97 protein-coding genes and 1 pseudogene (1 of these 98 cut by a window edge) are annotated in these 115,343 nt (G+C 41.5%); 46 read left to right on the forward strand and 52 right to left on the reverse strand.

What is annotated here, in order from left to right; genetic code table 11:
* Positions 1-9, forward strand: the 3' end of a protein-coding gene (locus tag AB0756_RS21985) for a glycoside hydrolase family 24 protein (protein ID WP_050046834.1). Its footprint begins 666 nt before the window's first position; 9 of the gene's 675 nt are visible here — the last part of the coding sequence; the start codon falls outside the window, past its left edge; it ends in the stop codon at positions 7-9.
* 27 nt (positions 10-36) lie between these two features.
* Here the strand turns inward: AB0756_RS21985 and menH are convergent, their stop codons facing one another.
* The 3 genes from menH to AB0756_RS22000 all read right to left on the reverse strand — a co-directional run bounded on the left by menH (position 37) and on the right by AB0756_RS22000 (position 3,405).
* Entirely contained in the window at positions 37-894 is an 858-nt protein-coding gene (gene menH / locus AB0756_RS21990) for a 2-succinyl-6-hydroxy-2,4-cyclohexadiene-1-carboxylate synthase (RefSeq protein ID WP_038081239.1), read from the reverse strand.
* 787 nt (positions 895-1,681) lie between these two features.
* The gene (tnpA, locus tag AB0756_RS21995) at positions 1,682-2,104 is read right to left on the reverse strand and encodes an IS200/IS605 family transposase (protein ID WP_038077365.1); all 423 of its coding nucleotides are present in this window, start codon (positions 2,102-2,104) and stop codon (positions 1,682-1,684) included.
* An 899-nt stretch (positions 2,105-3,003) separates the two neighbouring features.
* Positions 3,004-3,405, reverse strand: a complete 402-nt coding sequence (locus tag AB0756_RS22000) for a metal-sensing transcriptional repressor (protein ID WP_038077364.1) — start codon at positions 3,403-3,405, stop codon at positions 3,004-3,006.
* Positions 3,406-3,601: 196 nt separating this feature from the next.
* On the opposite strand from AB0756_RS22000, the gene AB0756_RS22005 reads away from it, so the two are divergent.
* Positions 3,602-4,819 carry an HhoA/HhoB/HtrA family serine endopeptidase gene (locus tag AB0756_RS22005; RefSeq protein WP_038077363.1) on the forward strand — a complete coding sequence of 406 codons (1,218 nt, stop codon included), beginning with the start codon at positions 3,602-3,604 and terminating at the stop codon, positions 4,817-4,819.
* 74 nt (positions 4,820-4,893) lie between these two features.
* On the opposite strand, the gene AB0756_RS22010 is transcribed toward AB0756_RS22005, so the two are convergent.
* Positions 4,894-5,277: a hypothetical protein gene (locus tag AB0756_RS22010; protein ID WP_038077360.1), complete on the reverse strand. Its 384-nt coding sequence runs from the start codon at positions 5,275-5,277 to the stop codon at positions 4,894-4,896.
* 193 nt (positions 5,278-5,470) lie between these two features.
* On the opposite strand from AB0756_RS22010, the gene hslO reads away from it, so the two are divergent.
* Both hslO and AB0756_RS22020 read left to right on the forward strand, forming a co-directional pair.
* Positions 5,471-6,382 carry an Hsp33 family molecular chaperone HslO gene (gene hslO / locus AB0756_RS22015; RefSeq protein ID WP_038077354.1) on the forward strand — a complete coding sequence of 304 codons (912 nt, stop codon included), beginning with the start codon at positions 5,471-5,473 and terminating at the stop codon, positions 6,380-6,382.
* 152 nt (positions 6,383-6,534) lie between these two features.
* Positions 6,535-8,628: a type 2 periplasmic-binding domain-containing protein gene (locus AB0756_RS22020; protein ID WP_050046835.1), complete on the forward strand. Its 2,094-nt coding sequence runs from the start codon at positions 6,535-6,537 to the stop codon at positions 8,626-8,628.
* A gap of 162 nt (positions 8,629-8,790) precedes the next feature.
* Here AB0756_RS22020 and AB0756_RS22025 read toward each other — a convergent pair whose 3' ends face one another.
* Entirely contained in the window at positions 8,791-9,384 is a 594-nt protein-coding gene (locus tag AB0756_RS22025) for a Uma2 family endonuclease (protein WP_038077350.1), read from the reverse strand.
* 116 nt (positions 9,385-9,500) lie between these two features.
* Positions 9,501-11,018, reverse strand: coding sequence for a C-3',4' desaturase CrtD (gene crtD / locus AB0756_RS22030; protein ID WP_038077341.1), 1,518 nt, complete (start codon positions 11,016-11,018; stop codon positions 9,501-9,503).
* A gap of 119 nt (positions 11,019-11,137) precedes the next feature.
* Between crtD and AB0756_RS22035 the strand changes: the two genes are divergently transcribed.
* The 3 genes from AB0756_RS22035 (at position 11,138) to AB0756_RS22045 (ending at position 13,949) form a co-directional block, all read left to right on the forward strand.
* Complete coding sequence (locus tag AB0756_RS22035; RefSeq protein ID WP_038077337.1) at positions 11,138-12,439, forward strand: M16 family metallopeptidase; 1,302 nt, start codon at positions 11,138-11,140, stop codon at positions 12,437-12,439.
* 73 nt (positions 12,440-12,512) lie between these two features.
* Positions 12,513-13,388, forward strand: a complete 876-nt coding sequence (locus tag AB0756_RS22040) for a fructosamine kinase family protein (RefSeq protein WP_038077335.1) — start codon at positions 12,513-12,515, stop codon at positions 13,386-13,388.
* Positions 13,389-13,601: 213 nt separating this feature from the next.
* Entirely contained in the window at positions 13,602-13,949 is a 348-nt protein-coding gene (locus AB0756_RS22045; protein ID WP_038077332.1) for a hypothetical protein, read from the forward strand.
* 51 nt (positions 13,950-14,000) lie between these two features.
* On the opposite strand, the gene AB0756_RS22050 is transcribed toward AB0756_RS22045, so the two are convergent.
* From AB0756_RS22050 to AB0756_RS22075, 6 genes and pseudogenes are all read right to left on the reverse strand, one after another.
* The gene (locus tag AB0756_RS22050; RefSeq protein WP_038087852.1) at positions 14,001-14,612 is read right to left on the reverse strand and encodes a hypothetical protein; all 612 of its coding nucleotides are present in this window, start codon (positions 14,610-14,612) and stop codon (positions 14,001-14,003) included.
* 57 nt (positions 14,613-14,669) lie between these two features.
* Positions 14,670-15,206, reverse strand: a pseudogene (locus tag AB0756_RS22055) (RNA-guided endonuclease InsQ/TnpB family protein); the annotation flags it as partial.
* Between the two features lie 650 nt (positions 15,207-15,856).
* The gene (locus AB0756_RS22060; protein WP_050046836.1) at positions 15,857-16,255 is read right to left on the reverse strand and encodes a mannose-binding lectin; all 399 of its coding nucleotides are present in this window, start codon (positions 16,253-16,255) and stop codon (positions 15,857-15,859) included.
* 159 nt (positions 16,256-16,414) lie between these two features.
* Positions 16,415-17,449, reverse strand: coding sequence for a zinc-dependent alcohol dehydrogenase (locus AB0756_RS22065; protein ID WP_038087850.1), 1,035 nt, complete (start codon positions 17,447-17,449; stop codon positions 16,415-16,417).
* 214 nt (positions 17,450-17,663) lie between these two features.
* The gene (locus tag AB0756_RS22070; RefSeq protein WP_072040838.1) at positions 17,664-17,849 is read right to left on the reverse strand and encodes a hypothetical protein; all 186 of its coding nucleotides are present in this window, start codon (positions 17,847-17,849) and stop codon (positions 17,664-17,666) included.
* Between the two features lie 55 nt (positions 17,850-17,904).
* Positions 17,905-18,972 (reverse strand): glycosyltransferase family 4 protein, encoded by a 1,068-nt coding sequence (locus AB0756_RS22075; protein WP_038087848.1) that lies wholly within the window; start codon positions 18,970-18,972, stop codon positions 17,905-17,907.
* Positions 18,973-19,369: 397 nt separating this feature from the next.
* Between AB0756_RS22075 and xth the strand changes: the two genes are divergently transcribed.
* The 3 genes from xth (at position 19,370) to AB0756_RS22090 (ending at position 22,838) form a co-directional block, all read left to right on the forward strand.
* Entirely contained in the window at positions 19,370-20,152 is a 783-nt protein-coding gene (gene xth, locus AB0756_RS22080) for an exodeoxyribonuclease III (RefSeq protein ID WP_038087845.1), read from the forward strand.
* Between the two features lie 231 nt (positions 20,153-20,383).
* On the forward strand, positions 20,384-21,259 hold the full coding sequence (locus AB0756_RS22085) for an SDR family oxidoreductase (RefSeq protein ID WP_038109420.1): 876 nt from the start codon (positions 20,384-20,386) through the stop codon (positions 21,257-21,259).
* Positions 21,260-21,341: 82 nt separating this feature from the next.
* A complete protein-coding gene (locus tag AB0756_RS22090) occupies positions 21,342-22,838 on the forward strand; it encodes an HlyD family efflux transporter periplasmic adaptor subunit (RefSeq protein ID WP_050046837.1) in 1,497 nt (498 codons plus the stop codon).
* 49 nt (positions 22,839-22,887) lie between these two features.
* Here the strand turns inward: AB0756_RS22090 and AB0756_RS22095 are convergent, their stop codons facing one another.
* From AB0756_RS22095 to AB0756_RS22110, 4 genes are all read right to left on the reverse strand, one after another.
* Complete coding sequence (locus AB0756_RS22095) at positions 22,888-24,426, reverse strand: S8 family peptidase (RefSeq protein ID WP_038100946.1); 1,539 nt, start codon at positions 24,424-24,426, stop codon at positions 22,888-22,890.
* A gap of 497 nt (positions 24,427-24,923) precedes the next feature.
* Positions 24,924-25,526: a hypothetical protein gene (locus AB0756_RS22100; RefSeq protein ID WP_038100943.1), complete on the reverse strand. Its 603-nt coding sequence runs from the start codon at positions 25,524-25,526 to the stop codon at positions 24,924-24,926.
* A gap of 115 nt (positions 25,527-25,641) precedes the next feature.
* Positions 25,642-27,378: a C2 family cysteine protease gene (locus AB0756_RS22105; RefSeq protein ID WP_038100949.1), complete on the reverse strand. Its 1,737-nt coding sequence runs from the start codon at positions 27,376-27,378 to the stop codon at positions 25,642-25,644.
* 292 nt (positions 27,379-27,670) lie between these two features.
* Entirely contained in the window at positions 27,671-29,737 is a 2,067-nt protein-coding gene (locus tag AB0756_RS22110) for a S8 family serine peptidase (RefSeq protein WP_038100940.1), read from the reverse strand.
* A gap of 396 nt (positions 29,738-30,133) precedes the next feature.
* Between AB0756_RS22110 and AB0756_RS22115 the strand changes: the two genes are divergently transcribed.
* The 3 genes from AB0756_RS22115 (at position 30,134) to AB0756_RS22125 (ending at position 34,503) form a co-directional block, all read left to right on the forward strand.
* The gene (locus AB0756_RS22115; RefSeq protein ID WP_050046838.1) at positions 30,134-30,922 is read left to right on the forward strand and encodes a TIGR00297 family protein; all 789 of its coding nucleotides are present in this window, start codon (positions 30,134-30,136) and stop codon (positions 30,920-30,922) included.
* A gap of 180 nt (positions 30,923-31,102) precedes the next feature.
* Positions 31,103-31,861 (forward strand): peptidylprolyl isomerase, encoded by a 759-nt coding sequence (locus AB0756_RS22120; RefSeq protein WP_038111331.1) that lies wholly within the window; start codon positions 31,103-31,105, stop codon positions 31,859-31,861.
* Positions 31,810-34,503 carry a peptidase domain-containing ABC transporter gene (locus AB0756_RS22125; protein WP_050046839.1) on the forward strand — a complete coding sequence of 898 codons (2,694 nt, stop codon included), beginning with the start codon at positions 31,810-31,812 and terminating at the stop codon, positions 34,501-34,503. The genes AB0756_RS22120 and AB0756_RS22125 overlap by 52 nt, the downstream gene beginning before the upstream one ends.
* A gap of 159 nt (positions 34,504-34,662) precedes the next feature.
* Here the strand turns inward: AB0756_RS22125 and AB0756_RS22130 are convergent, their stop codons facing one another.
* Positions 34,663-37,104, reverse strand: coding sequence for a PPC domain-containing protein (locus AB0756_RS22130; RefSeq protein WP_167844757.1), 2,442 nt, complete (start codon positions 37,102-37,104; stop codon positions 34,663-34,665).
* 218 nt (positions 37,105-37,322) lie between these two features.
* Here AB0756_RS22130 and AB0756_RS22135 point away from each other — a divergent pair, with 218 nt between their 5' ends.
* Positions 37,323-37,754: a VOC family protein gene (locus AB0756_RS22135; protein WP_050046840.1), complete on the forward strand. Its 432-nt coding sequence runs from the start codon at positions 37,323-37,325 to the stop codon at positions 37,752-37,754.
* Here the strand turns inward: AB0756_RS22135 and AB0756_RS22140 are convergent.
* Positions 37,691-38,353, reverse strand: coding sequence for an esterase/lipase family protein (locus tag AB0756_RS22140; RefSeq protein ID WP_050046841.1), 663 nt, complete (start codon positions 38,351-38,353; stop codon positions 37,691-37,693). The genes AB0756_RS22135 and AB0756_RS22140 overlap by 64 nt on opposite strands.
* Positions 38,354-38,801: 448 nt before the next feature.
* On the opposite strand from AB0756_RS22140, the gene AB0756_RS22145 reads away from it, so the two are divergent.
* Positions 38,802-39,422, forward strand: coding sequence for a hypothetical protein (locus tag AB0756_RS22145; protein WP_038083665.1), 621 nt, complete (start codon positions 38,802-38,804; stop codon positions 39,420-39,422).
* Between the two features lie 289 nt (positions 39,423-39,711).
* On the opposite strand, the gene AB0756_RS22150 is transcribed toward AB0756_RS22145, so the two are convergent.
* The 3 genes from AB0756_RS22150 to AB0756_RS22160 form a co-directional block, all read right to left on the reverse strand.
* Positions 39,712-45,090: a hypothetical protein gene (locus tag AB0756_RS22150; RefSeq protein ID WP_137986600.1), complete on the reverse strand. Its 5,379-nt coding sequence runs from the start codon at positions 45,088-45,090 to the stop codon at positions 39,712-39,714.
* Between the two features lie 1,048 nt (positions 45,091-46,138).
* Positions 46,139-47,227 (reverse strand): tetratricopeptide repeat protein, encoded by a 1,089-nt coding sequence (locus AB0756_RS22155; RefSeq protein ID WP_038083661.1) that lies wholly within the window; start codon positions 47,225-47,227, stop codon positions 46,139-46,141.
* A gap of 96 nt (positions 47,228-47,323) precedes the next feature.
* Positions 47,324-48,064, reverse strand: a complete 741-nt coding sequence (locus AB0756_RS22160) for a 16S rRNA (uracil(1498)-N(3))-methyltransferase (protein WP_038083659.1) — start codon at positions 48,062-48,064, stop codon at positions 47,324-47,326.
* An 80-nt stretch (positions 48,065-48,144) separates the two neighbouring features.
* Here AB0756_RS22160 and AB0756_RS22165 point away from each other — a divergent pair, with 80 nt between their 5' ends.
* The 5 genes from AB0756_RS22165 (at position 48,145) to AB0756_RS22185 (ending at position 52,406) form a co-directional block, all read left to right on the forward strand.
* Positions 48,145-49,302 (forward strand): succinylglutamate desuccinylase/aspartoacylase family protein, encoded by a 1,158-nt coding sequence (locus AB0756_RS22165; protein ID WP_038083658.1) that lies wholly within the window; start codon positions 48,145-48,147, stop codon positions 49,300-49,302.
* A gap of 212 nt (positions 49,303-49,514) precedes the next feature.
* The gene (gene era, locus AB0756_RS22170) at positions 49,515-50,426 is read left to right on the forward strand and encodes a GTPase Era (RefSeq protein WP_038083656.1); all 912 of its coding nucleotides are present in this window, start codon (positions 49,515-49,517) and stop codon (positions 50,424-50,426) included.
* Positions 50,427-50,525: 99 nt separating this feature from the next.
* Positions 50,526-51,203, forward strand: a complete 678-nt coding sequence (locus AB0756_RS22175) for a response regulator (RefSeq protein ID WP_038083654.1) — start codon at positions 50,526-50,528, stop codon at positions 51,201-51,203.
* A gap of 116 nt (positions 51,204-51,319) precedes the next feature.
* Positions 51,320-51,793 carry a TspO/MBR family protein gene (locus AB0756_RS22180; protein ID WP_038083653.1) on the forward strand — a complete coding sequence of 158 codons (474 nt, stop codon included), beginning with the start codon at positions 51,320-51,322 and terminating at the stop codon, positions 51,791-51,793.
* A 139-nt stretch (positions 51,794-51,932) separates the two neighbouring features.
* On the forward strand, positions 51,933-52,406 hold the full coding sequence (locus tag AB0756_RS22185; RefSeq protein ID WP_038083651.1) for a TspO/MBR family protein: 474 nt from the start codon (positions 51,933-51,935) through the stop codon (positions 52,404-52,406).
* Between the two features lie 98 nt (positions 52,407-52,504).
* Here AB0756_RS22185 and AB0756_RS22190 read toward each other — a convergent pair whose 3' ends face one another.
* Positions 52,505-53,212, reverse strand: coding sequence for a M15 family metallopeptidase (locus AB0756_RS22190; protein WP_038083649.1), 708 nt, complete (start codon positions 53,210-53,212; stop codon positions 52,505-52,507).
* Between the two features lie 16 nt (positions 53,213-53,228).
* Complete coding sequence (gene yidD / locus AB0756_RS22195) at positions 53,229-53,486, reverse strand: membrane protein insertion efficiency factor YidD (RefSeq protein WP_038083647.1); 258 nt, start codon at positions 53,484-53,486, stop codon at positions 53,229-53,231.
* Positions 53,487-53,547: 61 nt separating this feature from the next.
* Between yidD and AB0756_RS22200 the strand changes: the two genes are divergently transcribed.
* Complete coding sequence (locus AB0756_RS22200; RefSeq protein ID WP_050046844.1) at positions 53,548-54,264, forward strand: diacylglycerol/polyprenol kinase family protein; 717 nt, start codon at positions 53,548-53,550, stop codon at positions 54,262-54,264.
* An 18-nt stretch (positions 54,265-54,282) separates the two neighbouring features.
* On the opposite strand, the gene AB0756_RS22205 is transcribed toward AB0756_RS22200, so the two are convergent.
* Positions 54,283-54,726 carry a hypothetical protein gene (locus tag AB0756_RS22205; RefSeq protein WP_137986601.1) on the reverse strand — a complete coding sequence of 148 codons (444 nt, stop codon included), beginning with the start codon at positions 54,724-54,726 and terminating at the stop codon, positions 54,283-54,285.
* A gap of 129 nt (positions 54,727-54,855) precedes the next feature.
* Here AB0756_RS22205 and AB0756_RS22210 point away from each other — a divergent pair, with 129 nt between their 5' ends.
* On the forward strand, positions 54,856-54,987 hold the full coding sequence (locus AB0756_RS22210; protein ID WP_272899795.1) for a hypothetical protein: 132 nt from the start codon (positions 54,856-54,858) through the stop codon (positions 54,985-54,987).
* 435 nt (positions 54,988-55,422) lie between these two features.
* On the forward strand, positions 55,423-56,034 hold the full coding sequence (locus AB0756_RS22215; protein WP_038083643.1) for a hypothetical protein: 612 nt from the start codon (positions 55,423-55,425) through the stop codon (positions 56,032-56,034).
* Between the two features lie 70 nt (positions 56,035-56,104).
* Here the strand turns inward: AB0756_RS22215 and AB0756_RS22220 are convergent, their stop codons facing one another.
* On the reverse strand, positions 56,105-56,257 hold the full coding sequence (locus AB0756_RS22220; RefSeq protein WP_167844756.1) for a hypothetical protein: 153 nt from the start codon (positions 56,255-56,257) through the stop codon (positions 56,105-56,107).
* Positions 56,258-56,635: 378 nt separating this feature from the next.
* Here AB0756_RS22220 and AB0756_RS22225 point away from each other — a divergent pair, with 378 nt between their 5' ends.
* The 4 genes from AB0756_RS22225 (at position 56,636) to AB0756_RS22240 (ending at position 61,268) form a co-directional block, all read left to right on the forward strand.
* The gene (locus tag AB0756_RS22225) at positions 56,636-58,054 is read left to right on the forward strand and encodes a nicotinate phosphoribosyltransferase (RefSeq protein ID WP_202048656.1); all 1,419 of its coding nucleotides are present in this window, start codon (positions 56,636-56,638) and stop codon (positions 58,052-58,054) included.
* 2 nt (positions 58,055-58,056) lie between these two features.
* The gene (locus AB0756_RS22230) at positions 58,057-58,644 is read left to right on the forward strand and encodes a nicotinate-nucleotide adenylyltransferase (RefSeq protein WP_038083637.1); all 588 of its coding nucleotides are present in this window, start codon (positions 58,057-58,059) and stop codon (positions 58,642-58,644) included.
* Positions 58,645-58,735: 91 nt separating this feature from the next.
* Positions 58,736-59,482, forward strand: a complete 747-nt coding sequence (locus AB0756_RS22235; RefSeq protein WP_038083633.1) for an NUDIX hydrolase — start codon at positions 58,736-58,738, stop codon at positions 59,480-59,482.
* Positions 59,483-59,540: 58 nt separating this feature from the next.
* On the forward strand, positions 59,541-61,268 hold the full coding sequence (locus AB0756_RS22240; RefSeq protein WP_038083629.1) for an NAD+ synthase: 1,728 nt from the start codon (positions 59,541-59,543) through the stop codon (positions 61,266-61,268).
* A gap of 29 nt (positions 61,269-61,297) precedes the next feature.
* Here the strand turns inward: AB0756_RS22240 and AB0756_RS22245 are convergent, their stop codons facing one another.
* A complete protein-coding gene (locus AB0756_RS22245) occupies positions 61,298-61,621 on the reverse strand; it encodes a hypothetical protein (RefSeq protein WP_038083626.1) in 324 nt (107 codons plus the stop codon).
* Between the two features lie 185 nt (positions 61,622-61,806).
* Between AB0756_RS22245 and AB0756_RS22250 the strand changes: the two genes are divergently transcribed.
* Positions 61,807-62,400: a PDDEXK family nuclease gene (locus AB0756_RS22250; protein ID WP_038083624.1), complete on the forward strand. Its 594-nt coding sequence runs from the start codon at positions 61,807-61,809 to the stop codon at positions 62,398-62,400.
* A gap of 29 nt (positions 62,401-62,429) precedes the next feature.
* Here AB0756_RS22250 and AB0756_RS22255 read toward each other — a convergent pair whose 3' ends face one another.
* The 14 genes from AB0756_RS22255 to AB0756_RS22320 form a co-directional block, all read right to left on the reverse strand.
* Positions 62,430-63,410: a DNA-methyltransferase gene (locus AB0756_RS22255; RefSeq protein WP_038083616.1), complete on the reverse strand. Its 981-nt coding sequence runs from the start codon at positions 63,408-63,410 to the stop codon at positions 62,430-62,432.
* 47 nt (positions 63,411-63,457) lie between these two features.
* On the reverse strand, positions 63,458-64,129 hold the full coding sequence (locus tag AB0756_RS22260; RefSeq protein ID WP_038083614.1) for a hypothetical protein: 672 nt from the start codon (positions 64,127-64,129) through the stop codon (positions 63,458-63,460).
* A 498-nt stretch (positions 64,130-64,627) separates the two neighbouring features.
* Positions 64,628-65,299, reverse strand: a complete 672-nt coding sequence (locus AB0756_RS22265) for a hypothetical protein (RefSeq protein WP_408019861.1) — start codon at positions 65,297-65,299, stop codon at positions 64,628-64,630.
* A gap of 398 nt (positions 65,300-65,697) precedes the next feature.
* A complete protein-coding gene (locus tag AB0756_RS22270; RefSeq protein ID WP_038083610.1) occupies positions 65,698-66,369 on the reverse strand; it encodes a hypothetical protein in 672 nt (223 codons plus the stop codon).
* A 398-nt stretch (positions 66,370-66,767) separates the two neighbouring features.
* The gene (locus AB0756_RS22275) at positions 66,768-67,052 is read right to left on the reverse strand and encodes a hypothetical protein (protein ID WP_050046847.1); all 285 of its coding nucleotides are present in this window, start codon (positions 67,050-67,052) and stop codon (positions 66,768-66,770) included.
* 21 nt (positions 67,053-67,073) lie between these two features.
* Positions 67,074-70,355 (reverse strand): helicase-related protein, encoded by a 3,282-nt coding sequence (locus AB0756_RS22280; protein WP_038083608.1) that lies wholly within the window; start codon positions 70,353-70,355, stop codon positions 67,074-67,076.
* Positions 70,356-70,517: 162 nt separating this feature from the next.
* Positions 70,518-77,711, reverse strand: a complete 7,194-nt coding sequence (locus AB0756_RS22285; protein WP_237265947.1) for a sigma-70 family RNA polymerase sigma factor — start codon at positions 77,709-77,711, stop codon at positions 70,518-70,520.
* Between the two features lie 759 nt (positions 77,712-78,470).
* Entirely contained in the window at positions 78,471-79,193 is a 723-nt protein-coding gene (locus tag AB0756_RS22290; protein ID WP_038083673.1) for an ABC transporter ATP-binding protein, read from the reverse strand.
* Between the two features lie 26 nt (positions 79,194-79,219).
* Positions 79,220-80,014 carry an ABC transporter ATP-binding protein gene (locus tag AB0756_RS22295; protein WP_038083604.1) on the reverse strand — a complete coding sequence of 265 codons (795 nt, stop codon included), beginning with the start codon at positions 80,012-80,014 and terminating at the stop codon, positions 79,220-79,222.
* Positions 80,015-80,034: 20 nt separating this feature from the next.
* The gene (locus AB0756_RS22300) at positions 80,035-80,958 is read right to left on the reverse strand and encodes a branched-chain amino acid ABC transporter permease (RefSeq protein ID WP_038083601.1); all 924 of its coding nucleotides are present in this window, start codon (positions 80,956-80,958) and stop codon (positions 80,035-80,037) included.
* Positions 80,959-80,981: 23 nt separating this feature from the next.
* The gene (locus tag AB0756_RS22305; RefSeq protein WP_050046851.1) at positions 80,982-81,245 is read right to left on the reverse strand and encodes a ParE family toxin-like protein; all 264 of its coding nucleotides are present in this window, start codon (positions 81,243-81,245) and stop codon (positions 80,982-80,984) included.
* Positions 81,242-81,472 (reverse strand): hypothetical protein, encoded by a 231-nt coding sequence (locus tag AB0756_RS22310; protein WP_038083671.1) that lies wholly within the window; start codon positions 81,470-81,472, stop codon positions 81,242-81,244. The genes AB0756_RS22305 and AB0756_RS22310 overlap by 4 nt, the downstream gene beginning before the upstream one ends.
* A gap of 18 nt (positions 81,473-81,490) precedes the next feature.
* Positions 81,491-82,441 carry a branched-chain amino acid ABC transporter permease gene (locus AB0756_RS22315; RefSeq protein WP_038083599.1) on the reverse strand — a complete coding sequence of 317 codons (951 nt, stop codon included), beginning with the start codon at positions 82,439-82,441 and terminating at the stop codon, positions 81,491-81,493.
* Between the two features lie 274 nt (positions 82,442-82,715).
* Positions 82,716-83,969: an ABC transporter substrate-binding protein gene (locus AB0756_RS22320; protein WP_038083597.1), complete on the reverse strand. Its 1,254-nt coding sequence runs from the start codon at positions 83,967-83,969 to the stop codon at positions 82,716-82,718.
* Between the two features lie 429 nt (positions 83,970-84,398).
* Here AB0756_RS22320 and rsmG point away from each other — a divergent pair, with 429 nt between their 5' ends.
* The 3 genes from rsmG to AB0756_RS22335 all read left to right on the forward strand — a co-directional run bounded on the left by rsmG (position 84,399) and on the right by AB0756_RS22335 (position 87,339).
* Entirely contained in the window at positions 84,399-85,136 is a 738-nt protein-coding gene (gene rsmG / locus AB0756_RS22325; RefSeq protein ID WP_408019866.1) for a 16S rRNA (guanine(527)-N(7))-methyltransferase RsmG, read from the forward strand.
* Positions 85,137-85,324: 188 nt separating this feature from the next.
* The gene (locus tag AB0756_RS22330) at positions 85,325-86,632 is read left to right on the forward strand and encodes an AAA family ATPase (protein ID WP_038083588.1); all 1,308 of its coding nucleotides are present in this window, start codon (positions 85,325-85,327) and stop codon (positions 86,630-86,632) included.
* Complete coding sequence (locus AB0756_RS22335; RefSeq protein ID WP_202048655.1) at positions 86,626-87,339, forward strand: hypothetical protein; 714 nt, start codon at positions 86,626-86,628, stop codon at positions 87,337-87,339. Before AB0756_RS22330 ends, AB0756_RS22335 begins: the two co-directional genes overlap by 7 nt.
* A gap of 123 nt (positions 87,340-87,462) precedes the next feature.
* On the opposite strand, the gene AB0756_RS22340 is transcribed toward AB0756_RS22335, so the two are convergent.
* Positions 87,463-88,203: a superoxide dismutase gene (locus AB0756_RS22340; protein ID WP_038083579.1), complete on the reverse strand. Its 741-nt coding sequence runs from the start codon at positions 88,201-88,203 to the stop codon at positions 87,463-87,465.
* Between the two features lie 33 nt (positions 88,204-88,236).
* Positions 88,237-89,418, reverse strand: a complete 1,182-nt coding sequence (locus AB0756_RS22345) for an aldo/keto reductase (RefSeq protein ID WP_038083577.1) — start codon at positions 89,416-89,418, stop codon at positions 88,237-88,239.
* A 359-nt stretch (positions 89,419-89,777) separates the two neighbouring features.
* Between AB0756_RS22345 and AB0756_RS22350 the strand changes: the two genes are divergently transcribed.
* Positions 89,778-90,020 carry a hypothetical protein gene (locus tag AB0756_RS22350; RefSeq protein WP_050046852.1) on the forward strand — a complete coding sequence of 81 codons (243 nt, stop codon included), beginning with the start codon at positions 89,778-89,780 and terminating at the stop codon, positions 90,018-90,020.
* Between the two features lie 206 nt (positions 90,021-90,226).
* Here AB0756_RS22350 and rpiA read toward each other — a convergent pair whose 3' ends face one another.
* Positions 90,227-90,934 (reverse strand): ribose-5-phosphate isomerase RpiA, encoded by a 708-nt coding sequence (gene rpiA / locus AB0756_RS22355; protein ID WP_038083575.1) that lies wholly within the window; start codon positions 90,932-90,934, stop codon positions 90,227-90,229.
* A 166-nt stretch (positions 90,935-91,100) separates the two neighbouring features.
* On the opposite strand from rpiA, the gene AB0756_RS22360 reads away from it, so the two are divergent.
* Positions 91,101-91,772, forward strand: coding sequence for an S-layer homology domain-containing protein (locus AB0756_RS22360; protein ID WP_038083574.1), 672 nt, complete (start codon positions 91,101-91,103; stop codon positions 91,770-91,772).
* A 172-nt stretch (positions 91,773-91,944) separates the two neighbouring features.
* On the forward strand, positions 91,945-93,852 hold the full coding sequence (dxs, locus tag AB0756_RS22365; RefSeq protein ID WP_050046853.1) for a 1-deoxy-D-xylulose-5-phosphate synthase: 1,908 nt from the start codon (positions 91,945-91,947) through the stop codon (positions 93,850-93,852).
* Between the two features lie 394 nt (positions 93,853-94,246).
* On the opposite strand, the gene AB0756_RS22370 is transcribed toward dxs, so the two are convergent.
* The 3 genes from AB0756_RS22370 to AB0756_RS22380 all read right to left on the reverse strand — a co-directional run bounded on the left by AB0756_RS22370 (position 94,247) and on the right by AB0756_RS22380 (position 96,402).
* The gene (locus tag AB0756_RS22370) at positions 94,247-95,473 is read right to left on the reverse strand and encodes a glycosyltransferase (RefSeq protein ID WP_038098513.1); all 1,227 of its coding nucleotides are present in this window, start codon (positions 95,471-95,473) and stop codon (positions 94,247-94,249) included.
* Positions 95,474-95,534: 61 nt separating this feature from the next.
* Positions 95,535-95,876, reverse strand: coding sequence for an MATE family efflux transporter (locus tag AB0756_RS22375; protein ID WP_072040840.1), 342 nt, complete (start codon positions 95,874-95,876; stop codon positions 95,535-95,537).
* Between the two features lie 217 nt (positions 95,877-96,093).
* Entirely contained in the window at positions 96,094-96,402 is a 309-nt protein-coding gene (locus tag AB0756_RS22380; protein WP_038098517.1) for an ArsR/SmtB family transcription factor, read from the reverse strand.
* 450 nt (positions 96,403-96,852) lie between these two features.
* On the opposite strand from AB0756_RS22380, the gene AB0756_RS22385 reads away from it, so the two are divergent.
* Entirely contained in the window at positions 96,853-96,969 is a 117-nt protein-coding gene (locus tag AB0756_RS22385) for a photosystem II reaction center protein I (RefSeq protein WP_072040841.1), read from the forward strand.
* A gap of 210 nt (positions 96,970-97,179) precedes the next feature.
* Positions 97,180-99,690: a DUF3769 domain-containing protein gene (locus AB0756_RS22390; RefSeq protein ID WP_050046854.1), complete on the forward strand. Its 2,511-nt coding sequence runs from the start codon at positions 97,180-97,182 to the stop codon at positions 99,688-99,690.
* Between the two features lie 2 nt (positions 99,691-99,692).
* On the opposite strand, the gene AB0756_RS22395 is transcribed toward AB0756_RS22390, so the two are convergent.
* From AB0756_RS22395 to AB0756_RS22405, 3 genes are all read right to left on the reverse strand, one after another.
* A complete protein-coding gene (locus AB0756_RS22395; RefSeq protein ID WP_050046855.1) occupies positions 99,693-100,205 on the reverse strand; it encodes an SH3 domain-containing protein in 513 nt (170 codons plus the stop codon).
* 31 nt (positions 100,206-100,236) lie between these two features.
* Positions 100,237-100,500: a hypothetical protein gene (locus AB0756_RS22400; RefSeq protein ID WP_050046856.1), complete on the reverse strand. Its 264-nt coding sequence runs from the start codon at positions 100,498-100,500 to the stop codon at positions 100,237-100,239.
* A 409-nt stretch (positions 100,501-100,909) separates the two neighbouring features.
* Positions 100,910-102,658, reverse strand: a complete 1,749-nt coding sequence (locus AB0756_RS22405) for a hypothetical protein (protein WP_038081887.1) — start codon at positions 102,656-102,658, stop codon at positions 100,910-100,912.
* 102 nt (positions 102,659-102,760) lie between these two features.
* Between AB0756_RS22405 and AB0756_RS22410 the strand changes: the two genes are divergently transcribed.
* Positions 102,761-106,030 carry an alpha-mannosidase gene (locus AB0756_RS22410; protein WP_167844755.1) on the forward strand — a complete coding sequence of 1,090 codons (3,270 nt, stop codon included), beginning with the start codon at positions 102,761-102,763 and terminating at the stop codon, positions 106,028-106,030.
* Between the two features lie 281 nt (positions 106,031-106,311).
* On the opposite strand, the gene AB0756_RS22415 is transcribed toward AB0756_RS22410, so the two are convergent.
* Positions 106,312-106,857 carry a hypothetical protein gene (locus AB0756_RS22415; RefSeq protein ID WP_237265946.1) on the reverse strand — a complete coding sequence of 182 codons (546 nt, stop codon included), beginning with the start codon at positions 106,855-106,857 and terminating at the stop codon, positions 106,312-106,314.
* 381 nt (positions 106,858-107,238) lie between these two features.
* On the opposite strand from AB0756_RS22415, the gene AB0756_RS22420 reads away from it, so the two are divergent.
* Together AB0756_RS22420 and AB0756_RS22425 are read left to right on the forward strand one after the other, a co-directional pair.
* Positions 107,239-107,745 (forward strand): hypothetical protein, encoded by a 507-nt coding sequence (locus tag AB0756_RS22420; RefSeq protein WP_038081889.1) that lies wholly within the window; start codon positions 107,239-107,241, stop codon positions 107,743-107,745.
* Position 107,746: 1 nt separating this feature from the next.
* A complete protein-coding gene (locus AB0756_RS22425; protein WP_137986603.1) occupies positions 107,747-108,157 on the forward strand; it encodes a hypothetical protein in 411 nt (136 codons plus the stop codon).
* Between the two features lie 984 nt (positions 108,158-109,141).
* Here AB0756_RS22425 and psbN read toward each other — a convergent pair.
* The gene (gene psbN, locus AB0756_RS22430) at positions 109,142-109,273 is read right to left on the reverse strand and encodes a photosystem II reaction center protein PsbN (protein WP_050046860.1); all 132 of its coding nucleotides are present in this window, start codon (positions 109,271-109,273) and stop codon (positions 109,142-109,144) included.
* A gap of 83 nt (positions 109,274-109,356) precedes the next feature.
* Here psbN and psbH point away from each other — a divergent pair, with 83 nt between their 5' ends.
* The 3 genes from psbH to pth all read left to right on the forward strand — a co-directional run bounded on the left by psbH (position 109,357) and on the right by pth (position 110,684).
* Positions 109,357-109,560 (forward strand): photosystem II reaction center phosphoprotein PsbH, encoded by a 204-nt coding sequence (psbH, locus tag AB0756_RS22435; RefSeq protein ID WP_038081891.1) that lies wholly within the window; start codon positions 109,357-109,359, stop codon positions 109,558-109,560.
* Positions 109,561-109,753: 193 nt separating this feature from the next.
* Positions 109,754-110,002 carry a TatA/E family twin arginine-targeting protein translocase gene (locus AB0756_RS22440; RefSeq protein ID WP_038081893.1) on the forward strand — a complete coding sequence of 83 codons (249 nt, stop codon included), beginning with the start codon at positions 109,754-109,756 and terminating at the stop codon, positions 110,000-110,002.
* A 43-nt stretch (positions 110,003-110,045) separates the two neighbouring features.
* Positions 110,046-110,684 carry an aminoacyl-tRNA hydrolase gene (pth, locus tag AB0756_RS22445; protein WP_038081894.1) on the forward strand — a complete coding sequence of 213 codons (639 nt, stop codon included), beginning with the start codon at positions 110,046-110,048 and terminating at the stop codon, positions 110,682-110,684.
* Between the two features lie 91 nt (positions 110,685-110,775).
* Here the strand turns inward: pth and rsmI are convergent, their stop codons facing one another.
* Positions 110,776-111,633: a 16S rRNA (cytidine(1402)-2'-O)-methyltransferase gene (gene rsmI, locus AB0756_RS22450; RefSeq protein ID WP_038081896.1), complete on the reverse strand. Its 858-nt coding sequence runs from the start codon at positions 111,631-111,633 to the stop codon at positions 110,776-110,778.
* 72 nt (positions 111,634-111,705) lie between these two features.
* On the opposite strand from rsmI, the gene AB0756_RS22455 reads away from it, so the two are divergent.
* From AB0756_RS22455 to AB0756_RS22470, 4 genes are all read left to right on the forward strand, one after another.
* Entirely contained in the window at positions 111,706-112,560 is an 855-nt protein-coding gene (locus tag AB0756_RS22455; RefSeq protein ID WP_038081897.1) for a sugar kinase, read from the forward strand.
* A gap of 7 nt (positions 112,561-112,567) precedes the next feature.
* The gene (locus tag AB0756_RS22460) at positions 112,568-113,416 is read left to right on the forward strand and encodes a 3'(2'),5'-bisphosphate nucleotidase CysQ family protein (RefSeq protein ID WP_038081898.1); all 849 of its coding nucleotides are present in this window, start codon (positions 112,568-112,570) and stop codon (positions 113,414-113,416) included.
* Positions 113,417-113,613: 197 nt separating this feature from the next.
* The gene (locus tag AB0756_RS22465; protein ID WP_038081900.1) at positions 113,614-114,474 is read left to right on the forward strand and encodes a substrate-binding domain-containing protein; all 861 of its coding nucleotides are present in this window, start codon (positions 113,614-113,616) and stop codon (positions 114,472-114,474) included.
* Positions 114,475-114,716: 242 nt separating this feature from the next.
* Positions 114,717-114,857: a hypothetical protein gene (locus tag AB0756_RS22470; protein ID WP_162002218.1), complete on the forward strand. Its 141-nt coding sequence runs from the start codon at positions 114,717-114,719 to the stop codon at positions 114,855-114,857.
* Positions 114,858-115,343: the final 486 nt, after the last annotated feature.

Consider the following 115,343-nt stretch of genomic DNA (forward strand, 5'->3'; position numbering starts at 1 on the left):
AACCAGTAACTGGCGATCGATTCATTTGTTCCTGAGTTACTCGTTCCCAGGCTCAGCCTGGGAATGTATTTTACGAGGCTCCGCCTCCAGAAAAAATCTCCTAACACTTTCAACGAAAGCAAGAGTATTTTCAAAATGGATGTTATGCCCTACTTTATCAATCATTTCTAATTGACAAAATGTACAAAAATTAGAAATTTTTCCATTAATATCTACAAATTTTTCATCATACTTACCAACTAGCAAAAGCATAGGAACTGTATTTTCTTTCAACTTTTCCCATAACGGAGGTTGTTGTCCGGTACCCATAAAACGTAATGACTTAGCCAGTTCAATTGGGTTATTTTGCAACCGAGTTTCTAGGAGAACCTGATAATGAGGATGGGTTTTAATCAAGCCAAAAATTGCTTGATTGTACCAGTTGGACAGGTAAGCGATAAAATCATTTCTTTCAACACTTCTTTCTAGCTTTCTGGCAATTTGTTCATCACGTCTTATTCTCTCTTCTCGTTCGGTAATTGTGGCTAAGCCAGGAGAAGCAGACTCTAAAACAACTTTTGAAAATCGATGTGGAAAATGGAGAGTGAGATATAAAGCTAGCCTTCCACCCATTGAATAACCCACTAAAAAGCATTGAGAAATTTTTAGTTCGTCTAGTAAATGAATTAGAGCTACAGCAGTGTTTGCCATTGTATAGCGATCGCTATCACCAAAAATTTTTGTTTTCCCGTGTCCGGGAAGGTCAACTGTGAGACAGTAAAATTCTTTAGATAGTAATGTTATGGCTTCGTCAAATTCATGACTGTTACCCATGAAACCGTGTAGAAAAAGAATCAGTGGTTTATCTGAAGAACCAGTGAAGGTGTAGTGAAATTGATAGTTTTGTGGATTCATGAGTAGAGCAGTATTGAAACAGATCCTATTTTAGGATGGCGGGCGATTGAAATCGCATCGTATACAGGCGAAACCCGCCTGCGTGGGTTTTTGAGATGATTTACGAGCCAGCAAAATTTCCCCGATTTCTTGAGGCGATTGAAATCGCATCGTATACAGGCGAAACCCGCCTGCGTGGGTTTTTGAGATGATTTACGAGCCAGCAAAATTTCCCCGATTTATTGAGGCGATTGAAATCACATCGTATACAGGCGAAACCCACCTGCGTGGGTTTTTGAGATGATTTATGAGCCAGCAAAATTTCCCCGATTTATTGAGGCGATTGAAATCGCGTCTATACAGGCGAAACCCGCCTGCGCGGGTTTTTGAGATGATTTAAAATTCCACAATATTTCCCCGATTTATTGAGGCGATTGAAATCGCGTCTATACAGGCGAAACCCGCCTGCGCGGGTTTTTGAGATGATTTAAAATTCCACAAAATTTCACCAATCTCTTGAGGCGATTGAAATCGCATCTATACAGACAAAACCCGCCTGCGCGGGTTTTTAAGATGATTTAGAATTCCACAATATTTCACCAATCTCTTGAGGCGATTGAAATCGCATCTATACAGACAAAACCCGCCTGCGCGGGTTTTTAAGATGATTTAGAATTCCACAATATTTCACCAATCTCTTGAGGCGATTGAAATCGCATCTATACAGACAAAACCCGCCTGCGCGGGTTTTTGAGATGATTCAGAACTCCACAAAATTTCACTCGAAGAAATTAGGTTTTTATGATTTCTATACCGATGCTGTAGGAGTTAACTCCCAATCAGAAACTATTGATTTTTTCTTATGATGAAGGGGCTGATTTCTAATATAGTCGGCTATGTTATCTATACCATTATGACTGACTGTAAATGCTCCATACCCACCTTGCCATTTAAAAAATTTCCCTGGGTTAATTTCATGAGTTACAAAATGGGAAGAGCTACCTTTAATTTGTTTTATTAATTGAGCTATATTTAGAGTAGTAGGAAACCTTACTAGTAAATGAATATGATCTTCAATACCTCCAATGGCAATTACCGTACATTCTAGTTGAGTGCATTCCTTAATAATTACTGCATAAATTTGTTGCTGAATATCCAGTGTAATTAGAGGCAATCTATCCCAAGTTGCCCAGACACAATGTAAATATAACTGGGTAAAATTTGAACGCATTTCTTTGTAAGATTTTTTCCAAATTTATTTGATAGATGCCTGAAAATTAAAAATCTTGGCTATACAACCGGAGGCTCTGATACTCTCCTTTACCAAGGAAAATGTATAGATTTTATAAATTATCAAATCAATTAGCAATGCTGCTATTTTATTATGGTTAATTTTAAATGATGTAAAATCCGTATATACGCGGAAGTAAAAAGCTATTTATTACCTAAAAAATCTTCTATGCTAATAAAATTATATTCAGCAAAATTTTACAATATTAAAATCGAATTGATAAACAGAAGAAGAGTGTGGTGAAAAAACCCGCGCAGGCGGGTTTCGCCTGTATAGCCGTGATTTCCAATCACTCGGTATCAAACCCGAAAACCATTTAGTATCAAAGCCCACACCCGAACAAGAGTGCGATGAAAAAACCCGCGCAGGCGGGTTTCGCCTGTATAGCCGTGATTTCCAATCACTCGGTATCAAACCCGAAAACCATTTAGTATCAAAGCCCACACCCGAACAAGAGTGCGATGAAAAAACCCGCGCAGGCGGGTTTCGCCTGTATAGCCGTGATTTCCAATCACTCGGTATCAAACCCGAAAACCATTTAGTATCAAAGCCCACACCCGAACAAGAGTGCGATGAAAAAACCCGCGCAGGCGGGTTTCGCCTGTATAGCCGTGATTTCCAATCACTCGGTATCAAACCCGAAAACCATTTAGTATCAAAGCCCACACCCGAACAAGAGTGCGATGAAAAAACCCGCGCAGGCGGGTTTCGCCTGTATAGCCGTGATTTCCAATCACTCGGTATCAAACCCGAAAACCACTCGGTATCAAATCCGAAAACCACTCGGTATCAAACCCGAAAACCACTCGGTATCAAACCCAACTCCATAAAATATGTTTTCAAGGCAAAAATCGATCTAACGCCGCCTTAAGGTGTTCGAGTTCATCTTCAATATTGCCCTCTTTTGCCGCTCTACCAATACAATCTGTTAAATGCTCATCTAAAACAATTCTTGCTACCCGATCTAAAGCTCCTCTAACAGCAGCAATTTGCAACAACACATCAGGACAAGGGCTGCTTTGCTGTACCATTGTCTTAATGCCTCGAATGTGTCCTTCTATACGTGATAGACGATTGACAATTCGCCGCAAAGACTCTTCACTATGAACGTGTGAATGAACCGAATGTTCGTGCTTGTGATGGTGCTGTGTGTTCTCGTGATTGCTATTGTCACAAAATAAATCCTCTTCCTGTTGGGAGATAGGTAAGGATTGTTTGGGTAATCGAGTCGATCCGTTCATAGTTTTGCTTGAGAAAGTGCAGCCAGTCAATTAAATCCTAACTTAGACGCAAGAAATGAGTGTGATGGTGAGTGGGGGAAACTTAGACCGGAAAACAACCGTCTATGGACAGTAATTGTTATCAACCTGTAAAAATAGCTATAGAGACTATTTTCTCATCTAGCAACAATTTAGGCTAAAACTTTAGGTTGTGGTTATGCGATTTTCCCAATTACCCCGGTCAATACGTCAACTCACTACTCATGTATTAGCAATTGTTTTGGGAGTTGTGTTAACTGTTAGCACGTTGCGCGTGTCACCCTCCCAAGCAGAACCAGCACCCTTTTCTCCAACGGCTGATTCACCACAACTCCTCGCTCAACGCTCTTCACCCGCAACGACTGCTATGGGTAGTAGTAGCTTTGTGACAGCGGCGGTAAATCGTGTCGGCAATGCAGTTGTGAGAATTGATACTGAACGTACTGTTTCTCGTCGCGCTTCCGATCCCTTTTTTGACGATCCCTTTTTCCGTCGATTTTTTGGTGAGTCTTTTCCACGACAAATGCCACAAGAACAAATGCGCGGTTTGGGCTCGGGTTTTATTATTGATAAAAGTGGTTTAGTCGTTACTAATGCCCATGTGGTAGATAAGGCTGATAAGGTAACAGTTCGCCTTAAAGACGATCGCACTTTTGAAGGAAAAGTACTCGGTGCTGATGAAGTCACCGATCTTGCAGTTGTTAAAATCAATGCAGGTGCGGATTTACCAGTTGCTCCTTTGGGCTCTTCGGCAAACGTGCAAGTAGGAGACTGGGCGATCGCGTTGGGAAATCCCCTGGGATTAGATAATACTGTAACTTTAGGAATTATTAGTACCCTCAGACGTTCTAGCGCTCAAGTAGGAATTGGTAACAAGCGCTTGGATTTTATTCAAACAGATGCAGCCATTAACCCCGGTAACTCTGGGGGTCCTCTGCTCAACGGTCAGGGTGAAGTGATTGGTATCAATACAGCCATCCGTGGTGATGCTATGGGTATCGGCTTTGCTATTCCTATTGATAAAGCCAAAGTTATCGCTGCCAAACTGCAACGAGGGGAAAAGGTCGATCACCCATTCATCGGTATACAAATGCAAGATTTAACCCCTGAAGTGGCAAGGCGAATCAACTCCGACCCCAATTCTCCGGTGCAAATTCCAGAAATTAATGGTATTTTTGTAGTCCGTGTTGTACCAAACTCTCCTGCTGCTGCTGCTGGCATTCGTCCGGGCGACGTAATTGTTGAAGTTGAGAGACAGCGAGTGAGTAAGGGAGAACAGTTGCTGGATCTCGTAGAAAATAGTCGAGTTGGTCAAACATTGCAGTTGAAGGTGCAAAGAGGTAACCAAACACAACAAGTTTCGGTACGCACGGCTCAATTGCAAGATGCTTCGTAAAAAATAGGGACAAGGGGAGTAGGAGATAAGGAAGACAAGAAAGACAAACTCTGCCAATCCCTACTCTCTAACCCCTACACCTTACGCTGTAAAAACTGACGCAAACTCAACAAACTCAAAGTTTGCCCTAAAGATAGGGGTAAGATTGTGACTCCTTCTACACGAGATTGCACCCAGCCTTCTCCCCAGTACCATTCGTGAAATCCGTCTATTCCTTGACTCAGAAGCAGGCGCAGGCAATCGGAACCTACGACATCTACGTGATGGTGAATTGCGATCGGTCCGGTACGCGTAACAAACTCAAATCCAGATTTAAGCTCTTCTGGCATTCCAGAGAAAAAACGACCGTGAGGCAGCCATTTTTCTAGCTCTGTTGGACGCAATATACTGTTACGAATTGCGATCGCAGATGCTTCTATTTCTATCCGTAGTTGACTTTTCTGAAAATTTCCTAACATTATTTTATAAATTCGTATATAAGTTCGTAATTGTGAATTACGAATTACGTTGGCATAGAGGCAGTTTCTAATTTTAGCTTACTTCCATCGCCGATGTTTAAATTAAGTTTTGTTATACTAAAGTAACGATCGTACCCGTGCTTAATAACGAACGGGTATGTCAGTCAAACATTATTGGTAAGGTTTTCATTTCATGGCCGATCAATTAATTCGCGCTACAGCAGCAGATGGTGGCATTCGTGCAGTAGGCGCTATTACCACACGTTTGACAGAAGAAGCAAGAGCGAAACACAAACTTTCCTATGTAGCAACAGCAGCCCTGGGCCGGACTATGGCAGCCGGTCTTTTGATGGCTTCTAGTATGAAGCGTTCTGGCTCAAGAGTCAATGTCCGAGTGAAAGGTGATGGACCTTTGGGTGGCATATTGATAGATGCAGGGCTAGATGGAACAGTACGCGGTTATGTAGACAACCCCGATGTGGAACTACCGCCAAATAGCAAAGGGAAGTTGGATGTTGGCGGTGCAGTCGGTAAGGGCTTTCTTTATGTTGTGCGGGATGTTGGGTATGGATATCCTTACTCAAGCACTGTGGAACTTGTTTCTGGTGAAATTGGTGACGATGTGGCTCATTATTTGATGACTTCCGAACAAACACCTTCAGCAGTTGTGTTAGGTGTTTTTGTGGAACCTAGCGGAGTCACTGCAGCTGGTGGGTTACTGGTACAAGTTTTGCCTAAAGCAGCTAGAGATGAAGCCCTTGTAGAAAAATTGGAGTCACGAGTTGCTGCTTTACAAGGGTTTACGCCTTTGCTGCAAGCAGGAAAGTCTTTGACAGAAATTTTTCAAGACTTATTGGGAGATATGGGATTGGTTATATTTCCTGAAAGACAAATGCTGCGCTTCCATTGTGGGTGCTCTTTCAATAGAGTGTTGGGAGCCCTTAAAATGTTGGGACAGGCAGAATTGGAAGACATGATGGTCAAAGATAACGGTGCTGAAGCAACTTGTCATTTTTGCGGAACTGTATACAATGCAAGTCGGGATGATTTGGCTCAACTTATTGTAGACTTGCAAGCAGAGGCAGAAGCTTCTACAGGAAGATAAAGTATAAAAAAGTACTGTCTAATTAATAAAGTTCATGGTATATGTGGATAATGTGGATATAGTATAGCTTTCTAACAGTGAGAAAGTTACTATGGCAGCAGCAGAGGTTTGGAGCTATAACAGTCGCTATTCGTTTATTTGTGGTGTGAGCAATGACAGCAGAGCGGGATACGCCAGAAAGTTGGTTGCCGGGTAGAGCAAGAGAGCCATATGATATGACAGGATTATCCCCGAAGAAACAATATAACAGCAATGACGCGTCTGGTGTACCAGCTACTGGTTCTAACTCCAAGTCTGTGAAACGCCAAAAAGACAGTAATTCGTCGGAAAAATCGCCTTCAGATAGTCAGTCAAACAAACCCGTTCCACCTGGTGGTTATGGAAAATTGCCAAGATGGACAAAAAGTTGGGTGCTGTGGACGTTATTATTAGCAATGGTTCCCGGTGCCATCGCTTTTATGGCAACAGCAATGCTGTTAAAGTTGCCCTCAGCGCCCAACTGTCCGTCGATTTTCTGGCCACTAGCAAGTGCTTCAGTGCGTCTGCATTGCGCTCAACTTGCAGCTTCCAAACAAACAGTAAAAGACCTTTTGCAAGCGATTGACCTCGTAAAGCAATTGCCGCCAAGTCATCCACTGCGAGCTGAAATCGATCGCTACATGGAAGAATGGTCAAAGGATATCTTGGATCTAGCTGACCAGAATTTCCAGTTAGGAAGGCTAGAAGAAGCAATTTCAACGGCTCGAAAAGTACCAAAGGATGTCTCAGCTTATAAAGTCGTCGAGGAACAAGTCGCCAAATGGCAGACAATTTGGTCAAAGGCAGAAGAAATTTATAAGGAATCGGAAGCGCAATTGCGCGAGCAAAATTGGCATCAAGCATTTATGCTGGCTTCAAAATTGTTGCGAGTAGATAATAAGTATTGGTCAACAACTAAGTACGATGAACTCAACCGTTTGATCGTGAGTGCGCGAGAAGATGGTGATAAGTTGGCAAAAGCACAGGGTCTAGCAGAAACTGGTTCGGTTGAAAACATACTCAAAGCGATCAAGCTGACAGAATCTATTGAGAAAGACAGTTACGTTTATCAGAAAGCTCAAGCAACCCTGACAGACTTTGGACGCAAAATACTGGCGATCGCACAAACAAAATTAGATCGGCGCGATGCAGATGGAGCCATTGCACTCGTACAGAAAGTACCTGCGGTGACAGGGTTAAAGTTAGAAGTAGAGGACTTTATCGCGATCGCAGAAGCACAAAACAGTGCTTGGACGGGTACCGTGTCAGGTTTGGAAACAGCAATTTCCCAAGCTCAGCAAATAGACATTTCCCGACCCGTATATGAAAAAGCACAAAAATTGATTGCTCTGTGGCAGTTAGAAATTGAAGATGTTGCGCGTTTGGAAAAAGCAAGAACGCTAGCAACTCAAGGAACAGTGAGCGATTTATCAGCAGCTATAGCTGAAGCACAACTGATTCCAGCGAGCAATCCCCGCGCCCAGGAAGCAAGACAAGACATTGGTCGTTGGGTTGCCCAAGTACAAATTATAGAAGATCGTCCTTACTTAGATCGTGCCGATCAAATAGCCCTGTTTGATGATGTGAATTCATTGCAAGCTGCGATCGCTGAAGCAAATCAAGTTCGTAGAGGACGTGCGCTGTATCGAGAAGCAAGAAAAAAAATTGCTACTTGGACCGAGAAAATTCAACGCACCGAAGATCAACCATACTTAGACAGAGCCAGAGCACTTGCTAGTAGCGGGGATTTACCCTCAGCCATTGAAACAGCAAGACAAATTAGTGTAGGGCGGGCGCTCTCAGGAGAAGCACAAGCATCCATAGATGAATGGCAAGGTCAACTCCGTGCTAGAGAAAACTGGAAGAGAGCAAGAGAAACAGCACTTGCAGGAACTCCAGAAGCATTAGCAGAAGCCATCCGGATAGCAAATAGAGTGCCAGAGGGAAGTTCGTTGTGGAGCGATGTGAGTGTAGCCGTCGATCAATGGAGCCAGCAATTGTTAGACATCGCTCGCGCTCAAGGCGAATCTGACATGGCTAGGGGTATTGAGACAGCTCGATTAATTCCGCGAGGGACTTCTGCGTACAGTGCAGCACGAGACCAAATTAGAGCTTGGGAAGAATTTCTCAATCCTCCCGCACCACAAACAGAACCACAGGTAGCACCGGAAACTGCTCCTACCGAACAACCCACAGTTGAGCAACCCGCCACTACCGAAGGACAGTAATCAACGGGGCTACACGTAAGTCCTACCATTGATGAATTTGAGCAAGGTATAGGTCAAGGTTGAGTGGTGCAAGACGCAAACTTTGGACCGAAAATTGCCTATTTTTCTAGTAGGGTGGGCAATGCCCACCAACATCAAACAACCAAATAGTTACAAAATATCTTAATTCTCATCATCAATTTCAGCAAAATTAACGCGATCGTAAAGGTCGTTCAGTTGAACTTGAAAATCAATCGTTTGCAGCGATAAATTTGCCGATTCGTTTTCGAGTTCAGTAAATAACCATTGACCTTCGGCAGTTTTCACATATTGCATTACATGATGAGAATATTGGTCAATTAAAATATATTCTTTAAATTCTGAAATTGAACGATAATATAAAAACTTATCTCCTTGGTCATAATTTTTAGTTGATTTAGATAAAACTTCTGCAATAAGCAAGGGATTCATTACAGTAGTCGTATTTGTTCCTGTATAAACAGGTTGCCCTTGAATTACCATCACATCTGGATAAGTGTACTGCCGATACCGAGGTATCCACAATCTAACATCAGCCATATAAACATCATATTTTTTACCCCTCAAAGCAATCTTTAATGATGCAGCTAAATTCAGAGCAATTTTATTATGATTGGTAGTACCACCTGTCATTGGAACAATTTCTCCGTCATGATATTCGCTTCTAAATTCTGCTTTTTCTTCAAGTTCTAAATATTCTTCAGGTGTGTAATAGGGTTTTTGTGTTTTTAATTGCATAAAGATATCACTTAATTATTCAGCAGAGCAACTTGCATGGTATTACCAAAAGGTAGCAGAATATTCTTACTCAAGAGTAGTCTATGGAATCATAAGTTATTGAAGAAATATGCCAGCTATATTCGTTCTGCAAGAATTTGTCTTACTACTGTGAGTGCCGAGTAACTCACCCCAGCAGTTCCTTCCCCAGGATGGGTGGAGTCGCCCACAAGCCATAAACCCCCGATCGGTGTACGATTGGCAAAACCAAAAGGACCGAAAGTCGGTATTCTTTGACCGATACCGCCAACAATACCCCTATCTCTCGACGTGTAGTGGGCAAAAGTACGTGGAGTTGCTGCTTCAACATGAACGAGCGTTTCTGGTTTTAAGCAGAAGAATTTGGCAAGACGCGCGATCGCATCGCGTGTATAGTGCTGTTTTAAACCTTCGTAATCTTCAGTACGCCACCACAGATCTGGATCGACAAAAGAAGAGGCAATAATTGTAGCTTGTCCTGACGGGGCGCGACCATCTCCGGGACGGCTGACCGATACAAACAGGGAATTATTATCCCCAAGAGGTCCGTTAGGCTCGTATAAAAATTGAAGATGGGGGGGACATTCTGGAGGAATAGCGCTTTCATCCACACCCAAATACACCACAAATGCACCGGATGAAGGGGGTAATTTTTCCACTCGTTGCTTGTAGCCTAATGGTGCTTTTTCTCCTAACAACTGCACCAGATTTTGCACTGTTACGTTAGCAACGACATGGTCAACGGCTTCTGTCCATACCTCTCCAGTTTTTTGATTGCGAATGATGACGTGAGTTGCTTTGCCGTTCTCAACTTTGATATGCTCTACAGTGTGGCGCATGAGCAATTTCCCGCCATCTCTTTCTAAAGCTTCTACCAAGCGATCGCTCAAAACTTGCATACTTCCATGAAGATGGTGCAATCCTCGAGGTTCTTGCGATACACTTAACGCCGTTGCTGCATAAAGCAAAGCTGTCTGTTGAGCATCAACTTGAGAATATAACTTGAGTTGCAGATCCAAAAAAGTTCTCAAGCGGTAGTCATCTCCGAGCCCATATGCAAACAAAGCATCACCTACGGTAAATAAGGTGTAAGGAACAGTTATAAGTGTATCGGGACGTACTGCCTTGGTTAACTCCCACAAATCCCACAAGTTACGGGGCGGTAATACTGGATCTCGTCCTTGAAATTTCCAGCTAGCTTTAAACAAAGTCGTTATCAAATCCCAAAACAGTTCGCTACCGGGAAACTGCTGTTGTCGTTCTTCTTTCCATTTCTCTGGATCTCGCCAAACATTAATGGGTTTTGTCTCACCTGGCAAATAAACCGCACATGCCGGATCGCAGGGTGTTGCTTCTGGTAAGTCAATCTCTAACTCTGAAAAAATGCGGTGGTGAATTCCTCCTGGTTCGAGCCCAGCAACCTGAGTTGCGCCCACATCAAAGGTAAATCCTTTTCGCTTGAAGGTAGAAGCACAACCCCCAGGAACGAGGGCTCCATCTAGAATTAAAACACTGTAACCTTTGCGAGCTAATAATGCACCAGCAGTCAGTCCACCTATTCCGGCACCGATAACTGCAACACGAGATTTGCTATTGCCAACACTATGACCGGGCATTGATATCTGCTACATATTTCTTAATATTCCTATCACAATTATAAAACACGTATCAAAAATAGTAGATTTGACGCCTAGTAAGATAGAAGAGTACAACAGGCTCATCTCAAGTAGTCCCAATGACATCAACCTTGCTGAAGTTTCCCCGCCTTAACGCTCCCAAACTGCACCAATTGCCAAATGGTTTAACAATAGTTGCCGAGCAAGTACCAATTGAAGCTGTAAACCTGAGCTTGTGGATTAATGTTGGATCGGCTATAGAAACTGACGAAATCAATGGAGTCGCTCACTTTCTAGAGCATATGGTGTTTAAGGGAACCGAGCAACTGGTGAGCGGCGAGTTTGAACGTCGCATTGAAGAGCGAGGCGCTGTAACAAACGCTGCTACGAGCCAGGATTACACTCATTACTACATCACGGCTGCTCCGAAAGATTTTGCGGAACTTGCACCATTGCAAATTGACGTGGTACTCAATGCCAGCATACCCGATGAAGCCTTTGAGCGAGAACGATTGGTAGTTTTAGAAGAAATTCGGCGTTCGGAAGATAATCCCCGCCGTCGCACTTTTCAACGCTCAATGGAGACAGCTTTTGATAAACTGCCTTATCGCCGTTCTGTCTTGGGTCCGGAATCAGTCATTTCTCAACTTCAGCCCCAGCAAATGAGAGAATTTCATAGAACTTGGTATCAACCAAAATCGATCGCGGCTGTAGCTGTTGGGAATTTACCCGTGGATGAGTTAATTGCAATTGTTGCTCGAGGATTTGAGCAAGCCACAACGAATCCTCACTCCTGTACGGGTGCAATGCCTTGCGCTCCTACTCACCATTCCCTACTGAACCCCGAACCTCCATTTACAAGCATTGTTCGCAAAGAATTTACTGATGAAAGTCTTCAACAAGCACGATTGGCGATCGTTTGGCGAGTACCGGGGTTAGCCCAACTAGAGCAGACTTACGCGTTAGACGTATTAGCAGGAATTCTCGGACACGGTTTGACTTCAAGGCTAGTACAAGATTTACGAGAAGAACGAGGACTGGTTTCTCAGATTTCTGTTAGCAATATCACCCAACAGTTACAAGGAACTTTTTATATTTTGGCTTATTGTCCGGCAGACAATTTACCAGATGTAGAAGCACGAATCATCCAGCACATTCACAATCTACAATTGGAAATGGTAAAAAAATCGGAAATTGAGAAAATTCGGACAAAAGTTGCTAACAGGTTTATTTTTGGCAATGAAACGCCAAGCGATCGCGCTACTTTATATGGATACTACCAATCCATGGTAGGTGACTTGGAGCCTGCATTTAATTACCCTGCGATCGTTCAAAGTTTGGATGCACCTGAGTTAATGCAAGCTTCCCAAGATTATCTTTCGCCAGACGCTTATGGTGTTGTCGTACTTAAACCATTGTAAATTGGGGATTGGGGATTAAATAGTTATTCTCTTTTGTCCCCCTTGTCCCCCCACTCCCCGACTCCCCATTCTTATGTGGTCTGAAATAGACGCTCACATCAGTCAAGCGACAGGCGAACAATTTAAGTCTTTACAGCAACGCTCAGTTAGTGGCGGATGCATCAACCAAGGTTATGCAGTCTCTGATAGTAAGCGTACTTACTTTGTTAAGCTCAACCAGGCGTTAAAACTTGATATGTTTCAGGCGGAGTCGCTGGGCTTACAGCAAATGTATCAAACAGCAACAATCCGCGTTCCCAAACCAATATGCTCTGGGGTCACTGGGAATGACAGCTATTTGGTGTTGGAATGGTTGGAAATGAATTCGGGAAACACTAAATCTTGGGAAGAGATGGGACGGAAACTCGCAGCAATGCATAAAACCACAAACACCCAAGGTTTTGGTTGGGACATGAACAATACTATTGGTTCTACTCCTCAAATCAATACTTGGACAGCAGATTGGATTGAATTTTATACTCAGCATCGCTTGGCTTATCAATTCCAGTTGGCTCGACGGCGACACGGTCATTTTCCTCAAGAAAAAGAGTTGCTTGAGGCGATTCCTAAGTTATTGGCAAATTACAAACCCCAACCTTCCCTCGTACATGGGGATTTGTGGGGAGGAAATGCGGGGTGTACTGTATCGGGAGAACCAGTCATTTTCGATCCAGCAACCTATTATGGCGATCGCGAAGTTGATATTGCCATGACGGAACTTTTTGGTGGTTTCCCGGCTGCTTTCTATCGAGGATATAACGAAGTTTGGTCTTTAGATAAAGGGTACGAGCAGCGAAAAGTTTTATATAATTTGTATCACATTCTCAATCATTTTAATTTATTTGGTGGAAGTTACTCGTCGCAAGCCAACCAGATGATAGCTCAACTTTTGAAATTGATAAATATTTGAATTTCCAGCAAAAATCAGAAAAATGCCTAAATTGCATAGAGAGAAATTCCCTAGAGAAAATCTGTGATCTATAACTTGCAACACAATAAAATTAACTATTTTTGTAATGCTGTGCCTGATGTTCGCTATGAGTGGCTTTAACCTTACCTAAGCCTAAAAACAGGGATATTTTAATCTTTATAAATAACTATAAAATGAGGTATACTCAATAGAATGAATTATGAAACTGCTCGCAAATTTCTGATCGACCAAACAGTAACAAATGAGGATAGCCCGGATGCTCTGTTGACTCGTCTGCAACAGGGAAAGCCTCCTGTACCCGGTCAGATCACCTCGATTTTGCTGGCAATGAAGGTAGTGTTTGAAGGTCTGAAGGACGCCACTATGATGGACAGGGAAATAGTGTATGCCTTGTTCCAGTTGGCTGTTAAAACTCAACAATTATTTGCAGCAGGACGGAAAGCGGGGGTTGAATGGCCCCCACTGCTGAAGGAAGATTTGGTAAGAATTGCGATCGCAACTGAAAGTATTCTTTCAGGCGAGTGGCAAAGTTTACATTAATGGCTAATAGCTAATGGCTAATGGCTAATGGCTAATGGCTGCAACTAACCACTAACGAATTTTCAACTCTGCTTCTAACTTGTCTAGATCGGATTTGAGTAAAACGGTTAATTGACCTGTAAATGCTTTCCCATCCCTCGGTTGTGCGACTTCTACCCAGTAAGCAAAACGATCGCCTACACGTAATTGTCCTTGCAAAGCTTCTTTTATGGGAGTTTTTGCAAAGCGAGAGGCATTCACTGTAGTTTGATTGGGATATTCGTACACTACTTGAGCATTTGTGAAGTCTTGATAAATTTCTAAACCATAAATAGATCGTAAAGATTCTTGAAGGCGATCGAATGTCATGCCGTTAACTGCATCGAACATTGTAATCCGCTCGTTGCGAATTTTACTACGATCTTTTGTAAATCCTACTTTACCTGCTGCTAGCACTGATGCTTGAAAAGAGAATCTTTGGGCTGCTGTGTCGCTCTTTTGTACAAAGAACCGCTCTACTGGGGATGGGCGGAGGGTAGGATGTGCTTTAATCCAAGCAGCAACATCTTCTGTAGATTGTCCCGGTAAAGCAAAAGCTGCTGAATCCAAGATAAGCCCAACGGAAAAGCAGGAAATAAAAGAAAAAGGTAATATTAAAAACTTAGGTAGAGATTTGTGTAGCATTTTTGTTTTTGACTGACAGGTTAGCTAATAATAGTTTTCCCCTTTTCATTGACATACTCACTGCCCTAAAGGGTCAGTGATTCTTGACACTTCACTGAGATGTGCTGGCAAGGCAGTCTTACCTTCTCTCCATGTCCGTTTAGAGTCGTGGCAATGCCCTATCCCGACTTTGTTTATATTCTTAGCTGCATTCTCGTCTCTGTCGTGTTCCGTTCCGCAATTCAAACACAACACCGAACGGATGGATAGATCGAGCTTGCCCCACTTAAAACCGCAGTCCGAACATATTTGGCTCGTCGGTTCCCAACGATTTATAGTGTGAAAACTTCTATCCAACTTCTCAGACTTTGCTTCGCACAATACCCGAAACTCTCGCCAAGCTTGTAAGCTAATTACTCTGGCAAGTTTGCGATTTTTGACCATGCCTGACACGTTCAAGTCTTCCAAAATGATGGCTTGGTTTTCGCTCACCACTTTGGTGGACAGTTTATGCAGGAAGTCTTTGCGAGTGTCTGCTATTTGGTTGTGTGATTTTGCAATCTTGATTCTAGTCCTGTTCCTACGCTGAGAATCTTTCTGTTGCCGTGCCAGAAGCGCAAACTTCCGGTGCGCGGGTTAAGCACGCACCGGAAGTTTGCAAGAGAGCACGGGGCTTGCATCCCATTATTTTCGGTAAAAGGCTTTAACTTTGATGTGAAAAAACCCTCTTAAGAGACTGTTTATCAGACAATATTTGTTTAATACAGATTATAAGTTTTTAGCCCATCTAAAGGATGAGAATTAAGTAAGCTAAGACTGGGAAGGGGACACGGGCGCATTTGAACAATTCACTCTCTTTTGTCCTACCCTCGCACAGGATAGCGATAAGCTTCACTTATCGCTATCCTGTGCGTATGACAATCCCAGCAAACAATAAATCGATGCAGGATATTGAGGCAAGGCGGTCTGCTTAATATAGTTATTCTCAATATGAAGCTGCTTTCACCAATCTTTGCAAAACTCGTGCTAGACTCACTTACACTTAATGCAATATTCCCAACCGAATAACCGTGTGGCGAATTCTATATAGTGCTTTCAAGGGCACAATTGATTTTGTGGTTAAAACCAGTTGTTCAAAGGTACTCTTTTCTAAGAGAATTTATCAGAACTACACAAAAGAGTTATTGTACGATTGTTTTACGCTATAAGTATGAGATAAACATTTGCGAGCAAAACCCAATTGCAAACAACAGAATTGGCGTGGCTTAAGGATTGCTGGTGTACTTCAGAACTCCATCAATATTTTCAATTCCCTGTAAGACTGTTGAAGTCTGCTTGAGTGTACCATTTCTTTTTTTACAAGAAGCTGTTAAGACATTTCCTCTGATGCCAATCTGCTCGCAAGTTAACTGATAATTGCTAACTTGCTCTGGGTTAGTTACTTTGAAAGTGCCGTTAATATTCTCAATTCCCCGCAAGACGATTGAAGTCTGCTTAAATGTTCCATTGATTCGGCGACAATTAGCTGAGAGAACGTTGCCAGAAACTAAGATATTGTTACAGGTTTTCTGATAACTGCTAGGTGTAGCATTAGCAGGGCTATTAATCCCAACTAAAGTAGATGTTGCTAAAAGAGCAATTACACTAAATACATTTGGCTTCATAATTTTGCTTCTCTATGCTGACAAAAATGTTCTACATCTTCAAGAAACCAAATTTCGGATGCAATACCCTGCTATTTGGAAGCAACGCCAATATGCTATCCAAGGCGTGTTTGCTTCATTATTTGTCACTACTTTAGTTATGGTTGCTCTTGCAGTTGGTTAAGAGTTGGGAACCATTGCGACTTTAATAACCTTACGTTCCTTCATGTCGTAGAATACCTGCTCTAAATCTGTCAAAGGTCGGCGAGTGCTAATTAGTAACTCAAAGGGTATTTTCCTGCTAGCAATAAGTGAAAGTGCTTCTCGCACAAAGATGGGGGTGTTGTGAAAAACTCCTTTTAAAGTCAATTCGCTATAGTGAAGTTGTTCTGTATTTACAGTAATACTGGTGTCTCGCGGACAACCACCAAAAAGATTAACGGTACCGCCAGGGCGAGTACAGGCAATTGCCGTTTCCCAAACACTTGGGACTCCTGTTGCTTCGATCGCAACATCTGCACCCATTCCTTGTGTTAAATCTTTTACACTAGCAGGAATATCCGGTAATTGACGGTAATTTAACGTTGCTGCTGCACCCAGCTTTTTCCCAATAGCCAGTCTTTGGTCATTTCCTCCAAAAAGCAGTACTTCTGCTTGTAAATCGAGAGCCAACTTTGCCACGAACATCAGCCCAATCGCTCCATCCCCTAATACGACAACGCGACCGCCCGGTTTGACGTTGGAACGGGCGACTCCGTGCAGCACACAAGCCAAAGGTTCTGTCATGGCTGCTAATTCATAGGGTAAGTCATCGGGAACGGGCAACATGTTATGCTGCACGATCGGTGCGGGAATTTTTAAATATTGGGCAAATGTTCCGTTATTCCAGGTTAAGTTTGGGCATAAAGAGTATTCTTGGCGATCGCAAAAAAAACACTTCATACATGGAGCCGAATTATTTGCGACTGCGCGATCGCCTACTTGCCAATCTGTAACACCTTCTCCGACAGCTACAATCCGTCCAGCCACTTCGTGACCAAATAGAGTGGGCGGTTTTAGCATTCTGGCGTGACCGCCACGCCGCCATACTTTCAAATCTGTCCCACAAGTTGTTGATATTCCCACCTGAAGAACGACTTCACCTTTGTCAGGTGTTGGCTCGGGGACTTCTTCCAAACGCAAATCTTCTTTACCGTAAAGTAAAGCTGCTAACACGGATTGCAACCTAATATTTAACTCCTCTTGATTGTATCAGGTGTTAAACGTTCGTAATGAGTTATGCAGATACTGCCCGCCAACATCAAACACTTAGCGATATCTACCTTACCAGTATCGGGTGAAGTTAATATATATTCACAATTAACTCGTAGTAGCACTTGAGTGCTAAAGCGCTACTACGAGTTTACAATCTTCTCTTTCTTCCCAGTCCCTAATCTCTAGACCCCACCTTTGTCACAATTCCGAGATTTCTTCCTTCTACTTTGGACAAACGATTTACTGTTAATAACGGTACTTCTTGCCAACAAGTTTTGCAGAACCAGTAAACTTCACCATGCCGGACATGACGCAAGAGGCAATCACCGCAACAGGGACAACTGTTGGATCGCATGCTCATATATACGTCCTCCTTATTAAAGAAATGTTGATATAAATGCGTTCAAAAGTGTTGATTAAAACTGGATTTTGGCGGAATGAATTCGACCATTGGTCTTGATGCGATCCTTGATAATTCTGCTATAGACCGCTTCATATCCATCAACCATTTGAATAACGCTAAACTTGCTTTCTATATATTCTCGGCAAGTTTGACGATTCAATTCCAATGCAGAGGGAATCATTGTTGCCATGTCTTCGTAGCTTTGGCACACAAAACCTGACACACCGTTAGCAACAACTTCTGATACAGAACCCATATTGATGGCAATAACTGGTGTACCAGTTGCCATTGATTCAATCATGACCAGACCAAAAGGTTCTTGCCAGGTAATGGGGAAGAGAGTAATAGCAGCATTACCCAGAAGTTCGGCTTTCTCAGCATGGTTAATTTCACCTAAATACTGAATTTGCTGACCATCTATTTGGGGGGCAATTTCTTGTTCAAAAAACTGAGAGTCTACTATATCTACTTTTCCTGCCATCTTCAAACGCCAGCCTGTTTGTTTGGCAATGGCGATCGCGTGTTGTGGTCCCTTTTCTGGCGAAAAGCGTCCCAAGAATGCAAGATAAGGTGGTTCTTCATGTTTGGCTACAAAAGGATAATCATCTGGATTAATCCCGTTATAAACCGTACCTGCATAGTTCAGAGCTATTTGACGTTGTGCGTTACTAATGCTGACGTAAGGTTGCTTCTGGTGATGGGAATAGACGTGTTGATTGTCCCGTGTAAACCTACCGTGTAGGGTATGTACTGTGGGAGTAGACACTAAACTCGCTAAAGGTAATGCCGATATTCCTACGTGGGAGTGAATGATGTCGAATTCCGAAGCTAGTTGGTAGACTTGGCTGAGTTCTAGCATCTCGTACACCGCATACTCTTTGACATTGGGGTCTAAGCGCAATGCACGAGGGTAAACTGCTTCTAACTTAGCCAGCGTTTGCGAATCTCCAGATGCAAACAATGTGACATCATGACCCCGTTTTACGAGTTCATCAGTCAAACGACTCACAACTAGTTCAATCCCTCCGTATGTTGGAGGTGGAACTCGTTCCCACAAAGGGGCTACTTGAGCGATTTTCATAGGTGTTTTGGTTCAGTACCTTGTACTAGTCTATGACTGGGATTTACCTTCAATTAGGTAAAGCATTTATACTTACCTAACTGATTTTTAAGTTAACTTAAGTTATTTTGCAAGAGTGCAATTTCGGTTAACCTGACCTAGAAATAGTTACCAGCAAGTTGTTCCAGAGCCGTCTTCATTAGTTAGCAACTACATTCTTAATATAATGCTAATTGCGGAATCCTATCATCTACCTAGGGGATCATAAAAAGACTAAAGTTTTGTAACCAATCATACTAAATTCTTGCACGGGATCAATTTTTGGTACTTCCGGCTAACTCTTGACCAATGACCGTTAACCGATGACTATTAACTATTGACTAACGACCACTAACTACTGATAAACCGCTGTAAAAAAATGAAAGTTGCTACTTGGAATGTCAACTCGATTCGCACTCGTATAGGGCATATTATCGATTGGTTAAGCCAAAATCGGGTTGATGTCCTTTGCATGCAAGAGACTAAAGTTGTTGATACTGAATTTCCGCGTGCAATGTTTGAGGAATTAGGCTATCACATTTACGTATCGGGACAAAAATCATATAACGGTGTTGCGATCGCGAGTTCTCAACCACTCAAGGATGTCAGCAGTAGTTTTTATGATGTTTTGACAAATTTAGAACCAGAATGGGACACGCAAAAACGGATAATTACAGGGAGTGTAGATAATATAAGAATTATTAATCTTTATGTACCAAATGGATCTTCTATTGGAAGTGAAAAGTACGATTACAAACTGCGTTGGTTAACAGTGCTGCGCGAGTATTTAAAATCTCTTCTGGTGTCCTCACCCAGTATTTGTATGTGTGGGGACTTTAACATCGCTTTAGAAGATAGGGATATTCATGATAGTGCGATCGCCCCAAACCACATTATGGCTTCCGTTCCAGAACGAGAAGCCCTACGAGAAGTTTTATCACTGGGGTTCAGTGATGTTTTTCGTAAATTTACATCTGAAAGCGGGCATTATAGTTGGTGGGATTATCGCGCTGCTGCTTTTCGGCGTAACTTGGGTTGGCGAATCGACCATCACTATCTCACACCAGACCTGTATGAGCGTGCTAAAAGCTGCTCTATTGATGTCACGCCCAGAAAATTAACTCAACCGAGCGATCACGCTCCAGTGGTTGTGGAATTTTAGATGGCTAATGGTGAGACCAGCCCTGTAGGCGGGTTTCCCGCCGTAGGGGACTGGCGAACAAGGGAGGGCTAATGGCTAATGGCTAATGGCTAATGGTGAGTCCAGGGAAAGCAGGCGGGTTTCCCGCGCCGTAGGGAACTGGCGAACAAGGGAGGGCTAATGGCTAATGGCTAATGACTGATGGTAGTTCTTACAATTAGCTATGAGCAATTAGCAATTAGCATGCATCCTATGTTTCTAATTACTGGAGCCACTGGAGGAATAGGTCGCAGAGTAGTGCGACTTTTGCGGGAACAGGAAAATCAGGTACGGGCGTTTGTTCGCCTTAGTTCACGTTACGGTGAGTTAGAACACAGAGGAGCCAATCTTTTTATTGGGGATTTGCGCCAACAGCAAGATATCCAAAAAGCTTGTCAGGGTGTTCGGTATATTATTAGCGCTCACGGTTCTGATGGTGATGCCCTATCCTTAGACTACCGCGCTAACATTGAACTGATCGACCAGGCAAAAGCGAATGGAGTGGAACACTTTGTGTTCGTTTCCGTGTTGGGTGCGGAGCGGGGTTACGAAGATGCTCCCGTGTTTAAAGCGAAACGAGCGGTAGAAAAATACCTGGAAACTAGTGGTTTAAACTACACTATTTTACGTCCAGCTGGATTAGCATCGGATTTGTTGCCATCGGCAGAACGGTTTCGAGAAACGGGGTTATACTTACTCGTGGGTGACCCTAAAAATCGTACCTCTATTGTCAGTACAGATGATTTGGCTAGGATCGTGGTGGATTCTGTAACATTGGAAGCTGCTCGCAATCAAATTTTTGCTGTTGGAGGTCCATCTATTTTACTGCGAGAGGATATTCCCAAAATTTTTAGTCGCGTCTTTAATAAAGAACCAGTGGTTATCAATCCACCACTGTTTTTAGTGGATGTGGTACGTGGGGGCTTTGGCTTATTTAATCCCCAAGTACAAAAGAGTTTGGGTACTTTCCGCACGTTACTAGCAAATGAATTTTTCTGTAAGCATGAGGAGATTGCTAAAGTAGAAGCCGTTTTCAATTTTCAATTGGAAACATTAGAAAATTTCCTCCGCCGATATTTGGCGGTTTAATTAGTAAAAAGTTAGTGGTTAGTTGTGAGTAGAACCACCAACAACTAACCACTAACAACTAACCACTAACAACTAACTTTTTATGAAATATTCCCTAGTAGCAAGTGCAGCACAAGCACGTAAAACAAAACAGCGTTTCGCTAAACCAGACGAGCAACTTTCTTACGAACTAGGTAAAGCAGTTCAGGAATTGCCACCTTTATATACTAGATTGTTAGCAGGAACGATTAGCGCAGTTGTCTTTGGAGCGATCGCATGGGCGTACTGTTCCCAAATTGATGAAGTAGCGACAGCACCGGGCGAGTTAATTGCGTCTTCACAGGTTCGTCCGGTAACTGCTTTGGGCAATGGATCGATTGTTACAGTTAATGTAAAGGAAGGCGAGCGTGTTTTCAAAGACCAAATCTTAGTTCAACGCGATCCCGATTATCAACAAGTTGATGTTGCTCGTCTATCACAATCTACCAAGCTGATTCAGCAGGACTTGCGGCGTCTAGATGCAGAACGGACGGGGTCTAAAACGGCGGGAACGCAACTTCAAGATGAACTGTTAAATTCGCGGTTGCGAGATTTTCAAGCCAGTCAAGCAGCGGCTGAAGCTGAAGCAAAGCGTCAGTTAGCTCGAATGGATCAAGCTAAGGTAAGATTGACACGATTGCAAGAAAATTTGGTGAACGCAAGAACTAGCTTTGCCAATGCTAAAACAAACCTTGCTAACGCTCAAAATCTCCGTGCTAAGGTAGAAAGCAGTTTGACTATTGCCCAGCAAAGAGAACAAAGTCTGAAAACTTTAGTCACTCCCGGTGCGATACCCAGAGTTGATTACTTAGACGCACAAGAAAGACTCAATCGTGCAAATGCAGAAATTACCAGAGCTAGCGACGAAATTACGAATGCCCAAAATAGAGTTATAGAAGCGCAAGATAAAGTTAAATCTTTAGAAAAAGATATTGATGCTCAAGCCCAAGAAATCCGTCAAGCCGAACAAGCTTATCAAGGAGCAAGGACTCAAGCAGAAAAATTGGCTTCAGAACGCCAGAGTGAAATCTTAACTCAGATTAATAAGCGTCAGGAAGAATTGACCACCGTTCAAGGTCAGCTCGAGCAGGCGAAGAAGCAAAAAGATATGGAAACCATTAAAGCTCCAGTTTCCGGTACTGTTTACAGAGTCAAAGCAACTAAAGGACCCGTACAAGCGGGTGAAGAATTGCTGTCAATTTTACCTGAAGGAGAAGAACTCCTTTTGGAGGTCAAAGTGCTCAATCGCGATATTGGTTTTATTCGTGAGGGAATGAAAGCAAAAGTTAAGATGGCAACTTTTCCTTTTCAAGAATTTGGCACAATTGACGGTGAAGTTGTACAAGTCAGTCCCAATGCCATTGTTGATAAGGAACTGGGCTTAGTTTTTCCCACAAGAATTAAGTTGAGCAAGCACGTGGTTTTGGTAAGGGGTCAAGAGGTTGCATTTACTCCGGGGATGACGGCTTCTGGCGAAATTGTGACTCGTAAGAAGTCGGTTTTGACTTTTATTATGGAGCCAATTACTCGTAGATTTAGCGAGGCTTTTTCTGTTAGATAATTTGATTTTGGTGGGCATTGCCCACCCCAATACCTATTCTCAAGATAGTTTAAAAATATTTATCGATCGCTTTTTTGAGTTCTTCCAAAATTTTCTCAATATCAACTGTATTGTCATCCTTATCTTTTTTATCCTTATCATTATTGCTAAGACTATAGCTAGTGGTATCAAAAGTGTTGTCATCACCAAAGACTTTTGAACGAAGAACAGAATTTCCATATATTTCATTGTTCTTCATTTTATATTGGAGATTGAAAACAGGTTCTTGCAAATCCTTAGCGCTATTCAACCGATTTGATAATGTAGGAATTTCACTTGTCCAGCTACCAATTTCTGGAATAGATAAGGAAGCTTGTTCTCCTGTCTGGCTAAAACCATCTTGATACTGCTTGATAGAGAAGCTAGAGGATTCCTGGTTGCTGTCTGTGACAAAGTTAGAATCCAAATTTAAGGTTGCTGCTTGCGTACTGTTACCTGAGGTTTCTGAGAGAATTTGACGGACTTGAGCATCTGTTAAGTTTTTGTTAGCGCTGAGCATCAGGGCAACAACACCAGTAACGTGAGGAGTTGCCATAGATGTTCCACTGTAAGAAGCATAGCCATTGTTTGGAACCGTGGAGTAAATATCAACACCAGGAGCAGTGACGTAAGTGATGGGGTCGCTTCCTGCTTTATTGGAGAAGTATGCCATGTTGTTATCCTTATCGACTGCTCCAACAGCAATTCCGTAGTTTTCCGCATAACGGGCGGGATATGCAGGTTGCGAATCGCTTTCATTACCTGCTGCCATAACAACAATAACGCCCTGGCTGCTGGCATAGTTAAGGGCTAACTGTAGAATAAAGTTGTCAGAACTCCCACCCAAACTGAGATTAATGACGTTAGCACCATTGTTTACAGCATAGTAAATTCCATTGGCGATCGCAGTATAGGAACCTGCACCAGAGTCATTTAAGACTTTCACTGGCATAATTTTGGAATCATAAGCAATACCCGTGACGCCGACACCATTGTTTTCGCCTGCAATGGTGCCAGATACATGAGTGCCATGACCGTTACCATCTAAAGTATCTTTGTTATCTCCGTCAAAGTTCCACCCGTAAACGTCATCTATGTAACCATTGCTGTCATCATCTATGCCATTGTCGGCAATTTCTTTGCTATTCGTCCAGATATTTTTTTGTAAGTCGTTGTGGTTGCGATCGACTCCAGTATCTAAAACAGCAACAACAACACCTTGACCTGTATATCCTTGTGCCCAAGCTTCTGGAGCTTTGACAAAATCGGCTCCCCAATTGTTACCTCCAAGGTCAGCAACATCAGCAAAAGTATCTTGACCGACTGCTTGAGATACTGCTGCTGCTGCATTAATCGAACCATAACCGGAAGTAGAGCTATACTGGTTGCTGGTGGAGGTGCTCTCAGTTGTTACAAAGTCTGTCTCTGTTTCTACGTTTGAATTAAAACTACTACTGTTAAGGCTTAAGTCATAGTTATTGCTAGAATCAAAGCAATTAACTGAGGAGGTAGAAGCAATAGTTAGCCCTTTATCAGAAGATAAACTGTTAGTTGTAAGATCTTGGGCCATCAGTATTTTCTCCTCAATCAAATTTGTTGAGACTTTTTCGTGTAAATTATGTCTTTATGTAGAAATTACTATTTAATTAAATAAAAAACAGATAGTTATTTGACAAATATTCTTTAAAAAAAAGTTTTGAAGTTTATAGCTTTTTATAATTTGCAAAATCGTAAATTTTATAACATTTGAAATACATAGAGCTATCCTATTTGAGTTATGAAATACATTTAGGAAGCCTCTCTCGTGCGTAAGTTTGCTGCGCCCAGACGAGTGGCGTTGGTTATTGCCCGGTAACAGCCGAGTTTGAAGTTAGATAGAAAAAGTGTTCTGATGTAACTTTAGTTATTCGCGTTTACTCAATGGAGTTCCACAAAGGGTATGGGCACTATAAGTAGAGCAGGGTGAAAAAACCAAACTATGTAAAGATAAGTAGAGAGGCGCAAAAAAAAACGCAGTTTGTAACGAAAAGTAAAGTTGCTTTCTACCCTCTGCCTTTCCCGATAACTTTAATTTTGAACTAAATGCAACTCTATAAATGGAGTTTTTGCTTCCCCTGTCCAAATTCCTTCTAGGTTCTTCGTATCTTTACTTGAGAGTTCGTCAATTTTTACTTCTGTTTGTGAGTTGTAATATGTAAATCTAAACTGATACACTCCTGCCTTCAAAGGTTTAAGTTTCCATCCACCGTAATTACTTGTAGGAATAGAAATTCCTAACTTATTACCCAAAAGCCAAAATGTTTGTGCTTCAAGAAAAAAAGTTACATTTGCTTTTGGTATCAAAGAAGGATAACTAGATTCTTCAGATTGTGTATAGCTAAAGCTGCCACCTTCTACTAAAATTTCACCATCTTGACTCACAATTTCTGGATATAACAAGTCGGAAGCCAATCTAAATCGAAGAGTATTATCTGTATTATTCGTTACGCGGATACCCATCTGCAAAGAGGTTATAGGAAAAGTATTTTCTTCGGATTGTAATAAAACTTGAAAAAGATACTGCAATTTTTGCACATAGTTTTTTTTGGGAACTGTTAATACTTGTTTTGACACTAAGGTTTCAAAACAAACACTATTGATTTCAACAGCATTGTCTTCAAAAGATGCCATCTCGACTATCCTTTTTTTTAAACGTCGATCTACCCACATACTACTGTAAGGGTGCAAGAAAGCCTTGCGCCCCTAAATGATGACGGGTAAGATGTCTGTTCTACAGAACTCTTGCTCACACAGTTGTATCCCAGTAACTGAAGTTTGACTGAACTTCACTCCAACTCACTTCAATAACACCAGGTTTGGAAGAGCTTGTGTTTATACCCCAAGGATTAAAAAGGGTAAATTTTTGGGTAGAAGAATTATAACCTATAACTGAATAAGCGTGACCGGCGACGATATGTCCTGCGACTCCAGTGGTTTTTGAACCCAATCCAATAAGTTGTCCGGAATTGAAAGCATTGACGATTGAGTTACAATCAATTGCTTTACCCAATGCAGATTTTTTGCCAGTAATTTGTGCAAAGGCGTCACTCATATACCCTCCTTTACCAATACCTTCGTAAGTATTGGTATTGTCTTGAAAAATCCATCCCGATTCGTTCAGTTGAGCATAAGCTTTTTCAGCAAAAGTAACCCATAACTCATTACCAGTGTTGCTGTAGTGACTGCCTTTACTTGCATAAACAAAAGCTCCAGAGGCGTCAGTTGGTAAATATCGGTCTACCGTGACGTAATCTGCAACTCCATTTCGCCAAAAGCGTACCGTAAAGGTATTGTCACCATTGTCAATGAACATATTCTCTATTGTATTGGGGGTGCGAGAGGCTGTTGATGCTAGCCCTGCTAAGAAATAGCAGTCATTCATACTGCCTTGTTTGATATCCCCGTAGTTAATGCCATTTTGGAACAAAGAACCACTTGCATACTGATAGGTGTAAGAGGTTTGCGGGCGATCGCTTCCATAAAACCACTTGTTAATTAAGTTTTCTAGTTGAACGCTACTACTACCTGCAACCAAATTGCCTAAAGAGCTTCCTTGATACTTTTGATTGGCTGTATCATTGTTAACAACTTTGTTAGATAGGACTCTAACGTCTTCAGATGTTTTTATATAAGACGTGTTGCTTATTAATGTACGAAGATCGGCTAGTTCGGTTGCATCAACGACATTCCCATCTTTTGACTCGCGAAGAATAGAGATCAGCTCGTTGCGATCTAACCAACCGTCGCTAAAACGTGACCTTGCTGCGGAACGTATGACTTCATCTTGAATATTTTGATCGAACCAATCTAATGCTGCGCCAACTTTAAAAATTGTTTGTGTAGTTTGGGTGCTAGCACCCAATTTGTCATAAGCTTTTGCCTGTAATTGATAATTACCGCTAGATAGGCTATTTAGAGAATACGTAAAGCTGCCGTAACGGCTGTCAGCACTATCAACGTTAAACTGTACTGCATCACTAATGTCTTGCCAATTGCTGCCATCTTTTTGCAGCCAAAAGTCAACTCGTACTATGTCATTTGCACCGTTAGCATCAAAAACCCTAGTATTGCTGAGATTGACGGATTCACCAGCTTCATAAGAGCTTTTATAAGTGTTGAATTGGAGGGATTGTGGAGCCTCGTTGGTAAAAGCTTTTAAGTTATAAGGGGTATTTGCAATACCAATACGAGAAACTTCAATGTAATAAGTACCTGCACCTACAGTAATACCTAAAGATTCAACCGTATTGTGACGGTTGTGCGAGCCTGCAATAATTGAACCATTGCTATCAAGCAACTGTAAATCTGCATCTGCTGAAAGACCATCAAGACTTAAACTCAGGCTACTTCTACCACTAAGGCTGAAACTATAGCAATCATCTGAATTGCGACGACCTAATGAGCCTGCAAAAGTTTGGGGGGTTGCAGTAATGTTTATACTTAAAGATGTGTTGAGGCTATGACTGGTAAAATTGTTTTGCATAAAAATATCTGTGCCCTTTTGCTGCAAAGAATTGGCAGACACACCAATCAGAACCTAAGCTATGCAAAGGTTTTACAAAAAGCTCGACGCGTGAGATTGAAGGTATGTGATTCAATAATGCTTGTTAAAACTTTAAAAGAGCTACGCTAAAAGTACGTATTTTTTTTAACAAAAAAAATCTTTAATTTCAGTGTAAACGCTTTGTATTTCAGATAGCTCTTACCTAGTAAAAACTCGGCTTTCTCGAAAGAAAGCCGAGTTTTTACCAAGTATGTAAGCTATCAAGTTTCGATCATGCAGCGCCCATCCCAAGAGCCAATGCTCTACGTACTGCAGCACTAGCATTCACAAAACCGTGACCGTAATATATGTCATAACCGGGATTACCCAAATCGTAAGCTGTTTGCGACAAAATGTCCTTGATTTGGACCGCAGTCAGGTTCTTGTTTACACTCCAAAGTAATGCAGCAACTCCAGTCACGTGTGGTGCGGAGGCTGAAGTTCCGTTAAAATTGTAGTTAAAGCCAAGCTCTGATGCAGAAGATGTGCTTTGTTGAGTGCGAATGGCAGCAATCACTTCACTTGGTGCTGTTAAGGTCAGATCGTTTCCGCCATTAGAACCCCACCAGTTACTGTAAGTAATACGTTCTCCCAAGTTTTTTGAATTACCATAGTAGTCTTTGCGTCCTGAAGAAGCACCTACTGCTATAACGTTATTGTATCGAGCTAGAATTGCCGGTTCTGCAAGAGTAAGTCCTCCAGTATTGCCAGATGCAAAGACAAATAAAACGTTTTGGTTATTAGCAACCAACTGCTCCAGTTGCGTTGAGTATCCTCCAGTTAAGCTAAAGTTAATTACCAAACGTCGATTTTCTGCGTTTGCCTTACGGATCATTTCTTGGGTGGCATCTACTAAACTGAAGTCGGTAGTGTTACCACCTATAACGTCAATGTGATAAACCTCACTATTCGTAATGCCACTCTCACCTACACCATTATTAATTTGGGCATTAATAACTGATTGAGTTGAAAGACCATGACTGGTGGCTCCACTGGTGTCTTCGTCTACGTAGTTATCTGCAATATAGGTAGTAGGTCCCAAATCGAAGTTAGTCTTGCCATTGAGAACAGGTAGACCCGTATCTTGAACTCCTATAAGAACATTCGAGTTACCCATAGTGAAACGCCAAGCATCTTGCACACCCATGCTCTGCAAATTCCACTGTTGATTAAACAGAGGGTCATTGGGTTGTACAGACAGATTTTCTACTTTGTCTGCAAACACAAGGCGATCGATGCCTTCAAAAAGAATTTGTTTGCCATCACGAAAGTCAATGGCATCGAATAAACGAGTGCCGTTACCTATGTCATAAAGTACACCCCCACCAGTAGTATTGGCAAGTCTTAAAGTAACTGTTGTAGAAGAAATGCTTGACAAATCCAATAAATCTCTCTGTCCGCTGCCATAATCAGCGTTGCCATTACCTAAGAATACTGTGATTGCAGGACCGGACACATAAGTAAAGGTATCCGCACCTAGGTTTCCTCTGACAATACGCGTACCATTGTTTGCGGTTTGAGGTATTGCTTGCGAAGCGGATGTGGGAGGGTTACTACTAGCAGTAGGAGTTGACTGGGTGTTGCTAGAGGTGGGAATGGGAGATGTTTCTTGACTGAAAGGGGTTGCTGAAACACTTAGGTTATAGTACGTTGTACTGCTATTAATGTCTGCACCAACCCGAATATAGTATGTGCCGGGTGATAGCCTTTGAGCGATCGCTTCGTCTGTATTTCCCGAGTTTTTAGAACTAGCAAGGATATTACCACTGATATCGTGTAATTCTACATCAGCATTGGCACTTAAAGCGTTTAGTTGTAATTCAAAGTTGCTAGCGAACTCAAGCTGGAATTTATAGGAGTCGCTCTCAAAGCTATCGACCCAATCACTGTAGCTTTCAGGATAGGAATTAATCGTAATGAGTGAAGAAGTGTCATAAGTATTACTAAAAATGTCTGTGGGTGTTGCTGAAATACTTAACTCATATTCTGCAACGTTATGTGAATCAACCTGCTCGTCTCCTGTTTCAAATACTGTGTCAGTTGACTCAAGACTTGTACTACTTAGTAAAGGAACGGGAATAACTGGAGTTTTATCATAATTTTCATATTGGATTGGGTCTACATCTACACCATCATTTACATCATAGAAGTCGTCTTGAAAACTACTGTGACCATATAAGTTAGCTGTGAATAATTCGTTACCTTGTATGTTTACTTCATCTTGGGTGAATGGAGCATGAGTGAATATATTTAAGTTACGACTGGTTTCTAGAGAATCTTGGGGTGTGGACACGAACATACTTATATGCTGCACAGGATATATACTTACATCACAATCTTTCTTTTCCCAAAAAAAAATGCTTTTGTGTATAAATTTACCAAAATAAAATGAAAATTTTACGGGAACTTCAAAGTATATTATGTTATTGATTGGAAATTTTTAGGAGCGACACATCTTCAAATTAAATTTACGGATTTTATAATTTAATTTTTAGTATTATTTTATACAAAAATCTAAGTAACTTTTGTTTTTTGTCTAAACTACTAACTACTTCTTGACAAAGTCAGGTTTTTTCACGCCCATCTACTTAAGTGCTTTAACACAATTAGGGGTTGCAGCAAGCAATCCGTCATGTACTAAATTTAGATATCCTATTGGTACTTCGGTAAAAATACTTCAAAACATCAGACGTTAATGATTTCTTTACTAAATTCTGTAAACCCTTGGTTGGTTGGAATCGGACTCAACACCTTCTTACTTGGCTTGGCTTGGATTGCACCTAAAAAGCTACTAACACCGGCAGGATATTTCCACGCATGGTTACTTGGGACCCTTATTTGGGGAACACTAAGTTGGCAGGGATACGTAGTAGTTATGTTCTATTTTCTTGTTGGTTCTTTTGCCACCCGCGTGGGTATGGCACAAAAGGAAGCAGAAGGTATAGCAGAAAAGCGTTCTGGTGCTAGAGGTCCGGAAAACGTTTGGGGTTCAGCTCTCACCGGAGCTTTGTGTGCTGTCGGCGTGGGTATCATAAATTCCGGTATTTTTCCCCCCCTATCCCCCTTCCCCCCTATCCCCTTTCTCCTCCTAGGATACGTAGCAAGTTTCAGTACCAAACTTTCAGACACCTGTGCCAGTGAGGTAGGCAAAGCATATGGTAAAAGTACTTTTCTCATTACGACATTTCAATCAGTACCGCGAGGAACTGAAGGAGCGGTTAGTCTTGAGGGAACTTTAGCTGGTGCAGTTGCGTCCCTGGCACTGGCACTCCTGGGTTGGGGAGTGGGTTTGATAGATTTGTTAGGTATATTGTGGTGCGTGCTAGCAGCGTTCATTGCGACTAATTTGGAAAGTGTGATTGGCGCAACACTACAATCTCGATTTAACTGGTTAACTAATGAATTGGTGAATATTATTAACACATTGATAGGTGCGATCGCCGCAATTTTCTTTGCTGTTTTCTGGTCAAGCGTTCTCGCTTAATTTTTTCTGAATATAATTTAAACTGTTCGCCTGCAATTTTTTGAAGTTGAGTTGCGGTTTTAAGGTACAACTGCTTAAAATTGCCGTATGGTATTTTTGCCAAGCTGTTAGCTAAACTTCAGCTTCAATCTAGCATGAGTTGTATATTTTATTATGTAGTTTTTTCTACTCATTAAATTTATGGAGTCTGTATCGTTTTTAAGTGTAGATGACAAACCAATTTCTATCGGACAAGCAGTAAGATATTTACAAGCTTCTGGCAAATTGGGACAGTTTATAGGAGATGTTCTCCGACAATATGCGATCGAGCAAGAAATCGAGAAACGCGTTGATATAGCAATCAGTCCAGCGTTAACAGAACAGACAATCATTGATTTCCGGCTCAAAAACCAGCTAACTGACCCCCAAAGTTTTCAAGAATGGCTCACGAACAATGGTACGAATTATGAAAATTTTCACGCATCAGTAGCTTTTGGTTTTAAGGTAGAAAAACTGAAAGCGGTCATCACTGAACCCAAGCTACAAGAATATTTTATTGAACGAAAAATTTTTCTAGATAGAGTTGTTGTATCGCGGATTATTGTTGACAGTCGGGAATTAGCAGAAGAATTACAAATTCAGATTGAAGAAGGTGCAAGCTTTGAACAACTTGCTAAAGAATACTCTCTTGCAGATGACCGAATTGTGAACGGGATGATGGGACCAGTGAGTCGCGGCACAATGCCAGATATACTCAGGGCAGCAATTGACATAGCTAGTCCCGGACAAGTGGTAGGACCTATAGAACTTGAACAACGCTATGGATTGTTTCGTTTAGAACAATTTCTGCCAGCGTCGTTAGAAGATACTCAACTACAACAAGCACTACAAAACGAGTTATTTGAGAAATGGCTAGCAGAGAAAATCCAAAAGTTAACGGTAAAACTTCAAGTGAATTAAAACTAATAGGTAACGAATCGTTGCAAAATAACGTGCTAGCTTCTATATCTTGGAACCAACCACCGCTATGCTGGTTAACTCCCGAACAAAAAAGCCGACTGCAAGAAGTTTCAGAAACTTTTCGTTATAATTTAGGAGAAAAAATTTGGTCACCAGACATAGGAAATTTTCAGTTTCTGATTGTTTCTGGTAAGGTGCGCTTGCGCTCTGAAGGAGCCAATCAGCCATTAGCGACTCTACAACCAGGTGACTGGTTTGGTAACCTCCAAAAATTTTCTTTTGATTGTAAAGCTGTCGCTGCTAGCAAAGAAGTGGTTGTAGTACGCTGGGATACAACTATTTGGGCGGAAGTTTCCACACCGCAAATAGAGGAGTTTTGGCAAGGAGGGGAAGAAGAGTGGGGGAGGGAGAGAAAGGGAGAGGGGGGGGAAGAACAAATACTCTCCCCCACTTCCCAACCCCAAGCCCCCAGTCCCTCACTCACTCCCTCCCTCCTTCCCTCCCCTCCTATTGTATCAAGTTATCCCTTTGTAGGTAGTGGAAATACAGGTGCTGCTTGTTTGGCTATGGTGGCGCAACAGTTAGATAATGCCGTGCAATTGGAATGGGTACAGCGTCAGTTGCGGGGACAGCGACCGAAAAATCTTATAGAAACAGCCGAAAAGTTAGGTTTTGTGCTGCGCCGATTGCAGGTGAGTTGGTCTGAGTTGCGGCAGTTATCATTCCCGGCTTTACTACTATGGACTCCCGATTCATCTTCCACCGCCAATTGGATTGTGGCTTATGCGGTGAAAGGCGATCGCATGATTGTAGCCAATCCCCTCAATACCGAACAAATATGTGAAAGTTTGCCTAGAACCATTGTTGAGGAAACTTGGGATGGGCAGATCTGGCAAGTAGAACTTATTCAAAAACAAGAAAAGTTTAACCTGAGTTGGTTTACACCCGCAGTCTGGAAGTACCGGAAATTGTTGGGAGAGGTGTTGCTAGCATCGCTGACATTACAGCTTCTGGGCTTAACAACTCCGCTCATTACACAAGTTGTAATTGATAAGGTAATGGTGCAGGAGAGTTTGCCAACTTTAGATGTCATGGCGATCGCACTCCTGTTAGTCGCAGTGTTTGAGGCAGTTCTTGGGATTTTGCGGTTATTTATTTTTACCCATACAGCCCGTCGTTTGGATTTAAGCTTATCCGCACAACTCTTTCGCCACTTGATGCGACTACCTCTAGCTTATTTTGAGTCGCGACGGGTAGGAGACACGGTAGCCCGAGTCCAAGAATTAGAACAAATCCGTCAGTTTCTTACGGGTACGGCGCTGACTGTAGTCTTAGATAGCATCTTTGCTGTGGTTTACTTGGCATTGATGTTTTACTACAATATACCGCTAACATTTGTGGCGTTAGCAGTTCTACCCTTATTTGCGACGCTGACACTGATCGCAACTCCGATTCTTCGTAACTGGTTAAACGAAACTTTTAATCGCAGTGCTGACAGTCAATCCTTTCTTGTTGAAACAATAACCGGAATTCACTCAGTCAAAGCTCACGCTGCAGAACCAGCAGCAAGAGTTCGTTGGGAAGGTTTATTTGCTCGCTTCATTCGTACAGGTTTCAAAGCTTCTACCACATCTAATATCAGCAGCAACATAGGTGATTTCCTCACTAATTTTTCCAGCTTACTCATTCTTTGGTTTGGAGCAAAGTTAGTTATTGACCAAAAACTCACAATCGGTCAACTTGTCGCTTTCCAAATGCTTTCTGGCAGAGTCACCGCACCACTGCTGCGTTTAGTACAGTTATGGCAAAGTTTGCAACAAGTTCTACTTTCCGTAGACCGGATTGGCGATATTCTGAACGTAGCTCCAGAAGCAGAACCAGGAACGGGGTTAGTTTTACCACCCCTTAAAGGGCAAGTTGCCTTCGATCGCGTTTTCTTCCGTTACCGACAAAACACTGAACCCGTTTTAAGGGGAATTTCCTTTGACGTACAACCCGGTCAGTTTGTTGGTATTGTTGGACGCAGTGGTTCTGGGAAAAGCACTCTTTCTAAACTTTTGCAACGTCTTTACCAAAATGAATCGGGACGGATATTAATAGATGGTTTTGATATAAAAAGTGCAGATCTAGCATCATTGCGCCAGCAAATTGGTGTTGTTCTCCAAGAAGACTTTTTATTCAACGGTTCTATCTTGGAGAACATCACATTGGGCAATCCCGATATTACAGCAGAACAAGTCGTAGAAGCGGCGCGATTAGCTGCTGCCCATGATTTTATCAGTGAATTGCCCCATGGTTATGAGACCAACGTTGGAGAAAGAGGTACAGCTTTATCTGGGGGACAGCGACAGCGCATTGCTTTAGCGCGGTTGTTCCTCTCCCAAGCACCTATTTTAATTTTGGATGAAGCAACAAGTGCTTTAGATAGCGAAACGGAACAGCAAGTACTGCAAAACCTACAAGCAATTTCCGCAAACCGCACTGTGTTCTTGATTGCTCATCGTTTTGCTCCCCTCAAGCGAGCCGATCTGATTTTGGTGCTAGAAAAGGGCGTGATTGCCGAACGGGGTACTCATTTAGAATTATTGCAACAAAAGGGTTTGTACTGGTCTTTGTATCAAAGACAACAGGCAAACGTGTAGTTGCCCTCATCCCCAACCCTTCATCCTAAGGGGTGAAGGGAGAGGAAATTCAATTCCCCTTCCGTTCACCCTCGTTCTCATGCTCTGCATGGAAAATTGTACAAGAGGCAGGCTTCTTGTACTTAGAAATACATATGCGGTAGCAACAAACTTTAATTGCTACGCTGGAGGTGGCGTATCTAGTGTGATTAAAGAAATAGATCCTAGATTGACGTCAGCCTTTGCAGAACTGTTGTTGTCACCTAAGAAGAAGTAGCTTGGCAAAGCATATTTTTCACCAATTCCTGAATAATCACGCAGTTGACCACTGAGAACATAAGAACCTTCGCCAGAAAACAGTTGGTAGTAATCTCCCAACACTGACAATTCGTAATTTGTCAAAGCAGTGGTGTTTTTGGTAGCTCTTTCACTATTATCATGAGTCAAACTACCAGAAGTACTATCATAATTCTTTGCCCAGATTTCATTACTCCAGAAACCGAGTTCAATACCTTTTTTGCCATCACTACTAATAACAGTCACGTTAAAACCAGCATTGTCGTCTAACTTGTCACCGTTGTTATCACCAAAGTGGCTTTCGGTATTAAGCTTAACTTGAAACTTAAGTTTATAGCCTTTATTGCGATCGAGCTTAACAGCCCCACCATCGTACTTGCTATAACCAGCAACACCATAAGTGGTGGAGACTAGCTTAGAGGTATTGTCAACAGCCGTTTGAGTACCACCGTTAAGACTACTATCAAATAATAATGCAGGTGTTCCTTGGTCTGCTGTTCCAGAACCAGTGTAGTAATTGTATGTTGTCGCGACTTGGCTAACAGTAGACAGAGTGACTTTATAGTTTACAGGGGTAGCAGCGTTTGATATGACTCGCAGGTAGTAGTTATTTCCAGCAGATAACAAGCCCTGAAGTTGCTCTGATGTCGTACCTGATGCCGATGAGTAAATCGCATCGCTTTTATCGATCAGACCATTGTTATTAACATCCCATAGGACTTGTAGATTGGCATCTCCATCTAAATTATCAAGTAATGCTTTGACCGTACTTTGCGTCTTGACACTAAAGCGGTAAAAGTCATTAGCTGATACTGCAAGTGTTGAAGTTTGTTCTAGTGAATTACTACCATTGAGTTCGCCAAGGGACATGGCTTTACTTAAAGGATTTTCTGTGGATAAAGTCAGATTGTAGTTGGTATTTGCACCGCCAGCGGAAGAAACTTCTATATAGTATGTGCCAGCTTCTAGTATGCCATTAATGGTCTCTGCTGTCGTGCCTGTATTTAAGGAACTAGCGATCGCCTTACCCGTAGAGTCCAGGATTCTCGCATCAGCGTTGTCAGTTAAGCCATCAAGTTTGAGGCTAGCATTAGTCAGACCATCAAAAGAAACGCGATAGTAGTCTTTAGTGTCACCAAGACCAACAAAGTCAGTATATGCGATCGCACTTGTGCTTGGAGAGAAAGTACGAGCAGACTCTAGAGAATTTCCTGCATAGTCGCTACCAGGACGCCCCTCATTCCTTCCATACATGAGGAAATGCTGATAAGCTTGTTGATTGCCGTAACCAGCAGCAATTAAATCGGTATTATTAGCTAGGTAAACTTTGACATTGAAAGTAGATGATGAAACCCGTCCCTCAGTCAAACCATAGAATTGAAAGTGTTCAAACAGTTGACTGCTATTGAACCGAGCTGCTTTTAAATCGGAATTCACCTCACGGTAATACTTAAGATCGAAAGCAGGGTTGAATTGGCGTTCTTCATTTAAACCATAGAAGTCTAGGTGTTGCAGAAGTTGCTGATTGTTATAACCAGCAGCTGCTAAGTCAGAGTTTACCTGCTTGTAAAAGTTCAAATCTACAAACGGAGAAAAGCGCCGTCCTTCACCAACACCATAAACATTCAGATGCTCGAGTAATTGCTGATTGTTATAACCAGCAGCTGCTAAGTCAGAGTTTACCAGTTTGTAAAAGTTTAAATCCACAAACGGAGAAAAGCGCCGTCCCTCACCAACACCATAAACATTCAGATGCTCGAGTAATTGCTGATTGTTATAACCAGCAGCTGCTAAGTCAGTATTTACCCGCTTGTAAAAGTTCAAATCCACAAATGGAGAAAAGCGCCGTCCTTCACCAACACCATAAATGCTTAAATGATCTAGTAATTGCTTACTGTTGTAACCAGCAGCTGCTAAGTCATTGTTAGCCTCCTTGTAAAAGTTCAAATCCACAAGTGGGGAAAAGCGCCGTCCCTCACCAACACCATAAACATTCAGATGCTCGAATAATTGCTGATTGTTGTAACCAGCAGCTGCTAAGTCGGTGTTTACCTGCTTGTAAAAGTTCAAATCCACAAGTGGGGAAAAGCGCCGTCCTTCACGAAGACCATAATTTTCTAGATGAGAGAACAGTTGTTGGTTACTCATGCTAGCTAAATCGCTGTTGCTAGCACGATAGAAATTGAGATTAACAAGGGGTGAAAACGATCGCCCTTCCTTAAGACCAAAGTTTTGAAAGTGTGACAGTAATTGCTCGTTATTAAGACCTGCTAAATCTAAATTGGCAGCTCTATAGTAATTGGCATCAAATAAATTAACAGCCATGCATTGCGTCCCCCATAACATAAACAAATTGGCTTCTGGCCTATGTCTGGGTGTTATTAATTTAAAAACACAGGATGAGAAGCCAAAGAGTTGGTATTTTATGTTACTTGTTTATTTGTTTTTTCTCTAAAATGAGAATGGTAAATATGCTGATTCTTGCCATGCCGTTTGAGCAAGACTTTCAGTAATTATGCGCCCTCAGCCTTTTGGTACTAGCTATGAATCCAACTTTATTTCACCTTGCCTTTCCTGTCACAGATATTACCCAAGCAAAATCTTATTATGTAGATGGTTTGGGTTGTATCCCCGGTCGGGAGAATCGCCATGCTCTCATTCTCAAACTCTACGAGCATCAACTAGTTGCTCACGTAACTAAAGAACCTCTCGTCCCCCAACGCAGTATATACCCGAGGCATTTTGGAATAATTTTTACAGCAGTTGAAGATTGGGAAGCTTTACTGCTAAGAGCACAACAACAACAGCTACTTTTTCACGAAGAACCCAAACACCGTTTTGTTGGTTCTCCTTTAGAACATCGCACTTTCTTCTTAGAAGACCCTTTTTATAACTTGATGGAATTTAAGTACTACCGTAATTCTGAAGCGATTTTTGGGAGTTCTGAGTATACACAAATTGGCGATTCACCTTGAAGTGGAGTCGCTAAAGCTTCTGCAACTGAAGCCAAGCTTCTAATATCCGTCAGCATCCAAGCATGAGTTAAAACTGGGACGATTACGTTTCGTCCTACGGGCATTTGCGAACTATTGGCAGGGACAATCATCAAATCGTATGGTGTCCATATAGATGTAAAATCTAGCTGTTTCAACATGGCAACATCTCGGTTTAAATCTTGCAGAAAAGCACTGTCAGGACGCATTTGGATACAACCTACGCCCTGGTTGCAAAAGGCTACCCAAGTACCGTGATGTGGAGAGGAGATAGTGATGAAACGTTGTACGCGATTTATACCACCGAGTTTCTGAATGTAATAACGACTGACGATACCACCCATACTAAAACCTACTAAATCTATAGGTTGTTCTGGGTCAAAAGTTACTTCAATATAATGAGCGACTTGCTTTCCCAAATCATCAAGGCCAATTCCACCGGTATTTGGTACTAAGTCTAGGTCGTACAAAGTAAAATTTCTCTGTTTCAGGTAGGGAATCATTTTGTCGAAAACTCGCCCGGTATCAAAAATGCCATGTACCAGTACTACGGGGTTTTTTTGTTTTTTTATACCAGTCATTTGCAATATTTTGTGTAAATATTTTTTCTAATTTAATCAAGAATAGTTGCTACTTGACATACAGAATATGACACTCCTTTAAGTGGGATGAGAGCAAGCACAGGCAAAAACGCCAAGATCCCTTATCCCTAAAGGAAACCCCTACCGTCCCCATTAAATATTAACTTTTTTTAAGCAGTCTCTCAAAATCTTGCCTATAGTTACAGTAAAATTTAATAATTAAATCTGACTGTATACAGGTTACGAGTGCCTGAAAGCAAGAGCTTATGAGCATTAACCCGTCCTGTGACAACAACCTTGTTGAGAAATAAGCCTGCGGAGGCTGTTACCCAGATGGTTATACAGGCGACTGGGTTAGTGATGTATGTCTTGATAAAACGTAACAATATTCCGTGATTGTTTAAGGATTGCGGTCAGAGACCAGGTATAAAAGGCAGGAGAAATTGTAATGTTCGGTTTTATCAAAAATTTAATTGTCGGAATTTTGAATTTTTTCATCGGGCTGTTTGGTGGTAAAAAAAGCGGCTACTATCTAGAGTTAGATGATGCTACTGAAGTAGCACAAGATGCAGCTAAAAAAGCAGCATCGAAGACTAAGGAAGTAGCGCAAACAGTGGCATCGAAGACTAAGGAAGCGGCATCGAAAACTGTTGAAGCAGCGCAATCAGTTGTGTCAACCACAGAGAAAGAGGTAGAAACCGCAGCAGCGAAAGAAAAGCAAGAGCAAGCTGCTCAACCTGTTGCAGCAAAAGCGGAAGCAATACAAAATGGGAAAAAGGGTGCTACACCGCGTGCTAGAGCATTGAGTGCTAAAGCTGCGAGTGCCAAATCATCAGATGATGCACAACCTACTAAGGTAGAGTTAGTACAAACTTCTAACGGTGTCAGACCGGAACCCGTTCAACCAGCAAAAGCTGAAGCAGCAAAAAAAGTTATACAAGAGCAACCATCCGAAACAACTTTTGCACCAAAATATCTTGTACCTAACAGTAGCAATGGTCGTCGGCGTCCCGGTGCTAACATGAATCCTTTCTTGGATATGGCACGTCAGGTGAAACCCGCTAAGTAATTCAGTTATAGAAAACTTGCTAGCACCCAGTTTCCCTAAAAGAGAAACTGGGTTTTTTAGTTGAATCTGGCAGAAGCCCCACGTCTTAACGCGTTCGCGCAGTGTACTGAGTGGGATGAACCATCGGGAAATCAAGACATTGTTCCGAGGGAAGTTGGAACCTGAAAAGACGACGACTAAACATATAGTCATCGAAAGATTCACAAGTGCAAAATCCCCGACTTCTTAAAGAAGTCGGGGATTTTAACTAACTTAACTCATCAGAATTAATTTGACACACGAGCCATCATTAGCTTCCTGGTAATTGCTGTGGTTGAGTGGAAGAAAGGGGCTTAAAGGGCTTGATGGTGTTGATGTCCACGCAAGGCGCACAATCGAGCTTGGTTCGCAGTTCGGTGCTAAAGGAAACCAAGTGCTCAACAAAAGCTTGGCGATCTGTTAAGCAGCCTTTGATAGCCATGAGTTCTCCCAACGTCCACTCGTAGAGATGTCTGTCCGCATTGTTCATAATCACGGTCAATTCGTTCTTGGTTCTCAAGATTTGATTGAGAAGCTCATCTACCTTGACGTTGATTAAATTAGCAATTCGGATATTGAATGTATCTCTGTTACCGATGATGTTAATTATTTCATCAACGTACTGTCCAACAAGACTGATGAAAGATTGGTTCCACTCATTGCGGACATTGGCAATCTTGATGTCAATATCTCTGTAGACGTTGTTAATCTTGTTGTTAATTTCAGTGCTGTTGGCAACAAAGTTGACAATCTGGTTGTTAATGTTAGTGTTGCTGATGACAGTTTGCTGCAGGCGCTGGTCGAAGTACTGATTTAATTCCTCATTGTTATTCACAATGTTTTGGGTAATGACTTGAATGTAATTGCGAACTTTTTGCTCGTAAGTATTGTCAATTTGCTGGCTGATGTACTGGTTAATTTCCGTATTGTTATTGACAATCTTTTGGACGAGCAGTTGGTTGAAGGTGTCTTTATTCCCAATGATGCTAATCAGTTGCTCGATATGCTGTGTCGCCAGATTGATAAATGCTTGATTCCACTCATTGCGAAGATTTTCAATCTTGGTGTTAATTTCAGTACTGTTGGAAATAAGATTGATAATTTCGTAGTTGATTTCCGTGTTGTTGAGGACAGTTTGCTGCAAGCGGTTATCGATGTACTGGTTTAATTCCTGATTGTTATTCACAATATTGTGAGTAATCAACTGGATGTAATTGCGGACTTTCTGCTCGTAGGTATTGTCAATTTGCAGGCTGATGTACTGGTCAATGTCAGTATTGTTGTTGACAATCTTCTGAGTGATAAGTTGGTTGAATGTTTCTCTGTTCCCGATAATGCTGATTAATCGATCGATGTGCTGTGTCGCCAGATTGATGAATGTTTGATTCCACTCGTTGCGGAGATTTTCCAGCTTGTTATTAATTTCCGTGTTGTTGACGACAATTTGCTGCAAGCGATTATCGATGTACTGGTTTAATTCCTCATTGTTATTCACAATGTTGTGAGTAATCAATTGCAGGTTATTTTGAATCTTCTGCTCGTAAGTATTGTCAATTTGCTGGCTAATGTACTGGTCAATAGCTGTATTGTTATTGACAATCTTTTGGATAATAAGTTGGTTGAATGTCTCTTTCCCACCGATGGTATTAATCAGACTATCGATATGCTGTGTCGCCAGGCTGATGAATGTTTGATTCCACTCGTTGCGGAGATTTTCAATCTTGTTGTTGATTTCGGTACTGTTAGAAACAAGGTTTATAATCTCGTTGTTAATTTCCGTGTTGTTGATGACTGTTTCTTGCAAGCGGTTGTCGATGTACTGATTCAATTCCTGATTGTTATTCACAATGTTGTGAGTAATCAATGACAGGTTATTTTGGATTTTTTGCTCGTAAGTATTGTCAATTTGCAGGCTGATGTACTCGTTAATTTCCGTATTGTTATTAACAATCTTCTGATTGATGAGTTGGTTGAATGTCTCTTTACCACCGATGGTGTTAATCAGTATATCGGCGTTCTGTGTCACTAGGTTGATGAATGTTTGGTTCCACTCGCTGCGGAGATTTTCAATCTTTTCGTTAATTTCGGTACTGTTGGAAACGAGGTTGACAATTTCGTTATTAACCTCCGTGTTGTTGATGACCGTCTCCTGCAAGCGGTGCTCGATGTACTGATTCAATTCCTGATTGTTATTCACAATGTTGTGAGTAATCAATGATAGGTTATTTTGAATCTTTTGCTCATAAGTATTGTCAATTTGCTGGTTGACGTACTGGTTAAGCTCGGTATTATTAGTGACAAGAGCTTGAGTAATTGCGTTGATATGATTGTGTACCTTTTGCTCGAAGGTCTGCTCAATTTGTGTATCAACGTGCTGGTCGATGTGCTGATTGAACTCTTGCTTGGTCACAATATTGTTAACAATGAGTTCAATGTTGTTACGCACCTTTTGCTCGAAGGTTTGGTTGACTTGGCTGTCAACGTGCTGGTCGATGTGCTGATTGAACTCCTGTTTGGTCACAATATTGTTAACAATGAGTTCAATGTTGTTACGCACCTTTTGCTCGAAGGTTTGGTTGACTTGGCTGTCAACGTGCTGGTTGATGTGCTGGTTGAACTCCTGCTTGTTAACGATATTGTTAACAATGAGTTCAATGTTGTTACGCACCTTTTGCTCGAAAGTCTGGTTGACTTGGCGATCGATGTGCTGGTCAATGTGCTGGTTGAGTTCTTGTCTGTTAACAATGTTGTTGACAATTAAGGCAACATTATTCTGCACTTTTTGCTCGAAGCTTTGGTCGAGTTGACGCTCAACATAGCGATCGATGTACTGGTTGAGTTCCTGCTTATTGATAATATTGTTGATAATTAATCCAACATTGTTACGGATTTTTTGCTCAAAGGTTTGGTCAAAATACTGGTTGATCTGTTGATTGATTCTCTTTGAAATCTCAACGTTGATCCGATCTTGTAGTAGCCTGTCTAAGTAGGTAGACCAGCCTTGCAAATGCTGGTTGAGACTAAACTCCATTTGCTGCGTGTAAGCGTCCATCGTGAATCGGACTTTCGCCACTTCTACAGCTAAGTTTTTAAAGTGCTTCTCATAGTTTTTCAGCAGCCAATGCTCGAGCTGATCCCAATATTTCGCTTCTAGTGTGACGTCTTTTTCATCTAGCCCCTTGAGAGATTTGTCAATTTGCTGTAACTGCTCTTCCCACTTTTTCTTGAACTCATCTTCGTTAAAGCGGAAGGTGAACTCTATCGAGTTACCCGCAGTCACTGTTTCACGTTCGCGACTTCCAGATCCACCTGAACCTTCAAAAGTTGTCACAGTCTCGGTCGTAACAGTTGTTTCTTTTGTCCGTTCTTGAACGCTAATCTTTTCACGATTTTCAGAGATTTTGGTGAGTTCAGTGACACTCACTGGCTCTATTGCCAGAACAATTTGTCCTTCATTATCTTCCTTGAAGGTGTCAAAAAATAAACCTGTTAAGGTCGTTTTTTCTTTGACTTCTATAATGACTTCGTCTTTTAGACCATTCAGAGAGCACCAAGTTTCTGCAACTTCAATACCCGTCAGCTTAGTCACAAATTTTCCACCCTGAACCCAAATTAAAGCCCAAGGTTCTATGTTAAATTTCTTGTTATCAGACCAGTAGCTGGCATTCCCTTCCCGAATTTTGATGCGATAGTTTCCGGGATTGAGTTCCACCACATTAGAACCAGATTGTTTCAGGCTCGACAAGTGACTTTCATCCAACACATAGCAATTGCGTTTGCTATCGACTTTTAAAGTGTGAGGATTGAAAAAGGGTTTGTTACTGGTAATTAAAAGGTCAATGGTACCACTGTTATCCGTATTGTTTAGATCGAAGAACAAAGCACACAGAACTGCTCTTTCTTTGACTTCTAATTTGAGGCGATCGCTATATCCATTTAATGTTGTCCAGGTTGCACCTACCTCAAAACCCGTGTTTTTATTGATAAACGTACTTCCATCAACTCCATAGATCCAAAGTAAAACAAATGGTTCTCCTTCTGTTTTTGCTTTAGCATAACTGTAGCGACCGCCAGTAATTTTGATATCAAACGTCCCTTTATCGAAGGTAAAGGAACTAGCAACATGTTGTTGCAAATTGTTCATTTGATTGGCGTCGATAACATAACAGTTATTCTTGGTATCGATGGTTAAAAGGTTCATACTTTCCTCCCTAACAACTTTATTTTCTTCAGTCACTTTTGTCTTTCCAGATTCTTCGTTTGTCTTTCCAGATTCTTCGTTCGTGCTGACTCCTGGAGTGATTTCTGTTGTGACTACCTTCACTGGTTCGTAAATGGTAATACCTGCCCAACGACCAGCAGGATCTGTGGAGGTCACTAAAGTTCCCCGACCGGTGGTAGTATCAATACGGATTAATTGACCGTCTTTACCTAACTTATAGAAATTGCCCGTCACGCCATAGAGAACATCGCCAACAAATTCCATACTGGCAAGATCGGGAAAGCCAATATCACCGATATTTTTGACTTCGCCTGTATCCAGATTGCAGCTTGCTAAAAGCTTTTTCTTGTCGTAACCGATTAAGGTAATATAAGCCTTACCATTAGCATCAAAGGCAACTTCGCCACAGTTATAATCTTTCCCTGCTACCGTGGCAATTGGCGTTCCCTTGCCTGTTTCTAAATTAATTGCTATCAGTTGTTTGGCAGTTGTGGCGTAGAGAGTTCGACGATAGCGACTGTATGTTAAACCAGCTGCTGCAAAGCCAATATTGCCAATGACGGTAGCATTACCTGAATTGAGATCGATTTTAATGAGTTGAGTTTTATCGCCTTCTCGATCGAGCCCATAGAGTTGAGAACCAACAAAAGCAATATCCGAAACTTCTGTCACGATTTCGCCAATTAAAGAAGCTTTACCTGTGGCTAAATCTAGAGTGTAAAGTTTGCTGAATTCATTGGAGACACAATCTTGAATGTAAACCGCTCCTGGCGCGAGCTTTACTGGTTTAGCTGTGCGACTACCACAAATAACTTTTTCTAAGACAGCGCTAAAACCGCTAATGGCATCTTTATCTGTAAAGGCTTGTCCGCCTGTTGAAGTTGCAAGTCTGGCGTATTCAGTTTTGATACCTTCTGAATGCTTGCTTTTGGACGTTCCAAAATAAGTATGAACGGTAATTCCTGCGCCTTGGGCTTTTTGGATTGCCAAATTAGTCGCTTTAATATCCTCTCGATCTGTTTTATCTCCACCCCCTTCAAGGGCTTCATCACCGAGATAGAAAATTGCTCTGGCTGCACCTGTGCGCCAATCAAAGTAATCGGAAATATCTTCGATGGCGCGAGCCGCATCCTCTTGCGCTCCTGCGTCTGCAACTTCTCCTTTTTTTCGACCCCGGAGTTTGGATTCAGACACCTTGCACTTTTGAGTTAAATAAGCTCTGACAGTTTGGTCAAAAGAGGTTCCTTTCCAAGTCCCTTCTATACCCAACCAAACCACTCTCAAGTCGGAAGGACAACTGGATTTAGCTTTTGCGATCGCACTGGAAGCCGCATCACTGAGCGAGCGGGCTTCATCTTTCATTGAAGGGCTTGTATCAATGACAATAACTAAATCAACACTCGGTATGGAGCTTGCTTGCTTACTCACGCTTTTTTCCTTTTTTTTCTTTTGATTGAAACCGAAGAATCTCATACTTAGACTTTTTTATTTGCTCTTGGTTATCAACACTCCTCAATCAAGTTTCCCGGCATTGCTAGAGATAGCAATGATAGCTATCTGGGCTACTGTTTGATGATAAAACAACATTTTTGTATTTTTTTACAAAAAGTACTTTTGTATAATATATTAAAATATCCGTTTTACAAGCAATCAGTTATTGTTACTCCATAAAATGGTATTTTGAATTAAAAAATATGCAATGTTTGTTTTAATTTACAATAATTCTTATTGCCTTCATCACAGTCCCGATAACTGCCATATCATACCAAATCCGTTTTTACCACCCCAAGTAAGCCCTAGTGATTAGAAATCACGGCTATACAAACGAAGTCCCTTCGGGTTCGCTAGTTCCCTACGGCGGGAAACCCGCCTACAGGACTAAACTCACCGCCTGCGCGGACTCTATTATAAAGGGGGTATAAGACGCGAATTTAGTATCACTTGTTTGCCAAATATATTGGACTAAACATGCGTTGATACAAACATATGTGTCTCATCCATGTAACTAGAAACTGCGAGTGAGATAAGAATGCATTTTCCCAACCTTTGCTTGGAGCGCTCAAGCAGGTTTCATACAAAACTATAAGTGTGTAAAGCTTTAAGGTGTTTCTGTTGTCTTATTAAGTATCTCAGTGCTTTTATGAGAATGTCAAGTATTAACTTAGCCACATTTGCTTAGAAATGCAAATTACGATAATCCAGTTTTATCAAAGCTTTCTAGGTTTTATCGACCCGAAAAGGTATGTTACTAAAGCTTCTTAAAAGTTACGAAAAATTACAAGTAGGAAAATTAGGATAAAATTGAGTATTAATTAAAATTTTATTAAATTTTTGAATCAAACACACATTACTAATTACAATCATCATACATAGAAATTACAAATAAACCTTACCCTGTAAGCCCCTTAATTTATATATGGAAAAAAGAAATTGCTTTATTATCTAAATACCTGTTTTAAATCCGGTAAGTAACTGGTCAATAGTTGCTGTTAATTGCAACATTTTGTAAAAAAACCAAACTACTGTATAAGTGAAAAGCTGAGTCCCAAGCAGTTGGTTCTCGACGAAATAAATGAATATGAGATGGAATTTGATGTAGTAGCTCTGTTCTGTCTAATACTGTTTCTGCAAAATGTGTAAACTCCGACCATACTTCAACCTGTAGAAGCTTTTGGTCAAGCCAGCTTAACAATTTATTCCAATTCATTTTGATCGTACTTTGGCTCATGCGATCGGCAATTTCTATACCTTCATGATAGTTATATCCATTATCATAAAATCGCAAAATTGATTTTCTTCCAGGAAGATGTAAATCGCAAAATTTAAAATAGTCTTGAGTTTGAGTTTTGCGTTCCAATTGACCACGCACGTTTCTGTCTACAACTTGTTCAAAAATAGGTAGCAGTCCCTGTACGCGTCCTCGGACTTCTGACCATTCAAAGTTAAGGGAACCAAGTTGATTTGAATCATTTTTGCAAATGACGGTTATACCTGAAGTAGATTCTTGAAAGTAACTGACTTGAAAGACTTTAATTTTTTGAATTTCAGAAAGACTCGTCCAAAAACAGGGAATATCAGCATTACGTAGCTGTTCTCCATAATATTTTAGCTCTCCTACTGCTCCCGCTCGATATACGCGCCAACTCCGACTTGGCAGCATCAGTCTTGCATTATAAGCATCAATCTGCATAATTTGAGCAAATTTTTGTGCTGCTTGAGTTTTCAAATCATTGCCAATTGGTTCTAAGACTAAGACTCCCAATTCTTTATTGCCAGAATCAGCTGTTGCTTTCGCTTTCGCTTGCTGTCGCTCCTCTTTTGCGATGTCTTCCAAGCGTTGCAAACCTTGACGTGCTTGTGTCAGTAACTTAGAATTCGTCGTATCGCGTAACAGTCGGCGGTAAGATTTTTCCGCCTCTGCTTGCTTTCCAGTAGATTCATAGAACCTTCCCAAATAAAACTGCACCCAAGGATTATCTGGCGATTCTTTCAGTAACTGTTTGAGTAATTTAGCAGCAGTAGCATAATCTTTACGCTCTAAGGCAGAAGCAACTTGCTCAAGCATGGATTTGGGATTTTAGATTTGGGATTTTGCAGACAGTCAAGTTAAGGGTTTGCAGTATTGGACTCACAGCAGGCGGTAAGTCTTAGCACCAAATTATTATTTATAGTTCCCAAATTTTCCAGATTCTAACTCAGCTGCCACAATAGATAGGGCAACAATTGGAGCTGTGACTGCTCTGAGAATGCGACGCCCAAGCGAAACAGGTTGAAATCCTGCGTCAATAGCGCACTCTACTTCTTTTTGCGTCCATCCTCCCTCCGGTCCCACTGCAATGGCAATTGTTCTTTGTCCGTCGTCATTTGCCATTTGTGTGTTGTTTTGCAAGCAATCTCGCAAATGAGGAGACTGACCGCGAGCAACACAGATGTATTGCCAATCGCTTGCAGATGATAAAGCTGTGCTGAAGGAGACAGGTTCTAAAATAGTCGGAACAAAAGAACGTTCGGATTGTTCTGCGGCTTCTCGTGCAATTCGCTGCCATCTTTCAAGTTTCTGAGAGCTTGGTTTGAGTAAAGTCCGATCGCCGATCGCCGGAGCAATGATAGCAACTCCTAACTCAGTACAGCTGCGTACTACATCATCAAATGCGTTACCCTTAGGCAAAGCCAGTATCAGCGTTATGGTTGCTCTTAATTCGGTTTGCACGACCATTGGTTCTAAAACCCGAGCGTTATCCCCTTCCAAAGACGCCAGCCACCATTGTCCCATTCCATCCATTGCAATAAAGCGATCGCCTGTACGCAAACGCAAAACACGCCCCAGATAATGCTGTTGTTGGGGAGTGAGCAAAATTTGCCCTTGTTGGAGTTGGGATGGCGCGATCGCAATTCTTTGCATTTGTTAAGGGTTAGTTGTTGGTTGTTATTTGTTAGTTGTTATTGGTTTAATTTATTTATTCATTATCCCTCAGCACTGTCATGCTTCCAAACATTGAAACAATCCCGCAGCGCCATATGGCTTCAGGCGATGTACTCTCGTTTCAAGTCTATAAATTTAATGGTGCTCATCCCGGCAAAAAAGTTTATATTCAATCTAACCTACACGGTGCAGAAATTGTTGGCAATGCTGTTATTCACCAACTTATTGAATTTTTGCTATCTGTAGAGCCCACAGACCTAGCTGGAGAAATCTGGCTGGTTCCTGTTTGTAATTCTATGAGTACAAATCAGCGATCGCATTTTTTTTCTTCTGGAAGGTATTGTATTTCGGAAGCTAAAGATTGGAACCGTATTTTTTGGGATTATGAGAAGTTTACTAAAAATATAATGGAATTCGCTCGCTCTCAAATTCATTTAAATATAGAAACAGTACGAAAAAATTATCTTGATGCTATTCAGCAAAAATTTACAGATCTTTTAGAAAAGATTAACTCTTCTAGTAGCGTCTCCTATACAGAAAAATTTCGTTATAAATTGCAATCTTTGAGTATAGATGCAGATTACCTGATCGACATACACAGCCATACAACTCAAGGATTAAACTATGTATATTACTTCCGCGATCGAGAAGAAAGTGCAAAATACTTTTTACTTCCACTTGGAATTTTATTAGATGAATATGATGGCAATGCTTTTGATGAAGCATTTATCAAACCTTGGTTAGCACTGGAAAAATGTTTCAAAGAACTTGGTAGAGAAAATAAGTTTGATGTGGAAGCTTGGACGCTAGAACTTGGAACGGGAATGCAGATGAATCCCGATTCAGTTGAGAAAGGACTTAGGGGTATAAAAAATTATTTAGTCCAGAAAGGAGTGCTGCAAACTGCTGACATTTCTGTAAAAGGAGATTTATTACAAAACACATCCCCTGAGATGAGTTTTAGCACGAGAAGCCAAGCCAAAAAATATTATGCTCCAACAGGTGGAATGATTCAATCAAAAGTTGAATTGGGAAGTTCGGTAAAGGTAGGAGATAAATTGTATCAAGTATTGCAATTTAATAAAGAAGGCAAATTACCAACTGTCATTGATGTCTTTGCCGAACAAGATGGGCTAATTTACGACTCATCAACCAATCACGCCGTTAATGAAGGTGAGTTTGTACTGGGTTTGATTGCGGTGACCAATAACCAGTAACCCGCGAGCGCTCATCAGTGGAACTACAAATATGACCATTAGATTGTTAAACTTTAAGCAAAGGCGTAAGGCAATTAAGAGAAGTGCCAGGGTGATTTTATGTTTTTTCTCTGTTTACAACAAAATTTAGGAATTTTAAAGGTACAAGATGAGGGTGGAGCCAAAGAGTGAATAGTAGTGATAGTAACATCTTCTCTAATTCAGGAGAAGTGATGATTCCGCAGGCTCCTCCTGGATTTAAGTCGGGTTTTATTGGCATTATTGGTCGCCCTAATGTCGGTAAATCTACGCTGATGAATCATTTGGTAGGACAAAAAATTGCCATTACATCACCAGTCGCACAAACAACAAGGAATCGGTTGCGAGGCATTTTAACAACACCAGAAGCACAGTTAATCTTTGTAGATACACCAGGAATCCATAAACCCCACCATCAATTGGGAGAGGTTTTGGTGCAAAATGCCAAAATAGCAATTGAATCAGTGGATATTGTGCTGTTTGTTGTGGATGGCTCTACGGTCTGTGGAACAGGCGATCTGTACATTTCCGAGCTACTGAATCGCAGTCAAACACCAGTGATATTGGGTTTGAATAAAATTGACCAACAACCAGCAGAGTTTCAACAAATAGATGGGAGTTACGCTCAATTAGCAAAGTCACTTCAATGGCAAACGGTAAAATTTTCAGCTAAGACAGGGAGCGGATTGTCGGAACTGCAAAGGTTACTAATTGAACAATTAGAGCCAGGACCGATGTACTATCCACCCGATTTGGTAACCGATCAACCAGAACGCTTCATCATGGGTGAGTTAATCAGAGAACAAATTTTACTGTTAACTCGTGAAGAAGTTCCTCATTCAGTGGCGATCGCAATCGATCGCGTAGAGGAAACTCCGACTATTACCCGAGTCTTTGCTACCATACACGTAGAACGCGATTCCCAAAAAGGCATTCTTATTGGTAAAGGTGGAACCATGTTAAAAGCAATTGGTAGTGCTGCTCGCGAGCAAATCCAAAAGTTAATTGCTGGTAAAGTCTACCTAGAGCTATTTGTCAAAGTACAACCGAAATGGCGTCATTCTCGGATGCGATTGGCAGACTTGGGATATCGCGTAGAAGAGTAAAAAGAATTATGAATTATGAATGATAAATGATGAAAATAAAATTCAGAATTCACCAATTACAATTCATAATTCATAATTCATAATTCATAATTCACAAAAATGTCTTTAGAAAGTTCCTTTCCCTTAAATTTGCCAGCTAATGCTTCTCCCCTACGAGTTCTTATTGTCGAAGATGACCCAATGATGCAACTCGGACTCGAACAATCACTTATGGCTCATCCCCAATTAGAAATTGTCGGACAAGCAGAAGATGGTTACTTGGGCGTTCAAGCAGCACTCAAATTAAAACCAGATCTGGTAGTAATGGATATTGGATTACCGCGTTTGGACGGAATCGCAGCAACACAACAAATAAAAGCAGCGCTTCCAGAGACTCATGTGGTGATGTTAACGTCTCATAAAACAGATACAGAGATTGTTGCTGCTTTATCTAGTGGTGCAGATGCTTATTGTATCAAAGGCGCAAGTGTAGAACGATTGTTGAGTGCGATCGCAGCTGCTGTTGAAGGTGCGGCTTACCTCGATCCCCAAATTGCCAGACGCGTTATTGAAAATCTTAAACCACCTACTCCTAGTGGAAATACAGCAAATTTGTCTCAGCGCGAGTTAGAAGTGTTGAAACTGATGGTAGAAGGATATAGCAATCCAGAGATTGCTGAAAAACTCTATCTCAGTCCCAACACTGTTAAAACACACGTTCGCGGAATTATGAATAAACTCTCTGTTGATGACCGCGTACAAGCAGCTGTTGTCGCTTTACGTTCCGGTCTGGTGTAGAACGTGCGATCGATCCCTATTCCCTTTTTCAAACTCAGGATTGATGAGTTATTTAGCTAAAACTTGACAAAATTGGATTGAGAAATCTTATATGCGAGCCTAGCAAAGGGTGAAGGATGATTAAATCCTGGATGGTGATTGGCGGAGTGGCATTCTTGGTTGCATTAGCTTCTAACATCATTACTCCCAACGATGTCAAGTGGTTTAAGCGTTTGCAAAGACCGAGATGGCTTACTTTTGAGGCAGCAATCCCAGTTATCTGGACTGTAGTATTTATTTGTGGTGCTTGGTCAGCTTATATTGTTTGGGAAAAAAATCCAGGAACAACGAAAACTTGGTTGCTCATGGTTTTATATCTCCTTTTAGAAATTGTTACAGTTGCTTATAACCCGGTTATGCTTCGACTTCGCAGTTTGAAAGCGGGTACGATCGTTGGCGGTACGGGTTTTATTGTAGGAATTATACTAGCAATCACAGTTTTATCTGTTTCTGGTTGGGCAGCGCTGCTTCTTGTTCCTTATTTACTTTGGAGCCCCATTGGTACGTATACTACTGGGAAAATGATACAACTTAATCCAAAGGATGCGTAAATTAGAGAGTGGTTAGTTGTTACCAACTATTAACCACTAGCCATGAAACAATTCCAACTTACGACTGATTAAAATTATGCCCTCAATTGCCACAATTGCCTTGTGTTGCTTGACAAAATGCTTAATAAGGTATAAAGCAATGATTCAATCTTGGATGGTAATTGGGGCTGTCACTTTTTCAATTGCAGTTGGCAGTTTTTTTATAACACCTCGTGACGTTAAGTGGTTTGCACGGTTAACGCGACCCCGTTGGTTAGTCTTTGAACCACTAATTCCCTTCATTTGGACTTTTATTTTTCTTTGCGGTGCGGCTTCCGCTAATATTGTTTGGCAGCAAAACCCAGGGAGTTTGAGAAGTTGGCTCTTGATGGGTCTGTTTCTCTTGTTGGAAATTATTACTATCTCTTACATTCCACTCATGCTTAGGTGGCGGAGTTTAAAAATCGGAGAAATTATTGGATCGATTGGCGTTATTTTGGGTGTGTTACTGACAATCGCCGTTTTACCAATATCTAAACTGGCTGCTTTACTGCTTGTTCCGTATTTAATCTGGAGCCCAGTAGGAACTTATACTACAGATGAGTTAATTCAACTTAATCCTCAAGATGCTTGAGGGTTAGTTGTTAGTGGTGAGTCTATCCCTGTAAGCGGGTTTCCTGCGCCCTGGAGACTAGCGTATAGCTCTTGCGGGCATAGGTTGGTGGTAACGTTTTAAGATAAGCGTCCGTAACGTGCATTTAATGAATTGTCAGGATTTGCTTCATTATTGAGCCAAGCCCACATCTGATCGCCTGAGGAAAAATGCCACCACTCTCTGGGATTGCGCTTGAATCCTGCTGTCTCCATAACATCGCACAGGAGTTGTCGGTTAGCGTGAAACTGCTGCGCTTGTAGATCGGTCGCGTTACCAAAGTACGACGGATGCGATCGCTCTGACATCTCGTCAATAGGCGAACCCATATCGACAATTGCTCCTGCATCATCCACCAATGTAACGTCAACAGCTGCACCCGTGCTGTGAGGTGGAGGTGTTTTTTCATCCAAACTGGGTTCAGCCCAAATTTTATAAACCTCCTCCCAAATCTCGTCGAGCTGCTCTGGTGACAATTTAGCCTCACTTAACCCTCTCATCTGCAAGGCTTGGGAAAAAGCATAACTCACCATAAACTGCTGTACCTCCACGGGACGGTAGGCATCAAAAATTTGGATCAGCCAGTTAGGACGGATTTGCTGGAGATAGTTTTGAGCAACTACCAAGCTATCAACAACGCTTTTACGAAGAAAATAAGGTGAGCGATCGCCATAAGGCGCACCCAACCTTTCATAAGGATGGGGAGATTCTACAGCAAATAGTTCCAAAGGAATCTGTACCAAAGGTTCACCACACTCAATAATGAGTACTTTATGATAGGGTCGCATTTTATTTAAGTATTTATTATTTATCTACCTTGTCTGCCTTGTCTCCTCTGTCCCCCCTATCTCTTTCCGGTACGGGATCGTAACCGCCGGGATGAAATGGATGACAACGGGAAATACGCCGAAGAGCCAACCAACTACCTCGCCAGACCCCAAATCGTTCAATAGCCTGGAGAGCGTACATTGAACAAGTTGGTTGAAAGCGACAGCTTGGAGGAAACATCGGTGAAATAAACATTCGATAAAAGCGAATCGGTAAAATGAGTAATAATTTCATTTATGTTGCTCAAATCTAATAAAGTGGTATTAAAGACTAAAGTTTTTATCTTGTTTTATCTTTGCTAAATTCATTACCTGGTTTAGAATCAATCCCTCCTGTTTACACGCAAATTGCCATTGCGTCAATTTGGGTATTCCTCATGCTTCTGATCGCATGGCGGGTGAATCGTCTTGATGACAAAGACCCTGAAGTTGTCAGAAAGATCGTACATATTGGAACTGGAAACATAATCTTAGTTGCTTGGTGGTTGGGTATTCCAGCCAGCGTGGGTATTACCGCTTCGATTGTAGCGAGTGCAGCCACCCTGTTGTCTTACCGATTTCCTATTCTCCCCGGTATTGATAGCGTTGGGCGCAAAAGTCTCGGAACTTTTTTCTATTCTGCCAGTATTGGTATCCTTATAGCTTGCTTCTGGTCTATACAGCAACCCCACTATGCAGTTTTAGGAGTCTTAGTGATGACATGGGGTGATGGACTAGCAGCACTTGTCGGTCAGCGATTTGGTAAGCACAAATACAAAGTTTTGGGGAGACAAAAAAGCTTGGAAGGTTCTCTCACAGTAACTGCTGTTAGCTATGCGATCGCCAGTACAATCCTACTCAGCCTCCAGGGTAATGTTTGGCAAACTTGGTTAGTTTCTTTGGTAGTCGCCTTAGTTGCGACTGGCTTAGAAGTTTTTTCAATGTTTGGAATTGACAATTTGACAGTTCCTTTAGGTAGCGCTGCAGTCGCTTTCTTTTTGAATAATTGGGTTAGTGGTCAGTTTTTAAAGTAACCAACCACCAACAACTAATTAATACCGATAAAAATTCCCGTTATGCGGAACTCCGTGACGGTATGCCTTACGTGGATGCACTTTGTAGTAATGATAGTGGTAGTGATAGACCTTTTGGGGGTAACGAACAGGGCGGTGATGGTAGCCAGGACAAGGACAACGGTAATTCCTGCGATGATACACTCTGTAATGCCGCACTTTTCGGTGACGAGCTTTATAACAGTCGTAATGCTTGGCTTGTACGATCTCTCCTTCTGATTCCACATTATCTTCAGGTGATAAATATTTTTGTGCTTCAGGTGAAAGGAGATTCATCACTTTTGTATCAGCCTGTGTTTGTAAAGGCTGTTGCTGGTTTTTCATTCTTCGATTTGTCTGTGCTGTGGCTGTCTCAAACCCCAAACAACTCAGCAATATTAAAGCACTGACTGCAAACCGCAAATAACCGTTTTTAGACAACATTCTCTCGTTGCTCCTAGTTTTTTGTTCCCGCTTTGTCTCCTGGGAATCCCTTTTGCAAGGTTTTGGCTGAAGCTATCCTTTTGAATTAGTTGAAGAGAAAGCAAAGCCTATAAAAATGGGTTATCACGCATGACAGATAAAGGAGAGTTATTAGCGATCGCAACTCTATTATTGCCACAATCTTTATTATTTGTTAATGTTTGCATTCCTGGCAAACAAACAAAATTAATCCTCTTAAAGACTGATGAAGACAAGCTATAAAAGTTTTTTTTGGTAAAAGTCAGGCAAAACGATGAACGGCGATCGTGTATTTTTCAATACAAATAAAATCTCACTGTATTTATAGACTCATATATAGTAAGGGTGTTTGCTGTTGACACCACTTGGTTTAATGCAAGAACCCCAACTTCTTGAAGAAGTTGGGGTTCTTACCCAATTTTTGTTGTGATTCTATAACAATTTGGGATTTATCAATATCAAAACCTATTTCATTAGAAGGAGTTTTTGTGAATGAGAGAGTAGTTATTGTTGTTTAGATGTAAAAGGGAGATCGCAAATCCAACAAACGAGAGAATACAACCAAGCAGAAGTCATATCTCAAGAGAGATTCCCGTAAAGGTTTTACTCAATAAATTGAAAGACTAAATATAGCTATATGATGCAAAAAAATAATTTTTTCTTCTGCAAAAAATTCAAATGAACTTTTTTAATAATTCCGTACCGCCTTTACGGCGCAAACAAGCTACCCTAGAAACTTATCGTTTGCAGGGATTTTGGCAAGTTAGCTGGCAAATAGGCAACAGACAACTGTATTCAAATTTTTATACCCGTCTTGACCAATGTTTTCTACTTTGGGGTTTAGCGATCGCACCCATGTTTGTCACTGCCCAGTTCTTCCCTATTAGTTGGCATTTACAAGCAATTTTATGGTCGATACTTTCTATTTTTGGAACTGTAGGAATGGTTTATTGGACTCACTATTGGGTCAAAGAAAGACAAGTCTGTTGGATATTATATTGTTGGGTTGTGTTGATGTTATCGGGTGTGGTTGTAACTGACTTGGGTGTTTTTTTTGGCTGGGGAGAAATACTGTTAAATTTATGTCCTATATGGTTGGGTTTGTGCTCGTTTGGCTATTTTTGTACGGGATTGGCAATCCGATCGCGAACTTTACTGTTCACAAGTGTTATTCACCTGTTGGGAATTTTAAGTTTACCTTATGTAGGTGGTTTGCAGTTTTTATTAACTGGCGCTGTCATGTTTTTCTGCTTATTTCTCTTAGCAGAATTGGAATGGGATCATTGTTAAATAGAATTAGTGGTTAGTCAGTAGTAGTTATTAGAAAAAATACTAACCGCTAACCACGGCTCGCTAAAGCTCACCACCGATTATCTGTTTTTTGATTATAGGGTTCCCCTGTAAATGGTTGTACTCCAATATTTGGATAAGCATCATTAGTAGGAGTAAAAATTCGCATTGCTGCTTCAGAAACAAACTGAGTAAAATCAGCAAGCATTTTGGAGATAGCCATAATACCAATACTCCCTTGTTTGTAATTGCTTAAATTGTTATGTTTTTCTAGTGTAGTTAACAAAATTTTGGTTGTCCGCGATCGGAAATATATTTATACTGTCCGCAACAATAAGAGATAGATATTTGCAATAGTTAAGCAAGGAAAAGGGTACGACTGGGAGTAAAGGATAAGCTTTTCTTACTTTAACGTTCTTCTATTGTTCTTTATTTTTACAGACAACTATTAAAATATTTTAAATAATAGATTAAGATAATAATATGCACCACGTAGAAATACGGGTTTTAGGCATTTTCAAGAAAAAACAGTCTAGTAGTTGACAATATTTATGGTAAAAACTACCATAAATCATAAGCTTTCTTCCAAGGGCGTTATGCCATGACCAGTTTTCCAGTCGTAAATTATGCATCTATAGACCACCAGAAGCAGCAGAGTTTGGAAAATCAAGAGTTAACGTTTTCATCTCTTGATTACAGTTTGCTGACAGACCTTTACCAGTTGACGATGGCAGCTTGCTACACCGGAGAAGGTGTAGAACAACGGCGGGCGAGTTTTGAGTTATTCGTCAGGCGCTTGCCACAAAATTTTGGTTATTTAATTGCAATGGGTCTAGCACAAGCATTGGAATATTTAGAAAATTTTCGCTTTAGTGCAACTCAAGTGGAAGCTTTACAAGCGACAGGAATTTTCACCAATGCGCCTACCCGTTTTTGGTCACTTCTAGCTGAAGGACGTTTTACAGGAGATGTTTGGGCAATACCTGAAGGGACAGCCGTGTTTGCCCATGAACCGCTGTTGCGAGTAGAAGCACCTCTGTGGGAAGCTCAGTTGGTGGAAACCTACCTGTTAAACACCCTGAATTATCAAAGTTTAATTGCAACACGAGCAGCAAGAGTGCGCGATGTAGCATCTGAAAATGCAACGCTGTTGGAATTTGGCACGAGAAGGGCATTTAGCCCACAAGCTGCTTTATGGGCTGCACGTGCGGCTTTAGCTGGTGGTTTGGATGCGACATCAAATGTGTTAGCAGCACTGCAACTGGGGCAAAAGCCCAGTGGTACAATGGCTCATTCTTTGGTTATGGCATTATCAGCAATGGAAGGTAACGAAGAACAAGCTTTTACCGCATTTCACCGTTATTTTCCAGGTGCGCCATTGTTGATTGATACTTATGATTCCATAGCGGCTGCTCGCCGTTTAGCCCAAAAGGTCAATTCTGGGGAAATGGAATTATCTGGTGTCAGGCTGGACTCAGGAGATTTGGTATCCCTGTCAAAACAAGTGAAGTTGTTGCTTCCTGGAGTGTCGATTTTTGCCAGTGGGGACTTGGACGAGTGGGAAATAGCAAAGTTAAAGGCGGCTGGTGCTGAGATTGATGGTTATGGCTTGGGAACCCGTTTAGTGACCGGTTCTTCCGTAAACGGAGTTTACAAACTGGTGGAAATAGATGGTATCCCAGTGATGAAACAATCAACTGGTAAAGGAACTTATCCAGGACGCAAGCAAATTTTTCGCACTTTAGTGGGAGGGAAGGTGAAAGCCGATAAGTTGGGACTGGCTACAGAAGATTGTTTGGAGGAACAACCTTTATTGGAACTCTTTATGAAAGAGGGACAAAGAGTGCGATCGCCTGAAAACATAGCACAAATTCGGCAGCGTACAACTGCCTCAGTCGCTAGTTTACCGGAAGAGGTCAGACAACTGAATAACCCTACGTCAGTACCAGTAAATATCTCGATCCCCCTAGAGGAACTGACACAACAAACCAGAAAACAAACCCTAACCACCAACCACTAACCATGAGAATCGCATTATTTGGTACGAGTGCCGATCCACCAACCGCAGGACATCAAGCTATTATCAAATGGCTGTCTAATAAATACGACTGGGTAGCAGTTTGGGCTGCAGACAATCCTTTTAAGTCCCATCAAACCAGATTGGAACATCGCGTAGCGATGCTACATTTGTTAATTAAGGATATCGATGCGCCTCAAGACAACATTGGATTGGAACAGCAATTAAGTAGTTTGAGAACTTTAGAAACATTAGAAAAAGCAAAAGCTCTTTGGCCAGATCGATCGGAGTTTACTTTAGTCGTAGGTTCGGATTTGCTAGCTCAACTGCCAAGATGGTATCGAATTGAAGAGTTATTACAACAAGTACAACTTCTAGTCGTACCGCGTCCGGGTTTCGTTATAGATGAATCTAGCGTGCATATCGTACAAAAATTGGGAGGAAAAATCGAGTTTGCCAATTTTATCGGTCCGGATGTTTCTTCAACTGCTTATCGAGAAAGTGGCGATAGCGAAGCCCTAACACCTCTCGTAGTTGACTACATTCATAAAGAGCATTTGTATAAATGTTTATCCAACAATGTAGCCTGTTAAACAAAATCTAATTAATCACCGGTCAGTGGTGGAACAAGGGAGGGTCACTGGTCACTGTTAAAAACTTCATTGCTTTGAACAATTGATTCCTATGCCAGGACGCAGCCAAAGAAAGTTTGTTGCTCCACTCAATCAACCCCCTTTAGCGGATTTTAAGGTTGGTGTGGATAATGTTATTTTTTCTGTAGATACTGCCCAAAATCGCCTGCTTGTGTTACTAGTGATGAGACAGCAGGAGCCATTTTTGAATCATTGGAGCCTTCCCGGTACTTTGGTGCGTCAAGGCGAGTCTTTGGAAGATGCGGCTTACCGCATTTTGTCAGAGAAAATTAGAGCAAAAAATCTATATTTGGAGCAGTTGTATACCTTTGGGGGACCGCAACGCGATCCACGGGAAGCTAGTGATAGTTATGGCGTGCGTTATCTTTCGGTCAGTTATTTTGCTCTCGTGCGATTTGAGGAAGCGGAATTAATTGCCGATCGCATGACGGGAATCGCTTGGTATCCTGTCAAGCAAGTGCCACAATTGGCTTTCGATCACAACGAAATTCTGGCTTACGGACACAGGCGTTTGCGAAATAAGTTGGAGTACAGCCCGGTGGCTTTTGAAGTTTTGCCAGAAATGTTTACTTTGAATGATTTATATCAGTTATATACTACGGTTTTGGGGGAAAACTTTTCTGATTATTCTAATTTCCGCGCCCGCCTGTTGAAGTTGGGTTTTTTATGCGATACAGGAATAAAGGTATCGCGTGGGGCTGGTCGTCCAGCTAGTTTATATCGGTTTGATGCCGAAGCTTTTGCTCCGTTTAAAGATAAACCTTTAGTTTTTATTTAACCGCATTCGTGTAACGTTTCCGTAAGGACACAGACGCGAAAAGCGTACAGAGAAGAAAATGAAGATTGCGATCGCTCAACTTAATCCTATTATTGGTGATTTGCCGGGTAATGCAAAAGAGATTCTGGAAGCGGCAAAAAAAGCTGCGAGTGTTGGATCGCGTTTGCTATTGACTCCAGAACTTTCGTTATGTGGTTACCCTCCTAGAGATTTATTGCTCAATCCCAGTTTTCTATTGGCAATGAATTATCATTTGCAACAATTAGCAAGGGATTTGCCATCAGAACTCGCTGTTTTGGTAGGAACTGTTGATGAGAATCTCAAAGCTCATAGTAATGGTGGCAAAACGTTATTTAATAGCATTGCTTTGTTGGAAAAAGGTCAGGTAAAGCAAATTTTTCACAAGCGTCTTTTGCCGACTTATGATGTTTTTGATGAAAACCGCTATTTTGAGCCCGGTTTGCAAGCCAATTATTTTTCTTTAGATGATATTCATATTGGCGTCACTATTTGCGAAGATTTGTGGAATGATGAAGAATTCTGGGGCAAACGCAGTTACACCACAAATCCAATTGCGGATCTAGCAATTTTAGGCGTAGATTTTATTGTGAATTTGTCTGCTTCTCCCTACAGTGTGGGGAAACAGAGGTTTCGAGAAGAAATGCTCAAACACAGTGTCGTGCGCTATCAACAACCGATTATTTACGCCAATCAGGTTGGGGGAAATGACGATTTAATTTTTGATGGCAGAAGTTTTGCCCTCAACCGTCAAGGTGAAATGGTCTGTCGTGCTTCTGGGTTTGAGAAAGACTTGGTTGTGGTGGAATTTGATGAGGTGCAGAGAGATTTGCAATTGAGTTCTATTGCACCAAGATATGAATCTGAAGATGAGGAAATATGGCATGGTTTGGTTTTGGGAGTCCGCGATTACGTGCGTAAGTGTGGCTTTTCCAAAGTTGTGCTGGGTTTGAGCGGTGGTATAGATTCTTCGTTAGTCGCTGCTGTGGCGACTGCAGCATTGGGACAAGACAGTGTCCTCGGTGTTCTTTTGCCTTCACCTTACAGTTCGGATCATTCCATTAGTGATGCTTTGGCATTGGCAAATAATTTGGGGATGAAAACTCAGATTTTGCCCATAGGGAAGTTGATGGAAGGTTATGACAATACCTTAGCTGAGTTGTTTGCAGGAACGGAGTTTGGCTTGGCAGAGGAGAATCTTCAATCCCGGATTAGGGGGAATTTGTTGATGGCAATTTCTAACAAATTCGGTCATCTTCTCTTATCGACTGGTAATAAATCAGAAATTGCAGTTGGTTACTGCACCCTTTATGGGGATATGAATGGTGGATTGGCTGCGATCGCGGATGTTCCAAAAACTCGCGTTTATTCAATTTGCCAGTGGTTGAACACTCAGGCGCTCTTGAGTGGGAAGGGGGTCTTGGGGAAAATACCTTCCCATTCTCAATCTATAATTCCAGAAAACGTTCTGAGTAAAGCACCTAGTGCGGAACTCAAACCCGGTCAAGTTGACCAAGATTCTCTTCCGCCCTATGATGTGTTGGATGATATCTTGGAACGCTTGATTCACCACCACCAATCCCCCGGACAAATTGTTGCTGGAGGTCACGAGCCGGGAATTGTGGACAGAGTCATCGATCTAGTGGCGCGTGCAGAATTTAAAAGGAGACAAGCACCTCCTGGGTTAAAGATTACCGATCGCGCTTTTGGTACTGGTTGGCGAATGCCTATTGCAAGTAAATGGGTGGGTATAAAATATAATGCCTGAGCCTGATAGGGATGGTTGCTAAGATGGAGCTACAATCGCCTTCTGTCTTGATATTCATCCCTGTCATCTCCATCGCGACTGCTTATCCGGTAGTCATTTCTGTCCTCATCATCTTTGTTGCGATCTCGCTTGCGCTCTTTGTTGTCCTCAAAATTCCAATCTTTTGACTTTTGATACGATTCAGATAAACCCTCTAAACTTTCCACGGCACATTCTAGAGCTTCAAAGTATCCTAAAACAGCTTCTGCGTTATCTGGAGAAGTTCGCCAATCCAAGATTTCATCAGCTCTATCTTGTAATCTTTCTATCAACTCAATTTGCCGATTCAGTAATTTTTCTATCCGATAATCCATCGTAGTTACCTCAGTATTATTAGTTATCAATTAGGAACAATTTCGATAAGACAACCGGGCTGTAGCGAAGGAAGGAATGCTCTTGGATTGTCCAAGCACTTATTATAAGCTGTGGGGAGTGCCAATTTCAAATACTGTAAATCTACCCTAGCAAATTAGAATCCAAAAGCGAATGCTCCCAAACTATGAAGATTGTACAAGAAGTATCCTTAATGAGTCGTGGTAGTTTTGAAAAGTCTCAACAGTGGGTGACTATTCAAAACGAAATTCGCAGTGCTATTCAGTTAATAGTTTGGCCTCCTGGCACCTCAAACTTCACAATCAATCCAACACCCCACGGGAATGGAGTCAAGCCTATCAAAAATGCTTGTATGGCTTTTCTTAAGGAAACTTTTGGTTGGCAACTGGAAACAAAAATAACCTATGCAACTAAATCACCTGGACGAGTTGATGCAACAAAAGCTTTAAACGGACATCTTTTTGCTCTTGAATGGGAAACTGGCAATATTTCATCAAGTCACCGTGCAGTCAATAAACTAGTTCTTGGTCTTTTGCGGGGTGTGTTTTTAGGTTCGGCTTTAGTGCTTCCTAGTAGGAAACTTTACCCTTATCTTACTGATAGAGTAGGAAATTATGAGGAATTAGAACCTTACTTTGATGTATGGCGATCGGTGAACATTAATGAAGGATTCCTTGCTATCTTTGTAGTTGAACATGATGCTCAAGACAGCAACGTAGCAAGAATCACAAAAGGAACAGATGGTCGTGCTTTAATCTAGAGCATCACTGAAAACTTATCGTCTGATTTTTAAGAAAATAAATCTAGTTGTTTTGAATCATTGTGCAAAATTTTCGCTTTTTTCTTGCCCCTAGCTGATTCCCATTCTTCTACTTTCCCAAGCGCTAAATCTTTTAGTCGCTTAACTGCTGGCTCAACATCACCAATTTCTGTACCAAGCCAATACCGATGCAACTTCTCTGCGGCATAAAATGTAGTTCCAGAACCGCCAAAGGGGTCGATAACTATTTGTCCTGGGTTTGATGCCATGGCAATGATACGTTCTAGCATAATCGGAGCTAATTCATTAGCACCTCTTGTTTTATATTGGCGGTGTCGTACTGGTGGAATGTCGCTCCACATTTCCTCAAGCTCTGTCCAAAAAGTTTCTTCAGTGCGATCGCCCGATGCATCTTCCCAGACATCTTCAGGAGTATCCCAAATATCCATCAAATTGATGCCTTGAGGATTTAGCTTTTTACGATGTCCGCCGTAATCGCGAATTTCTCCTCCACAATGTCGGCAAACTTGAATGGGTGTATATACTTTATTGAAAACAGTGGGTTCTCCTTTCGTATAGTAAAGCAATCCATAATGAGCCGGGGACATTCGCTTGCCACGAGGAAAAGCTTTTGGCATCCTGCATGCAATCCAATGGCGAAAAAGCATACCTTTTTGGTTGAGGTATGCACCATACTCGATACACCATTTAGGCAAGTTGAAAATAAATAAACTGCCTCCAGGTTTTAAAACACGAATGCTTTCACTCAGCCACTGTTTTGACCATTCAAGGTATTCCTCGGATTTCATTTGGTCGTTCACACCTTTGCCGTAATCCTTACCTAGGTTGAAAGGCGGATCGGCAAATGCTAGATCGACACACGTATCGGGAAGAGCATTGAGAAACTTGAGACAATCGCCTTGGTAGAGAATGCCATAATCGCTTTGATATGCCTCTATTAAGTTTTGATTAGTAGCAGTCAAAGGAGATATGAGGCAAACAGAAGACATTGATGGTTTTTTCTTTTACTCAGGCTGTCACTCAATTCTAATCAATATCAAGCCACTACAAGAAGTGATTGCTGGAATTTCTCTGCGAGCAACAAAACCGCCTCTTCAATGACAAAACGTCGTGGCTCGCTATTGTGTTCGCTCAGTTGTTCTACGATCGCGCCTGCTTTTTCAGAAATTCTGGGTGGCTGATATTCTCTGCCATGACCGACATATCTCCATGGCGTTGGCTCTTTTTTTGGTTGATTGTCTTTGTGTTTCTTGGTTTCGATTTGAATATCTTGTTTGGAAACCTCTTGGGTACAAGCTTTTTCCAATACTGACTTGATAACCTCTATTGGCGTCCGACCCGTGGCTAATTTGTAAAGTGCTGACGGAGAGAGGTGGCGATTGATTTGCTCGAGTTGTTTTGTGGTGAAGTTCCCAAGTATGGGGGCTAGTTTTAACAACTGGTTGGCAATACCTGATATCCATCCCAAAGAGTTGGCTAGGGCTTGTTCATACTGTTTGGGCTTGAGTTGATCTTTGAGGAAAAGCAACAATTGCCCAATTTTGGCGGCTCCTAGTAATAAGGAAGGATTTGTGTAGGTTATCTCGCTGATGACTTCTTTTATCAAGTCTTTACCCGGCTTAGCGAGTCTGCGAATGAGGTATTGAACTTCCCCTGCAATTGTTTCAGAAAAATTCCCAGCGGGAGCTGTTTCCGGTGCTTTAATCATGCTAAGATCACTCCAGAATAATTTAAATAAATTGATTTTTCTGAGGAAGTGCTCTTGCAGTCAACATGAGCGCTTCCTCTTTCACTCATCATACAATAATCCGGAAATTTTTCTTGTAAAATTTTCTGTAGGATTTTAGAATTTCCAGAGAAAAAAGAATCACTCCGCATACTCAACATGAGCGCGAAAACAAGGGAGATTTTCTCGACATAAAATCATCTATTGTAAAAAGCGATAAGCCGAGTACGGCTTGCGCTGTTGAGCGATCGCAACGCTGCAAGTTAAGCATTCTCAGAGATAGCTCATGCCTCATACATCTTCTCCCTCTTTTACCTATGATAAAAATTGGTCGAAGATGCATTCGTCAATTGCCGCCTTACATCCCCATCGCACCCGTTGAATGAGGTATTACGGCGTTTGGATAAAAGCCCAAGAGCTTGATTCTTGGCAATTCAAAGAAACAGGCTTGAGCGTTGATTCTGCATTTTTGGAACAGAGCTAAGCCACCGCAAAAAGTACTTGCTGGAATTTTTCTGCGAGCAACAAAACCGCCTCTTCGATGACAAAACGTCGTGGCTCGCTATTGTGTTCGCTCAGTTGTTCTACGATCGCGCCTGCTTTTTCAGAAATTCTGGGTGGCTGATATTCTCTGCCATGACCGACATATCTCCATGGCGTTGGCTCTTGTTTCGGTTGATTGTCTTTGTGTTTCTTGGTTTCGATTTGAAGATCTTGTTTGGAAACCTCTTGGGTGCAAGCTTTTTCCAGTACGGATTTGATAACTTCAACTGGTGTCCGACCCGTAGCTAATTTGTAGAGTGCTGACGGCGAGAGGTGGCGATTGATTTGCTCGAGTTGTTTTGTGGTGAAACTTCCAAGTATGGGGGCTAGTTTTAACAACTGGTTGGCAATACCTGATATCCATCCCAAAGAGTTGGCTAGGGCGTGTTCGTATTGTTTGGGCTTGAGTCGATCTTTGAGGAAAAGCAATAATTGCCCAATTTTGGCTGCTCCTAGTAATAAGGAGGGATTTGTGTAGGTAATCTCGCTTATGACTTCTTTTATCAAGTCTTTACCCGGCTTAGCGAGTCTGCGGATGAGATATTGAACTTCCCCAGCAATTGTTTCAGAAAAATTCACAGCAGGAGCTGTTTCCGGTGCTTTAATCATGCTAAGATCACTCCAGAATTATGTTTATTAGTTTATTTTTTCGAGGAAGTGCTCTTGCTGTCAACACGAGCGCTTCCTCTTTCGCTCATCATACAATAATCCGGAAATTTTTCTTGTAAAATTTTCTATAGAATTTTAGAATTTCCAGAGAAAAAAGAATCGCTCCGCATACTCAACATGAGCGCGAAAACAAGGGAGATTTTCTCGACATAAATCATCTATTGTAAAAAGCGATAAGCCGAGTACGGCTTGCGCGTTCGAGCGATCGCAACGCTGCAAATTGTTTTTGCGAGCAGTTTCGCTCTCATTTCTAAGTAACGAATAAAAACCCAAGAGCTTGTTTCTTGGCAATTAAGGGAAACAGGCTTGAGCGCTGATTCTGAATTTTTTGAACAGAGCTAAGCCACTGCAAAAAGTACTTGCTGGAATTTCTCTGCGAGCAACAAAACCGCCTCTTCGATGAGAAAACGTCGTGGCTCGCTATTGTGTTCGCTCAGTTGTTCTACAATCAAGCCTGCTTTTTCAGAAATTCTGGGTGGCTGATATTCTCTGCCATGACCGACATATCTCCATGGCGTTGGCTCTTGTTTCGGTTGATTGTCTTTGTGTTTCTTGGTTTCGATTTGAAGATCTTGTTTGGAAACCTCTTGGGTGCAAGCTTTTTCCAGTACGGATTTGATAACTTCAACTGGTGTCCGACCCGTAGCTAATTTGTAGAGTGCTGACGGCGAGAGGTGGCGATTGATTTGCTCGAGTTGTTTTGTGGTGAAACTTCCAAGTATGGGGGCTAGTTTTAACAACTGGTTGGCAATACCTGATATCCATCCCAAAGAGTTGGCTAGGGCGTGTTCGTATTGTTTGGGCTTGAGTCGATCTTTGAGGAAAAGCAATAATTGCCCAATTTTGGCTGCTCCTAGTAATAAGGAGGGATTTGTGTAGGTAATCTCGCTTATGACTTCTTTTATCAAGTCTTTACCCGGCTTAGCGAGTCTGCGGATGAGATATTGAACTTCCCCAGCAATTGTTTCAGAAAAATTCACAGCAGGAGCTGTTTCCGGTGCTTTAATCATGCTAAGATCACTCCAGAATTAATTATTAAATTTATTTTTTTGAGGAAGTGCTCTTGCAGTCAACATAAGCGCTTCCTCTTTCACTCATCATACAATAATCCGGAAATTTTTCTTGTAAAATTTTCTGTAGGATTTTAGAATTTCCAGAGAAAAAAGAATCACTCCGCATACTCAACATGAGCGCGAAAACAAGGGAGATTTTCTCGACATAAAATCATCTATTGTAAAAAGCGATAAGCCGAGTACGGCTTGCGCGTTCGAGCGATCGCAACGCTACAAATTGTTTTTGTGAGCAGTTTCGCTCTCATTTCTAAGTAAGGAATAAAAGCCCAAAAGCTTGATTCTTGGTAATTAAGGGAAACAGGCTTGAGCGTTGATTCTGAATTTTTTGAACACAGCTAAGCCACTGCAAAAAGTACTTGCTGGAATTTTTCTGCGAGCAACAAAACCGCCTCTTCAATGAGAAAACGTCTTGGCTCGCTATTTTGTTCGCTAAGTTGTTCTACAATCAAGCCTGCTTTTTCAGATATTCTGGGGGGTTGGTATTCTCCAGAGAGTCTGGGGGGCTGAGATTCTCTGCCATAACCGACATATCTCCATGGTATTGGCTCTTTTTTCGGTTGATTCTGTTTGTGTTTCTGCTTTCGAGTCGAATATCTTTCTGGGGAACCTCTTGCATACAATAGAAATTTAAGAAGCCAGCGCTATTCTGCTTGAAACCACTGGTAACAAACAAGCTGAATATCTTCTTCCTCAATAATTTCTGATGGATTTACTTCTCTTTCTTCCTCAATTTCATGATATTGATCTTGATCGACAAACAATTCATCTAGCGCAGAAACTAGTGTATGTAAGTCTTTGTTTTCAAGGTATCTTTCCCAATTTGCTTTTATGTCACGCTCATAGACACGAAGATTAACTGTGGTAATAACCTTTAATACTCGCTGCCTCATCTCTTGATATGTTGGTTCTTCATTGAAAGGTTTCAATTCAGTCAAAGCGTGATAAATTTGCTGTAAACGTTTATTTAGCTTAGGTTTTAATTGGCTACCAGCTTGTTGCTTTTTAAAGTAAGCCATCAAGTTACATATAGCCCCTTCCAAAATATCAAATATAGAGTTGTCAAACTTGACTGGAAGCAGTTTCTCTGGAAGCGGAAAGCCTTCCGCTTTACATTTTAGCCAATTAAAGATTTTACGCTTGTCGCTAATTCGTAGGTCTTGATTAAGGGAAATTACATCATTAATACGGGGATAAAATTGCCAGAAGTGTTTATCTTTGGCACGAAATGCCAGAAATATTCCCCCATCTTTCATTTCAGGGATATGAAAATGGCGCGTGCTGTGAATTCCTAGTGGAATTTCTTCAGCTGCTTGCTCACCTTCTTGTTGGAAAAATTCTAGTAGAGGTAAACGCATTTCTTCTAAAGAAGCCAAATCAGCAACTTGTTCTAGTTCCTCTAAAATTGCCTCTTTATCTGCATCACTCATTGCTTTCTTAAGTCGGTATAATTCTTCCAATGATTTCTCTGAAATGATTTCTCCTAAAACACTAGCATCTAATCCAACTTTCTCATTAATCATAGCAATTCGACTTTGTAATCGCCGCACCAATCCGAGTAAAGCTTCCAAACCTTCTTCGGGAAAGCAGTTATAAATTAATAGTTCTTCATAGTTAGTGCCTAAACGGTCAATCCGACCAGCACGCTGAATCATTCTTACTGGGTTCCAATGCAAGTCATAGTTAATTAAAACACCTGCATCTTGTAAGTTTTGGCCTTCCGATAAAACGTCGGTACAAATAAGAATGTCAATTTCCTGTTTCTGAGAATTTTGCTGTTCTTGCTGACTTTGGTTGTTAGCTTTGGGCGCAAATTGCTTAACTTTTTCTTCTCTTTGCTTACCAGCAGTTTCGCCAGTTATTTTGTCAATAGTTAGTAGACGATCATCTATTGACATCTCCTTTAACCACTCATCATCTGCTATCAACTGTTTGTACAAATAATCGGCAGTATCTTTGAAATAGCTAAATACTAAAACTTTTTTAGCCTTAAGTTCGTTCTTTAGCAATTGTTTAAATTCTACTAGCTTGAGATCGGATTCTTGTCCTATTTTTACATTTTTTTGAATTTGCAATAGTTGATTATGAATACTGGTAAGGATATTAAGATCTGATTGAATACGACTGCTTAACTCATCAATTTGGTAATCATTCAGGTCAATTTCATCCAAAGATTCAATTAACTCATTAACAGAAATATTATCTTCTTCATCTGTCTCTGCTGCTAGAATCTTGCGAAAATTTTTGCTGTCTAGCAGCTTCCCCCGTTGTAACAAAGTAAAAAATCTCTCTTGAAAATCTTTCTGCTTGCAGATACTGCTTTCAAATGCAATTAGAGAACTTTCTAGCCGTTTTAGATACAGTGACTTCATTAAGGCGATAAGGGCATCATTCCGCAGTATGTCATCATTTTCTTGCTTAGTTTTTTGTTGTTTAAAAGCTTTGATGTTATATGGAGCTAAATGTAATTCATCAATTTGATTGGCAATTCTAGCGTAAAGACCCTGGTAACAAGCCTCAAAATTATAAGTGAATTGTTTTAATTGACGCTTAGGAAAGCTAATTTTTTGACCACTAATGTAAATTTCTTCCCCTGCTAACTGTCGCTTGATAACATCTTTGCGAGAGCGTCTTACCATTGTTTGAAACAGCAGTTCAGTAATTTCTGCCTCACCTTTTGCTAACTCTTTAAAATAAGTTTTGAGATTGGGTATTCCCCATCCTTGATAATATTTTTCTGTGTTCCGTGTCAGCAGTAAAATTTGATGATAAAGGTCATAAATGCTAGTGTTTAATGGTGTTGCGGTTAGCAATAATACCCGCTTATTTCGCTTGCCACTACCAATCAATTTCTGTAAATTTATGTATCTATTTGTTGCACTATTACGAAAGTTATGAGACTCATCCACGACGATGATGTCATGCTTGTTGTAACGACGGATGTCGAAGGTTTTACGACTAATTTCTTCCTGAGAAACTACATCTGCCTTAATTCCAAATTCATCTAACTTTTTCAACCACACTAAATCTCGTAATTGGGCAGGGCATACAATCAAGGCACGAGGTACATAACCAGGACGCTTGTCTTTGATCAGATAGTGGTCAAGTACCCGCAAACCAATGTAAGTTTTGCCTAAGCCAACTGCATCTGCTACTATGCAACCTCGGTGGCGCTCCAATAATCTGACAGCACGTTCAAAACCTTCTTGTTGAAAACTAGCTAGTTCTAAACTTGTGCGAATGCTTGTATCTGGCAAGGTGTCTTCTTTAAAAAGTTCGTAAAGTGCTTTTAAAAACACTTGGTAGGGTGTATAAGCTTTACTACCGAATTTAGAGGCATTTAAAGCATTAATTAGTTTGTCTTTGTATTCACGATCAACACTTTTGTCTGCCCAGAATTTTTCAAACCAATTTTGGCGAAGGTCTTGGGCTATTACTAAAGTTTTATTTAATACATTTAATTCTGTATTGCCACTCAAGCCGGCAGGTGTAAAGTTACTGGAGCCAATAATACTATAATTATCAAAAACATAAGCTTTGGCATGTAGAAACTGCGCTCCTTCACCAATGGCTCCGTAAAGTCTGACATGGATATGATCTTGCTGTAGGTATGCAATTAAACGGTCAATTTGCTGTTTATATTTCAGCTTATATTTTTCTACTTCTAACTGTTTTTGTACGTCATGGTGAAAATAGCTGGTTAAGTCAATACGATCGCCCTCTGCTGGTCGAATTGTGGGGTCGCGACCGATCAGTAGACGTAAATTAGTTAAAGCATTAAAAGCTGCTTCTAGCCGTATCCACGCCTCTATTCGGAAAAATCCAGTAGCAATGTCTAGGTTTGTTTGGCTCTCATCTAAAATGAGCGCTCGCAAAACGTCTTCCAGTTTATGTTGTTTATTGTCTATGTAATCGGGGAGAGGCATAAGTTACAAACCTTTTACCACTAAAATAGTCACATATATTGTTTTAGGTTGGACAGTACGGAAGATAGTTGAGTGCCGAGTTTCTGCAACGAAACCAAAGTATCTGCCGCCAAAATAACTTAACCCCCTTCCTTCGTAAAAAATAGGACAGGGGGTTAAGTCTTATTCTCCAATAGCTTCGAGGATATGACCAATAACTGGCTCTACACGCCAATATTCCTGACCGTCTTTCTTACCTACAGGGTTGGCTAGGCTAAGTAGGTCTGCCCATTTTAAAACTTTATTCACAACTTCTGTCTGGAGGTCATGAATAAAATCTACTAAATCATTAAGAGACACTTTGCCATCAGGAGACATTTGACACAATTGAGCTAAAACTCGTAAGACTTTTTGTTGTTCGTAAAGGTCAATCCCTAAATGTTCTGTAGTAAAATAAAGTGCTTCTTGGCTGTCATTGAATGAATCTTTGATTCTTTCTAAATGCAATTCCCAACGGTGTATGTCAGATTTGGAATTTTGGTAGAAACGATGCAGTAATGCTGACCAATTTCCTGTCCCTGTAGTGATTTTTTCTCGACTATTTTTATCACTGGGAAAATTACAATCTTGTAGCCATTGCCGTAGAGCTACATCATGCCAAGGTTTTAAACTCAAAGTGGTTATTCTGTTAACACGATTCAATTCTGTGCTACGATCACAGATTAAGTCCCATGCTATTTGAGGGTCAGCAATAAAAACTATTCGCACAAAAGAATTGTTTGATCTCAACCTTCCAATCTGTGCAATTGCTTCATCAATCCAGTGATGATTCCACTTGGCTAAAGCAGACACAAAAATGATTGTTGTACCTTCTTTTTGGCGATTACGAATTAGACGATTCAAGCTTTGGCTAAATTCATCTAAAGATGAGATGTTATCCAAATATTTATCAAAATATTCCTTTTTCTTACTCACAACTGATTTGGCATAAAGATCCAAGTCATCAAGTCCTGCTGCCTGAGAGCCAAATATAATAGAGACTCCGTTTTCAGCCAGCAGCAGTTTTGATTCTTGCTGGGCTGTTAGGGGACTGCGCCTAGAGTCTTCCTTTATACCAATAGCTGAACGAAAAGTCGCAGGCTCATATTCTAGAGGTATTTCACGAGGCTGCAAGAGTGTTACTTCTATTTCTTCTAGGGTTCCCATAAGGAGTAGTACATTGGGACTTCTAAGGGTAAATCCACCCGTACTAGTGACACGTAAAACCCCTAATCCGACCATTTCTTCTAGTAAAACTAGAATTTCATCTGATGATAAACCTTGGAAACCTTCGTACCACCATGTTAGTATTTCATTACGAATCCAAGACAAATTAAACCCATTTACCATGCCATTTTCGCTCTCTATAGAGCCATAGGCAATTGTGTAGGCAATCACTTCGTAGCGCTGGTCTAATTGCAGTGTCCAGATAAAGCGATCGCGAATAGCTTTACGTAAGTCCTGATTGTTGTAGGCATCATCAACTTGCTGTGAAGTAATAGTATAAGGTGGACCATTGTGGATATCAAAATTAGCAACATCAGGATTAGTAATGTGCCGGAGTAATTGTTGACAATAAAGTTGTATAAGGCTTGGATAATAGTTAGTTTGTGAGAGAATACGCGTGACTAAATCGGGCGAATCAAAGCTATAGCCAATGCTAGCAAATGGTCGTTCAATTAAGGCTCTTGCCTCCCGCATTTCACCATTATTCAACAGTGGACCAATACAAATAGGCTCTCCCAAATGTGCTAAAGGATGGTTCTCCAATTTGGTAGTACGCTGTACGTTGTGCAAGCCAGCAAATACTACTTTGAAACGACGATTTGTTCTGTCCATTAATCCTTTCAAACGAGCAGAACGAATAAAATCTCCTTTTTCGTCATTGTCTGCTGTGCGTTTTTTACCATCAGCTTCCAGAAATTTATCTGCTTCATCTAGTAACAACAGAATCTTGCGGTTTGTATCCTGGTTCAGCCAAGTTTCAATTTCTTTTAGCAGTTCGTCTGCTTTTACACGATTAGATTTATTATCAGAAATTACTCCGATTTTTCTAAATTCTGAGGCCAGTAAATTCCAAATTTCATCAATATCCCTATCGTAACCGATTGCTTCTGATTTAAGGTCGAGCCAAAGTGCAATTTTCCCTTCATTAGGTGAGTGAAACTCACGCTCCACTGAACGCAGTAAAACCGTTTTACCTAACTGTCGTCCCCCGTAAATAAAACAAGAACCCGTAGGAGAAATAATCGAGTCTCGTTCCCGTTCCCGTCCGTAAAACATTTCTGGGGAAACAAACCCTGAAGTAGTCGTATATGGTTCTAAGAAAGTGAAGGGCAAGGTACACTCAAATAATATTGATAGACGTGCGCCCCTTTCTCCACAAAGATAGAAGATGACAGCATCGTCAATAACGATAAAGGTACGACGGCGTTCCCGACACAATCGGGCTAGGTCTCTACGCCTTTTTTCTGACATCCGTCCAAAATGAAACACTAGTACCGCAGAGCCATGAGAAGTGTGTCCAACAGCATTAAGAATTTCTTCTTCTGAAGGTCTGTCCCATACGCAGAGAATACGATAACGACCTTTTGCCTCTGAACCAAAAGCGGGCATGGAACAACGCTTTTTGTCTTGAATCGGCTCAGTGGTGACATCAATCCAGGTATGATTCCCAACTTTTTTGATAATAATATTGTCAGTGTTAAAACCGAAGCTGCTTAGAATTTGACTAGCATCTTTATCTGTGATTGCTTGCTTTCTTCCTTTGACTGCAAACCAAGTATCGAGCATTTTAGATGCTTGCTTTGCCTGGGCACCGGGTACCTGCCGCATCTGTAGAGGTCCAATACTGATGCGCTGAGCAATGTTATTTATTAGTTCGCGTCGCTTGTTTGGATTTCTGTCAGCAGGCTCAAGTACGTCTTCTATAGAAAAATAATTCTCCTTAAAGAAGTCTTTAAAGGCTTCTCTCCTATTTTCTGGTTCGGGTATTTGTCTTCCTTGCTGCACCATATCTATATATTCATTAGCAGTCAGGACATCACCTGTATCCAACACATTGCTAATTCGAGCATATGCAGGATTGTCTTCCCCCATTTCTTCAATTAGTTTAATTAGTTTGCTCCTAGTCTCATTAATGCTTTCCTGCCGTTTAGCATTTATCGCTTGACCAATCTCTGAAAGATATAAGTTTTTTTCATAAAAACGTAGAGTTTTTTTTGTAGAGGCTTCTATTTTTTCTATCTGAGATGCATAGTGTAATCGCTCGGTTTCTCTAAGTAAACCCAAAGCAACATTATCTTCCAGTAATTTTCTAGTATTTTTAACTGTTTTCTCTAATTCATCGCGACAATGTTTAATACTAGCTTTACGTTGCTGCTCTAATTTATCTATATCAATTGATTTCTCTGGATAGACTCGAAGATACTCAATAATTCGTCCAGTTGCCTCATGGTCTTGACAGGTACACCTTGCATGGAAAGCTTGTTCCCAATTGAAATTATTTTCCTTACAAAAATTAATTATTTCCTTCACAAACAAATTTGGGCTTTTGACTTCAGGTTGCCAATTAGAATCCATAGGCACTGAAGGTAATTTGAGCAATTCTGCATTGAGGAGATATTTTAAATCAAATTCTACTGTTGGTAATGTGGCATTTGGTTCAAAAAGATTGCTAATATTTTCGATTGCTTTTTTACAACAGTAAACTCCAGCTTTTATCAGGACTGATGAATTACTCTTATCGAAAGCATTCAGTTGTTGCAAAACAGAAGTGTAAAGGCTTGCCAAATCTTGTTGCAATAGTTGAGCTTGACTGTAGTCATAATTATTACGATTTCTCGTGCAAGGTTCTTGTAAAGAAATCCACTGGCGAGCAAAATCAACGGCTTCCCGAACGTGCTGGCGAATTTGATTGAGAGCTAGACCAGTGATAGTATCACTACTACCACGAATTAAACCTAGTTCGCGCTGTTTGCGTTTGACTTCATCATTAATTTGAGTTTCTGACGACAATTGCCCCACATAATTTTTAACAGCATCTAGCCTGCTCAAATCGTTTTGTTGAATTGGCAATATAAGAGAATAAATAAGTTGATTTGGCTTTATCCACTCATTCCAAACTGCCTTAGCAGGACCATAAATCATATTTAAACGTGGTGCTTGAGTCCACCAAACTTCAACTTGCTTACGTAAAGCAGTAACATCGGCTTCCCACAACGTCTGATTTCTGACTGTTTTAATGGCTGTCGTATCCAAGGCTAAACCTTGGTTTCCGAAGTTACCTATAGTTTGGCAGTACCGATAAAGCTGACTCAGACCTTCTCCCAATCTAAGTGAGAGAAGTATTGCTGGAGCGTGAGTATTTGGGGCAAGTAATGCTGGACGGAGAGCAGCAGTGGCTAAAAGCAAACTAACAGCTTGGTTCCAATCATTATCTCCATCAGTAAAATAGTTATTCGTAAGGTTTGTAAAATCGCTTCTGAGAATGTTAGCAATTTCTCCCAATCCGAAATCATAGCGTATATGGCAACCTAAAATAACTCCTCGAATTATTCCTGATGGTATATTTAATTGAGAATTGGGGTAAATATCTTCTAAACTACGTGCTAAATAATAAGCCAAACAAAGTTGGTTTTCTCTAAGTAGTTTCCAAATTTGTTTGCGAAGGGCTAGTGGTTCTTCTTCGCTGATAGATATAGTATTTTGTTCCTCTATATCTTCTAGGGTTAGCCGATCTTGGGGCTGTACTTCTTCTGTCTTCTTTTCTCCAAAAGCATTCTGGTTTATTACCACTTTGGGCTTATCTGTAATTATAAATTCTCTTTTAGCTAAATTTTCTGGAGTTGTAATTAATGTTTCCTTTGTCTGAAATTCTCCTATAACTTGATTATTATGTGATGCAATTTCTGTGTTCCCCTGTAGTACATTTGATTGCTCTTTAGTTGCTTGTTTCACAGAGAATTTTTCTGTTTGATGAGTTTCGGCATAGAAGCTTTGAACATCAGTTTTAATACTTGAAGGTAATGTTATGCCTTGTATAAAGTCTTCTTTAACAGTTAGTTTTCCTCTTACTGCTGCTATAGACAAAGTTCTACCAAATGTTTCAGACACAGAATCTTGAAGGTCTGCCAAACTATCATCATCTAAATCTTCCCAGTGTGTAATTAATGTCAGTAATTTCGATAATGGATGAGCACCATCAGTTAAATTTTTGATATCGGGATGTTCACACTCTTGGGATTTTATAATGGCTTGGTAGAGTTCGTTGGCTCTTACTTGACACTCTACTAAAGGTTGGAAATCATTTTCTACTCGATGAACAATTGATAAAACACGCTGTAAAATCATCAAAGCTTGATGAACTAGTTGCTCACTATCTAACTTTTTCTTTTCCAACTCGCCTATATTTTGCGCTAAAGATTCGATGTCATGATATGAAAGAAGTTCGATCTTCTTAGGGATAGGAGATACTTCATATTTAACTGCTAATTCTAGGGTTCTGTCACGCAATTTTACAAAATTGACTCGGCATTCGCCTAATTCTGAAATTAATTCTTCGGTTATTGGTATACCAGGATGCTGGAACTCTCTAGCTGCCCTGGTTAATTTTTCACTTAGTTGGTTAAAATCCTGTTTTAAAGAACCAAGTTGTTCAAGTAAATTTTTAGAATTATATTCCATAGTCTGAGCCCTTTGACTTGAATTCATTTTTTTCATAACTTCTTTCATAACAACGATGCCAAGATTGTTCTCTTTTTTAAAGTTATGGATTACGGTTGTTTCTTCTAAATTGAATTTCTTTGTTGAAGCATTTGATAAAACAAAAGTTTCTGGTGTAGAATTAACAATTTGAGGTATCAATTTCGACAATCTGCTTATTCTGGGGATTTCACTATATAATTTACTGATTGTTTTATTGATAATTTGACGAATGCGTTCACGGGTTAAACCAAATTGCTGACCAATTGCCTCCAAAGTTTTCTCGTATCCATCGTCTACACCATATCGCATCTCTAAAATCTGGCGTTCTCGCGGTTGAAGTATTGATAAGATACTTTCTAATTCTTCTCGCAAACAAGTTTTAATTAAACAAGCTTCCGGTGTGTCTCCATCGAATTCAATAACATCTGCTAATACATTATCTTCTCCACTACCAATTGGTGTATCTAAAGAAATTATTGGTAAGGCAGATTTAACAATAGATTGTAAATATTCATCTGTTACATCTAAACTAGCAGCAATTTCTTTTTGTTTGGGAAGACGACCAATTTCTTGAGAAAGTTGCTTAGTTGTTTTTTTAATTAAGGAAATTTTTTCCCACAAGTGAACTGGTAGGCGAATTGTGCGGGATTGATTATTAATCGCTCGTCTTATACCCTGCCTAATCCACCAAGTTGCATAGGTTGATAGTTGGTAACCTTTTGTGTAATCAAATTTCTCAACTGCTTTAATTAATCCCAAATTCCCTTCTTGAATTAAATCTAAAAAATCAACCCCTCGATTTATGTAATTCTTAGTAATGGAAACAACTAACCGTAGATTTGCCTGTATTAGCTTATTTTTAGCAAAGCGCCCATTTGCTATTCGTTCACGCAGCAGTGATACGGATATACCAAATTCTAAGGCTAACTCTTCATCTTGAGGATTACGTTGATGTTGTTTTTGTAATCGTTGTCTAATGTTTTCTAACGCTTCTAACTGTGCAACTTGACGAGCAAGAAAAATTTCTTCTGATGCCTTTAATAATTTAATTCGACCAATTTGTTGTAGATACCAGCGAATTGAATCTTGGGTTTCGTATTGCTTTTGAAGTTCTCTAAATCTAAGTGCTTCATGTTGAATTCGGTGAAGCGTTTGGGGCTCAAGTGAAAAAGCAGCAATTTTTTCTAATCGATTTAGGTCATGATAACTAGGGTCAGCAGTGTTGATGAAATATTTGTTAATATTGAGCCTAAAATTCATTCGAGCATCAAAGCTCATGCGAGGACTTACGAGCATTAACTGGCTGTAGTCCCTTGTGCATAATAATAAAAAATAAGACAATCGCTGACAGAGGCTTTTGGCAATAGCTTGCATTCTATAAGAAACTGCATCAAGCGAAAGCCATTCTGACGGTTTAAGTTGAAACAGAAGAACCTGTAACTCTGCATTTCCTTGGTTTGCAATTAAGTAGACATGATTAACAGCTTGAGTACTACTCTTTGAAAGTTCTAAATCTGTAACATCAAGCAATTCGCAAATGGCTTTGTACCCAAGTTTTTGAAATATTGCTGCTACTTGTTCTGGTTTTCTTATGTTTTTTACATCATCTAGGTGTAGTAATCTGTCAGACATCTAATTATAAGAGAAATCATATCGGTTATTACCAAAATAAAAATCCTTTGCATTCACCCATTACTTTTGCTCTTTGATTGAATTTAACAACTTTCAATAAGTTTTATCAGCCAGTGAAAGACAAAAGTGAACGATTAAGCTAACCAACCTCAAGCTGATTCATTAAAGGTCTGTTGATTGACTTAGGCTGATACAGATTGGGGGTTAGTCATGCCCGGATATCAGCATGACATATTTAGTATATATTATATCGTGTTTTTTGTCCGTATTGTAGATTTAACATCATGGGCTGCGACGCTCATAGAGCTTTTCGGCAGAGCTTATAAATATACTCAGTAGACCGACAAGTTTTGTGAAAGCGATGTTTTTCCTCAATTACTATATTATTTTTTACAATTTTTAATAAAAATTAACAAAGTTGGTCGCTTGGAATACAATGATAAGCTTATCAATTAATTAAGCACAAAGAATCAAACTGGACACAACGAACTCACGCGCAAGCATAATACTGAATCTTCGTCTTGTATCGCCTTTATCATTTAGTCCGCGTAGGCGGACTTCGTTTGTATAGCCGCGATTTCCAATCGCTAGGCTAAAAGGGGTTAGAAAACGGATTTAGTATAAGCCCTTGCGCTTTTAAGAATGCACTTTAAGTACGTTCAAGGACGCCCGTGTCACAAGAGCTAGGTTTCTTGAGGTTGTGCAAGTTAAAGAATTATTAGCTTACTCCATTCAATATTGAGTACAAATGCAAGCTTATTACCCCAAATAAGCTTTTCTAACTCGCTCATCGGTCATTAATTCCGATGCTCGACCTGATAAAGTAATGCAACCCGCTTCCAAAACATAACCGCGATCCGCAATTTGTAAAGCGAGGTTGGCGTTTTGTTCAACCAACAAAATAGTCACACCCGTAGCGCGTAAGTTTTCAATAATGCTAAAAATTTCTCTCACGATCGCAGGTGCTAAACCCAAACTAGGCTCATCTAACAGCAAAAGTTTTGGTCTACTCATCAAAGCACGAGCTATGGCGAGCATTTGTTGTTCCCCTCCACTGAGAGTTCCCGCCAATTGATTGCGCCTTTGTGACAAGCGGGGAAATAACTCAAATTGTTGCTGAATATCTGCTTTAATTTCTGCTCGATCGCCTCGAATATAAGCACCCAATAACAAATTGTCATACACGGTTTGTCGTGCTAATACCCTTCGTCCTTCAGGAGAGTGAGCAATACCGAGTTGCACAACTTCATGAGGCTGACGGCGAGTGATATTGCGTCCGTTATAAAGAATTTCACCACGACGGGGATTCACTATCTTAGATATAGCGCGGAGAGTCGTTGTTTTCCCCGCACCATTAGCACCCACAAGAGTGACGACTTCTCCACTATTAATAAATAAATTAATATTTTCTAAAGCTTGAATACCCCCATAATTTACGTAAAGGTCTTTCAGCTCTAAAATTCTCAAATTATCTGCGTTCATCTGCATTCAGTTAGCGGTTAAAAGATTTATTCATTGCCCAAATATGCTTCAATCACAGCTGGATCGTTTCTGACAACAGATGGCTCACCCAAAGCGATCAATTGACCAAAATCCAAAACAGCTATGCGATCGCACAAACCCATAACTAAGGGAACATGATGCTCGATCAAAACGATAGTTAAGTTAAAGCTTTGGCGTAAGTTGCGGATAAACTCACTCAATTGGTGCTTTTCACTGGGATTCATACCAGCTGCTGGTTCATCTAAAAGTAAGACCTGTGGTTCTAAAGCAAGAGCGCGTGCTATTTCCAAACGCCTTTGGTCACCATAGGCAAAGTTTTTCGCTTTTTCATCCAGGCGATCGCTTAAACCAACCAGCCCTAATAATTCTACCCCTCTTCGTTTGCTGTTTTGTTCTTCTTTAGGAGCAGGAGGCAAGCCCAAAATCCCCTGCATCATACTACTCTTGGTATGCAAATGCCTTGCTATAACAACATTTTCTAACGCTGAGAGTTCGCCAAACAAGCGAATGTTTTGAAATGTTCGCGCAATCCCCAAACCTGCGATTTTGTGAGGACGCAATCGAGAAATGTCTCTATCTTGATAAATTAAATGACCGCTAGAAGGTGTAATTAAGCCCGTAATTAAATTGAATAGTGTAGTTTTCCCAGCACCGTTAGGACCGATCAGTCCAAAAATTTCATATTTATTTACATGAAAAGATACATTATTGACTGCTACTAAACCCCCAAAACGGCGGGTTAAGTTTTTAGCTTCTAGTAAGGATAATTCAGAATTTTTAGTGAAAGTTTCTTGAGTCATCAGTCAGGTGGTCACTCTACCTACGTGCGGCGTTTTCTGCGCTTCTTAAATATATCTGGAGTCACAAGACCTTGGGGAAAAAAGATCGTCCCAATGACAATCAGCAGTCCAAAAATAATTAACCTGCCATCTCGCAATAATTGTGCCAACCAAGGAGGTATACCGCCCGTATCTGCCATTGCTCTTAACACCTCTGGTAAAGCTGTGAACACCATACCTCCTACTACCGAACCTAAAAAAGTTCTGGAACCACCAATTAACACAAAAGTGAGATAGTTAATACTCGTATCAAATGTCCCTTGACGTGAATTCCACGTGTTGAGGACGTGAGCGTTGATTGCACCAACTACTCCCGCAAGAATACATCCTAAAGTGAATGCCAGAACTTTGTAGTAAGTTGGATTTATACCCATTGCGCTCGCAGCTAATTCATCCTCGCGAATCGCCAAGAACGCCCTACCAACTTTTATACGTTCCAAGCGATAAATCAGCACCATACTCACAATCAGTAATGGTAGCGCAATCCATAAATACTCAATTGGTTCGGAGAAAGGTTGAGGAATACCGAAAATACCCACAGCCCCACCCGTAATGTCTAAGTTTAGAGCTAACACTCGCAGAACTTCTACAAGAGCAATGGTCGCGATCGCCAAATAAATCCCCCGCAACCGCAGCGCTGGTACTCCCACTGCTACTCCCAGTAAACCAGAAACAATACCTGCTATCAGCATTTCCAGCAATAGCAGTGGAACGGGAAAAACCCCGGTGGTAGAAAAAATAGTTGTCGAGAGAATAGCAGCAATATACCCACCCAAAGCATAGAAGCCGGGACTTGCTAGAGACAATTGCCCAGCCATCAGAGGTAAGTACAGAGATAGCCCCAGAAGCGCCCCCGATACCATAGAGACGATAAGAGCTCCATAAGTCGTAAAAAATTCAGCCATAAAGTATTGTCACTGAGATGTAGTTAAGAGAAAAATCTCTCATAATCTTCATGTTTACCAATCCAAAACCATGTGACTGTATCACCCTCCAAAATACCAATAGCTCGGTAGCCACGGGTTATTCTAACAGACCAAATACTTTCCTCCTGATTAATACATTTAAAGTGTAAAGATGGGTGAAAAGAGTTTTGTTTCCACAAGCGATATGCTTTCCTCGCACTATTTTTAGTATCATCATTTAAAGAACTATAAGTCTCCCAAAAGGAAGGTAAAGTAGCAGACTTCATAACTGGTCATAATTTAGTGGGGAAGCCTTTCCTTCTGCTATTTCCTGTTTAACTTTTCGAGCAGCAGCTATAAGTTGCTGCTGAGTTTTTTGAAACGTAGCATCCCATTGCATCTCATCTGTTAAATCTTCAATATACTCACGAAGGTGTTCAACAATTTGGTTTTGTAAGTCTTCAGGTAATGACTCCATCATTTTTACCATGGTGGTAATAGCTGTAGATGACATATTCCGACCTTCCATAGACTAGACTTTTTGAATAAACCGACGACCAAGTAAACCTTGAGGTCGCACTAACAGCATAATAAACAAAATGCCAAAAGCAACGGCATCTTTGTAACCGGAATACTCCCCAGGGACAAATGCTTCGACTAACCCGATAAGTAAACCGCCCAAGACTGCACCAGGGATGCTACCCAATCCGCCCAAGACAATCACCGATAAACCCCTCAACCCAAAACCAAGCCCGAAGTACGGTCCAGCAATGCTGACGCTAGTGGCGACTAAAGTTCCCGCGACTCCTGCAATAAAACTGCTAATGAAAAATGTCAGTACGATATAGCGATCGCTGTTTATTCCCAGTAAGCTTGAAGTTGTGGGGTCTTCTGCGATCGCCTGCATTGCCTTACCGTATTTTGTGTTACTGATAAAAAAAGTTAGAATTGTCACAACGATCGCAGAGACAGCAAAAATTACCAACTGAGCGCTACGAATACGAATTGGGCTGTTTGGTGCGCCAAAGTTGATAGAAACTGGTAAGTTACCGTAAGTATTTTCTGGAAAAGTATAACTTTCTGCACCAACTAAATACTGTATTAAGTTAACGATAACAAATGCTACACCCAAGCTAGAAACCACCGTTAGTAATGGGTCAGAACCTCGTTGTCGTAAAGGGAGAAAGGCAATGCGTTCAATCGCCACGCCTATCAACCCAGCCAAAACACTTCCCAAAATCATAGCAACAGGGAAGGGTAATCGTATTGGCAGAGTTGCATTAGCCAGAACACCATTAAATCCAAAAGTACCACCCATAAGTGCATATGTGAAATATGCACCCAAGGTAAAGACTGCGCCATGAGCTAAATTAATAATACCTAAAATAGAGTAAACCAAAGTGTACCCCAAGGCAAAAATAGCGTAGGCGCTACCGATAGATAATCCGTTGAAAAATTGTTGTAAAAATAGACTGAAATTCATCTGTTTGGAAAATAGAGCATGAGGTATTGGGTAAAGGGCATTATCAAACATACATTGATGCCCGTTACCCAAATTTATACCTCTTTGTGTGCGGGAGCATCCCAATTAAAAAAAACATCGGGCGATTGAAAATCGCGACTATACAAACAAAGTCCACCTACGTGGACTTAATACAAAGCCCGCCTGCGCGGGCTTGGTTTGTATAGCCCCAGAATTCTATTCTGACGGAATTTGCAAAAACGGAATGCACCCTTGTGTACGGAATTGATTTTGACTACTTTAAAATAGCAAATTTACCTTTCTTGGCACTTTTATCCATCGTAATTCGAGCAACATAAAATTCTTTTTGAATTACCTCGCCTACAGGAGTAAAAGCAATCTCACCAAGAGGAGTATTGTACTTTCCTGATAGTAGCTCTTTATTTAATTCTGTCCGCAGTTGAGGTAAGGGTAATGTACTAATTTTTGATTTTTTATCTAAAGATTTCAGAGCTTCGACATACACCTGCACTGCGGCAAAAGCTTGACCGCTAAACTGGGGCGGTTCTTCATTATATTGCTTTAAATAAGCAGCACGGAATTCTTTGTTAACTTCTCCAGAATATTCAGGGCTGTAAGCTTGAGCAATAATCACACCATCACAAAATGCTTGACACACTGCGAAAACTTTTCCCGTGTTCAGTCCATTTCCAGCAATGATTAAACCTTTATAGCCCAATTCTCTTAATTGTCGGATTAAATTCCCTCCATCAGCAGCCAAACCCGAAACAACGATCAGATCGGGTTTTAAGTTAATAGCATTAGTTGCTTGGGCTTGAAAATCTGTATCCGTGGTTTGAAATTTTTGAACTGTTACAATTTCCAGTCCTTGATCCTTAACTGTTTTCTGAAAAATCTCTGTTTCTGATTTGCTAAATACATCATTTTGTGCAAAAAAGACTGCTACTTTCTTAATCTTAGGATTTTCTTTAAGAGCAGTTTTGACTGAATTAGGAGCAACAATAGAAACAGGTGCTGATACACGTGCAACATAATCACCTATTTCTGGTACTCCTTTTGCAGTATTTGATGCTCCAATCACTGGAACTTTGGCTTTTTCGGCAAAAGGATCGGCTGCAAAAGCTTGCTGTGACAAAGTTGGACCCACAATTCCAACTACTTTATTTTTGTTAATTAAAGTTTGAAAAGCATTAATCGCCCCTGCTTCATCACCACTAGTATCCTGGAATACCAGTTTAATTGGAGTGCCATTAACGCCGCCTTTCTCATTAAAATACTTCTGGGCAATTTTTGCCCCAGCAACACCTTCTTGACCGAGCAAAGCGACATTACTTGTTTGTGCAAAGGCAATACCGATGGGAATTTCACTTGATGTGTTTGCCGTCGCAGCCGTGTTAGTTGTAGAGCTAGTACTCGTGTTACCATTAGTTTCTGTATTGGTACTAGTGGTTGAACCACCCCCGCATGCTGTCAGCAGCATGGCACAAGTTGCGAATAATGCAGTTGTTAAAGTAGTTGTTTTTTTCATGGTCGAATAAAGCAGGTTTCCGTGTATGCTTGATAAACTCAAGAAAGAGACTTGATATATCAGCTAAGGATTAAAATACTAAGCAGTTGTCAGAGTTAATGCAAGGTGCTATTGTAAAAAATCCGTAGCATTTTTACTAAAAAACGTAACTTAAGATACTGCTTTAAGCGGTTACGTATTGAATTTACATATTTGACATGAAAGCTGTTAGTTGTTAGTGGTTATTGGTGAGTGGTGAAATGCAGAGTGGCTACATCCCACAGCCACTAACTACTACCTAATAACAGTTCTCATGAAAAATCTGTAACTTCTACACTCATTAGCTTATACAGTCATTGGCATAGCAAAAGTTTATCGGCAAACCTAAAAATTGTGAATAACTTGAATTCGCCTTTTTTGCCTGATATGGTAAATATCTGGCAGCAAACCATGAATTGGACTCCCACAGTCCAGCAGCAAGATCTTTTCCAAAAGCTTTACGAGTTGATTTTATCCGGGAACAGCCAACAAAATTTGACTCGCATCACCGATCCTCAAGAGTTTTGGGAAAAGCATCTTTGGGATTCTCTACGGGGAATTGCTTTTTTGCTTTCAAGACAAGCACAAGAAAACACACCTGACAAAGAAGAGTCTACTCCCTCACTTCCTTCATCTCCCCAATCTCCGACATTTATTGATATTGGAACTGGTGCGGGTTTTCCTGGTATCCCAGTAGCCATGACTGTTACTGATAGCACTGTAACTCTTCTAGATTCCACTCGGAAAAAAGTTGCTTTTCTCGATCGCGTCAAAGATGACCTTCACCTGACTAACATTAAAACGGCGATCGGGAGAGCAGAAGAGATCGCTCATCAAAGCCAACACCGACAGCGGTATGATGTTGCTCTCATACGTGCTGTCGGAACAGCTTCTGTCTGCGCCGAATATACCTTACCGTTGTTAAAACAGGGCGGATTAGCCGTCATTTATCGGGGTAATTGGACGGAAGAAGAAGCAACGTCTTTAGAAAATGCCGTTCAACAACTTGGTGGGACAATTGAATCAGTCGAAGAATTTACTACTCCCCTCACTCACAGCATTCGTCACTGTCTTTATTTACGGAAAGTAGGAACTACACCATCTCAGTTTCCTCGTGCTGTTGGTGTCCCTACGCAAAAGCCTCTTTAAGTATAATAAGAGACTACTTCAGTGAAAAAACTTCAAAACTTGATTTTCTACTATTCTTCGGCTTCAGCAAAACGGCGAAGGTGTGAAACATTGGTAGTAGCAATCATTTAATTTTCGTAAAGTTTTTGTCCTATACGAAAAAGTCAACTTTAATAACAATTGACCATCTGCAACTGACTTACAACACTATGAATCAAACCCTTCTTCGCTTTCTAGCTACCAAAAATTATAAAAATTTGTCCTTAGATAAAGAGGTCAATCTCACGAACCTCAATATTTTTATCGGTTCAAACGGTTCGGGAAAAAGTAACTTTATCAACTGTTTAAAATTTTTAAAAGATAGCTTAATTAATATTCCTGATGAAATTAGAGGGGTTAGTAGTTTTGAGAATGGAGTTACTCAAATTGGTGGTAATAGAATTTTAGATAGCAGTGTAGCAAGTCCTGCTGTAGTAAGATTGGCATACTGTTTTTTGCCCTTTTCACAAACTAGCTTTTCTAAAAAAGATGGAGAAATTCTCGATCTGAAAATTTATGTTGATAAGAATACACCTAGAGTTAGCGTCGCTGAGGAATTTTTGTATAGTGGGGAAGATTTATATGAATCAGGTATATCGCAACCTTTCTATTATTATCAATTTCACAATCAAGAAGCAGGAAAAGGTGTTGTATCTGTTTATAAGACACCAGGACAAAGTTTAAGTACTCATTTTAAGCCTTTAGACAATATTAGTACTAGTTCTTTAGGTCTTTCTGCCATTCCTCGATTGCTGGAAGATAGTGAATACCCTCCTGAAAGTACGCCTATTTATAGAATTAGAAGGGATTTGGTTGAATTTATTTCTAATTGGCAATTTTATAATGCTAACAATATGGATTTGAATCAAATCAGAACAGCAGAGCCTAAAATCGGAGGTAGCGATATTTATTTATCTCCGTCTGGAGATAATTTAGCATTGGTCTTAGAGAATTTAATTCAGGAAGATATTGATTTTGATGAAGGTATCAACAACGCCATAAAATCCATTTTACCAAAAACACGTCGGCTCAGACCTATACGCTCAGGTCGCTTATCTCTGACTGTAGAATGGTATTTTCAAGATATTAAAGAAGCTTTTTATTTAAATGAACTATCAGATGGAACTGTTAGAATGCTATGTTGGGCTACTATATTAAATTCTCCAATTCTTCCTTCATTACTAGTTATTGATGAACCGGAACTGGGCTTACACATATCTTGGATGCCAATTTTAGCTGAATGGATTAAAAAAGCAGCAACTAAGACTCAAGTAATTATTACTACATATAGCCCCGATCTTTTGGATCATTTTACCGATTGTCTAGAGAATGTTCTTTGTTTTTATTCAAAAGATGAAACCCATTTCTCTATCAAAACACTTTCCAAAGAAATGCTCAATCAAAAACTTGAAGAAGGATGGCAATTAGGTGATTTATATCGCGTTGGCGATCCTAGTATTGGAGGATGGCCGTGGTAATATGGGTTTTTGCTGGCGGTGGAGAAGCAGAAGTTAGAGGATTAATTCCTTTTTTGCAAAAAAACTTTCCTAGATGTAGATTTGAAAGAAAAACACCAGTTCGTCAAAAACCTGGTCCTAAGCCTAATAAAGGAGTTAGTTATGGAAGAACAGGTCAAAGCTTGGTCGCTCAAATCAGCGACCAACTACCTATTACCTTACAATATGAACCCAACAAATGCGATTTAATTTTAGTTTTTGACGATTTAGATTGCCGAAACCCAGAGAATCAAAGAGAAAAAATTTTGACAACGATATCAAAAATACCAGAAAGTGCTAGCATCTCCAAATTTGTTGGATTTGCTGCTCCTGAATTAGAGTCTTGGATTATAGCAGATTGGAATAATTCAATAGCTAAACATCCAGATTTTAAGAACAGACATCAGCATATGCGTTGGTGGCTAAGTACACAAAGAAATATTCCTTTTGATAGTCCAGAATCATTTAGTGAATATGACTATGAAAGGGATTGTTGTCAAGAAAAGTTATCAGAGGCACTTATTGAGTCAAGTGTTTTAGATGAGTTTGATCGAAGCGTAACACGCTTTTCTAAAGGGTTACATACTCCTTTGCTATTACTGCAAATACAGCCAAATGAAGTTCAACAAAGATGCCCTCTATTTCGCGAACTTTACAATTATCTTAGTAATTTTGGTCAAAATCCTTAAATTTTAAAATTATGTTTGAATTTACGTTTTGTGAAATTAAGGATGCACCCGATCGCCTAAATTGACTCGGGGAACTTGAGTTCCCCTTTAAAGATGAGAAGCAATGAAGATGTGTATCCTTTACTACCTTGTACTTGAGGCAACAAAACGCTTGTTAATTTCATCCCAGTTTAGAACATTCCACCATGCCTTTAAATAATCGGCACGACGATTTTGATACTTGAGGTAATATGCATGTTCCCATATGTCATTACCCATAATGGGGTAGTTTCCTTCAACTATAGGACTATCTTGATTGGGTGTCGTCATCACAGCAAGGTTACCATCTTTAGTCCGCACGAGCCAAACCCAACCACTGCCAAAACGACCGACACCCGCTTCATTAAACTGCTTTTTAAAACTTGCAAAACTGCCAAAACTTTCTTTAATGGCGGATGCGATCGCACCTGTAGGTTCTCCACCACCTTTTGGCTTCATAATTCTCCAAAACATTGCATGATTCGCATGACCGCCACCATTATTGCGTACCGTTGTACGAATATCTTCTGGTAGATTGTTAAGGTTGCGAAGAAGAGCTTCAACGCTTTTTCCTTTCAATTCTGGATGCTTGTTTAATGCAGCATTCAAGTTTTTTACATAAGTCGCGTGGTGTTTATCGTGATGAAACTGCATGGTTTTGGCATCTATATGAGGCTCCAACGCATTGTACGAGTAGGGTAGTGGTGGTAGTTGAATAGCACCTGGTGCATTAGAATTAGGCTGCTTTCTACTGGGAGTCTTTTGTGCAAAAGTACCAGCATCTAAAGCCAAAACACCAGCACTAGATCCAAGTAAAAACAAGAAATGACGGCGATTAACAGTCATATTCAATATTCATAATTTATAATTCATAATTTATCAGCTTTGCGACAACCTCTGTCTTGCTTCACCTGCTAACATCTGATGTGCTTCTATTAAAAAGCGAGGAATTTTTTCTGCGTGAGGGCTGCGGCTGAGACATTCCCGCAAGTCTAATTGCCGTATTTTCTCTGCTTGAGTGCCGGGAAACCAATGACTTCCATTGCCAAGCAGGTTGTATCGCATTTTGGCATAGTCCACCATATCGTATGCCAAAGCCAAATTTCTCAACCACAAAATGACTGGAATGTTCACATACCCTGGAGTTTTCTCATAAGTTGGTAAATTAATATGCCAAGTTTTGACCCAATCTTCTCCTAAAACCGCGATTGCTTCTTCTTCCAATCGAGCCAAAATAGGTGGCAAAATTTCCAATGAATTATCTAGCAAATCTAATGTTTTTAAGTGTTCGTCAAAATCTTGTGGTTTAGCAGCACCCACACTTAAGGTATGAACTTGGGAATGGCTCAAACAAAATAAATCGTTAAAAACCATTGGACTGAGAGGCTTACAAAGTTCTACAAGTTTTTGTGGGGGTTCATATAACATCCCTCCTTTATTAGAGGGGCTAATAATAAATACTCCCATATCAAGGCGGGTTGCAGCTTCAATAGCAGACCAGTTGGCTTGATTGATGTAATACCAGTGCAAGTTGATGTAATCAAACTGGTTGGTATTAATTGCTTGAATAATAATATCTGTTGCACCGTGTGTGGAAAAGCCAATAAACTTCACTTTTCCTTGTGCTTGAAGTTTGTGTACGAACTCCAAACAACCACCAGGACGAATGGTATGATTCAATAACTCAGCATTATTAATACCATGTATTGCTAGTAAGTCAACATAGTCCAGGCGAAGATTTTTTAGCGATTTTTCAAAATCTCGTTGAAATTCTTTAACATTAGCGTTAGGGCTGATTTTGGTTTGAACAATCAACTTTTCGCGCTCAAAAGCGGGCAAGATTCTTCCCAACTGCATTTCCGAACTCCCGTAACCACGGGCGGTTTCGATATGATTAATTCCCAATTCTACTGCTCGTCGAATCGTCGCTTCTAAATTTTCTTGATTATCGCGAGGGACTTGCCACTGTGGTATGTCCTGCCATTTATATTGATATCTCATGCCACCGCAGGAAAAAACAGGCATTTTTAATTCTGTGCGCCCAAATCGTCTGTAAAGCATTATTAGACGTTAAATTTTGGATTTTGGATTTTGGATTTTTAGTTGTATGTTATGACATTAGTGTTGCCTTTCAGCCACACATCTTGCCAAAGATTGATTTACATTTAAATTATGGTCGTGTAAAGAATGGATTTCATTTTTTACTTACCATGGGTTGATAAAAAATACAATACACTAGCTCATTTTAAGTATTTATACCATCTTGACGTATCTGTGTAAAAGCAGTAATACCAGGACGGAATAACGGAAAAGAGCTTGAATTAGGCAATGTACCCGGAAACTTATCCGAGTATTGCGTAAAATGAAACGTTCTCTGTGAAGTCTCGGTTAGTTCCACTAAAAAATCTCCGGAGGTATCAATGCCACATCACATCAGCACTCAGCCAACCACAAATGTGAATACTTATTCTAATTCTAAGGGTGCTGCTGATGCCTATACTCTCAATCTTATAGGCTTTTTTATTATTTCTTTACCTATAGTTTTACTACTCGGAATGACAACTTATAAAAGATATCGTACTGTTGTTCTTCGTCGGCGAAGAGTCTTCCTTGAAAAAATGTGGTTAATGGATGCTAAAGATAATACTTATAGACAAGATTAAATTTTAACTAACTTAAAAAAGTGAGTAGGGAGTCAAGAATATACCTTTTTTACAATCCCTCGTTCCCATGCTCTGCATGGAAATGAATTCATAGGAGATTCCTCGTCCTGTAGTTGGTTGGAAAAGCCAGGTTTCGCCTCGCTTTTCCGCATTCCCAGGCGGAGCCAGGAAACGAGAGACACCCCTACTCCCTACTCGCTTTCTTATTACAATTGCCTAACTATCGGTTGATCGTCTTTAACTTCTCCAATTAACACTAAATCGACACAATTGACAAAAATCCCATTCTCCAAAACACCGGGAATGTTGTTTAGCGTTTTTTCTAGATTTACGGGATCGCTGATTGTGTCAAATTTAACATCTATCACCATGTTCCCTTGGTCGGTAATAACGGGACCTGCTTTTTTAACACCCATGCGGAGTTCTGGTTTACCGCCCAATTTCTCAATTGCTCGTGTCACTGGGGTTACTGCCATTGGGATGACTTCTACGGGTACGGCAAATACGGAACCCAATCGGTCTACTAGTTTACCAGCATCGACAACGACAATAAACCTGTTTGCCAGATAATCAACGACTTTTTCGCGAGTGTGGGCTGCACCGCCCCCTTTGATTAAATTTTTTTGAGGATCGACTTCATCTGCACCATCAATGGCAATATCAATGCGATCGATAGCATCTAGAGTGGTTAGCGGGATACCATACTGCTTGGACAGCACCTCTGCTTGAAATGAGGTGGGGACACCAACAATATCTTTGATTTCACCAGACTTAAGGCGATCGCCCAAAAACTGAATTGCATATGCTGTCGTTGACCCTGTACCCAACCCAACAATAGAACCTGATTCTACCAAAGCAGCGGCGGCTTTGCCGACTTCTTGCTTCATTAACTTGGTGGGGTCTGCTGCGCTCATTCCCAAAGCTCCTCAAAAATAAACTATAGTTTAGGGTAAGGGAAAAAGGTAAAGGTACGCAAAACGGTTTTGAGAGAAAGAAGCAAGCAGTTGGCAACAATACTAAGTCAAAATTCGTCACGGAATGGGTTGGTGTAGCAGAAGTCACTTGAAAGTGTTCTAAATTATGCGTCAGCTTCTAAGTACTCTCTCATTAATCGCACTCCTGCAATCTTTTCCCAATGTAGCGATCGCACTTGAGCAAGGCAATACCGAACAACCCTCCGACCCGGTAACACAAGTCGTTGCTGCTAAATTAATGTCTAACGCCCCTGATGGCAATTTTTATCCAGAACGGTTTGTGAGTCGAGCAGAATTGGCATCGATTATGGTCAAAGCATTTCGACTCGATAAACGACAGGCTGCTACCAAAGAAAATTTCAAAGTGGCTGATGTATCCCCTTCCAATCCCGCGTTTAATGATGTTCAAATAGTTTTAAAAACTGATATTATGAAGGGTTATCGGGGAAATTTATTCTTCCCGAATCAAAGAGTTACAAAAGCGGAGGCTTTAGCAATTTTCGCACAAGCTTACGGCGTTTTTCAATTCCCTGATGAAACAGTCAATGAGATTCTTGCCTCATATCCGGATGCTGCTTCTATTCCAGCTTGGGCAAGGAAAGCACTTGCTACAGCTGCTAGTGAGGGATTTGTCAATACAGATCGACAAGGTAATCTCTCCCCATTGCAGCCTATGACTCGTGGGGACATGGCTTATGTCTTGAGCCAGTATTTACACAGACAGCAACCACAGCCGCAAACTCCGGAAGTTACCGGAGGGAGCGATCGAGAATCTTAAGTTAAAGTCAAGACAAGGGGGACAAGAGCGACAAGGGAGAATATAAATGTTCTCTCGTTGTCTTTTGCTGCTTTAGTTCCTTTTTGTAACTGTTTGACAATGACTCAATAAGCTGATAACCCCACGTGGGAAAATCAGAAATACAAAAAGTAGAGAGGAAAACCCTATAGTTATGCACTTGAGTGAAATTACTCATCCCAACCAACTGCATGGTTTGTCGATTCGCCAGTTACAACAAATTGCCCGTCAGATTCGAGATAAACATCTTCAAACTGTAGCAGCAACTGGAGGACACCTCGGACCTGGTTTGGGAGTTGTAGAATTGACCCTAGGGCTTTACCAAACGCTGGATTTAGACCGCGATAAGGTTATCTGGGATGTAGGACACCAAGCTTATCCTCACAAACTCATTACAGGACGTTACCCTAACTTCCATACTTTGCGGCAAAAAGACGGAATTGCCGGTTATCTCAAGCGATGCGAAAGTCAATTTGACCACTTTGGTGCGGGACACGCCTCCACCAGTATCTCGGCTGGATTGGGTATGGCTTTAGCAAGGGATCTCAAAGGAGAAAAGTTTAAAGTAGCCGCTATCATTGGTGACGGTGCGCTGACTGGTGGTATGGCATTAGAAGCTATCAACCACGCCGGACATTTGCCCAAGACCAACCTGCTAGTTGTCCTTAATGACAACGAAATGTCCATCTCTCCCAACGTGGGTGCTATTCCTCGCTACTTAAACAAAATCCGTCTGAGTCCACCAGTACAGTTCCTTAAAGATAATTTTGAGGAACAATTCAAGCACATTCCTTTTGTTGGGGAATCCCTGTCCCCCGAATTAGGACGCATCAAAGAAGGGATGAAGCGCTTGGCTGTTCCCAAGGTAGGAGCTGTCTTTGAAGAACTCGGTTTTACTTACATCGGACCTGTAGACGGACACAATTTAGAGGAATTGATTGCAACTTTCCAACAGGCGCATCAAATTCCCGGACCCGTTTTGGTACACGTTGCAACCGTTAAGGGTAAAGGTTATGAAATTGCCGAACAAGACAAAGTTGGCTATCATGCCCAAGTTCCCTTTAACTTAACTACAGGGAAAGCTATTCCCTCCAATAAGCCCAAACCACCGGGTTACAACAAAGTTTTTGCCCACACTTTGGTTAAACTTGCCGAACAAAACCCCAAAATTATTGGTATTACTGCTGCTATGGCAACAGGAACGGGGTTAGATAAATTGCAAGCAAAGCTACCCAACCAATATATAGATGTAGGCATTGCCGAACAGCATGCTGTTACCTTAGCTGCGGGACTGGCATCTGAAGGTATGCGTCCGGTCGTTGCTATTTACTCTACCTTCTTACAACGTGCCTACGACCAAATTATTCACGATGTCTGCATCCAAAACCTGCCAGTGTTCTTTTGTATGGATAGGGCGGGAATTGTTGGTGCTGACGGTCCAACTCACCAGGGAATGTATGATATTTCTTATCTGCGTTGCATTCCCAACATGGTACTTATGGCACCCAAAGACGAGGCAGAATTGCAAAGGATGGTAGTCACTGGTATCAATCACACATCCGGACCCATCGCTATGCGTTTCCCTCGTGGTAGCGGTTACGGTGTTCCTTTGATGGAAGAAGGTTGGGAACCTTTAGAAATTGGTAAAGGAGAAATTCTCCGTACAGGAGATGATGTGTTGCTCCTTGGCTATGGCACAATGGTACAACCAGCCCTGCAAACTGCCGAAATTCTTAGCGAACACGGTATTGAAGCAACTGTGGTTAATGCAAGGTTTGCCAAGCCTTTAGATACGGAATTAATTTTCCCACTCGCTCAGAAAATTGGGCGAGTTGTGACCTTGGAAGAGGGCTGTATTACAGGGGGCTTCGGCTCGGCAATTGCAGAAGCACTTTTAGATGCCGATATAGTCGTTCCAGTTAAACGCATTGGTATCCCCGATTTGTTGGTAGAGCATGCCGAACCAAACGAATCGAAAGCCGCATTGGGTTTAACGAGTCCGCAAATTGCTGACCGAGTTTTACAGGCTTTCTTCAAGCGAGAACTTTCTACTGTGAGTTAACACCAGTACTCCACCACATTAAAACCTCATATCACCTCGTTCCCAGGCGGAGCCTGGGAATGCTTTACAGGAGGCTCCGCCTCCTGTTTACTTAGACGATAAAATAATTCTTTTTTTAGAATGATAAGAAAAATGATAAAAATCTTTAACTTATACACCGGAGTGTGCGTCCTCGCCTGCTTGCAAAAATTGGCTTTATTAAGCTTGTGTAAAGTTAAATAATTGTTAGCTTACTTACTAACCATTAGCTAATAAAGTATTACTTTTTACTATAAATTTTTTATAACTCATATCAAATACAAATATTTCTTTACGTCTATTACAGTAATTACCACATCTTAGTTCGTAATTAAGTTCGATTAAAACCATAAGCAGCATGAGTGCGGAACCCGCTTCAAAATGAGTTTTGGGGGGCGGCAGTTATCAAGCGCCGAGCGGCGGCCTGTGCGCCATCGCTGCGTACTGCGGTGGCGATGGATTGGGCACGGGCAGCCACGTCGGGTTGGAGTGCGTGCCTGAGAGCGCTCATCAGGGAGTCGGTGGTCGGTGTGCCGGGAGCGTGCGCGGTTCCGATGCCGAGGTGGTGGATTCGTCGGGCCCAGTAGTGCTGGTCGTACAGCTGGGGGATGACGACTTGGGGCGTGCCTGCTTGCGCGGCGGCGGTCGTGGTGCCTGCGCCGCCATGGTGGACGACGGCCGCGACGCGTTTGAACAGCGTCTGCTGGTTGACCTCGCCGATCGCTAGGCAGTCGGGTTCGTCGTCCACGAGTGACAGGTCGGCCCACCCGCGAGACACGATCGCACGGCGTCCGATCGCACGGGCCGATTCGATCGTCACCAGGCTAAGGTCTTCCGACGCGCGGATGCTGCCGAAGCCGAAGTAGACAGGTGGTTCGCCGGCGTCGAGGAACGTCTCCAGCTCGGGGGAGAGCGGACGCTCATCCGGCAAGATCCAGGCTCCGGTCTGGAACACAGTCTGGTCTACGGGATCGGGCCAGGGCCCCAACGTCGGGTCGGCGGCCAGCCAGGGTCGGTCGGTGAAGATGTGGCTGCGGACATCAGTGACTGGGGCCAGACCGAGTGATGCCCGATAGGAGTTGAGCGCGACGCCGAAGGTGGCGTTGAAGCGTTCTGCATCCCGCGCCCATATCTCCGGATAATCTACCGATGCGGGTGTCGGCATATCGCCGCCCAGACCCAATGGGGGTGGCGCATGGTGTGGCGATGGCAGGACTATCGGGCAGTAGGCGGCGAAGACGTAATAGATTCCCATTCTCTCTGCCACCGAGCGAGCGGCGATCTGTAGAGCTGTTGCTCCCACGATCGCGTCGCAGCCTTGGGCTGCCGCCGCGATCGTCTCGAATTGGGTGGCGACCGTGGCTTGGGCCAGCTGACGCCGGCGCTCGGGCGAGGGTGGGGCTGCTGACGGGCTGGCTTTCCCGGTCGAGCGCAACTCGGGTCCGATAGGCGTGACAGGCATTCCCAGGCTTTCGATCCAGTCGCGGAAGTCGGGTGGCACGCACAGGCGGACCTCCTGACCGAGGGCCCTCAATTCCAACGCCAGCGCCACTAGCGGCTGGACATCGCCCCTCGACCCGATCGTCGATAGCAGCACGCGCATCAGATCTCTCCTCTAGTAGGGGTTGTCTTATTAATCTTATAAATTTCCTCCCCTACTTAACTTAAACAAAAGTATTAAAACTATTAGCTAAGGATACGATGGTTTCTTCTTGACCAGTAAGCAGGAGAATAGAGTCATAATGCCAAATGACAAACATCATAGGTAAGGAAAGGGTTGCAGCTAACCAAACACCCTGACTGGCCGCACGACAGATTCGATCTATCTTGACAGCCCCAAAAGCGTTTGCAACACTCGCACCTACTGCTGAAAGCGCAGAACGACAAACAGAAGCTAAGGTGGAAAATGTTACTGCACTCAAGGCACCTGCAACTAAAGTTTGACCGTTCAGTAAGCCCATCACCATCCCATCTAGCAATGGAATGGATGCCTCCAATATTTGCACAATAACAGAGGTATTGCCAATTGCAAGCTCGCTTGAACTTCCATCAGAAGCTCAGGCGTAAACTTTCTTGAAGTTGACTCCATTTAAATAAAAAAACTTAAGTGATGTGGCAAAAAATTACACATAAGTACGTTAAGTTATATTAATACATAAAGTAGAAATAAGGAATAATTTTGGCAAAAAAATTGGCTGAGATAGGCAGATAAAGAAGTTTCAACTAGCCCCGCAAAGTTTTAAGTAACTCCAACTGTTTTTCTTTTTCCTCAAGTCGGACAGACAAGCTTTGATACACGAGTTCACAGAGTTGAAAAATCACGGGATCGGCAATTTCGTAAAAGACATTAGCTCCTTGTGGCGATCGCATTACGACCCCTGCACTTGAAAGTATTTTGAGGTGTTTGGAAGCATTAGCTTGACCGAGCTGAGTTAGCTCAATAATTTCAGTCACATTTTTAGGACCCGATTTGAGACAGCATAAAATCTGAAGGCGACTCACTTCTGAAAGAACTTTAAAATAATCAGCCATCTGTGCTAGGGCTGATGGAAAAGTTTCCACTACCACTATTTGCTATTCCTCATGAAACCACAACCAATCCCGATATTACCATTTGAGAATATAGTGTTGTAAAGGAAACCACAACTGGGATGGGGGACATCTCCAACCGCTAAGTCCCAATTCCTAATTTTGGTTTCGGAAACATCCACTTTAACTAAACGTCCATTCACTAGAGACATCAATCAAGTTACAACTTAGAATTAAGGAGCATTTACAAGTCGAACTCATTTGTCAACGGTCAACTCCCGGAAACATGGGATAACCGCGATCGACACGAGCGCAAACCTATTTTTTATCCCCAATGTCCAATCTCCAATCCTCAATCTCCGAAAAATGAACCAGATTTGGGTAAGATAGTAAAGCTATCTTTTCTGCGTTGCAGATACTGAAAGCCACTCAAGCCCACAGGAGATATCTAAAATGCTGACTTTAAAAATCGTTGTATATATAGTTGTTGCCTTCTTTGTTGGTCTCTTCATCTTTGGCTTTTTGTCAAATGACCCTGCTCGTAACCCCGGTCGTCGGGATTTCGAGTAAAGTCACGACAAATCGTCCGCGATTGATTGCCGGAAGGCTTATACATTATAGCCTGCGGGCGCTTGTGTCAAGTGGGAAATCCACCCAAGCTTGTGTCCCCCTCCGGGCGGCTTGCCTAAATTTGTGTAAAAGGCAAAAGTCGGAAGGCAAAAAGTGTATTGTCCTTCCGGCTATTTATTGGCTGTTTGTTAGCTAGTTTTTACGATTGATATGCTTCATCCAGTGTTGCCGCCCGAACCTCTTCCCATCGTCGAACCCGTACAATCAGCTAATTCCACCACTCCAATGGTCAGCGAGATTGGCTTGAATGCCATGTCGGAAAAGACATTGGAAAATCAGGAAAAGTCTGAGGGAAGACGGGAAAAACTCAATTTTCAAACAACTCGGAACACTTCAACTGAAAACCAGTTACAAGTTGCTCAAACACTGCCTGCACCCAGTCAGCCAGAAACTTTTCCACCTGAATTTTCGCCTGTTACCGTTTCAAAAAGTGCGGCTTTTTTAGGTGAAAATCTTTCTATTGGTTTTCCCCTACAGCAAGTTCAATCTTTACACCCCAATCTCGGTGAGAACCCCGCTACGCAAGCGAAAGTACTACCAAAATCACTGAAACTTAAGAATTTATCCCAACAGCAAACAGCATCGGTAGAAGAATCAACCCAGCCACAAAATCAAAGCCCTACAAACCCCGAACAATCTCCAAATCGCCCACCAGTACAAATAGAATTTAAAGTCCGTGGTGAAGAAGACACTCAACCCGCTCCAAACCAAACTCAATCGGTTCTTGAAAAGCAAAATAACACCACAACACCACAACAAAACCAACCATCCGGTACAACTTCTGCTCCTAGCACCCCGACACCAGGAGAACGCATTGTTGAAGTCATTTCTGACAGACAACAGTATGACGAGCAACGGCGGGTGATTACGGCTGAGGGTAACGTGGTTGTTAGATTTGATGGCGCTGTTGTGGATGCCGATCGCGTGCAAGTTAACATGGATAACTTGATTGCTGTTGGCGACGGCAATGTTGCTCTCACACGGGGAGACCAAGTTCTGCGCGGACAGAAGTTTACATACAATTTTATTCAAGATGATGGGGAATTACTGAACGGCAGTGGTGAGGTTTTTATCCCCAGTGCGGGTCAGGATTTAAGTTTTTTACCTACGGATGTGACGACAGGGGGAGTCCCAGCACGTCCTCTGAGCGATCGCATCAGACAAAATCAACCATTGCAAGCAGGTAGCTCCGGTGGGCTGAATATCAACTTGGGAGGTGGGGGAGGTGCAAGCAACATACCCGTACCAAAACAGGGGGGACAAGTCAGACGAGTCCGTTTTGAAGCAGGAAGAATTGATTTTTACGCCCGAGGTTGGCAAGCGCGAGATGTTCGTCTGACCAATGACCCTTTTTCACCTCCTGAATTGGAAATTAGGGCAGATACGGTTACCTTGACAAGGGAAGCACCTTTACGCGATCGCATCAAAACACAAAGACAGCGTTTGGTATTTGACCGAGGATTCTCCGTACCAATTCCCAAGAACGAGCAGGTGATTGACCGTAGAGAACGTGATGTCACGCCAGGATTGTTCTCAATTGGTTATGATGGCGACCAACGGGGAGGGGTGTATATTGAACGGAGTTTTAAACCTATAGATACAGAAGGAGTCACCTTCAGTCTGACGCCTCAGTTTTACCCCCAAAAAGCAGTACAGGGTGGCACGGAGAATCCCGCATCGCTGTTTGGTATAAAATCAACAGTGAGAGCTATCGTGAGCCCACGGACATCTTTAGAAGGTTCTGGATTGTTAACCAGCTTCGACCTTAACGATCTAGAAGATAACCTCAGAGCGAGCGTGCGACTGCGCCAATTGCTGTTAGACGAGCAAAAACCCCACACTCTCACACTGGAATATAGCTATCGCGATCGACTCTACAACGGGACTCTCGGCTTTCAAACCGTGCAAAGCAGTTTTGGAGGTATTATTACCTCTCCCATCATTCCTTTAGGAAAAAGCGGTCTTAACCTCAGCTATCAAGGGGGTGCTCAATTAATTGAAGCAAATACAGATCGCCAAGACTTGCTAGAAGCAGATCGTAGAAACAATCGTGTCTCCCTGACTCGCCTGCAAGCCAGTGCAGCCCTTAACGGCGGCGTGACACTGTGGCAAGGGAAACCATTACCTGCTACACCCACTCAAGGATTGCGGTATACAGCGAATCCAGTTGTTCCTTACGTACAAGCGTTTGGTGGATTAACTGGAACCACCAGTCATTACAGTAGTGGAGATAATCAAAGTACCTTGTTTGCAACCGTTGGTTTACAGGGTCAATTCGGTCATTTTTCTCGACCTTTCTTTGACTACACCGGCTTTGTAATTAGCTATTCCCAAGGTCTAAACAGTGGTTTATCTCCCTTTTTGTTTGACCGTTCCGTTGATAACAAAGTACTGAGAGCGGGGATTACTCAACAGATTTACGGACCATTTCGTTTTGGATTTGAAACCTCAATCAATTTAGACACTGGAGAACGCGCCAGTACAGACTACGTAGTGGAATACAGCCGCCGTACCTACGGAATTACCTTGCGTTATAACCCCGTACAGCAATTAGGCGGTATCAGTTTCCGAATCAGTGATTTCAACTGGAGTGGTGGAACCGATCCTTTCTCCGATCCCAATGAAGTTAAGCCAGTTGTTGGTGGTGTTAGACAGCAATAGTGTCAGTTGTTCTCTTCTGTACCCGTTGAGGATGGCGACGAAGTTGGTAAAGGTGCTGTGTTATCAGTACTGGTTGTCACAAAATCGCTGCGTACCCAGCCTTTAGTACCATTCTTGTCAACCTGAACTCGATACCAAGTGTTACCATCATCTCCGGTTTTTTCACTCAAAATTGTCACTGAATCACCCGATCTACCCTTGTGACGGACTTTAGCGCTTTTTGAAGCTCTATTGCGTACATTAATGCGAGAACCTGGTTCAATCGATGTTAGTGTTGCTGACTTATTAACACTTTCTGTTGTGTCTTCTTCTTTTGGTGTTGGTGTAGGGGTTACAGGTGGTTCAGTTGTTGTTGGTGTAGGAGTTGCAGGTGATTGAGTTGTTGTTGTTTCAGGTTGGCTCGTAGCTGATGTTGCGGGTGTGATGGTTGGTAAAGCAGAGGTTGTGCTTTCTACTTGAGGTTTCGAGCAAGCTGTTATCGCCAGCAACAAGACAAATAAAAACTGTTTTCTCATAGTCTAACTTTAATTAAACGTCAATTTTATATTACATAGCGTTTTTGAGTTCTCCGTAGATTTTTAAGTGTCTCATGTTATTAGACAGTTCCGGTACTGTGAAAAAGTCGGTGGGGTAGCCTCCGTCCTCCCCAGACTTGCCATAGTAATTGTAGAACTCAAAGGTGCCAATTTGCTTGAGAATAGGAGCCAACTTCGGGTACTTGTCAGAGCGATCGCAGCTATTAGTTGTACAGCTAGCCTTCACTAAAATCAAAAATTCCGGTGGATAATCTACTCGGTTGCTCCAAACCATATAACGCACGTTGCTAGCCGTAATTTGCACTCAAGAAAAGTAGCTTGTATTTTGTATCAATAGGACAATACTATTTACTGTCAAAATCTAGTTACATAAGTATAAACCAAGCTGCTAGCGATAGTACTTAACCAACTAGCAAAGCTACATTATTCTCTTGTGATTGATACTTTCTTAATTTTTTTCTTTCCGTGTAATACACGGAAAAACTCCGCGTTTTTTGTCGTTATACCGATAATATTGCCGCGCCTAGAACCATTATCTTGGCACCTGTTAGGCTGTAATGCTTATTCTTCCGTTAAGCGATGCCTTCGGCACGCGAAGCCTCTCCATAAGGAGATAGGGCTAATAGCTAATGGTCAAAAAGCAATTAGCAATTAGCAATTAGCAATTAGCAATTAGCATCTTCTTACTTCCCGTGTAAAAGCCCTTTAAAAAACAGAAAAATGTTGACAAGAATCCGTTCCAACCAAAGTATGGCACGGTCTAACCATTCGAGTATGAATTCTAGAGGGTGTTTTACATAACCGATTGTTCTGGCACTCGTTTCTATCCAATCTGGCTTTGCCTCAATAGCCTCAGTTTCGCGATAGGATTTGGTGGCTTCCCCTGTCGTCTTTTGACTGTCAAAGTCTGTGATTTGGGAGTCAAAATTCCCAACCATTAACTTTTGAAAGGACGAAGAACTATTTGTCCCGATTCTCAATTTTTGACGACTGTTGTGATTCCTGCGTTTTTTAGCTGATTGTGGTAAGCCAAGATCTGATATTTGGCGGTTTACCGAACCTAACATTTTCTTTAGCTTTGAGGTTTTGCTTTGAAAGTAATGCCAGATATTTTCCCTTTCGGAGAAAGTTTCAGGAAGAGTGAAATTTGTGTTTGAGGAAGATTCACTTATTTGTGGTTCGCGATTGACTTCATAAATTTGTGGTGAATGATTAAACAAGTCATCCATTGTCAGCCAAGGATCTACTGTTTCACCATCTTGGAATTGAGAGGTTTCAGGTAAAGCTTTAGATGAAGGCGACTGTCCTGAGAATTGAAATTGCCTGTGAAGTTTACGCTCTTCGGGTAATGACCGATCGCTACTGATTGATGGATCGGTTTGCTCGAAACTTTTGTTACGTTGTTCCCCAAAAAAGTAATGAATAGCTTCCCAAATTAAGGATAATACATTTGCTGTTTGATTTTCTCCAACTTCCGTTGATAATACTTTTTCTTTGTTGGTAATTGATTGATTTTTACCATAAAGAAATATATTTAACTGAGTTTGAACGATTTGCAGCAATTCCGAACTAGTACGAGATATTGGAACTAAAGTAGTAGCTTCTAATTTGGCAATAGTTTCGTCTAGGATTGCGAGCCCTTGAAGTGAAATTGGCAAGGACTTCGGTGTAGTTGTGTCTTCGGCGATCGCTTCTGGAAGTAAGACAGGTTCATTGTCTTGTTTACCAGAAATTAGCTTATTTAACAAGCGATCTATTTCTGGTAATAATTGTGCCTCATCTAATGTTGTTTCTATAAGATTTACCTGCTGTGATTCATAAGTTCTCAACTCCTCATAAATCCGATTTTGCAATTTTTTCTGCTGCTGAAATGTCAAAACGTCTAAAATTTCATTATTGGCAGCAACCAGCACTAAATTGCGGTTTGCCAAATTTGAAGCGACTCCCTGAATGTATTGGGAGTTGGCAATTTGGAGTTGGGAACTGGGGCTTGGGGATTGGGGAGTCGGGGAATGAAGAACAAAGGGATGGGGATAGTGGAAAATAGGAAAATAGCGAGATGGGAAGAAACGCTTGTCCCTGTCTCCCTGTTCCCGTGTCTCTTTATCTTTAAATTGCAGGGTGGGTACGACTTTTAAAACTCGCGCAACAGCATCGTCAGCAGATTGAGGCGACGGCTGTTGTGAATCAGTTGCATGACCTTGTAAGCGCAAACTACGTTTTTCCTCAGCCGTATTGAGCTGTCTGTTGGATGACTCGACAGCTTTTTGGATGAGCATATATACTGAATGGAGAAGACCTTCTATAGACCAACTGGTAGTGACTTGTATTTGCCGTACAGTGCGCTCGAACTGTTCGCCCCAGCGCCGAGATTGTTGGTGGAAGAAGTTAAATAGTCTGCTTTGATAACGACCAGAAGAAGCAGAAGGCATGGTAGTTAATTTTTGTTGAGAGTTTTATGAGTAGCCCGACTCCCACAAAACAATAGACGAAAGATTGTTGATGTTTGTCAGTTCTCTCATATTAGCGGAAATATGACATCTCCCGTATCTCAAGCCGATACTAAATCAATTTCTGACGCGATCGCAAAACTGCGTTCTTGGAGTCAGGTAAATATTCTGCCTTCGTGGCGATGTTTTGAAGGTGACTTGAGTGCAGTTGAGGTAACTGCATCCGATCTATCTTCTTGGAACTTTGCCAAGCTGAATCCAAAAGGACAAATTACTTGGGCTGGAGGTCAAAAGGTTTTATGGCTTTTACAAAAATTAATCATTCCTGAGGATTTACAGGGTTATCCCTTAGAGGGTTTGTGTTTGCGGCTGGCGCTCGTTTGGTGGGCTGATTCTGCCAAAGTTTATGTGAACGGACAGTTGATAGTTGAGGGGGATTTATTTGATTCATTTCCCAGAGTGCTTTTGAGTAAAGGGGTAACGCCGGGAGAGGAATTGACGGTAGCGTTGCGTTTGGTGAGTCCGGGTCATTGTGATGGTGCGTTGGTGAAGTCGCAATTGGTTTATGAATCTAACAACGATGGTTCTGTGGAACCTGGTTTTGTGGCTGATGAGTTGGCTGTTGTGGAGCGTTGTTTGGAGTGTTTTGAGCCTGAAAGGTTGGATGCTTTGAGGGTTTTTATTGAGGAGTTGGATTGGAAGGGATTGAACCGCAAAGACGCGAAGGGCGCGAAGGAAGAGTTTGAGGAGTTGTTGTCTGTTGTTCGTCAAAAACTTCGAGGATTTAAAATCCAACATCTAAAATCCAAAATTTTTTTGTTGGGTCACGCTCATCTCGATCTAGCATGGTTGTGGCCTGTGAATGAAACTTGGCAAGCTGCACAAAAAACTTTTGAATCAGTTTTGAGTTTACAGGAAGGTTTTCCTGAGTTGATTTTCTGTCATTCTACTCCGGCTCTTTATGCTTGGATTGAGGAACACCGTCCGGATTTGTTTGGTGCTATTCAACAGGCGGTGGCTGATGGGCGTTGGGAAGTGGTGGGTGGTTTTTGGGTTGAACCTGAACTGAATTTGATTGCGGGTGAATCTATTGTTCGTCAACTTCTCTACGGTCAACGCTACGTATTGGAGAAGTTTGGTAAGTTTTCTAGTGTGGTATGGGTTCCTGATAGTTTTGGTTTTTGTGCAACTTTGCCTCAGTTTTTAGTGAATGGAGGTGTTGAGTATTTTGTAACTCAGAAGTTGCGGTGGAATGATACAACTCGATTTGAGCATGGTGCTTTTTGGTGGAAGTCTCCTGATGGAAGTGAAGTCTTCAGCTATATGTCTGCGTTGATTGGTGAAGGTATCGATCCTGTGAAGATGGTATCTTATGCTTGTGAGTGGCGATCGCAAACGGGGTTAGTTGAATCTCTATGGCTTCCCGGTGTGGGGGATCATGGGGGCGGACCGACTCGCGATATGTTGGAAACCGCCCGTCGCTGGCAAAAATCTCCCGTATTTCCCGATGTTGAATTTTGTACTTCTGAAAGTTACTTGCAGCAAATTAAGGGACAAGGAGAAAACAGGGACACGGGGGATAAGGAAGAAGTTTCTACCGTGTCTACCCCCTCTCCCCCCTCTCCCCCTCTCCCCCTCTCCCCCTCTCCACTCCCCACCTGGGAGGACGAATTGTATTTGGAATTCCATCGGGGTTGCTACACAACTCACAGCGACCAAAAACGCTGGAACCGTCATTGTGAGGGGTTGCTCTATCAAGCAGAACTTTTTGCAGCTTGGGCAACTTTAAGTGTTGGCGCAAGTTATCCGAAGTCCGAGCTAGAATTTGCATGGAAAAATGTTTTATTCAATCAATTTCACGATATTTTGCCCGGTTCTTCTATTCATCAAGTTTATGTGGATGCATTACCAACTTGGCAAGAAGTGGAACGAGTTGGTAGTAGTATCGTGCAACAGTCTTTGAATGCGATCGCATCCCAAATCTCTCTACCGACACCTCCACAGCCTGAAGCACAACCAGTTGTTATTTTCAATTCTCTCAATTGGGTGCGATCGCAAATCGTTGAACTTGAGTTTCCAGAAGAGGATGATGAGCGCCGGGATTGGACGATATATAATTTGGACGGTCAAGAGGTTGAGTCTCAGAGCCGTTTTATGGGATTTAGACGCGAACCAAATGGTGATGAAATACCAGTAAAGTCAGTTTCGTTTTTTGTCAGTGAGATTCCTGCTTGTGGTTATCGTGTCTTCTGGTTGTGTCCGTGTAAACCTACTTTGGAGTCTCTCAAACCATTTGAAGAGTTCGTTTTAGAAAATGAGTGTTTGCGAGTGACAATTGACCCAGAAACGGGAGATCTGTCCAACGTTTTTGATAAAACCAATCACCGTGAAGTTCTCAGTGGATTGGGAAATCAACTCCAAGCATTCCAAGATAGCGGTCAGTACTGGGATGCTTGGAATATTGACCCAAATTATGCTCAACATCCTTTACCACCTGCGGAATTGTTAAGCGTTCATCATTTAGAAAGGGGTGCGTTGCGAACCCGCGTGCGAGTGGTGCGAAGAATAGGTCAATCAACGTTTTCGCAAGATTACATTTTAGAAAAAGAGTCTGCTGTTCTCAAGATAGCAAACAAAGTGAATTGGCAAGAAAATCATGTCTTGGTAAAGGTGGCTTTTCCACTAAACTTAGAAGCAGACTTTGCGACTTATGAAATTCCCTGTGGGGCTATTCGTCGGACAACCAAACCGACAACTCCAGCAGAAAAGGCAAAATGGGAAGTTCCCGCATTGCGTTGGGCTGACTTAACGGAAATCCAAAATCACTACGGTGTCAGTTTGCTGAATGATTGTAAATACGGTTACGACAGCCAACCCAACCAACTCCGCTTGACGTTGCTACGCAGTCCCAATTGGCCCAATCCGGAAGCAGATCGAGGTTATCATGAATTTACTTATGCCTTATATCCTCATGCCCAGAGCTGGGAAACAGCCAATACAGTAAAACGGGGATATGAATTAAATATACCCTTGCAAGTGCTGGTACTGAATCCACAACAGCAAAATCGTCAGAGTTCTTTACCACCAAGTGGTAGTTTGTTGAACTTATCAGATGAGAATTTAATCTTGATGGCTTTCAAGCAGTCAGAAGATGACCCAGAACAGTGGATTCTCAGGTGCTATGAATGCCATGGGAAAACAGCAGAGTTAGAATTGCAAAGTGACTTGGGTTTGACTTTGGATGAGCCAGTAGACTTACTGGAACGTTCCTTGAATTCTCACGAGCAGAACAAATGTACTGTAAAACCCTGGAAAATCATCAGCTTTAAGATAGGTAATACCGTTTTCAGATAAGTAAAGTCTGGACTCACTGCCTGCGCGGACTTCTTATACTAATCCTATATGAGGTTGCGCTTAAAATTCCCTCACATTAGAAATGTGGACGGCAGGCGCTACAACGGGGGGGACCTCCCGCAGTCGCCTCAACGGGGGGAACCCCCGCACGGCGCTGCTCTGGGCAACGCGCTGCCTCGGCTATACAAACAAAGCCTGCCTACACAGGCTAATTAGATGCATCTTTATACAGAAATGGTATGATTAAATCGTGATTTCAAAGGTTATGATGACATCACGTCTCATGTTGCAACTATCTTGTCTCCTCGGTGTTTTTTGCTTGTAGCGAATGTAATTTCAATCGGGTTTAAAGAACGTCCTGTTGGCTTTCCATCTTTTAACTCAGCTGGTGTATATTGTAATGAACTTTGTTCGCACAAAGAAGCAATAGCCATTCCTACACTAGCCTGAGCAGTCATTCCTGTAAAATCTGCAACGACATCCTCTATCACCCATTCCTGGGGCAAATAGTTATAAATTTTTCTGACTTCTTGATAGAACTCTAAAGGCTCGTAGATATCGTTAATAATTATTGGTTCTGGAATCTTTAGATTGGGAAAATCTTGTTTTAACTTTTTTGCTAAATCAAGGGTTTGCGAAGAACAAATTAACCAACAACGCTCCAATTGTGGGAGATGATATTCTATAGCTTTTCGACAAGGTTCTTCCCGGCTCACTAACAATATGAGTCCCTTGTGCTTTACAGGAGGTAATTTGTCTAAATCAATTTGGGGCGATCGCCCCAAAGTTAACGATTTAGCTGCAGTTAACCCCACCGATTGGGTCAATTCGGATTAGTTGGAAACCTCTTTCTTAAACTTAACTAAAAAATTGGCTTTGTCTTTTCTACCCCACCGATTGGGTCAATTCGGATTAGTTGGAAACGACTGATTAATCGCTTCATTTTCCAATGTATTGCTATACCCCACCGATTGGGTCAATTTGGATTAGTTGGAAACAATTGAGAAGTTACAGGAATACTACCAGGTCTGACTCCACCCCACCGATTGGGTTAATTCAGATTGGTTGGAAACTCTTTGGTATAGCGATCGCAATTTTAAGTATAAAAATTAACAGAAAATGTCCGTATTGACGGAATTTGGCAAATACGTATAATAATACGTATAGTGCGTGCGTTAGATTTTTGCATTCTAAAACGCACATAACATATGAGTTCTACTATGTTGAGTTGTATTTATTCAGATACACTATTTACAGCGACTGAGCTAAACCGTCAACCAGGAAAAGTACTAGACCATGCTTTAGAGCATCCAGTAACAATTACTCGTAACGATGAGCATTTTGCTTTGCTGCGTCGTGAAAAGGTTTCTTCTCTTGCCAAAGCGGCTCAAAATGGTGAATACCTTATCGAGCTTTTAAGCGCTGCTTTTCGTTTACGTTTAGATGAAAAGCTTGGTAGCGAACATCCACATGGCTGGCTTAAAGTATTTGACAAAGATGAGCTTCAAGACTTTACCAATGAGGTAACAGAAGCTTATCGTTCAGCAATTTTGTCTGAACAAGCTTGGGATGAACTAGAAGCTATTATTCATGAATGGCACGAAAGTGCATTAGCGATCGCCAACCCCGATCTTGCCCATGCATTCAGTGATGAGGATGAGTATGATGAAATACCATTAACCCAACCCTTTACTGAGAAATCACCTGATTTCTAAAATGACGGAAATTTCATCAAACGAATCAGAAACTAATAATGTGGAGCCGCCAGAAGTTAAGCTGACGGCTCCTAATTTGTCAGATAGTGAAAAGACAGAGGAAAGTACAATAGATATTGATTTATCTGAAAAATGGTTAGTGGTAGCAAAAAATCGTAGAGTATATCGTGAATGGGAAGCTTTGACCAACCGTTATCCACAAAACTGTTATCGTTGTTATCAAGATTTGTGTACATCACCCACAACTAGAAAACAAGGGTGCGTCTTCCCTTTAAAAGGCAAAGCTTACAAGGGTGTTTGGGAATACGAAGTAGCAAGCGGAGATAGAGTTTACTACATTCCTAATACAGAAAAATTAAAAGTAATTATTTATTATGCGGGAAAACATATAAGCCCTGCACCTAAACCTTAAAGGACGTGGATATCAAAAACTCGGTCAAGCTCAAGAAAATTTATTTGCTGCCAAAAAACATCAGTTTTAATAAATAACCTTTGATTGTTAATGAACTTTGAACATCAATTTTCCCCCACCCAAGTCGCTTTCCAATATTTAGCTAAAGCTGGTGAGTCTCTTTCATGGCGTTTTGCTTCACCCCAAAATCGTTCTAACCCATAGGCGACTGTTGCACGCATTTTATAGGATTCTTTGAAAGCTTGTTTGCTGGGTTCCCTAATATTCTTATCCCCATTAAGAGCATCTTTAACTAGTTTCCGAGCTTTTTCATCTAGAGCATAAATTCTGCATGAATAAAAAATCTTTGAACACCGTTAATTGGTTGAGACAATGAATTATTGAAAGCAGATAAATCTTCATTAGTAAACTGGGGAGAAGCCATTTCTATCGGGAGCATCCCAATTTGGAAAAAACATGCTTGTGATTGAAATCACGCCTATACGAACGAAGTCCCTTCGGGTTCACCAGTTCCCTACGGCGGGAAACCCGCCTGCAGGACTGGATTCACCACCTACGTGGACTTCTTATTAAGTCCGCGTAGGCGGACTTTGTTTGTGTAGCCCCAGAATTCTATTCTGAGGGCAATTGCTGAACCGTATTGAGTTATAGATTAGCAGCAGGTGGAAAATGCTATTTCCAAGTTGAAAGCTCCGCGTGCGTTTGCAAAGCGTAAAGCATTCTCAAGCTAAGTCTGGAAACGAGTAAAGATTTGTAAAGTTTATGAGAATTAGAAGGTTTGGGAAGAAAAGTCACACCTTTTTAGATGCTTGGTATTGTATCTAGACATCTGGTAAAAAATGTAGAGACGCTGTTTGAAGCGGTTATCGGTCTCAAGACTCCAGAAACTTATTTTGCATGGTATAAAACGATGTAAAGACGCACTATGGCACGTCTTTACATCGTTTTATCGATATATCCAGTACACCTGTCACGTGGCTGGCATTAATCTTCGTGATCTTCAAACGGATCGCTCAACTCCTTGCTGGGAGGACCAAAAGAGGTGTAAATAGACAGCGCTGTTATAACGATGACGATCGCACCGACAGAAATGCTAAGAACTGTTGCGGGTTCCATAAGAAGTATATATTATGAGTAGTCTTCCTATAGAATATTACAGAACATTAAAAAATGGTTTGGCAATTCATCTTAGGTGAACTATGGCACAAAGGACGCGGTTGGGAGACATCCTCAGACCTTTAAATGCTGAGTATGGTAAAGTGGCTCCAGGATGGGGTACTACCCCCCTCATGGCTGTTTTTATAGGACTATTTTTCGTATTTCTGCTGATTATTCTGCAGCTTTACAACAAGTCAATCCTGATCCAAGACGTAAGTGTCGATTGGCGGACGCTAGGCAGATAATTCACAAAATTGACAAAACTTGCATAACAAACTATCCCGTACCCGGTTTTTCCGGGTTTTTTCTTTCTGTGGTTAGTAGAGGTAAGAGCAGCCACTAACCAACTACCAACTCTTGCACTAAACTACAAGATGTGAGATGTTGTGGCAGTTGTTAAGTTAAAAGTTAGATCGGTCACTCGAAAGGAGAAAGGCTGTGAACGTATTTGGTATCGGTTTGCCAGAAATGGCTCTTATCTTTATTGTGGCGCTATTAATTTTTGGTCCCAAGAAGTTACCAGAAATTGGTCGAAGTGTGGGAAAGGCAATTCGCGGTTTTCAAGATGCTTCTAAGGAGTTCCAAAACGAATTTCAAAAAGAAGCCGTACAGATAGAAGAAGCTGTTAAGACAACAGCCGAACTCGAACCCAAGCAAATAGAAGCTGCTAGAAAGGATGAAGGATAAAATTTCTGACTTCATAATTCATCATTCATAATTCATAATTTAGATGGCAGAAGCGGTTGCTAAAAAAACTCTTGTGATTCCCCAGCTTGTTGTGGGGTTGGGGAATCCAGAACCAAAATATGACCAGACACGCCACAATATTGGTTTTGCTGCTATAGATGCTTTGTCTCGTGCTTGGCGAATTCCTTTAACAGAGAATCGTAAGTTTCAGGGAGAGTATGGTGAAGGACTTGCAATCAATGGAGACAAAATCCGCCTGCTCAAACCACTGACTTACATGAACCGTTCGGGACAGTCCATACAAGCCGTTACTAGTTGGTATAAATTACCACCAGAAATGGTAATGGTGATTTATGATGATATGGATTTACCAATGGGTAAAACTCGCTTGCGTTTGTCGGGTTCTGCGGGCGGACACAATGGTATGAAAAGCACCATCGCCCATCTTGGAACTCAAGACTTTCCTCGTTTGCGTATAGGTATAGGTAGACCAAAAGGTTCTGCGAGTGATGATTCCGGTACCGTTTCCCACGTCTTGGGCAAATTTTCTGTTGCGGAAAGTCAACTTATGTCTCTTGTACTGCAGTTTGTTGTTGATTGTACGGAAATGTGTCTCAAGCAGGGAGTAGAAAAGGCAATGAACGTTTGTAATAGCCGTTCTTTTGATTTCCCCGATTCTTAAGAAGGTAGAAGCCCGCTCGTTATTAAGAGTAGGGGATAGGCTTAAGGGTAAAGGATAAAGTACGAAGAATGCAATTTTATCCTTATATCCCTCATACTTCATCCTTTACCGAAAGAGCTAATTGATAAAGTTGACGCCGTGTTAGAGAAGTCATTTTTGCTAATTCGCGACTGGCTTGACTTCGCGAGATTCCCTGACGTATTAACTTCTCCAATTCTGCTTTCAGTTCTGCTTCTGAATACTGTACTTGAATTGGTGGACTCCCAGCCACCACTAAAGTATACTCACCTTGCGGTTCCCTCTGGTTGTACTCATTTATGGCATCTGCGATGGTTCCCCGCCAAAATTCCTCATATAACTTGGTTAACTCTCGTGCAATAACAATTTGACGGGAATCAGAGAAAACCTCTGCTAAATCTTTGAGGGTGTCCCGCAATCGATGGGGAGACTCATAGAAAATGAGTGTGCGAGATTCTGCGTTGAGAGACTCAAGATGCGATCGCCTTTGTTGAGCTTTGGCTGGCAAAAATCCTTCAAACACAAACTTATCCGTTGGCAATCCCGCCGCACTTAACGCTGTAATGGCTGCAGTCACACCGGGAATGGGTACAACTTGTATCCCCGCCTCCACACACACTTTCACCAGTTCATATCCGGGGTCGGAAATTCCAGGCATTCCCGCATCAGTCACAAGAGCAATTGCTTTACCCTGATTCAGTTGTTCTAATAACTGCGGAACACGGCTGTTCCGATTGTGCTCGTGATAGCTGACTTGAGGTGTCTTCACTTGAAAATGTTGAAGTAGCTTTCCAGTATGGCGTGTATCTTCTGCAGCAATCAAATCCACAGTCTGCAAAATCCTCACCGCCCGGAATGTCATATCTTCCAAGTTGCCAATAGGCGTACCGACAATGTAAAGTATTCCTGGTTTTGGATCTGTTGTATGCATGATTGGGAACTGGGGATTGGGAACAGATGAGACAGAAAAGACCGCTAACAACTAACAACTATCCACTAACAAATGCCCATTAACGGACTCTTCGTTGGTTTAGTGACTCTGGATTTAATTTATCTTGCAGAGTCACTACCCAAGAATAACCAGAAAATTGTAGCAGTTGATTATACTGTTGCCGCCGGGGGACCTGCAACAAATGCTGCAGTCACTTTTAGCCATTTGGGTGATAAAGCAAGTGTGTTGGGAATTGTCGGTTCTCACCCAATGACACAACTTATTAAAGAAGATTTGGCAAACTACAAAATAGGAATCATAGATTTAAACTCCACCACCCAAAACCCACCACCCGTTTCTTCCATCATTGTTACCCAATCTACTGGCGAACGAGCGGTTATTTCCATTAATGCTGTCAAAACTCAGGCGTCAGAGCAATCCCTGTCCGCAGATGTTTTACGCAATATCAATATTGTCATGATTGACGGACATCAAATGACACTGGGAATTGCGATCGCCCAAATGGCAAAAGCCAAAAATATCCCGGTTGTTATAGATGGTGGTAGTTGGAAACCTGGATTTGAAAAACTCTTGCCTTTTGTAGATTATGCTATTTGTTCTGCTAATTTTCATCCTCCCCAATGTAAAAACGAGGAAGAGGTTTTTGCCTATCTGAGTCAAGTTGGCATTCCCTACATTGCCATAACTCATGGAGAAAACCCCATTCAATACTCAATTGATGGCAAGAAAGGTATTTTAAATGTACCCGGTGTTCGGGCTGTTGATACACTGGGGGCTGGAGATATTTTTCACGGTGCTTTCTGTCATTATATTTTGCAAGAAAGTTTTACAGATGCACTTGAGCAAGCATCTCACGTGGCTTCTTTGTCATGTCAGTTCTTTGGTACGCGCCGTTGGATGGAGTGAGAAATACATGAAAGACTTAAAAGAAATACTGACTGTAGTTCGTTCTGTGGGCTGGGAAGCAGCAGATATACTGCAGTCTTACTACCACCAAACAGGCGATCGCAATCTAGAAGTACAGTACAAGCAGAATGAACCCGTAACAGTAGCAGATGTAGCTGTCAATCAATACATATTAGAAAAGCTACAAGCCGCTTTAGGTACTGAAGATTTTGCTTACATTAGTGAAGAAACATACACAACCGAGCAAGCAAAACAGGAATGGGCTTGGATTATCGATCCTTTAGACGGGACGAGAGACTTTATTGAAAAAACAGGGGAGTACGCCATTCACATAGCTCTAGTGAAAGAAACGCGCCCTGTTCTGGCTGTGGTTGCCGTACCGGAGTTAAAAAAACTGTATTATGCCATAAAAGGCAGTGGTGCCTTTGCAGAAACACGCGATGGAAAAACTCTTCCCTTACAGGTATCATCACGGGAACGTCTTGAGGATTTAACAGTCGTTGTCAGTCGTTCTCACCGCAATGAAAGACTTGAATACCTGTTGCAAAAACTACCCTGTCAAAACCAAAAAGCAGTAGGAAGTGTGGGATGTAAAATCGCTACAATTGTCGAACAACAAGCAGATGTTTACATTTCACTATCCGGTAAGTCTGCACCAAAAGATTGGGATATAGCCGCCCCAGAACTGATTTTGACAGAAGCGGGTGGAAAATACACTCATTTTGACGGTACACCGTTACAGTACAACACGGGTGATATAAATCAGTGGGGAGGCTTGCTTGCTAGCAACGGTCAATATCATGAGTTGCTCTGTCAGGATGCACAGAGAATTTTAGCTGAGTGGGAAAAAAGTTAATAGGTGGCAAAAATACTCACGATTGGGAAAAAGCAGGAACTAGAGGATATTTACCTCAACGAAACACAATATTTCTATAAATGGCTGTGGAATACTCTCTGATGGCAGAGATAATAAGCTTCGAGTGAAGGAAAAGATGGGTTGATGGTTTACTCTGTTTGGAGGATGCAAAAAGCTTTATATGAAAAGTATATTTTATGAGAAATCGCTTCTGGTTGATAGCAATCCTCGGTACGAGCATATTTTTAGGGGAAATATCTGGCTGTACAACTAGCAACGTCCGTCAATCTAGTACTCATCTACCATCTGGCTCCCAAGCGCGATCGGAGATTAAGATTGGCGTTCGGGGTATTACTTATGTAGCAATGAAGACACTGGCTGATGCTTACAGATCTCAAGTCAAAAACGTCCAAGTCTCTTTTGTACCCATCGCTCAATCTATGGCTGAGCTTAAAGGAGTTAGAGACGGACTGCTCGATCTTAGCGGTGTGAGTGAAGAGTTGAAATTGGAAGACAGCACCTTGGAGTATTTGGACGCTGCTCAAGATGCTCTGTTAGTCGCTACCCATTCAAGTGTTAGCGCGATTACTAACTTGACAACGGAGAATCTCAAAGCAATCTACAGCGGTACTTTGAGAAATTGGCAAGAACTCGGAGGTCCTGATGCCAAGATTGTTGTACTGGATCTTCCTGAAGATGATTCAGTTAAGCGCCTTCTGCGGAAGCATTATTTGGGTGAAGATTTGAAGAATTCCAAGACAGCAATTCTTCTGAGGGAAGAAGAGGATGCGATCGCAGCAGTACAGAATATTCCCTATAGTATTGGCGTTTTCTCATCTGCCCGTGTTACATCCAAACAACTCCGTCTGAACCCCAAAAGTCTTAACGGTGTAGAAGCTACCCCAGAAAACGTACAGACGGGTAGATATCTGCTGGTGCGCCCTATCGGAATTATCTCGAGCAAGAGATCTTCCCAAGCTGTTAAAGGCTTTCTCCAATTTGTTCGCAGCAAACAAGCTGCTGCTGTGCTGCGAAGATCGGGTTTTCTGCCACGCTGATAGATGATGTGTAGCGAAAACGTAGTAAAATTTGCGTACAAACCCAAATCCTCACATTTTCTTCATCTTTTTTTTAAAAAATAGTATCGGGAGTACCATCGCCAAATGCACAAATGATGATACACCATAAGTAGGAAGATCCAATATTGATTTTGGGCCTTGCTAAAACAACCGTATTTAATGTATAATTCGAGTTTGCTCGATTTTCTGTTAGGGTATCTACCGCAAAGGAGTTGAAACTTATGTCCAGACAAAAACAGAACAGTAGTAGCGAGCGCCTCCAGGAGCTTATTTCCAGAGTCGATTCTTCTTGCAACACCAATCGCATCAAACTACTCGAACCACCTCAGCCCATACAACAGTTGCCCAAAAAAAGTAGCTAATGTCATTAAAAAAGGCTGCACTCATAAATCCAAGCAGCAAGGGGGTGAGTCACCCGGTAGCTAGTCTTGCATATTGATTTTGTTGAGCGTAATTATATACGTTTCTACGCTAGAGTTCAAGTACGTTCGGGATCGTTTTTGATGATATTGGCACAAAGTGATATACCCTTGACCCCTTGTCCTGGGTCAAGGGAATTCGTTTTTTGCAGTATAGCTTCAATTTATGGGGACATTGGGCATTAAGACAAAAGGATTATTTTCCAACACTAAGTTTGTGAGTGATTGCCTTTGATTGTGTTAGGTACAAGGTCTGCTCTAAGCGTCTGCTCTAAGCGATCGCTTGCAGGCACGGGGAATACCTTTCTTTGTGAGACGATGAATCTGGGGAATGGTTTCCGGTAACCAGAATCTTTCCATCTCCCATGTCCTTACTATGGCAGAAACTCCCCTACAGTGCTGGGCTCACCAGTAACCAGTAAATAATAA

Source organism: Tolypothrix campylonemoides VB511288_2, assembly GCF_045999855.1.
Taxonomy (GTDB): domain Bacteria; phylum Cyanobacteriota; class Cyanobacteriia; order Cyanobacteriales; family Nostocaceae; genus Scytonema; species Scytonema bouteillei_A.

Excerpts from the sequence above, each read along its gene's own strand:
- menH (WP_038081239.1), bottom strand. The coding sequence starts at position 894 with ATGAATCCACAAAACTATCAATTTCACTACACCTTCACTGGTTCTTCA.
- tnpA (WP_038077365.1), bottom strand. The coding sequence starts at position 2,104 with ATGCGTTCAAATTTTACCCAGTTATATTTACATTGTGTCTGGGCAACT.
- AB0756_RS22000 (WP_038077364.1), bottom strand. The coding sequence starts at position 3,405 with ATGAACGGATCGACTCGATTACCCAAACAATCCTTACCTATCTCCCAA.
- AB0756_RS22005 (WP_038077363.1), top strand. The coding sequence starts at position 3,602 with ATGCGATTTTCCCAATTACCCCGGTCAATACGTCAACTCACTACTCAT.
- AB0756_RS22010 (WP_038077360.1), bottom strand. The coding sequence starts at position 5,277 with ATGTTAGGAAATTTTCAGAAAAGTCAACTACGGATAGAAATAGAAGCA.
- hslO (WP_038077354.1), top strand. The coding sequence starts at position 5,471 with ATGGCCGATCAATTAATTCGCGCTACAGCAGCAGATGGTGGCATTCGT.
- AB0756_RS22020 (WP_050046835.1), top strand. The coding sequence starts at position 6,535 with ATGACAGCAGAGCGGGATACGCCAGAAAGTTGGTTGCCGGGTAGAGCA.
- AB0756_RS22025 (WP_038077350.1), bottom strand. The coding sequence starts at position 9,384 with ATGCAATTAAAAACACAAAAACCCTATTACACACCTGAAGAATATTTA.
- crtD (WP_038077341.1), bottom strand. The coding sequence starts at position 11,018 with ATGCCCGGTCATAGTGTTGGCAATAGCAAATCTCGTGTTGCAGTTATC.
- AB0756_RS22035 (WP_038077337.1), top strand. The coding sequence starts at position 11,138 with ATGACATCAACCTTGCTGAAGTTTCCCCGCCTTAACGCTCCCAAACTG.
- AB0756_RS22040 (WP_038077335.1), top strand. The coding sequence starts at position 12,513 with ATGTGGTCTGAAATAGACGCTCACATCAGTCAAGCGACAGGCGAACAA.
- AB0756_RS22045 (WP_038077332.1), top strand. The coding sequence starts at position 13,602 with ATGAATTATGAAACTGCTCGCAAATTTCTGATCGACCAAACAGTAACA.
- AB0756_RS22050 (WP_038087852.1), bottom strand. The coding sequence starts at position 14,612 with ATGCTACACAAATCTCTACCTAAGTTTTTAATATTACCTTTTTCTTTT.
- AB0756_RS22060 (WP_050046836.1), bottom strand. The coding sequence starts at position 16,255 with ATGAAGCCAAATGTATTTAGTGTAATTGCTCTTTTAGCAACATCTACT.
- AB0756_RS22070 (WP_072040838.1), bottom strand. The coding sequence starts at position 17,849 with ATGAGCATGCGATCCAACAGTTGTCCCTGTTGCGGTGATTGCCTCTTG.
- AB0756_RS22075 (WP_038087848.1), bottom strand. The coding sequence starts at position 18,972 with ATGAAAATCGCTCAAGTAGCCCCTTTGTGGGAACGAGTTCCACCTCCA.
- xth (WP_038087845.1), top strand. The coding sequence starts at position 19,370 with ATGAAAGTTGCTACTTGGAATGTCAACTCGATTCGCACTCGTATAGGG.
- AB0756_RS22085 (WP_038109420.1), top strand. The coding sequence starts at position 20,384 with ATGTTTCTAATTACTGGAGCCACTGGAGGAATAGGTCGCAGAGTAGTG.
- AB0756_RS22090 (WP_050046837.1), top strand. The coding sequence starts at position 21,342 with ATGAAATATTCCCTAGTAGCAAGTGCAGCACAAGCACGTAAAACAAAA.
- AB0756_RS22095 (WP_038100946.1), bottom strand. The coding sequence starts at position 24,426 with ATGGCCCAAGATCTTACAACTAACAGTTTATCTTCTGATAAAGGGCTA.
- AB0756_RS22100 (WP_038100943.1), bottom strand. The coding sequence starts at position 25,526 with ATGGCATCTTTTGAAGACAATGCTGTTGAAATCAATAGTGTTTGTTTT.
- AB0756_RS22105 (WP_038100949.1), bottom strand. The coding sequence starts at position 27,378 with ATGCAAAACAATTTTACCAGTCATAGCCTCAACACATCTTTAAGTATA.
- AB0756_RS22110 (WP_038100940.1), bottom strand. The coding sequence starts at position 29,737 with ATGTTCGTGTCCACACCCCAAGATTCTCTAGAAACCAGTCGTAACTTA.
- AB0756_RS22115 (WP_050046838.1), top strand. The coding sequence starts at position 30,134 with ATGATTTCTTTACTAAATTCTGTAAACCCTTGGTTGGTTGGAATCGGA.
- AB0756_RS22120 (WP_038111331.1), top strand. The coding sequence starts at position 31,103 with ATGGAGTCTGTATCGTTTTTAAGTGTAGATGACAAACCAATTTCTATC.
- AB0756_RS22125 (WP_050046839.1), top strand. The coding sequence starts at position 31,810 with ATGGCTAGCAGAGAAAATCCAAAAGTTAACGGTAAAACTTCAAGTGAA.
- AB0756_RS22130 (WP_167844757.1), bottom strand. The coding sequence starts at position 37,104 with ATGGCTGTTAATTTATTTGATGCCAATTACTATAGAGCTGCCAATTTA.
- AB0756_RS22135 (WP_050046840.1), top strand. The coding sequence starts at position 37,323 with ATGAATCCAACTTTATTTCACCTTGCCTTTCCTGTCACAGATATTACC.
- AB0756_RS22140 (WP_050046841.1), bottom strand. The coding sequence starts at position 38,353 with ATGACTGGTATAAAAAAACAAAAAAACCCCGTAGTACTGGTACATGGC.
- AB0756_RS22145 (WP_038083665.1), top strand. The coding sequence starts at position 38,802 with ATGTTCGGTTTTATCAAAAATTTAATTGTCGGAATTTTGAATTTTTTC.
- AB0756_RS22155 (WP_038083661.1), bottom strand. The coding sequence starts at position 47,227 with ATGCTTGAGCAAGTTGCTTCTGCCTTAGAGCGTAAAGATTATGCTACT.
- AB0756_RS22160 (WP_038083659.1), bottom strand. The coding sequence starts at position 48,064 with ATGCAAAGAATTGCGATCGCGCCATCCCAACTCCAACAAGGGCAAATT.
- AB0756_RS22165 (WP_038083658.1), top strand. The coding sequence starts at position 48,145 with ATGCTTCCAAACATTGAAACAATCCCGCAGCGCCATATGGCTTCAGGC.
- era (WP_038083656.1), top strand. The coding sequence starts at position 49,515 with ATGATTCCGCAGGCTCCTCCTGGATTTAAGTCGGGTTTTATTGGCATT.
- AB0756_RS22175 (WP_038083654.1), top strand. The coding sequence starts at position 50,526 with ATGTCTTTAGAAAGTTCCTTTCCCTTAAATTTGCCAGCTAATGCTTCT.
- AB0756_RS22180 (WP_038083653.1), top strand. The coding sequence starts at position 51,320 with ATGATTAAATCCTGGATGGTGATTGGCGGAGTGGCATTCTTGGTTGCA.
- AB0756_RS22185 (WP_038083651.1), top strand. The coding sequence starts at position 51,933 with ATGATTCAATCTTGGATGGTAATTGGGGCTGTCACTTTTTCAATTGCA.
- AB0756_RS22190 (WP_038083649.1), bottom strand. The coding sequence starts at position 53,212 with ATGCGACCCTATCATAAAGTACTCATTATTGAGTGTGGTGAACCTTTG.
- yidD (WP_038083647.1), bottom strand. The coding sequence starts at position 53,486 with ATGAAATTATTACTCATTTTACCGATTCGCTTTTATCGAATGTTTATT.
- AB0756_RS22205 (WP_137986601.1), bottom strand. The coding sequence starts at position 54,726 with ATGTTGTCTAAAAACGGTTATTTGCGGTTTGCAGTCAGTGCTTTAATA.
- AB0756_RS22210 (WP_272899795.1), top strand. The coding sequence starts at position 54,856 with ATGACAGATAAAGGAGAGTTATTAGCGATCGCAACTCTATTATTGCCA.
- AB0756_RS22215 (WP_038083643.1), top strand. The coding sequence starts at position 55,423 with ATGAACTTTTTTAATAATTCCGTACCGCCTTTACGGCGCAAACAAGCT.
- AB0756_RS22220 (WP_167844756.1), bottom strand. The coding sequence starts at position 56,257 with ATGGCTATCTCCAAAATGCTTGCTGATTTTACTCAGTTTGTTTCTGAA.
- AB0756_RS22225 (WP_202048656.1), top strand. The coding sequence starts at position 56,636 with ATGACCAGTTTTCCAGTCGTAAATTATGCATCTATAGACCACCAGAAG.
- AB0756_RS22230 (WP_038083637.1), top strand. The coding sequence starts at position 58,057 with ATGAGAATCGCATTATTTGGTACGAGTGCCGATCCACCAACCGCAGGA.
- AB0756_RS22235 (WP_038083633.1), top strand. The coding sequence starts at position 58,736 with ATGCCAGGACGCAGCCAAAGAAAGTTTGTTGCTCCACTCAATCAACCC.
- AB0756_RS22240 (WP_038083629.1), top strand. The coding sequence starts at position 59,541 with ATGAAGATTGCGATCGCTCAACTTAATCCTATTATTGGTGATTTGCCG.
- AB0756_RS22245 (WP_038083626.1), bottom strand. The coding sequence starts at position 61,621 with ATGGATTATCGGATAGAAAAATTACTGAATCGGCAAATTGAGTTGATA.
- AB0756_RS22250 (WP_038083624.1), top strand. The coding sequence starts at position 61,807 with ATGAAGATTGTACAAGAAGTATCCTTAATGAGTCGTGGTAGTTTTGAA.
- AB0756_RS22255 (WP_038083616.1), bottom strand. The coding sequence starts at position 63,410 with ATGTCTTCTGTTTGCCTCATATCTCCTTTGACTGCTACTAATCAAAAC.
- AB0756_RS22260 (WP_038083614.1), bottom strand. The coding sequence starts at position 64,129 with ATGATTAAAGCACCGGAAACAGCTCCCGCTGGGAATTTTTCTGAAACA.
- AB0756_RS22265 (WP_408019861.1), bottom strand. The coding sequence starts at position 65,299 with ATGATTAAAGCACCGGAAACAGCTCCTGCTGTGAATTTTTCTGAAACA.
- AB0756_RS22270 (WP_038083610.1), bottom strand. The coding sequence starts at position 66,369 with ATGATTAAAGCACCGGAAACAGCTCCTGCTGTGAATTTTTCTGAAACA.
- AB0756_RS22280 (WP_038083608.1), bottom strand. The coding sequence starts at position 70,355 with ATGCCTCTCCCCGATTACATAGACAATAAACAACATAAACTGGAAGAC.
- AB0756_RS22285 (WP_237265947.1), bottom strand. The coding sequence starts at position 77,711 with ATGTCTGACAGATTACTACACCTAGATGATGTAAAAAACATAAGAAAA.
- AB0756_RS22290 (WP_038083673.1), bottom strand. The coding sequence starts at position 79,193 with ATGAACGCAGATAATTTGAGAATTTTAGAGCTGAAAGACCTTTACGTA.
- AB0756_RS22295 (WP_038083604.1), bottom strand. The coding sequence starts at position 80,014 with ATGACTCAAGAAACTTTCACTAAAAATTCTGAATTATCCTTACTAGAA.
- AB0756_RS22300 (WP_038083601.1), bottom strand. The coding sequence starts at position 80,958 with ATGGCTGAATTTTTTACGACTTATGGAGCTCTTATCGTCTCTATGGTA.
- AB0756_RS22305 (WP_050046851.1), bottom strand. The coding sequence starts at position 81,245 with ATGAAGTCTGCTACTTTACCTTCCTTTTGGGAGACTTATAGTTCTTTA.
- AB0756_RS22310 (WP_038083671.1), bottom strand. The coding sequence starts at position 81,472 with ATGTCATCTACAGCTATTACCACCATGGTAAAAATGATGGAGTCATTA.
- AB0756_RS22315 (WP_038083599.1), bottom strand. The coding sequence starts at position 82,441 with ATGAATTTCAGTCTATTTTTACAACAATTTTTCAACGGATTATCTATC.
- AB0756_RS22320 (WP_038083597.1), bottom strand. The coding sequence starts at position 83,969 with ATGAAAAAAACAACTACTTTAACAACTGCATTATTCGCAACTTGTGCC.
- rsmG (WP_408019866.1), top strand. The coding sequence starts at position 84,399 with ATGAATTGGACTCCCACAGTCCAGCAGCAAGATCTTTTCCAAAAGCTT.
- AB0756_RS22330 (WP_038083588.1), top strand. The coding sequence starts at position 85,325 with ATGAATCAAACCCTTCTTCGCTTTCTAGCTACCAAAAATTATAAAAAT.
- AB0756_RS22340 (WP_038083579.1), bottom strand. The coding sequence starts at position 88,203 with ATGACTGTTAATCGCCGTCATTTCTTGTTTTTACTTGGATCTAGTGCT.
- AB0756_RS22345 (WP_038083577.1), bottom strand. The coding sequence starts at position 89,418 with ATGCTTTACAGACGATTTGGGCGCACAGAATTAAAAATGCCTGTTTTT.
- AB0756_RS22350 (WP_050046852.1), top strand. The coding sequence starts at position 89,778 with ATGCCACATCACATCAGCACTCAGCCAACCACAAATGTGAATACTTAT.
- rpiA (WP_038083575.1), bottom strand. The coding sequence starts at position 90,934 with ATGAGCGCAGCAGACCCCACCAAGTTAATGAAGCAAGAAGTCGGCAAA.
- AB0756_RS22360 (WP_038083574.1), top strand. The coding sequence starts at position 91,101 with ATGCGTCAGCTTCTAAGTACTCTCTCATTAATCGCACTCCTGCAATCT.
- dxs (WP_050046853.1), top strand. The coding sequence starts at position 91,945 with ATGCACTTGAGTGAAATTACTCATCCCAACCAACTGCATGGTTTGTCG.
- AB0756_RS22370 (WP_038098513.1), bottom strand. The coding sequence starts at position 95,473 with ATGCGCGTGCTGCTATCGACGATCGGGTCGAGGGGCGATGTCCAGCCG.
- AB0756_RS22380 (WP_038098517.1), bottom strand. The coding sequence starts at position 96,402 with ATGGCTGATTATTTTAAAGTTCTTTCAGAAGTGAGTCGCCTTCAGATT.
- AB0756_RS22385 (WP_072040841.1), top strand. The coding sequence starts at position 96,853 with ATGCTGACTTTAAAAATCGTTGTATATATAGTTGTTGCCTTCTTTGTT.
- AB0756_RS22390 (WP_050046854.1), top strand. The coding sequence starts at position 97,180 with ATGCTTCATCCAGTGTTGCCGCCCGAACCTCTTCCCATCGTCGAACCC.
- AB0756_RS22395 (WP_050046855.1), bottom strand. The coding sequence starts at position 100,205 with ATGAGAAAACAGTTTTTATTTGTCTTGTTGCTGGCGATAACAGCTTGC.
- AB0756_RS22400 (WP_050046856.1), bottom strand. The coding sequence starts at position 100,500 with ATGGTTTGGAGCAACCGAGTAGATTATCCACCGGAATTTTTGATTTTA.
- AB0756_RS22405 (WP_038081887.1), bottom strand. The coding sequence starts at position 102,658 with ATGCCTTCTGCTTCTTCTGGTCGTTATCAAAGCAGACTATTTAACTTC.
- AB0756_RS22410 (WP_167844755.1), top strand. The coding sequence starts at position 102,761 with ATGACATCTCCCGTATCTCAAGCCGATACTAAATCAATTTCTGACGCG.
- AB0756_RS22420 (WP_038081889.1), top strand. The coding sequence starts at position 107,239 with ATGAGTTCTACTATGTTGAGTTGTATTTATTCAGATACACTATTTACA.
- AB0756_RS22425 (WP_137986603.1), top strand. The coding sequence starts at position 107,747 with ATGACGGAAATTTCATCAAACGAATCAGAAACTAATAATGTGGAGCCG.
- psbN (WP_050046860.1), bottom strand. The coding sequence starts at position 109,273 with ATGGAACCCGCAACAGTTCTTAGCATTTCTGTCGGTGCGATCGTCATC.
- psbH (WP_038081891.1), top strand. The coding sequence starts at position 109,357 with ATGGCACAAAGGACGCGGTTGGGAGACATCCTCAGACCTTTAAATGCT.
- pth (WP_038081894.1), top strand. The coding sequence starts at position 110,046 with ATGGCAGAAGCGGTTGCTAAAAAAACTCTTGTGATTCCCCAGCTTGTT.
- rsmI (WP_038081896.1), bottom strand. The coding sequence starts at position 111,633 with ATGCATACAACAGATCCAAAACCAGGAATACTTTACATTGTCGGTACG.
- AB0756_RS22455 (WP_038081897.1), top strand. The coding sequence starts at position 111,706 with ATGCCCATTAACGGACTCTTCGTTGGTTTAGTGACTCTGGATTTAATT.
- AB0756_RS22460 (WP_038081898.1), top strand. The coding sequence starts at position 112,568 with ATGAAAGACTTAAAAGAAATACTGACTGTAGTTCGTTCTGTGGGCTGG.
- AB0756_RS22465 (WP_038081900.1), top strand. The coding sequence starts at position 113,614 with ATGAGAAATCGCTTCTGGTTGATAGCAATCCTCGGTACGAGCATATTT.
- AB0756_RS22470 (WP_162002218.1), top strand. The coding sequence starts at position 114,717 with ATGTCCAGACAAAAACAGAACAGTAGTAGCGAGCGCCTCCAGGAGCTT.